This window comes from Nocardia pneumoniae NBRC 100136, assembly GCF_000308755.1.
GTDB classification, from domain to species: Bacteria; Actinomycetota; Actinomycetes; order Mycobacteriales; family Mycobacteriaceae; genus Nocardia; species Nocardia pneumoniae.
Map to the genome: position 1 here is coordinate 57672 of NZ_BAGF01000070.1, position 115343 is coordinate 173014.

The 115343-nt window shown below is 68.6% G+C and carries 107 protein-coding genes, 2 tRNA genes and 1 pseudogene (2 of these 110 cut by a window edge); 47 read left to right on the forward strand and 63 right to left on the reverse strand.

The window, feature by feature from the left end; all coding sequences use genetic code 11:
- Positions 1-26 carry the start of a hypothetical protein gene (locus ON34_RS22285; RefSeq protein ID WP_040782528.1) on the reverse strand. The gene continues 253 nt to the left of window position 1, outside the view, so the window shows 26 of its 279 coding nt (coding positions 1-26); the start codon lies at positions 24-26; its stop codon lies off the left edge, out of view.
- Positions 23-907 carry a mycothiol conjugate amidase Mca gene (gene mca, locus ON34_RS22290; protein WP_245548135.1) on the reverse strand — a complete coding sequence of 295 codons (885 nt, stop codon included), beginning with the start codon at positions 905-907 and terminating at the stop codon, positions 23-25. The genes ON34_RS22285 and mca overlap by 4 nt, the downstream gene beginning before the upstream one ends.
- Positions 908-1171: 264 nt before the next feature.
- On the opposite strand from mca, the gene ON34_RS22295 reads away from it, so the two are divergent.
- Together ON34_RS22295 and greA are read left to right on the forward strand one after the other, a co-directional pair.
- A complete protein-coding gene (locus ON34_RS22295; RefSeq protein WP_040782532.1) occupies positions 1172-1630 on the forward strand; it encodes a DUF4307 domain-containing protein in 459 nt (152 codons plus the stop codon).
- Between the two features lie 297 nt (positions 1631-1927).
- Positions 1928-2422, forward strand: coding sequence for a transcription elongation factor GreA (gene greA / locus ON34_RS22300; protein ID WP_040782534.1), 495 nt, complete (start codon positions 1928-1930; stop codon positions 2420-2422).
- A gap of 97 nt (positions 2423-2519) precedes the next feature.
- On the opposite strand, the gene ON34_RS22305 is transcribed toward greA, so the two are convergent.
- Positions 2520-3662, reverse strand: a complete 1143-nt coding sequence (locus ON34_RS22305; protein WP_040782536.1) for a cystathionine gamma-synthase — start codon at positions 3660-3662, stop codon at positions 2520-2522.
- 217 nt (positions 3663-3879) lie between these two features.
- Here ON34_RS22305 and ON34_RS22310 point away from each other — a divergent pair, with 217 nt between their 5' ends.
- Both ON34_RS22310 and ON34_RS22315 read left to right on the forward strand, forming a co-directional pair.
- Positions 3880-5055 (forward strand): acyl-CoA dehydrogenase family protein, encoded by a 1176-nt coding sequence (locus ON34_RS22310; protein WP_040782822.1) that lies wholly within the window; start codon positions 3880-3882, stop codon positions 5053-5055.
- 107 nt (positions 5056-5162) lie between these two features.
- Positions 5163-5585 carry a DUF6401 family natural product biosynthesis protein gene (locus ON34_RS22315; protein ID WP_040782539.1) on the forward strand — a complete coding sequence of 141 codons (423 nt, stop codon included), beginning with the start codon at positions 5163-5165 and terminating at the stop codon, positions 5583-5585.
- 70 nt (positions 5586-5655) lie between these two features.
- On the opposite strand, the gene ON34_RS22320 is transcribed toward ON34_RS22315, so the two are convergent.
- The gene (locus tag ON34_RS22320; protein WP_083889641.1) at positions 5656-6774 is read right to left on the reverse strand and encodes a mechanosensitive ion channel family protein; all 1119 of its coding nucleotides are present in this window, start codon (positions 6772-6774) and stop codon (positions 5656-5658) included.
- A 560-nt stretch (positions 6775-7334) separates the two neighbouring features.
- Between ON34_RS22320 and ON34_RS22325 the strand changes: the two genes are divergently transcribed.
- Positions 7335-7814 carry a DUF4254 domain-containing protein gene (locus ON34_RS22325; protein WP_051022979.1) on the forward strand — a complete coding sequence of 160 codons (480 nt, stop codon included), beginning with the start codon at positions 7335-7337 and terminating at the stop codon, positions 7812-7814.
- A gap of 110 nt (positions 7815-7924) precedes the next feature.
- Here ON34_RS22325 and ON34_RS22330 read toward each other — a convergent pair whose 3' ends face one another.
- Positions 7925-9313 (reverse strand): cystathionine beta-synthase, encoded by a 1389-nt coding sequence (locus ON34_RS22330; RefSeq protein ID WP_040782541.1) that lies wholly within the window; start codon positions 9311-9313, stop codon positions 7925-7927.
- A gap of 103 nt (positions 9314-9416) precedes the next feature.
- Here ON34_RS22330 and ON34_RS22335 point away from each other — a divergent pair, with 103 nt between their 5' ends.
- The 3 genes from ON34_RS22335 to ON34_RS22345 all read left to right on the forward strand — a co-directional run bounded on the left by ON34_RS22335 (position 9417) and on the right by ON34_RS22345 (position 12244).
- Positions 9417-9908 carry a hypothetical protein gene (locus ON34_RS22335; protein ID WP_040782544.1) on the forward strand — a complete coding sequence of 164 codons (492 nt, stop codon included), beginning with the start codon at positions 9417-9419 and terminating at the stop codon, positions 9906-9908.
- A gap of 221 nt (positions 9909-10129) precedes the next feature.
- Positions 10130-10981: an SGNH/GDSL hydrolase family protein gene (locus ON34_RS22340; RefSeq protein ID WP_083889628.1), complete on the forward strand. Its 852-nt coding sequence runs from the start codon at positions 10130-10132 to the stop codon at positions 10979-10981.
- Between the two features lie 42 nt (positions 10982-11023).
- Positions 11024-12244 carry an acetyl-CoA C-acetyltransferase gene (locus ON34_RS22345; protein ID WP_040782547.1) on the forward strand — a complete coding sequence of 407 codons (1221 nt, stop codon included), beginning with the start codon at positions 11024-11026 and terminating at the stop codon, positions 12242-12244.
- Between the two features lie 54 nt (positions 12245-12298).
- Here the strand turns inward: ON34_RS22345 and ON34_RS22350 are convergent, their stop codons facing one another.
- Entirely contained in the window at positions 12299-13153 is an 855-nt protein-coding gene (locus ON34_RS22350; protein WP_040782829.1) for a Bax inhibitor-1/YccA family protein, read from the reverse strand.
- 132 nt (positions 13154-13285) lie between these two features.
- A complete protein-coding gene (locus ON34_RS22355) occupies positions 13286-14437 on the reverse strand; it encodes a class I SAM-dependent methyltransferase (RefSeq protein ID WP_040782550.1) in 1152 nt (383 codons plus the stop codon).
- A gap of 680 nt (positions 14438-15117) precedes the next feature.
- Here ON34_RS22355 and ON34_RS22360 point away from each other — a divergent pair.
- The 4 genes from ON34_RS22360 (at position 15118) to ON34_RS22375 (ending at position 18184) form a co-directional block, all read left to right on the forward strand.
- Positions 15118-15723 (forward strand): AMIN-like domain-containing (lipo)protein, encoded by a 606-nt coding sequence (locus ON34_RS22360; protein WP_051023001.1) that lies wholly within the window; start codon positions 15118-15120, stop codon positions 15721-15723.
- 67 nt (positions 15724-15790) lie between these two features.
- Positions 15791-16732, forward strand: coding sequence for a hypothetical protein (locus ON34_RS33740; RefSeq protein WP_157172376.1), 942 nt, complete (start codon positions 15791-15793; stop codon positions 16730-16732).
- Positions 16733-16819: 87 nt separating this feature from the next.
- Positions 16820-17512: a DUF305 domain-containing protein gene (locus ON34_RS22370; protein WP_040782553.1), complete on the forward strand. Its 693-nt coding sequence runs from the start codon at positions 16820-16822 to the stop codon at positions 17510-17512.
- Between the two features lie 141 nt (positions 17513-17653).
- Positions 17654-18184: an Rv2240c family protein gene (locus ON34_RS22375; protein WP_040782555.1), complete on the forward strand. Its 531-nt coding sequence runs from the start codon at positions 17654-17656 to the stop codon at positions 18182-18184.
- Between the two features lie 70 nt (positions 18185-18254).
- Here ON34_RS22375 and ON34_RS22380 read toward each other — a convergent pair whose 3' ends face one another.
- Positions 18255-19844 (reverse strand): FAD-dependent monooxygenase, encoded by a 1590-nt coding sequence (locus ON34_RS22380; protein ID WP_040782833.1) that lies wholly within the window; start codon positions 19842-19844, stop codon positions 18255-18257.
- Positions 19845-19924: 80 nt separating this feature from the next.
- On the opposite strand from ON34_RS22380, the gene ON34_RS22385 reads away from it, so the two are divergent.
- Entirely contained in the window at positions 19925-20635 is a 711-nt protein-coding gene (locus tag ON34_RS22385) for a TetR/AcrR family transcriptional regulator (protein WP_040782559.1), read from the forward strand.
- A 156-nt stretch (positions 20636-20791) separates the two neighbouring features.
- On the opposite strand, the gene ON34_RS33745 is transcribed toward ON34_RS22385, so the two are convergent.
- The 3 genes from ON34_RS33745 to ON34_RS22400 all read right to left on the reverse strand — a co-directional run bounded on the left by ON34_RS33745 (position 20792) and on the right by ON34_RS22400 (position 23668).
- Entirely contained in the window at positions 20792-21115 is a 324-nt protein-coding gene (locus ON34_RS33745) for a hypothetical protein (RefSeq protein WP_051022982.1), read from the reverse strand.
- Between the two features lie 97 nt (positions 21116-21212).
- Positions 21213-22619, reverse strand: coding sequence for a three-helix bundle dimerization domain-containing protein (locus ON34_RS22395; RefSeq protein WP_245548136.1), 1407 nt, complete (start codon positions 22617-22619; stop codon positions 21213-21215).
- Between the two features lie 323 nt (positions 22620-22942).
- Positions 22943-23668, reverse strand: a complete 726-nt coding sequence (locus ON34_RS22400; protein WP_245548137.1) for a TerD family protein — start codon at positions 23666-23668, stop codon at positions 22943-22945.
- Between the two features lie 53 nt (positions 23669-23721).
- On the opposite strand from ON34_RS22400, the gene ON34_RS22405 reads away from it, so the two are divergent.
- Both ON34_RS22405 and ON34_RS38145 read left to right on the forward strand, forming a co-directional pair.
- Complete coding sequence (locus tag ON34_RS22405) at positions 23722-24525, forward strand: SDR family oxidoreductase (RefSeq protein WP_040782561.1); 804 nt, start codon at positions 23722-23724, stop codon at positions 24523-24525.
- 484 nt (positions 24526-25009) lie between these two features.
- Positions 25010-25519 (forward strand): annotated as a pseudogene (locus tag ON34_RS38145) (serine hydrolase); the annotation flags it as partial.
- A gap of 71 nt (positions 25520-25590) precedes the next feature.
- Here ON34_RS38145 and ON34_RS22410 read toward each other — a convergent pair.
- The 4 genes from ON34_RS22410 to ON34_RS22425 all read right to left on the reverse strand — a co-directional run bounded on the left by ON34_RS22410 (position 25591) and on the right by ON34_RS22425 (position 29892).
- Positions 25591-25664, reverse strand: a tRNA-Leu gene (locus ON34_RS22410).
- Between the two features lie 244 nt (positions 25665-25908).
- A complete protein-coding gene (locus ON34_RS22415) occupies positions 25909-26826 on the reverse strand; it encodes a ribonuclease Z (RefSeq protein ID WP_040782563.1) in 918 nt (305 codons plus the stop codon).
- Between the two features lie 43 nt (positions 26827-26869).
- Positions 26870-28315 carry an amino acid permease gene (locus ON34_RS22420; RefSeq protein WP_040782564.1) on the reverse strand — a complete coding sequence of 482 codons (1446 nt, stop codon included), beginning with the start codon at positions 28313-28315 and terminating at the stop codon, positions 26870-26872.
- 110 nt (positions 28316-28425) lie between these two features.
- A complete protein-coding gene (locus ON34_RS22425) occupies positions 28426-29892 on the reverse strand; it encodes a peptide MFS transporter (RefSeq protein WP_040782567.1) in 1467 nt (488 codons plus the stop codon).
- Positions 29893-30048: 156 nt separating this feature from the next.
- Here ON34_RS22425 and ON34_RS22430 point away from each other — a divergent pair, with 156 nt between their 5' ends.
- Positions 30049-30534: an SRPBCC family protein gene (locus ON34_RS22430; protein ID WP_040782840.1), complete on the forward strand. Its 486-nt coding sequence runs from the start codon at positions 30049-30051 to the stop codon at positions 30532-30534.
- A gap of 8 nt (positions 30535-30542) precedes the next feature.
- Here ON34_RS22430 and ON34_RS22435 read toward each other — a convergent pair whose 3' ends face one another.
- The 9 genes from ON34_RS22435 to ON34_RS22475 all read right to left on the reverse strand — a co-directional run bounded on the left by ON34_RS22435 (position 30543) and on the right by ON34_RS22475 (position 39880).
- Positions 30543-31490, reverse strand: a complete 948-nt coding sequence (locus ON34_RS22435) for a Ppx/GppA phosphatase family protein (protein WP_040782569.1) — start codon at positions 31488-31490, stop codon at positions 30543-30545.
- Entirely contained in the window at positions 31483-32022 is a 540-nt protein-coding gene (locus ON34_RS22440) for a DUF501 domain-containing protein (RefSeq protein ID WP_040782572.1), read from the reverse strand. The genes ON34_RS22435 and ON34_RS22440 overlap by 8 nt, the downstream gene beginning before the upstream one ends.
- The gene (locus ON34_RS22445; RefSeq protein ID WP_040782575.1) at positions 32019-32609 is read right to left on the reverse strand and encodes an FtsB family cell division protein; all 591 of its coding nucleotides are present in this window, start codon (positions 32607-32609) and stop codon (positions 32019-32021) included. Before ON34_RS22445 ends, ON34_RS22440 begins: the two co-directional genes overlap by 4 nt.
- Positions 32610-32625: 16 nt before the next feature.
- A complete protein-coding gene (gene eno, locus ON34_RS22450; RefSeq protein WP_040782578.1) occupies positions 32626-33912 on the reverse strand; it encodes a phosphopyruvate hydratase in 1287 nt (428 codons plus the stop codon).
- A gap of 157 nt (positions 33913-34069) precedes the next feature.
- On the reverse strand, positions 34070-34795 hold the full coding sequence (locus ON34_RS22455) for a lytic transglycosylase domain-containing protein (RefSeq protein ID WP_040782581.1): 726 nt from the start codon (positions 34793-34795) through the stop codon (positions 34070-34072).
- 111 nt (positions 34796-34906) lie between these two features.
- Positions 34907-36583 carry an ABC transporter ATP-binding protein gene (locus ON34_RS37730; protein WP_245548138.1) on the reverse strand — a complete coding sequence of 559 codons (1677 nt, stop codon included), beginning with the start codon at positions 36581-36583 and terminating at the stop codon, positions 34907-34909.
- 56 nt (positions 36584-36639) lie between these two features.
- Positions 36640-37461: an ABC transporter permease gene (locus ON34_RS22465; protein ID WP_245548139.1), complete on the reverse strand. Its 822-nt coding sequence runs from the start codon at positions 37459-37461 to the stop codon at positions 36640-36642.
- On the reverse strand, positions 37437-38366 hold the full coding sequence (locus ON34_RS22470; RefSeq protein WP_245548140.1) for an ABC transporter permease: 930 nt from the start codon (positions 38364-38366) through the stop codon (positions 37437-37439). The genes ON34_RS22465 and ON34_RS22470 overlap by 25 nt, the downstream gene beginning before the upstream one ends.
- Positions 38363-39880 carry an ABC transporter substrate-binding protein gene (locus ON34_RS22475; RefSeq protein ID WP_040782583.1) on the reverse strand — a complete coding sequence of 506 codons (1518 nt, stop codon included), beginning with the start codon at positions 39878-39880 and terminating at the stop codon, positions 38363-38365. Before ON34_RS22475 ends, ON34_RS22470 begins: the two co-directional genes overlap by 4 nt.
- A gap of 322 nt (positions 39881-40202) precedes the next feature.
- Between ON34_RS22475 and ON34_RS22480 the strand changes: the two genes are divergently transcribed.
- From ON34_RS22480 to ON34_RS22510, 7 genes are all read left to right on the forward strand, one after another.
- Positions 40203-41357 carry a TauD/TfdA family dioxygenase gene (locus ON34_RS22480; RefSeq protein ID WP_051022984.1) on the forward strand — a complete coding sequence of 385 codons (1155 nt, stop codon included), beginning with the start codon at positions 40203-40205 and terminating at the stop codon, positions 41355-41357.
- Positions 41329-42339, forward strand: coding sequence for an ornithine cyclodeaminase family protein (locus ON34_RS22485; RefSeq protein WP_174372063.1), 1011 nt, complete (start codon positions 41329-41331; stop codon positions 42337-42339). Before ON34_RS22480 ends, ON34_RS22485 begins: the two co-directional genes overlap by 29 nt.
- The gene (locus ON34_RS22490) at positions 42330-44072 is read left to right on the forward strand and encodes an alanine racemase (protein ID WP_083889629.1); all 1743 of its coding nucleotides are present in this window, start codon (positions 42330-42332) and stop codon (positions 44070-44072) included. Before ON34_RS22485 ends, ON34_RS22490 begins: the two co-directional genes overlap by 10 nt.
- Positions 44073-44107: 35 nt before the next feature.
- Positions 44108-45139, forward strand: a complete 1032-nt coding sequence (locus ON34_RS22495) for a PLP-dependent cysteine synthase family protein (RefSeq protein WP_040782586.1) — start codon at positions 44108-44110, stop codon at positions 45137-45139.
- Complete coding sequence (locus ON34_RS22500; RefSeq protein ID WP_040782588.1) at positions 45136-46527, forward strand: MATE family efflux transporter; 1392 nt, start codon at positions 45136-45138, stop codon at positions 46525-46527. The genes ON34_RS22495 and ON34_RS22500 overlap by 4 nt, the downstream gene beginning before the upstream one ends.
- 313 nt (positions 46528-46840) lie before the next feature.
- Positions 46841-47932, forward strand: coding sequence for a glycerol dehydrogenase (locus ON34_RS22505; RefSeq protein ID WP_040782590.1), 1092 nt, complete (start codon positions 46841-46843; stop codon positions 47930-47932).
- Between the two features lie 129 nt (positions 47933-48061).
- The gene (locus ON34_RS22510; RefSeq protein ID WP_051022985.1) at positions 48062-49051 is read left to right on the forward strand and encodes a phosphodiesterase; all 990 of its coding nucleotides are present in this window, start codon (positions 48062-48064) and stop codon (positions 49049-49051) included.
- Here the strand turns inward: ON34_RS22510 and ON34_RS22515 are convergent.
- Positions 48999-50423: a stealth family protein gene (locus ON34_RS22515; RefSeq protein ID WP_245548156.1), complete on the reverse strand. Its 1425-nt coding sequence runs from the start codon at positions 50421-50423 to the stop codon at positions 48999-49001. The genes ON34_RS22510 and ON34_RS22515 overlap by 53 nt on opposite strands.
- 691 nt (positions 50424-51114) lie before the next feature.
- Here ON34_RS22515 and ON34_RS22520 point away from each other — a divergent pair.
- The 4 genes from ON34_RS22520 to ON34_RS22535 all read left to right on the forward strand — a co-directional run bounded on the left by ON34_RS22520 (position 51115) and on the right by ON34_RS22535 (position 53923).
- The gene (locus ON34_RS22520) at positions 51115-51570 is read left to right on the forward strand and encodes a flavodoxin domain-containing protein (protein WP_040782594.1); all 456 of its coding nucleotides are present in this window, start codon (positions 51115-51117) and stop codon (positions 51568-51570) included.
- 113 nt (positions 51571-51683) lie between these two features.
- Entirely contained in the window at positions 51684-52652 is a 969-nt protein-coding gene (locus ON34_RS22525; protein ID WP_245548141.1) for a DUF389 domain-containing protein, read from the forward strand.
- A 142-nt stretch (positions 52653-52794) separates the two neighbouring features.
- Complete coding sequence (locus ON34_RS22530) at positions 52795-53280, forward strand: hypothetical protein (protein ID WP_040782854.1); 486 nt, start codon at positions 52795-52797, stop codon at positions 53278-53280.
- Positions 53281-53347: 67 nt separating this feature from the next.
- Positions 53348-53923, forward strand: a complete 576-nt coding sequence (locus ON34_RS22535) for a TerD family protein (protein WP_040782596.1) — start codon at positions 53348-53350, stop codon at positions 53921-53923.
- A gap of 125 nt (positions 53924-54048) precedes the next feature.
- Here the strand turns inward: ON34_RS22535 and ON34_RS22540 are convergent, their stop codons facing one another.
- From ON34_RS22540 to ON34_RS22585, 12 genes are all read right to left on the reverse strand, one after another.
- Complete coding sequence (locus tag ON34_RS22540) at positions 54049-54255, reverse strand: DUF397 domain-containing protein (RefSeq protein ID WP_040782599.1); 207 nt, start codon at positions 54253-54255, stop codon at positions 54049-54051.
- Complete coding sequence (locus tag ON34_RS37735) at positions 54252-54437, reverse strand: Scr1 family TA system antitoxin-like transcriptional regulator (protein ID WP_306303649.1); 186 nt, start codon at positions 54435-54437, stop codon at positions 54252-54254. Before ON34_RS37735 ends, ON34_RS22540 begins: the two co-directional genes overlap by 4 nt.
- Positions 54370-55128 (reverse strand): helix-turn-helix domain-containing protein, encoded by a 759-nt coding sequence (locus tag ON34_RS22545; protein WP_306303651.1) that lies wholly within the window; start codon positions 55126-55128, stop codon positions 54370-54372. Before ON34_RS22545 ends, ON34_RS37735 begins: the two co-directional genes overlap by 68 nt.
- Before the next feature lie 81 nt (positions 55129-55209).
- Positions 55210-56520: a class-II fumarase/aspartase family protein gene (locus tag ON34_RS22550; protein WP_245548142.1), complete on the reverse strand. Its 1311-nt coding sequence runs from the start codon at positions 56518-56520 to the stop codon at positions 55210-55212.
- 56 nt (positions 56521-56576) lie between these two features.
- A complete protein-coding gene (locus ON34_RS22555) occupies positions 56577-58322 on the reverse strand; it encodes an ABC transporter permease (RefSeq protein ID WP_051022986.1) in 1746 nt (581 codons plus the stop codon).
- Positions 58319-59314 carry an ABC transporter ATP-binding protein gene (locus ON34_RS22560; RefSeq protein WP_245548143.1) on the reverse strand — a complete coding sequence of 332 codons (996 nt, stop codon included), beginning with the start codon at positions 59312-59314 and terminating at the stop codon, positions 58319-58321. Before ON34_RS22560 ends, ON34_RS22555 begins: the two co-directional genes overlap by 4 nt.
- A 93-nt stretch (positions 59315-59407) precedes the next feature.
- Entirely contained in the window at positions 59408-60334 is a 927-nt protein-coding gene (locus ON34_RS22565) for an extracellular solute-binding protein (protein WP_245548144.1), read from the reverse strand.
- Positions 60335-60697: 363 nt separating this feature from the next.
- Positions 60698-61441: a nucleoside triphosphate pyrophosphohydrolase gene (locus ON34_RS22570; protein WP_085997127.1), complete on the reverse strand. Its 744-nt coding sequence runs from the start codon at positions 61439-61441 to the stop codon at positions 60698-60700.
- Complete coding sequence (gene mfd / locus ON34_RS22575; RefSeq protein WP_040782608.1) at positions 61438-65049, reverse strand: transcription-repair coupling factor; 3612 nt, start codon at positions 65047-65049, stop codon at positions 61438-61440. The genes ON34_RS22570 and mfd overlap by 4 nt, the downstream gene beginning before the upstream one ends.
- A gap of 105 nt (positions 65050-65154) precedes the next feature.
- On the reverse strand, positions 65155-65499 hold the full coding sequence (locus ON34_RS38330; protein WP_306303650.1) for a DUF1330 domain-containing protein: 345 nt from the start codon (positions 65497-65499) through the stop codon (positions 65155-65157).
- 41 nt (positions 65500-65540) lie between these two features.
- A complete protein-coding gene (locus ON34_RS22580; RefSeq protein WP_040782610.1) occupies positions 65541-66188 on the reverse strand; it encodes a TetR family transcriptional regulator in 648 nt (215 codons plus the stop codon).
- Positions 66189-66369: 181 nt separating this feature from the next.
- On the reverse strand, positions 66370-66984 hold the full coding sequence (locus tag ON34_RS22585; RefSeq protein WP_040782612.1) for a TetR/AcrR family transcriptional regulator: 615 nt from the start codon (positions 66982-66984) through the stop codon (positions 66370-66372).
- 381 nt (positions 66985-67365) lie between these two features.
- Between ON34_RS22585 and ON34_RS22590 the strand changes: the two genes are divergently transcribed.
- From ON34_RS22590 to ON34_RS22615, 6 genes are all read left to right on the forward strand, one after another.
- A tRNA-Gln gene (locus ON34_RS22590) sits at positions 67366-67436 on the forward strand.
- Between the two features lie 92 nt (positions 67437-67528).
- Positions 67529-69013: a bifunctional UDP-N-acetylglucosamine diphosphorylase/glucosamine-1-phosphate N-acetyltransferase GlmU gene (gene glmU, locus ON34_RS22595; RefSeq protein WP_040782614.1), complete on the forward strand. Its 1485-nt coding sequence runs from the start codon at positions 67529-67531 to the stop codon at positions 69011-69013.
- Between the two features lie 2 nt (positions 69014-69015).
- Entirely contained in the window at positions 69016-69996 is a 981-nt protein-coding gene (locus ON34_RS22600; protein ID WP_040782615.1) for a ribose-phosphate diphosphokinase, read from the forward strand.
- Positions 69997-70214: 218 nt separating this feature from the next.
- Positions 70215-70475, forward strand: a complete 261-nt coding sequence (locus ON34_RS22605; RefSeq protein WP_040782617.1) for a hypothetical protein — start codon at positions 70215-70217, stop codon at positions 70473-70475.
- 103 nt (positions 70476-70578) lie between these two features.
- Positions 70579-71517 (forward strand): hypothetical protein, encoded by a 939-nt coding sequence (locus ON34_RS35600; RefSeq protein ID WP_040782619.1) that lies wholly within the window; start codon positions 70579-70581, stop codon positions 71515-71517.
- Positions 71518-71570: 53 nt separating this feature from the next.
- Positions 71571-72215 carry a DUF2461 domain-containing protein gene (locus ON34_RS22615; RefSeq protein ID WP_040782626.1) on the forward strand — a complete coding sequence of 215 codons (645 nt, stop codon included), beginning with the start codon at positions 71571-71573 and terminating at the stop codon, positions 72213-72215.
- A 244-nt stretch (positions 72216-72459) separates the two neighbouring features.
- Here the strand turns inward: ON34_RS22615 and egtD are convergent, their stop codons facing one another.
- The 4 genes from egtD to egtA are packed head-to-tail and all read right to left on the reverse strand — an operon-like array spanning position 72460 to position 76992.
- Positions 72460-73431, reverse strand: coding sequence for an L-histidine N(alpha)-methyltransferase (egtD, locus tag ON34_RS22620; protein WP_040782628.1), 972 nt, complete (start codon positions 73429-73431; stop codon positions 72460-72462).
- 16 nt (positions 73432-73447) lie between these two features.
- Positions 73448-74254: an ergothioneine biosynthesis protein EgtC gene (egtC, locus tag ON34_RS22625; protein ID WP_040782859.1), complete on the reverse strand. Its 807-nt coding sequence runs from the start codon at positions 74252-74254 to the stop codon at positions 73448-73450.
- 57 nt (positions 74255-74311) lie between these two features.
- Positions 74312-75658: an ergothioneine biosynthesis protein EgtB gene (gene egtB, locus ON34_RS22630; protein ID WP_245548145.1), complete on the reverse strand. Its 1347-nt coding sequence runs from the start codon at positions 75656-75658 to the stop codon at positions 74312-74314.
- Positions 75655-76992 (reverse strand): ergothioneine biosynthesis glutamate--cysteine ligase EgtA, encoded by a 1338-nt coding sequence (gene egtA / locus ON34_RS22635; RefSeq protein ID WP_040782629.1) that lies wholly within the window; start codon positions 76990-76992, stop codon positions 75655-75657. The genes egtB and egtA overlap by 4 nt, the downstream gene beginning before the upstream one ends.
- Before the next feature lie 168 nt (positions 76993-77160).
- Here egtA and ON34_RS22640 point away from each other — a divergent pair, with 168 nt between their 5' ends.
- Entirely contained in the window at positions 77161-78351 is a 1191-nt protein-coding gene (locus tag ON34_RS22640; RefSeq protein WP_040782632.1) for an aminotransferase class V-fold PLP-dependent enzyme, read from the forward strand.
- A 30-nt stretch (positions 78352-78381) separates the two neighbouring features.
- Here ON34_RS22640 and ON34_RS22645 read toward each other — a convergent pair whose 3' ends face one another.
- Positions 78382-78945, reverse strand: coding sequence for a TetR/AcrR family transcriptional regulator (locus ON34_RS22645; protein WP_040782863.1), 564 nt, complete (start codon positions 78943-78945; stop codon positions 78382-78384).
- 106 nt (positions 78946-79051) lie between these two features.
- Here ON34_RS22645 and ON34_RS22650 point away from each other — a divergent pair, with 106 nt between their 5' ends.
- Both ON34_RS22650 and ON34_RS22655 read left to right on the forward strand, forming a co-directional pair.
- Positions 79052-79723: a lysophospholipid acyltransferase family protein gene (locus ON34_RS22650; protein ID WP_040782635.1), complete on the forward strand. Its 672-nt coding sequence runs from the start codon at positions 79052-79054 to the stop codon at positions 79721-79723.
- A gap of 99 nt (positions 79724-79822) precedes the next feature.
- Positions 79823-81475, forward strand: a complete 1653-nt coding sequence (locus ON34_RS22655) for a fatty acyl-AMP ligase (protein WP_040782637.1) — start codon at positions 79823-79825, stop codon at positions 81473-81475.
- Positions 81476-81490: 15 nt separating this feature from the next.
- Here the strand turns inward: ON34_RS22655 and ON34_RS22660 are convergent, their stop codons facing one another.
- The 4 genes from ON34_RS22660 to ON34_RS22675 all read right to left on the reverse strand — a co-directional run bounded on the left by ON34_RS22660 (position 81491) and on the right by ON34_RS22675 (position 84249).
- Positions 81491-81994 (reverse strand): MarR family winged helix-turn-helix transcriptional regulator, encoded by a 504-nt coding sequence (locus ON34_RS22660; protein WP_051022987.1) that lies wholly within the window; start codon positions 81992-81994, stop codon positions 81491-81493.
- 102 nt (positions 81995-82096) lie between these two features.
- Complete coding sequence (locus ON34_RS22665; RefSeq protein WP_040782639.1) at positions 82097-82849, reverse strand: alpha/beta fold hydrolase; 753 nt, start codon at positions 82847-82849, stop codon at positions 82097-82099.
- 199 nt (positions 82850-83048) lie between these two features.
- Positions 83049-83600, reverse strand: a complete 552-nt coding sequence (gene pth, locus ON34_RS22670; RefSeq protein WP_245548146.1) for an aminoacyl-tRNA hydrolase — start codon at positions 83598-83600, stop codon at positions 83049-83051.
- A gap of 52 nt (positions 83601-83652) precedes the next feature.
- Positions 83653-84249: a 50S ribosomal protein L25/general stress protein Ctc gene (locus ON34_RS22675; RefSeq protein WP_040782644.1), complete on the reverse strand. Its 597-nt coding sequence runs from the start codon at positions 84247-84249 to the stop codon at positions 83653-83655.
- A gap of 308 nt (positions 84250-84557) precedes the next feature.
- Here ON34_RS22675 and ON34_RS22680 point away from each other — a divergent pair, with 308 nt between their 5' ends.
- Positions 84558-86201 (forward strand): peptide chain release factor 3, encoded by a 1644-nt coding sequence (locus ON34_RS22680; RefSeq protein ID WP_040782646.1) that lies wholly within the window; start codon positions 84558-84560, stop codon positions 86199-86201.
- A gap of 1 nt (position 86202) precedes the next feature.
- Here ON34_RS22680 and ON34_RS22685 read toward each other — a convergent pair whose 3' ends face one another.
- On the reverse strand, positions 86203-86730 hold the full coding sequence (locus ON34_RS22685; protein WP_174372068.1) for a nuclear transport factor 2 family protein: 528 nt from the start codon (positions 86728-86730) through the stop codon (positions 86203-86205).
- Between the two features lie 448 nt (positions 86731-87178).
- The gene (locus ON34_RS37740) at positions 87179-88051 is read right to left on the reverse strand and encodes an Abi-alpha family protein (RefSeq protein ID WP_083889633.1); all 873 of its coding nucleotides are present in this window, start codon (positions 88049-88051) and stop codon (positions 87179-87181) included.
- Between the two features lie 192 nt (positions 88052-88243).
- Here ON34_RS37740 and ON34_RS22695 point away from each other — a divergent pair, with 192 nt between their 5' ends.
- Both ON34_RS22695 and ON34_RS22700 read left to right on the forward strand, forming a co-directional pair.
- Positions 88244-89566: a DUF445 domain-containing protein gene (locus ON34_RS22695; protein WP_051022988.1), complete on the forward strand. Its 1323-nt coding sequence runs from the start codon at positions 88244-88246 to the stop codon at positions 89564-89566.
- Entirely contained in the window at positions 89557-90450 is an 894-nt protein-coding gene (locus ON34_RS22700; RefSeq protein ID WP_040782649.1) for an Abi-alpha family protein, read from the forward strand. Before ON34_RS22695 ends, ON34_RS22700 begins: the two co-directional genes overlap by 10 nt.
- Here ON34_RS22700 and ON34_RS22705 read toward each other — a convergent pair.
- On the reverse strand, positions 90447-91040 hold the full coding sequence (locus ON34_RS22705) for a TetR/AcrR family transcriptional regulator (protein ID WP_040782651.1): 594 nt from the start codon (positions 91038-91040) through the stop codon (positions 90447-90449). The two genes, ON34_RS22700 and ON34_RS22705, sit on opposite strands and share 4 nt — an antisense overlap.
- Before the next feature lie 77 nt (positions 91041-91117).
- Between ON34_RS22705 and ON34_RS22710 the strand changes: the two genes are divergently transcribed.
- Together ON34_RS22710 and ON34_RS22715 are read left to right on the forward strand one after the other, a co-directional pair.
- Positions 91118-91870, forward strand: coding sequence for an SDR family oxidoreductase (locus tag ON34_RS22710; RefSeq protein ID WP_040782653.1), 753 nt, complete (start codon positions 91118-91120; stop codon positions 91868-91870).
- Between the two features lie 90 nt (positions 91871-91960).
- Positions 91961-92896, forward strand: a complete 936-nt coding sequence (locus ON34_RS22715; protein WP_040782873.1) for a 4-(cytidine 5'-diphospho)-2-C-methyl-D-erythritol kinase — start codon at positions 91961-91963, stop codon at positions 92894-92896.
- 268 nt (positions 92897-93164) lie between these two features.
- On the opposite strand, the gene ON34_RS22720 is transcribed toward ON34_RS22715, so the two are convergent.
- Complete coding sequence (locus ON34_RS22720; RefSeq protein WP_040782656.1) at positions 93165-94013, reverse strand: LLM class flavin-dependent oxidoreductase; 849 nt, start codon at positions 94011-94013, stop codon at positions 93165-93167.
- 267 nt (positions 94014-94280) lie between these two features.
- On the opposite strand from ON34_RS22720, the gene ON34_RS22725 reads away from it, so the two are divergent.
- Both ON34_RS22725 and ON34_RS22730 read left to right on the forward strand, forming a co-directional pair.
- Positions 94281-96092 (forward strand): ABC-F family ATP-binding cassette domain-containing protein, encoded by a 1812-nt coding sequence (locus ON34_RS22725; protein WP_040782659.1) that lies wholly within the window; start codon positions 94281-94283, stop codon positions 96090-96092.
- A gap of 295 nt (positions 96093-96387) precedes the next feature.
- Entirely contained in the window at positions 96388-96594 is a 207-nt protein-coding gene (locus ON34_RS22730; RefSeq protein ID WP_040782662.1) for a heavy-metal-associated domain-containing protein, read from the forward strand.
- 60 nt (positions 96595-96654) lie between these two features.
- Here ON34_RS22730 and rsmA read toward each other — a convergent pair whose 3' ends face one another.
- The 3 genes from rsmA to ON34_RS22745 form a co-directional block, all read right to left on the reverse strand.
- Positions 96655-97536 carry a 16S rRNA (adenine(1518)-N(6)/adenine(1519)-N(6))-dimethyltransferase RsmA gene (rsmA, locus tag ON34_RS22735; RefSeq protein ID WP_040782664.1) on the reverse strand — a complete coding sequence of 294 codons (882 nt, stop codon included), beginning with the start codon at positions 97534-97536 and terminating at the stop codon, positions 96655-96657.
- A 70-nt stretch (positions 97537-97606) separates the two neighbouring features.
- The gene (locus tag ON34_RS22740; protein ID WP_040782666.1) at positions 97607-98734 is read right to left on the reverse strand and encodes a resuscitation-promoting factor; all 1128 of its coding nucleotides are present in this window, start codon (positions 98732-98734) and stop codon (positions 97607-97609) included.
- Positions 98735-98910: 176 nt separating this feature from the next.
- Positions 98911-99738, reverse strand: a complete 828-nt coding sequence (locus ON34_RS22745) for a TatD family hydrolase (protein ID WP_040782668.1) — start codon at positions 99736-99738, stop codon at positions 98911-98913.
- 110 nt (positions 99739-99848) lie between these two features.
- Between ON34_RS22745 and metG the strand changes: the two genes are divergently transcribed.
- Together metG and ON34_RS22755 are read left to right on the forward strand one after the other, a co-directional pair.
- The gene (gene metG, locus ON34_RS22750) at positions 99849-101435 is read left to right on the forward strand and encodes a methionine--tRNA ligase (RefSeq protein WP_083889647.1); all 1587 of its coding nucleotides are present in this window, start codon (positions 99849-99851) and stop codon (positions 101433-101435) included.
- A gap of 214 nt (positions 101436-101649) precedes the next feature.
- Entirely contained in the window at positions 101650-102318 is a 669-nt protein-coding gene (locus ON34_RS22755) for a TetR/AcrR family transcriptional regulator (protein ID WP_040782670.1), read from the forward strand.
- 9 nt (positions 102319-102327) lie between these two features.
- On the opposite strand, the gene ON34_RS22760 is transcribed toward ON34_RS22755, so the two are convergent.
- Positions 102328-103080, reverse strand: coding sequence for an isocitrate lyase/PEP mutase family protein (locus ON34_RS22760; protein WP_040782880.1), 753 nt, complete (start codon positions 103078-103080; stop codon positions 102328-102330).
- 63 nt (positions 103081-103143) lie between these two features.
- Entirely contained in the window at positions 103144-104010 is an 867-nt protein-coding gene (gene rsmI / locus ON34_RS22765) for a 16S rRNA (cytidine(1402)-2'-O)-methyltransferase (RefSeq protein ID WP_281032461.1), read from the reverse strand.
- Positions 104011-104224: 214 nt separating this feature from the next.
- Here rsmI and ON34_RS22770 point away from each other — a divergent pair, with 214 nt between their 5' ends.
- Positions 104225-105850, forward strand: a complete 1626-nt coding sequence (locus tag ON34_RS22770; RefSeq protein ID WP_040782672.1) for a dolichyl-phosphate-mannose--protein mannosyltransferase — start codon at positions 104225-104227, stop codon at positions 105848-105850.
- 164 nt (positions 105851-106014) lie between these two features.
- Here ON34_RS22770 and ON34_RS22775 read toward each other — a convergent pair whose 3' ends face one another.
- Together ON34_RS22775 and arcA are read right to left on the reverse strand one after the other, a co-directional pair.
- A complete protein-coding gene (locus tag ON34_RS22775; RefSeq protein WP_040782673.1) occupies positions 106015-106374 on the reverse strand; it encodes a GntR family transcriptional regulator in 360 nt (119 codons plus the stop codon).
- Positions 106375-106380: 6 nt separating this feature from the next.
- Entirely contained in the window at positions 106381-107670 is a 1290-nt protein-coding gene (gene arcA, locus ON34_RS22780; protein WP_245548147.1) for an arginine deiminase, read from the reverse strand.
- A 122-nt stretch (positions 107671-107792) separates the two neighbouring features.
- Here arcA and soxR point away from each other — a divergent pair, with 122 nt between their 5' ends.
- Positions 107793-108278: a redox-sensitive transcriptional activator SoxR gene (gene soxR, locus ON34_RS22785; protein ID WP_040782675.1), complete on the forward strand. Its 486-nt coding sequence runs from the start codon at positions 107793-107795 to the stop codon at positions 108276-108278.
- 16 nt (positions 108279-108294) lie between these two features.
- Here soxR and ON34_RS22790 read toward each other — a convergent pair whose 3' ends face one another.
- The 6 genes from ON34_RS22790 to ON34_RS22815 form a co-directional block, all read right to left on the reverse strand.
- Entirely contained in the window at positions 108295-109422 is a 1128-nt protein-coding gene (locus tag ON34_RS22790; protein ID WP_040782887.1) for a glycosyltransferase, read from the reverse strand.
- Positions 109423-109548: 126 nt separating this feature from the next.
- Complete coding sequence (locus tag ON34_RS22795) at positions 109549-111390, reverse strand: putative bifunctional diguanylate cyclase/phosphodiesterase (protein WP_281032463.1); 1842 nt, start codon at positions 111388-111390, stop codon at positions 109549-109551.
- A 43-nt stretch (positions 111391-111433) separates the two neighbouring features.
- A complete protein-coding gene (locus ON34_RS22800) occupies positions 111434-113569 on the reverse strand; it encodes an Rv1355c family protein (protein ID WP_040782889.1) in 2136 nt (711 codons plus the stop codon).
- Positions 113559-114332, reverse strand: a complete 774-nt coding sequence (locus ON34_RS22805) for a hypothetical protein (protein ID WP_174372064.1) — start codon at positions 114330-114332, stop codon at positions 113559-113561. The genes ON34_RS22800 and ON34_RS22805 overlap by 11 nt, the downstream gene beginning before the upstream one ends.
- A 248-nt stretch (positions 114333-114580) precedes the next feature.
- The gene (locus tag ON34_RS22810; protein WP_040782678.1) at positions 114581-115015 is read right to left on the reverse strand and encodes an effector binding domain-containing protein; all 435 of its coding nucleotides are present in this window, start codon (positions 115013-115015) and stop codon (positions 114581-114583) included.
- Positions 115012-115343 carry the 3' portion of a GyrI-like domain-containing protein gene (locus ON34_RS22815; RefSeq protein ID WP_040782680.1) on the reverse strand. It continues 112 nt past the right edge of the window, so the window shows 332 of its 444 coding nt (coding positions 113-444); the start codon falls outside the window, past its right edge; its stop codon occupies positions 115012-115014. The genes ON34_RS22810 and ON34_RS22815 overlap by 4 nt, the downstream gene beginning before the upstream one ends.

Sequence of the window (115343 nt, forward strand, 5' to 3'; positions counted from 1 at the left end):
GTCTGGGCGAGCAGGACCAGCGTCACGACCGCTCGTCCTCGATGCCAGCGAACAGGTCGGTCTCCGGCAATGCGGTGCTCACCCGGGTCTTGGCCAGCTCGAACTCCTCGGTCGGCCACAGCCGCTGCTGCATTTCCAGCGGAATGGCGAAGAACGCGCCGTTCGGGTCGATCTGCGTGGCGTGCGCGCGCAAGGCGTCGTCGCGCTGCGGGAAGTACTTGGCGCACTCGATCTGCGTGGTGATCCGGGAGGTCACGTCACCGCGCTCAGCCATGTACTTGCGCATCCGGTCCAGCCACTCTTGCAGCGGGAACGGTTCGCCGATGCGCTCGTACTCCGCGGCGAACACCTCCATCCGCCGCATGTTGAACCCGTGGTCGTAGTACAGCTTCAGCGGCGTCCACGGCTCGCCCGCGTCGGGGAAGCGCTCCGGGTCGCCTGCGGCCTCGAACGCGGCCATCGACACCTCGTGGCAGCGGATGTGGTCGGGGTGCGGGTAGCCGCCGGTCTCGTCGTAGGTGGTCATCACGTGCGGCTTGAACTCGCGCACCACGCGGACCAGCGCCTCGGTGGCCTCCTCCAGCGGAACCAGCGCGAAGCAGCCCTCGGGCAGCGGTGGCAGCGGATCGCCCTCCGGCAGACCCGAGTCCACGAAACCGAGCCAGTGCTGGCGCACGCCGAGCGCGCGGGCGGCGGCGTCCATCTCCTCGCGGCGGATCTCGTGGATCCGCTCCAGGACGCCGGGGGTGTCCATGGCCGGGTTCAGGATGCTTCCGCGTTCTCCGCCGGTCAGCGTGACGACGAGGACCTCATGTCCTTCGTCGGCGTAACGGGCGGTCGTCGCGGCGCCCTTGCTTGATTCGTCGTCCGGGTGGGCATGCACCGCCATGAGGCGAAGGCCACTCACGTCTCGTTCACCATCGCTCTCGCTCGCGGGTGTCGGGGCTTCGTTACCTATAGTTCCATTCGACGCATATTTGTTCCGACGTACCCCCCGGGAGCGAGTGCCACATGAGCGAGCGCAGCGAGCGAACAATCGACGCAGCCGAGCCCTCGCTCGTGCCGGAGCCGAGCGCCAGCGAGGCGCAGGCATGAGCGAGCGCAGCGAGCGAACAATCGACGCAGCCGAGCCCTCGCTCGTGCCGGAGCCGAGCGCCAGCGAGGCGCGGCCATGACCGAGCCTGCGGCGCAGAGCGGCGGCGGGAAGGCCACGCCGAGCGGACCGCCCGCCGACCGGTACGGAACCCGGCCGCCGGTGCGGCGGCGCTGGATCGCGCCGGTTCTCGGCGCGCTCGTGGTGCTCGCCGGGCTCGGCGTCGCCTACCTCGGCTATCAGAAGTACGGCCCGGACGACATCGAGGCCGAGCAGCTCGGCTACACCGTGGTGGACGACTCGACCATGACCATCCGGCTCAAGGTCACCCGCGCCGATCCCGCGCGTCCGGTGGTGTGCTTCGTGCGCGCGATGGCGCGCGACGGGTCCGAACTGGGCCGCCGGGAGGTGCTCGTCGAGCCGTCGAGCAGCGGAACGGTGGAGGTGACCACCACCGTGCGCGCGTCCGCGCGACCGGTATCGGGCAGCATCTACGCGTGTAGTGATCAGGTGCCCAGTTATCTCCGGGTTGGCTGATTTCCGCGCGTCTGCCGCCGACGTGCCCAGGAAATCAACTCCGACCTGCACATTTGTGAATCATGCTAAAATGGCGTGATACACGGTTCCGAAGCTCGGAGCCGTGTTTGCTGCATTGGCGGCCAGCGCTGACGGTTCGGGCTTACGAGCTTGCCCGCGACCAGGGCCTGTCGGGGTTCGATGAACTTCCCAGGATCGCTCTAGCCGTCGACTGGTGCGTGCCCGCTTCCCAGTGGGTATACGCCAGTGCTCAGGGAATCCCGGCCTGCCGGGAACAACTACTAGGGAGTGATCGAGATGACTGAGACGCAAGTGACCTGGCTGACCCCGGAGTCGCACGACAGGCTCAAGAGCGAACTCGACGCGCTCATCGCCAATCGTCCGGTCATCGCCGCCGAGATCAACGAACGCCGCGAAGAAGGCGACCTCAAGGAGAACGGCGGGTACCACGCCGCGCGCGAGGAGCAGGGTCAGCAGGAGGCGCGGATTCGCCAACTGCAGGAGCTGCTGAACAACGCCAAGGTCGGCGTCGCACCCACCAAATCCGGCGTCGCGCTTCCCGGGTCGGTCGTCAAGGTCTACTACGACGGCGACGAGACGGACACCGAAACCTTCCTGATCGCCACCCGGGAAGAGGGTCTGCGCGATTCCAAGCTGGAGACCTACTCGCCGAATTCCCCGCTCGGCGGCGCGCTCATCGACGCGAAGGTGGGCGAGACCAGGGAATACACCTTGCCCAACGGCAACACCATGAAGGTCACCCTGATCAGCGCCGAGCCGTACCACAGCTGATGCTCGCGGCCGCGGCGCGCTGCCCGGCCGATACCCCCGCGGACACCAGCGGCCGCGCCCGATCGTCGGGTGCGGCCGCTTCGTCATGTCCGTGAACCTAGCTCAATGCCTGTTCGACGTCCGCGAGCAGGTCGCTGACATCCTCGATGCCGACCGACAGCCGCACCAGATCCGCGGGCACCTCCAGCTCGGAGCCCTCGGTGGACGCGTGCGTCATGGCGGCCGGATGCTCGATCAGCGACTCCACGCCGCCCAGCGATTCGGCGAGGGTGAAAACCTCGGTGCGCGAGCAGAACTTGCGCGCGGCCTCGACGTCGCCGTGCAGGCGCACCGAGATCATCCCGCCGAATCGCCGCATCTGCTTGTCGGCGACGGCATGGCCCGGGTGTTCCGGCAGGCCGGGGTAGATCACCTGGGAGATCGCGGGGTGCCGGGACAGGAATTCGGCGAGGGTTTCGGCGTTGTCGCAGTGCCGGTCCATCCGCAGCGCGAGAGTCTTGGTGCCGCGCAGGGTGAGGAAGGCGTCGAACGGGCCGGGGACCGCGCCCGCGCCGTTCTGCAGGAACGCGAAGGCCGCGTCGAGTTCGGGATCGTCGGTGATCAGCGCGCCGCCGATCACGTCGGAGTGGCCCCCGAGGTACTTCGTGGTGGAGTGCACCACGATGTCGGCGCCGAGCAGCAACGGCTGTTGCAGGTACGGGGTCGCGAAGGTGTTGTCGACCACCAGTTTGGCGCCTGCGGCGTGCGCCACGTCGGCCAGCGCGGGGATGTCGCCGATGCTCAGCAGCGGGTTGGTCGGCGTCTCGATCCACACCAGCTTGGTGTTGGGCCGGATGGCGGCGCGCATCTCGTCGACGTTGAACACGTGTGCGGGCGAGTGCTCGATGCCCCACTGGCTGAACACCTTGTCGATCAGCCGGAAGGTGCCGCCGTAGGCGTCGTCGGGGATCACGATGTGATCACCGGGACGCAGCGTGGCGCGCAGCGCACAGTCGGTGGCGGCCATGCCGGAGGCGAAGGCCCGGCCGTAGCGGCCGGATTCCAGCGCGGCGAGGTTCGCCTCCAGCACCGAGCGCGTCGGGTTACCGGTGCGGGCGTACTCGAAACCGCCGCGCAACCCGCCGACGCCGTCCTGGGCGAAGGTCGAACTCGCGTAGATGGGCACATTCACCGCGCCGGTCTGCGGATCGGGTTCGAAGCCGGCGTGCACGGCACGGGTGGAGAATCCCAGCTGGCTCATGCGCTCAGCCTAATCGGGCGATTCCCGGGCAATTGTCCCGGTGGGTTCATCGGGGGGAATGTCGCGCCGCGAACCGGGCGGGGCGCCGCGCATCACGGCATCTCGTCGGGCCCACCGATCGAATTACGTGCAGGTCACGGGCAGGTCGGAAATCTTGCGCAGCGCGGGCCCACGTGAGCTCGGTCTCAACGGCGCAACGCCCGTTTACGCTGAGTCCATGGTCACCGTCGAAGAACTGTTCGCCACCGATGCACTGCTGTCCGAGGACGAGCGCGAGATCCGGGACACCGTCGCGGCCTTCGCGGCCCAGCGCCTGCGCCCGCACATCGCGGACTGGTTCGAGGCGGGCACCTTCCCGGCACGCGAGCTCGCCCCGGAGTTGGGCAGGCTCGGACTGCTCGGTATGCATCTGGACGGCTACGGCTGTGCGGGCATGTCGGCGACCACCTACGGCCTTGCCTGCCAGGAACTGGAGGCGGTCGATTCCGGGGTGCGCAGCATGGTCTCGGTGCAGGGTTCGCTGGCCATGACCGCGATCCACAAGTACGGCTCCGAGGAGCAGAAGCAGCAGTGGCTGCCGGAACTGGCCGCCGGTCGCGCGCTGGGCTGCTTCGGACTCACCGAGCCCGACTTCGGCTCCAACCCCGGCGGCATGCGGACCAGGGCCAAACGCGACGGGGCCGACTGGGTGCTGAACGGCTCGAAGATGTGGATCACCAACGGATCGGTGGCCGATGTGGCGGTGGTCTGGGCGCAGACCGAGGACGAGGGCAAGCAGGTGATCCGCGGGTTCCTCGTTCCGGCTGGCACGCCCGGGTTGACGGCGCGGGAGATGCACCGCAAGCTGTCGCTGCGCGCCTCGATCACCGCCGAACTGGACTTCGACGACGTTCGCCTGCCGGCCGAGGCGGTACTGCCCGGATCACGCGGACTCGCCTCGCCGCTCGCCTGCCTGAGCGAGGCGCGCTTCGGCATCATCTTCGGCGCGCTCGGCGCCGCCCGCGACTGTCTCGCGGCGACCATCGAGTACGCCAGGACCCGCGAGGTGTTCGACAAGCCGCTGGCCGCCTACCAGCTCACCCAGGCCAAACTGGCCGACATGGCGCTGGAGTTCGGTAAAGGCCAGCTGCTGGCGCTGCACATCGGGCGGCTGAAGGACCGCGGCGCGGTCACGCCCGAGCAGGTCAGCGCGGGCAAGCTGAACAGCACGCGCGAGGCCATCGCGATCGCCCGTGAATGCCGCACGATTCTCGGCGCCAATGGCATCACGCTCGACTATCCGGTGCTGCGCCACGCGAACAATCTGGAATCGGTGCTCACCTACGAGGGCACCGCGGAGGTGCATCAGCTCGTGCTCGGCCGCGCCTTGACGGACGCGAATGCTTTTCGCTGACGGCACCTTTCGCTTGGGCGAGTTTGCTGAGCGGAACTTCGATCGAGCATTGGTCCGCGACCGACGTCACAATTTGATAAATACTGGATGATTGCTACCATATTGTGATGTTTTTGCTCGGCCCCAGCTTTCTGGAAGCGTCGGCACGTAGGACTTTGAATCGCCTACACCAGACGCACGGAGCCCCCGCGACTGCGGCGGCCGCGCGGCTGCCCGCGCTTTCTGCGGTTCTGGACCAGCATGCCGCCGCAGTTCGCGACATCCTCCAGCACGGCGTCGCGGATTCGTCGGACGTCCCGCCCGCCGTGCTGCTCGCGGGTTACGCGCGCGGATTGCTCGACCAAGTGCGCGCCGATCGTGCCGCCGAACGCGGTGGCTCCAGCTGGCCGGACACTCCCGGAACGCGCGGCAAGGCGCCGCAAGATGTCCGCGAGTGGGCCGAGGCGGACTGGATCCATCTGCGCTTGGCCGGGGTGTGCCTGCACGGTATGCGCAACCCCACCGAGCTCGCGCTCCCGCAACTGCACTGAGCGAAGTCGCCCGGCCGAGCGCGTCCGCCGCGCCTACGACGGACGCGCTGCCCACCCGGCGGATCGAGACCTACCGCTCGTCGCCTTCGTCGCGGTAGCCCCGGTACTCGCCGGGCTGCGGTCGGCCCGCGCCAGGGGTCGTCCCCTGGCCAGGCTGCGGGTACTCTCCACCGGGCGCCGCACCCTGACCAGGCTGCCCATAACCTCCACCGGGCGCCGCACCCTGACCAGGCTGCCCATAACCTCCGCCAGGCGCCGCGCCCTGACCAGGCTGCGGGTATGCCTCACCAGGCGTCGCGCCCCGGCCTGGCTGCCGCTGGCCGCGGGCGCCGGGTTCTTGCCATTGCTGTCCCTGCGTGGCCTCCCGCGACGGCGCACCCACGGGCTGCTGTTCGAATTCCCCTTCGCCGGGGACGGGCTGCTGGCCGCGAGCTGCCTGCTGATCCATCAGCATCTGTTCCCGGGCGGCGTCCTCACGGCCCCGTCGGTAGGCCTCGGCATGTCCCCTGGCCGTGGGGATCTCGTGCTCCAGGTCGCTGATCCAGCGCTCCCATCGCTCCTGCATCGGCCGGATCATGCCGCCACCGACGCCGACGACCAGGATGCCGCCGATGGTCGCGAGCACCGCGACGAGAATCGGCACGGTGACCGCTGTGGCGACCCCGATCTGGTTCAGCGCGGCCACGATGCCGATGGCCCAGATGCCCACCGCCGCCATCCGGGCGAGCATCGGGCCGTAGGACAGGCCGCCGAGCGTGCTGCCGACCATTTCCCGCACCGCGTGCGCGATCGCACCCGCGACCACCACGATGACGATCGCGACCGCCAGCCTCGGCAGCCACGCGACGATGCCTGCGATCACGTTGCTGACCGGGTTCGGACCGAAGACACCGAAGCCGATCTGCAGGGCGATCAGCAGAATCGCGTAGTACGCCAGCCTCGCGAGAATGTCGGAGGCGTCGTATTTGCTCCGCTCGAGCATTCGCCGCACCCCGCCGCGTTCGACGGCCCGGTCGAACCCGACCCGCTCCAGCACTTTGTCGACGATCTTCTCTACCGCCTTCGCGACGAGCCAGCCGATGAGCAGGATGACGAGGAAGCCGACCAGCTTGGGCACGAACGTGGCGATGGAAGCCCACGCATCGGAGAACCCCTGCTGAAAATCGATGGCCAGACTAGAGGTGTGCATCTCCATCCCTTCGCTGTGCGATGGCGCCGCGGCTATTTGCCACGGCTACGTCCAGCTGGGCTATACCCCTGGAAAAACCGCCGAATCTGATATTTGCGGAATGATTGCCATTTTTTTATTTCGATCTTGCTCCACATCCAGAAAGCACCGTAGCGCGCATCCCCGCGAAAATGCCGACTTCCGCTCGCCGCACTCGATTCCGGTCGCCGAGCACCGAATTGACGGCATCCGGCCCCGTCCTGCGCACACCCTGCCCACCTCATTCGCAAGAGCCGAGCACACCTCGCGGGCGTGCGAAGAAGTGCTTTGCTGTGCGAAGCTGAGCTCACAAAGGGGAAGCGCTCACGGTGTGGGGGTCACCATGGGTAGGGGATTGTTACGTCTTGTCATTTTGGTGCCATGTGGGTGTCATCGGCACGCCAAGGACGGCGCTCAAGCTGAAGGGGACCCCGGCATTTGGGCGATGCCTCCACCGCCACTCCATCGGAGGTGCACGATGCACACGTTGACAATCGACCGTAGCGCACGGTGGTCGGTTCCGAATGCACTGGGAGCCAGCCATGTTCGTGCGTAGCCACCTGCCGAGGCACCCGCGCGGCGTCGTCCGGCCATTGCCGGATCAACGCGAACTCGTCGCCGCCTTCGGCGGGCATGCGAGCGACGCGGACGACGACCATCCCCTGCTCGCCTGGGCCGCGACACTGGCCACGCTGCACCGGCAGCGGCACACCGATCCCCTGGCCGCCGCCGGAATCGACTGCCGCCGTAGCGAATTGGTGGCCGCCATCGATGCGTGGGTGGTCGACCAGCTTCCCCGCAAGCGCTCGACCGACCACCTGCGCGCGGAATCCCTCGGCGCCACAGTCGATCGCATGGCGGCGGCGCACGTTCACGCCAGCCACCTGCTGCACACCGCCGAAAAGGTCTCCGACGCCCGGGTGCACGCCGCCTGGTACCGGCTGGCTCTGCTGGCCGACGAGTGGACCGACCTGATCACCGGCGGGGTGCGGGAAACGGTGCGCGGCAGAAGACCGGCATAGGCCTTCTCGAGGGCTCGCCACCGGGTCGGCCGTCGAATCGTGCGAGCCCCGCGCCACAGTCGGTGCGGCGCGGGGCGTGCTCGGTCGATCCGGGCGGCCCGGTCCCTCGGTTACTTGCCGATGTGGCCGGTGCTGAGGAAGCCGAGCAGGTCGTGGCGGGTGATGACACCGACGGGTTTGCCGTCCTCGACGACCATGAGGGCGTCGGTGTCCGAGAGCGCCTTGGTCGCCGCGGAAATGGGCTCGCCCGAGCCGATCAGCGGGAACGAGGGGCTCATGTGCTGGGCCACCGAATCGGTCAGGTGCGCCCGGCCTTCGAAGACGGCCGACAGCAGGTCGCGCTCGGACACGCTGCCCGCCACCTCGCCCGCCATCACGGGCGGCTCGGCGCCGACCACGGGCATCTGCGACACGCCGTACTCGCGCAGGATCTCGATGGCGTCGCGCAGCGTCTCCGACGGATGGGTGTGCACCAGGTCGGGCAGCTCGCCGGACTTGCCCCGCAGCACGTCACCGACCAGCGGTTCGGCCGTGCCGTCCAGCCGTTCGCGGAGGAAGCCGTAGGAGCTCATCCACTCGTCGTTGAAGATCTTCGACAGATAGCCGCGCCCTCCGTCGGGCAGCAGCACCACGACCAGCGCGTCCGGATCACGCCGCGCCACCTCGACAGCCGCGACCACCGCCATGCCGCACGAGCCTCCGACCAGCAGGCCCTCCTCGCGGGCCAGTCTGCGGGTCATCTCGAAGGAGTCCGCGTCGGACACCGCGATGATCTCGTCCGGCACCGCCGGGTCGTAGGCGGACGGCCAGAAGTCCTCGCCGACGCCCTCGACCAGGTACGGCCGCCCGGTGCCGCCCGAGTACACCGAGCCCTCCGGATCGGCGCCGATGATCCGCACCTTCCCGCCGGAGACCTCCTTGAGGTAGCGGCCGGTGCCGGTGATGGTGCCGCCGGTGCCGACGCCCGCCACGAAGTGGGTCACCTTGCCGTCGGTGTCCCGCCAGATCTCCGGGCCGGTGGTCTCGTAGTGGCTGTCCGGGCCGCCCGGGTTGGAGTACTGGTCGGGCTTCCAGGCGCCGTCGATCTCGCGGACCAGGCGGTCGGAGACGCTGTAGTAGCTGTTCGGGTGGTCCGGCGGCACGGCGGTCGGGCACACGACGACCTCGGCGCCGTAGGCGCGCAGCACGTTGCGCTTGTCCTCGCTGACCTTGTCCGGGCAGACGAACACGCACTTGTAGCCGCGCTGCTGCGCCACCAGCGCCAAGCCGACACCGGTGTTGCCGGAGGTGGGCTCGACGATGGTGCCGCCGGGGCGCAGCTTTCCGGACTTCTCGGCGGCGTCGATCATCTTCACCGCGATCCGGTCCTTGGCGCTGCCGCCGGGGTTGAGGTATTCGATCTTGGCCGCCACCAGACCCGCGTTCGGTCCGACGACCGAGTTCAACCGGACCAGCGGCGTGTTGCCGATGAGATCCACGACATGATCCGCGATGCGCATGGACCCCATCGTTGCAGACGCACTACCTGTGAGTTCGCGCACGCCGGACGCAACGGGTCGCGGCTACCGGCGAACCGGCCCTCGCACCCTTAGGATCGCTGCCATGAGGCAGCCGAACATCGCCCGTGCCGCAGCGATTCTGGCCGGATCGGCGATGGCTCTAGTGATCGGATCCGGCGCGCACGCGGACGCGGCGACCATCGAGTTCCCCGACGTGCCCACGCTGGCGCATGGCGGTCTGTGCTGGACCACCATCCGCACCTGGGCCGACACCAGCCCGGAATGGCCGGGCCGCGCGATTCTCAACATCCGCGCGCTGCCCGTATCGGGCATCGGGCCGGGGCAGCACCCGTTCGCGCCGCTGTGCGAGGTCCGCACGACCGTCGCCTGGCGCAACGTCACCACCGGCGCCACCGGCCGCTACGACAACACGGTGGTCACCGGTATCTACGGCAGCATCCAGTACGCGCTGTTCCAGGACACCGGGCCGGGTTTGATCGAGGTCACCATCTCCACCGACGCGGCGAGCGTCCCCGCGCGCGGCTCCTTCGTGGTGCCCGGCGATCCGAACCAACCGGTCAACAGGCCCGAGTGACGAGGACGCACGGCAACTCCTGATGCCGGGCTGAGCCGGATCATCGGGCGGCGGTGGAACCTGCCCCGGTAGTTCGCGCTGCGCCGACCTGAACGGACCAAGGAGCACCCCGCGGTCGAACTCACCTCTGCGCGGGGTCGTTCGGGACCTGAGCGGACCGGCGGTGATTTCGTAAAATTCCTGGCGTGAGCGCACCTCGATTCCGCTGGCGGACGGCGGCGATGACCGGTGCCGCGGCCATGCTCGCCGGTTCGGGCGCGGGCACCGCATGGTGGGTGACCTATCGCCTGCTCATGGCCCAAGCGGGCGCTGCGCGCGGCGTGATCGGCCGGGACACCTCGAAACCGCCGGAGGCGGACGGCATCTACACCGCTGGCTGCGCGGAACCCGAGCCGTGGCGTACCGGCAAGCACGCCGACCTGCACCTGATGATCTTCGGCGACTCCACCGCGGCGGGCGTCGGCTGCCTGGTGCCCGACGAGGTGCCGGGCGTACGCCTGGCGCGCGGACTCGCCGAGGCGACCGGGCAACGGATCCGCCTGAGCACCAAGGCGATCTCCGGCGCCACCTCCAAGGGCCTGGCCGGTCAGGTGGACGCGATGTTCGTCGCCGGTCCGCCGCCGGACGCCGCGGTCATCCTCATCGGCGCCAACGACGTCACCAAGAAGCACTCCATCCGCGCCTCCGCGCGCAGGCTGGCCGCCGCGGTGGCCCGGCTGCGCCGCGCCGACGCGGTGGTGGTGGTCGGTACCTGCCCGAACCTGGGCACGGTGACCGCCATCCCGCAACCGCTGCGGACCGTGGTGCACAACTGGAGCGTCCGCTTGGCCAGAGCGCAGCACGTGGCGACGATCGTCGCGGGCGGGCATCCGGTGCCGATGGGTTATCTGCTCGCCCCGGAATTCCGCGCCGCGCCCGAACTCCTCTTTGCCGCCGACGGGTTCCACCCCTCGGCCACGGGTTACGAACTCGCCGCCGCGCAGCTGCTTCCGGCGCTGATCGACGCACTGGACGGGACACCCGCTTCCGGTACTCCGCGACGGGACGTAAATTCGATACGAACCGCAGAGTAAGTACAAAAAGGTTCACCACGACCGTCCCACAAAGGAGTCCTCATGCCTGAGGCCGTCATCGTTTCGACCGCACGCTCCCCGATCGGCCGTGCCCGCAAGGGTTCGCTGGTCGACCTGCGGCCCGACGATCTGACCACGCAGATTGTGCGGGCAGCGCTCGACAAGGTGCCCGCCCTGGACCCGGCCCAGATCGACGACCTGATCCTCGGCTGCGGTTCGCCCGGAGGCGAGCAGGGCTTCAACATCGCCCGCATCGTCGCCGTGCAGCTCGGCTACGACTTTCTGCCCGGCACCACCGTGCACCGCTACTGCGCGTCGTCGCTGCAGTCCACCCGGATGGCGTTCCACGCGATCAAGGCGGGCGAGGGCGACGTGTTCATCTCCGCGGGCGTGGAGACCGTCTCCCGCTACGTGAACGGTTCCGCGGACAGCTGGCCGAACACCCAGAACCCCCTGTTCGCCGCGGCGCAGGAGCGCACCGCCAAGACCGCCGAGGGCGGCGCGGGCATCTGGCACGACCCGCGTGAGGACGGCCTGCTCCCCGACGCCTACATCGCGATGGGCCAGACCGCCGAGAACGTCGCCACGTTCACCGGCATCACCCGCGAGGAGCAGGACCGCTGGGGGGTGCGCTCGCAGAACCGGGCCGAAGAGGCGATCAAGAACGGCTTCTTCGAGCGGGAGATCACCCCGGTGACGCTGCCGGACGGCACGGTGGTCAGCACGGACGACGGCCCGCGCGCCGGCGTCACCTACGAGGCGGTCGCGGGGCTGAAGCCGGTGTTCCGTCCGGACGGCACCGTCACCGCGGGCAACTGCTGCCCGTTGAACGACGGCGCGGCCGCGCTGGTCATCATGAGCGACACCAAGGCCAAGGAGCTGGGGCTGACCCCGCTGGCGCGCATCGTGTCCACGGGCGTGTCCGGACTGTCGCCGGAGATCATGGGCCTCGGCCCGATCGAGGCGTGCAAGCGTGCGCTGGCGCTGGCGGGCAAGACCATCGATGACATCGACCTGGTCGAGATCAACGAGGCGTTCGCGGTCCAGGTGCTCGGCTCGGCTCGGGAGCTGAAGATCGACGAGGACAAGCTGAACGTCTCCGGCGGCGCGATCGCGCTGGGCCACCCGTTCGGCATGACCGGCGCCCGGATCACCACCACGCTGATCAACAACCTGCAGACCTACGACAAGCAGTTCGGTCTGGAGACCATGTGCGTCGGCGGCGGCCAGGGCATGGCGATGGTCATCGAACGCCTGAGCTGAGACACGAAAGGGCGGTCGCCGGATGATCCGGCGACCGCCCTTTTCGCTGTGCGGCTAGTCGTTCTGGAAGTAGCTCAGCAGTCGCAGGATCTCGACGTAGAGCCAGACCAGGGTGACGGTGAGGCCGAGGGCGACGCCCCAGGCCGCCCGCTCCGGCGCCTGCGCGCGGATCAGCTGATCGGCGGCGTCGAAGTCGAGCAGGAAGCTGAACGCGGCGATCGCGATGACCACCAGGCTGAAGACGATCGCCAGCGGGCCGCCGTCGCGCAGACCGAGGCCGCCGGAGATGAAGAAGCTGGCGATCAGGTTGCCCAGCATGAGCACCAGGACGCCGATCATGGCGCCGACGATGATCCTGGTGAACCGCGGCGTCACCCGGATGGCGCCGGTCTTGTAGACCACGAGCATGCCCGCGAAGACGCCGAACGTGCCGAGCACCGCCTGACCGATCAGCGCGCTACCGCCGACCCCGCCGAACTCGACATTGGTGAACATGAACGACAGCGCACCGAGGAACAGGCCTTCGGCCACCGCGTAGGACAGCACGAGCACCGGGTTGTCCATCTTGTTCGCGAACGTCGCGATCAGCACCAGCACCAGGCCGACCAGGCCGCCGACGATCACGAACAGCGGCGCGAGCGACGTGTTCGCGTTGGTGAGGCCGTAGGAGACGATCGCGGACAGGGCGAGCACCGCGAGGGTGATGCCCGTCTTGGTCACCACGTCGTCGATCGTCATCGCCCTGGTGGTGGGCGGGGCCTGCGGCGGATAGGGCTGCTGGTACTGGGGGTACTGGCCGTACTGGTTGCCGAACTGTCCCGCGGCGGTCGCGCCGGAACCGAAGCTGGCGTAGCCACCGCCCTCCTGCCTGGGCAGGTTCCTGAAAACCGGATTGCTCGTGGTACGCAAAGCACGTCCCTTTCTGGAGTCGTTGCCGCTGATCATCGAGGTGGTTGCCTCGATATCCAACTGCCTTGTCCAACGTTTGTGATCGGCCGCGAGTTCCCGGGGGGAAACTCGCTGAGCCAGACAATTCGGACTCTACCGCTGCCGCGGGTCGTGCAGACCACGCACGGACCGAGTCACCGTGAATTTCCGGTTGCGCCCGATCACCTCGGTCCGGCCCACCATGCGTTCGACCACGGCGCGGTAGTTGAGGTGCGAGTTGTACACGGTCCACAGCTCGCCGCCCGGGCGAAGCACGCGTCCGGTCTCGGCGAACATCTTGATCGCCGATCCGGTGTGCACCGCCGCCCCGACGTGGAACGGCGGATTGCACAGTACGAGATCGGCGCTGTTGTCCGCGGCCGAGGACATCGCGTCGTCGCGCGCGACATGTACGCGGTCCGCGACGCCGTTCACATCGGCGGTGGCTCGCGCCGACGCGACCGCGGCGGCCGATTGATCGGTGGCGACCACTTTGATTCCGGGCCGCGCGGTGGCCAGCGCGACGGCCAGTATGCCGGTGCCGCAGCCGAGGTCGATCGCGTCACGGGCATCCGGCTTCATCAACTTCAGATGTTCCAGCAGGAATCTGGTTCCGATATCGAGGCGGGCGCCGGAGAAGGCGGCGCCGTGCGCGACCACCTCGAGACCCAATTCGTCGAGCCGTTCGTGCACCGGGAAGGGCGGGTCACCCACCGGCTTCGCCCCGGCGACCAGGAGGGTGCGTGACTTCTGCCTGCCCCGGCTGGCGCGCACCTCGCGGAACGACTGGGCCAGAACGTCGTTCATCGACTTCGTCAGATACTTGTCCCGGCCGCCCGCGAACACCTCGACGTCCGGGTCCGCGTAACGGGCGATGGCGTCGGCTGTTTCGGCCAGCCCGGCCAGCACTCGGGGCAGGCGAAGCAGCACCACTCGAGCACCATCCAGCAATCCGGCGCCGAGTGGGTGCGCGGTGTAGCGATCCGACAGACCGAGCGCGCGAGCGTTATTGGCGAGCGCGAGTTCGCCGGTGAGCAGATCCTGGTGCACCCGGACGTCGCGCAGATCGTGCCCGGCGATGGCGCCGAGGGTCAGCGCGCCGTAACTGTCGCCGATAACGGCTACCTTTCCGCTATCGACGGTCGCCAAGGCGTCCGCGGCGACGTCGAGGATCAGCCGGTCGGCGGCATCAACGGCATAGAGGTTCAGCGCCTCCACGTCCGGATACCGCCGCAATCGGCTCAGTACGTCCTCGACATATCCCACACCTCAAGTGTGCTAGATCGTTGCCGCATGGTCGCGCCCACCCCATCCAATCGATCGTCCCGTGTTTCGCGAAAACGCCAGCAGGCTGGATGACGCACTGACGTACGGAGATTCGACGCGCAGTGGAGAAGCGCGTCCGACCGCGGCGTGTCGACGACTCCGCGGCGAGGGTGGCCGAGCAGCTCACGGGCTGCGTGGTCAACGGATCGCACGGTGTCGACGGCACGGTTGGCAATGCGGGTCGAGGCCCTCATCCACCGTCGACTCGTTCGCGAGGTCGGCTGTGTCCCAGATCCGCCTGCCGACTCCGTCCGTCACTTCTCGCCGTCGCCCGAACCGGCGCTTCGGCTGATCCAGTCCGAGACCGGATCAGCGAAAGCCGCTGCTCGCCAACCGAACTACGCAACCCACGCGCAGCGGGCATGCGCGGTCCGGCGGAACCGACCGAGCCGTTACCCCGCTTGACGGCGGCGGTTGGCGCACGCCACGCGAGCAGACCAAGCGTTCCACCCGCGAACGAGAAATAGCAATTGACCGGCAATTTCCCGCGCGACACCGCTGTCCTGCCGCGCCGCCATTCACCCGCGGCGGCGTTCGTTTCACTTCCGCGCGACGGCGAATCATCCGCAACGAGCCGCGATTACGCCATCCGGAGCGCGCCGCTGAGTAGCATCGGCCTCATGCGCAACTGGATGGTGTTGACGGTCGCGGTAGCGACGGTACTGCTCTCGGGGTGCGGCGATGGCGAGTCGGCGCAGGAGCTACCGGTCGCCTCGATCACCGCCACACCGGGCGCTACCGGCACGCAGGCCGCGCCCGCCCCCGCGGTGCCGCAGGACGCCGTGCCGCAGGACGCCGCACCCAAGCGGGGCGCCGCTTCCGCGGACGCGGCGCTGACGGTCACCGGTATCCGCCTCGGCCGCCAGCCCGGCTTCGACCGCGTCGTCTACGACCTCGGCGGGGTCGGCACGCCCGGCTGGCTCGTGCGATACACCGACCGCGCCGTACAGGACGGCAGCGGCAATCGCGTCGACGTGGCGGGCCGGTCGATTCTCGAGGTGCGCATTCTGGGCTCGGCCTACCCCTTCGACAGTGGGGTGACGCCGTACGCGGGCCCTGACCCCGCCGTCGACCCGGCGGTGCCCGGCGTCGCGGGCGTGTACCGGACCACGGTGTTCGAAGGCACCACCCAGTCGTTCATCGGCGTGCAGGCCGACCGGCCCGCCTTCACCGTCACGACCCTGTCCAATCCGACCCGGCTGGTCGTGGACATCGCCAGCCCGTAGACAAATACGGGTACACCGAAGGGGTATCGCGAGCGCAACGGATCGGCGGCCACTAGACTCGGCACTCGTGGTCCGATGTCGCATCCTCCGCGCGACCGGGTTGGCCCGGCTGCTCGGCGTGCTGGCGTTGCTCGCCGGGATCGTCGCCATGCATTCGGCCGTCTTCGCGGTCGTCGGCCACGCCGCCGGGGTGCACCACACGAACACGGTGCACCCCGAGTACGCCAGCCCCCCGCCCGATGCGCTCGCGCGGGCTACGGTCGCGAGATTCGGTCCCGCCATTACCGCCGATGCCCCGCGCGTCCAGTCCAGCCACGACAAGATTCGACCACCGCACCGAATCGAGCCGGACGACCAGCAGATTCGCCCTCAACTCGCCTGGACGCGGCAAAGCCATGACGGCACTGCCACCGGCCACGACAAGTCTCATCGGGACCCCCGCATCCCGCCGAGCCACGGCGTGATCGGCACTGAACACGTTTGGGCACAACGAAGCCATACCGGCGCTCTGCCCGGCGGAGCCGATACTCGACCGCAGCAGCGAACCGAGCCGGGCGACGAGCGGAATCGCGCCGAGCTCGTCTGGATCCGACCAGGCCACGACGGCACCGGCGGGTACGACCGGCGCAGCACGGACGACGCGCAACGACCCGGCAGTGGTGGATTCTCCCGATCGGCGAGTGGGACCAGCGTTGTCACCACGGTTGCCGACAGCTCAGGCCCGTGGACTCCTCCGATGCGGGCGATGACGGCGGCGCTCGCGGCGACCGGAATACCAGGCCCGGATTGCGCCGGGGACGGGTGCGATCGCATGCACAGCGGGATCCACGGCTGCGTGTTCATCCTGGTCGTTCTCGCGGCACTGGTCGGTTTGGTGCTGCTCTACCGCTTGGCGGCCGATCGCCCCGGCCGCGGTGTGGCGCTGCCTCGGCATTGGCATCCGCGACGGGAACGGCCGCCGCCGTGGACCGTGCTCACCTTGGCCGAACTGGCGATTCTGCGGATCTGACAGCTCCACCGCGCCCGTGTGTACGAACCACGGGAGCGGCGTTGTCCACTCCGCCATCAGACTTCCCATTTCGCAAGGAGCACACCCATGTTCATCACCCGACCCCGCATGACCGTCGCGCTTGCCGCGGTCGCCGCGCTGAGCCTCACCGGATGCGGCGACGCCGATACCGGGCCCACCACCGAGCACGGAACCTCGGCGAGCGCGACGGCGACCGCGAGCGCACCGGCGCAGGCCCAGCACAACGACGCCGACGTGACGTTTCTGCGGATGATGTACCCGCATCACGCGCAGGCCGTCGAAATGGCCAGGTTGGTGCCCAGTCACACCGACAATCCGCAAGTTCGCGCACTGGCCGCATCGATCGAGCAGGCGCAGGCGCCGGAGATGCAGCAGATCACCACTCTGCTGCAGAGCTTCGGTCAGCCCGCCCCGAGCACGGGCGAAGGTCACCAGGGCCACGGCATGACCAGCACGCCCACGGGCATGCCCGGAATGCCCATGTCCGGCACGCCGATGCCCGGAATGCCCATGTCCGGCACGCCGATGCCCGGGATGATGTCCGCCGAACAGATGGCGGCTCTGCAAGCGGCCTCCGGCCCGGAGTTCGACCGCCAGTGGCTGACCATGATGATCGAGCACCACACCGGCGCCATCGCCATGGCCGAGACCGAACTCGCCGACGGCAAGAACCCGGACGCGCAAGCGCTCGCCCGCGCGATCATCAAGGCCCAGCAGGCGGAGATCGATCAGATGCGCACCATGCTCGGCCAGAGCTGACCCAGCGCGCCGCGCCGATATCGGTTGACCATCGATATCGGCGCGGTCCCGCGACGCTCGGACGCGGCAAGTACCGTCGGACTGTCCGGCACTGTTGATTCCTGTCCCGGCCGGGCGTGCCGAGGGGAAGTGGGACCGACCATGCGACGACTGGAACGCACGGGCCTGGTGGCGGCCACGATGGCAACGGCGGCGGGCGTGCTGCTCATCGGCGCCTGCACCCAGCAGGTCTCGGGCACCGCGGAGGTCGACGAGACCGACTTGGCCGCGTACGCCTCGGAAGTCACCTCGTCGCGGGCCGCGGCCGTCACACGCGCGACCGACGCCGCCTGCGACGCCTTCCTCACCGCGAACGGCAGTTCGGCGCGGGCGTTCAACGACTACATCGACGCCAGCAACACCAAAGGCCGCAATGACCCCGACACGAACGGCAAGGCCGACCACGCCGTCGCGACACTGCGCGACAACGCGCGCTCGGTGGGTCAGAAGGTCACCAGAGAGGTGCCATCCGCCGTCGCCGACCCGCTGCGCGCGTACCGCGACGACACCACCGCCCTGGCCGACACGCTGGGCCGCCGCGCGGACACCGACACACTGAACGCCGCGATCGACCGCTTCAACGCCACCAAGAACGCGGCGCTGACCGCATGCCAGGGCCATGGCACCCGGTAGCGGTTGGCGGACCCGGCCCGTGCGGCGGCTTACACGTCTACGGCCCGCGCGGATCCGCACCCAGAACGCGCTAGGCGCGGTGCAGTAGCCTGCGCAACACGCTGAACAGCGCGTCGGCCGGATCGCCGCCCTGTGCGTCGGCGCGCCACGCGACGATGTGGTCCGGCCGCACGAGCAGTGCGCCGTCGGACGCGATCCCCGTCCGCCGGGGCCACTCCGGCACCTCGATAACCTCGGCGCCCACCGCGATGCCCAGCCGATCGCCCACCGCACGCGCCGCACCGACCCACCGCGCGCCGCCTGGACCTGCCAGTACGCAGAACCGGGAGCGGACCAGATCCAATGTCGACTCCCCCTCGCCGATCCACAGGTGCGGAAGCCGAGAGCCCGCAGCCGCGTCGAGGACCGAGTCGAGGTGCTCGGTATCCGGCAGTTCGGTTCGCGCATCGATCACCGCGGTGGAGTCGTACCGATACCCCATGGCCACGACGGGCCCGTTGACCATGCCCACCGCGGCACGGGCAGCGCCCGCCTCGGGGCTCGTATCCCAATGCAGGCGTGGATGAGCCACCCGCAGCAGCGCTTGGTCGAGGGTGAACGAGGCGACCGCGCGCCGCTCGGTCTCGTAGGTGTCCAGCAGACCGGTTCCCGCCTGCCCGCCGAGCACCGCGGCCAGCTTCCAAGCCAGGTTGTGCGCGTCCGCGGCGCCGGTATTCAGGCCGAAGGCGCCTTGCGGCGGCACGGCGTGCGCCGCGTCACCGACAAGGAAGACCCGTCCGTCCCGGAACTTGTCGGCCAGCAGCCCTCGTGAGCGCCAGGACAATCGACTCAGAATCACCGGCTCGAGCGCCGGATCGCCGACCGCCGTGCGGATCAGCGCGCGACAACGCTCGTCGGTGAAGTCGTCGGCCGACTGCCCAGCCTCCAGGTGGTATTCGGTGTGGAAGATCCACTCCTGCGCACCGTCCACGGTGACCAGCAGACCGGGCGCGTCCGATCCGGTGATCTCCCCTGTGGCGAAGTGCTTGCCTTTGGTGTAAGGCAGCAGATCCGCGCGGAAGAGGATGCTCATCTTCGGGTTACCGAGCGCTCCCGGTCCCGAGGTGCCGATGCCGAGCGCGGCGCGCACGCCGCTGCGCACGCCGTCCGCGGCGATCACGTAATCGGCGCGCACGGTGGTGCCGTCGTCGAGCCGGGCGGTGACGCCGTCGGCGTCCTGTTCCAGCCCGGCCAGCGCGGTCGAATAGCGAATGACCACACCGCGTTTCGCCGCCGCGGGTGCGAGCACCGCGTCCAGCCGGTCCTGCGCGCAGACGCCGCGGATGGGTGCGGGGCCGATCCGGTCGGATACCGGCCCTGGCAGGGTGGGCGCCGCCGCGATGGAGGAGAAGTCGATCGAGGCCAGTGTCGCGCCCGTAACTCGCCCCTGGCTGCCCGCCGACATGTCGACGGCCGCCGCGTTCACCTCGTCGGCAAGCCCGACCTCGCGCAGGAATTCCATGGTGCGCGAGCTGATCCCGGTCGCTCGCGGATGGATCGATGGCCCAGGCGCACGCTCCACGATGTGGGCCGCCACACCGTGATGCGCGAGGAAGACGGCTGCGAAAAGCCCGACCGACCCGGCGCCGACGATCAGCACGGGAATTTTGGACGCGGACATGACCACTCCTTATGGATACAGTGTTATCACAATGGGTACGCCGTAACCATAATGCTAGGATGTGCGCAAAGGAGGACGTGATGACGAGTTCACCCAAACAGCCCACGCTGGTGTGGAGCAGGCAGCCGCGCACCCCGCGCCGTCAGGCGCCCAGCGTCGAGCGGATCGTGCGCACCGCCATCGACCTCGCCGACGGCGAGGGTCTGGACGCGGTGTCGATGCGGCGCGTCGCCACCGAACTCGCGTCCGGCACCGCATCGCTCTACCGCTACATCGCCAGCCGCGACGACCTGCTCGACCTGATGATCGACGCGGTCCTCGGCGAAACCGACCCGCCCGCGCTCACCGGGGACTGGCGCGCCGACCTCGGCGCGGTCGCCCGGCACCTGCGCGCCACCCTGGTCCGGCATCCGTGGCTCGGCGCCGAACTCACCGGACGCCCTGCCCTTGGCGCGAACTCGCTACGTCGGCAAGACCTCGCACTGACTGCGGCCGGAGCTCTCACCGCCGACATCACCCTCGCCGCGGCGGTCGTCGAGACGGTGCAGGCGTACGTCTTCGGCGCGGTCGGCCAGCAGCTGGCCGACGAGAGAGCCCAGCGGCGAACCGGTCTCACCGAGGACAAATGGCGAGAAGCGGTCGCGCCCTACATCCGGGAGGTCATCGCGAGCGGGCAGTACCCGGAGTTTGCCCGCCGCGTTCGCGACGCCGTAGACCAGGACGCGGATCAGCGCTTCGACTTCGGGCTCGCTTGCGTGCTGGACGGCATCGCGGCGCACGCGGCCGGTTAGGGCGCACGCCGTTCCGGACGCCGAGCAGCTACAACAGTTGCTACGCGCGGCGCTGCTTCACCGATCCCGCCCGCGGCGGCCGACGGGCACAGAAGTAAGCGTTGGCATCGGCGTGCACCGCCGCCAGTGGACTACTACACGTTCCTGATCAGGTCGTCAGCTTCCCGGTGGAACCGTGGTGTGTTCAGCGTTCTGTTGCGCCCGTGCGCGTCCGCGCAGTCGTTCGAGCACTACCAGGGTCGCGCCGACCAGCAGGAAGACTACGGCGATCAACGCGGTCGTGGTCGCGGCACGGTCGACGCCCCATCCGGCCAGCAGCGCGGCGACGATCGCGATCAACGCCGCGACCAGCAGCAGCCCGTATCCCGGCCAATTCTTGGTGTCGGCCAACGCCGCCCCCGGTTGCGGTGCAGGGTCGCGCGCGATGTCCGGAGCGTCATCGAGCGGGGGAATCTCCCACGGCTCGTCATCCGCTGTCATTGCTGCTTCCTCACGCCTACGTCGATCCGATACCTGTTACCAGGAGGATGCCCGGCCCGTCCTCGCCGAAACGCGGACGTGGACGTGGACGTGGAACTCAGTTGTAGGACTTGGTGACTCCGTCGAGCAGGTGCTCCAAGGTGTCGTAGGTCGGTGTGGCGACCACGTCGATTAGGTCCGCGGGCACCGGAACGTTGCGTTCGGCCGCGACTTTCGCGAACTGGGCGGCGTCGTTGGTGCGGAAGCCGTGCTCGGCGGCCAGCCGTTGCAGTTCGGAATCGGTGGACAGCAGGCGACCCAGCCGGTCGCCGGTCGCCCCGAACGGCACCAGCGTGTGCCGGGACAGCACCGTCGGGGACGGATACAGCAGCGTCATGTCGGGCTTGACCTGTCCGCGCACGGTGGCCTCGACGTACTGCGCCTCGTAGATCCACGCCATCGGCGTGGGGCCCATGCCGGTGGCGAGATAATTGTTGAACGGCCCCTCGGTGGTGTTCTCGGTGTAGCCCTGGCCGACGAAAAGCCGCGCGAGCGCGGGCAGGACGGCCTGCTCGGCGGCCGGGCCCTGCACGATCGTGTTGCCGTTGGCGACATAGCTCGCCGCGGCCACGTACATCGCCGCGGAGTTCGAGCTGCGGGGGTCGGTGGTCGAGATCAGGATGTTCTTGCGCACCGGATAGGCGGTGTTGCCGGGCAGCTCGTCCCAGCGTGTGCCGTTGCGGGTGAGATCAAGGTAGCGACGCAGGTCGAGGGTCGGCACCGGCCCCTGGCGCACCACACCCGCCGCGGCCAGCAGATCCGCGATCGGCTTGAACGTCGCGACGGCCATCGGTGCGGAGAACGGCGTGTACTTGGCGGTCACGTTGCGCTGCCGCTGAATACGCTCCGCGGCCTGCTCGCTGGACGGGAACGCGAAATCGAACTTCGCGAGGTCGATGGACGTGGCGATCTGGCGCGATCCGGCCGCCTCGACCTCGACGCGGATACCGTGGCGAGCCAGCGCGTCGATCACCTTCGGGTCCTGGAAGAACGCCATCTTCTCGGAACCGACGACGCCACGCACCACGGTGGGCGCGGCGGCAGGGGCGGGTGCGGCGGCAGGCGGCTGCGAGACCGGCTGACGCACCGCGAGGACAACCGCGAGCACGACCACGACGAGAGCCGCCGCGACGGCGAGCGGCGCGAAACGCTTGTTCGCCGACCACAATTGGCGGAGGTCGGGCAGCGTGAACGTCGTCTTCGGTTCGGACGGCTCCACCGCCTTCTCCGCCGCCACGGCCGCGGCTTCGGCTTCCGCCTCGGCGGCCCTCTCCAACTCGCGTCGCACCAGCCGCTCGACCAAGATCGGAATGAACTGCCGCACCGGGCGACCTTCGAACTTGCGTCTCGCCGCACCGACGGTGCTCTCGATATGCTCCGCGGAGTATGTCTCGGTGTAGTTTTCGACCAGCCGCTCCGTCATCTGACGGATCGCCTGTTCCTCCCGGACGGTATGGATAACCACCACAATCTCCTCGGCGTCCCGACGCTAGCGCGGCGGCGTCTCGGGCCGCACCGCGCCGGCCAACCCTAGCCGCATCCGCGCGGCGCCGACATCCGTCCGAACTTCCCGCCGGTGAATGATTTACCCTGCGCCAGTTCGTATCTCACGCACCCGCCGATGTGCTTCCGCCCAGCTCAGAGGCCCCCGGAGCACTGATGGGCAGCGGATCCCGCACCGCTCGAACCGGGTGTCCGGTCCCTGGAATCCGCCATGGAGAATTCAATACCGCATCGCCGATCCGCCACCCCGCGTTGTACTCGTGTTTCCCACCCGCACCGGCGGGGCTACTGCATGGCGAAGCGGAGCAGCGCCTGCTTGTCGCCCTGCTTGATCTTGCCCTTGCGGTTCAGCACCTCCAGCTGCCACACATCGCCGGAACGGAACGCCCGGGCGACCGCGTTGGCGTTGTCGTTGCCGAGCAGCGACGGCCAGATGTCGGCGACCTGCTGGCTGCTGCCACCGGTGGAGTCGTAGACCTTGAACGAGATATTGTTCGCCTTCTCGAACGAACTGCCCTTCTTGAAGGCCGCGGCGACGAAGATGATGGCGTCGATCGCGCCCGGCACATCCGCGAAGGTGACGTGCACCGTCTCGTCGTCACCGGAAGCGGCGCCGGTCTGCTCATCGCCGGTGTGCACCACCGAGCCGTTGCCCAACGGGTCCAGCGAGTCCAGTCCGGCGAAACGCACCGGCTCGCTGCCCTGCATGAGAATCGCGATCAGATCCAGATCCACCCCGCGCTTGCGACGCGCCCAGCCGAGCGCCCCGCCGCTGGTGCCGCTCGACGGATCCCAGCTCACCCCCACACTGAGCTTGGTGATACCCGCCAGATCCGCGGCGCCGTCTTCTTTTTTGAGCGTAATCATGGCTGCCAGGTTACCGGCGATTTTGCAGCGCCGAGTGGTGTAGCGGCACAGCGGATCACGCTCGCGAATGGCACGAATACCGTGGCTTTCAGTGTTTCCGTAGCGGCCCTTGCTGGGCACGTCATTCCGCCCGCGGTAGCGCACCTGGGGAAATTGACGATATCGTCAGCTCGTTGGTGTCGAAAGGAGCTGTCCTCATGTCCCGTGTCGCCGTGGTTACCGGTGCTTCGTCCGGAATCGGAAAGGCCACCGCCGCCGCGCTTGCCGCGCGGGGCTATCAGGTGATCGGAACCAGCCGCAATCCCGGCACCATCGGCGCGGACGCTGCGGTGCCCGGCGTCGAGTACCGGGCGCTGGACCTGACCGACAAGTCATCAATCGAAGCATTCGCCGCGGGGCTCGGCCAGGTCGACGTCCTGGTCAACAACGCGGGCGAAAGCCAGGCCGGACCACTCGCCGAGCTACCCGGTGACGCGGTCGAGCGACTGTTCCAGCTGAACGTGCTCGGCCCGGTCGCCCTCACCAAGGCACTCCTGCCCGGCATGCGAGAGCGCAAGTACGGCCGCGTGGTGATGGTCGGCTCGATGCTCGCGAGTTTCCCGATGCCCTACCGCTCCTCCTACGTCGCCACCAAAGCGGCGCTGCGCGGCTTCGCGGTCGCCGCCCGCTTCGAGGAATCCCCCTTCGGCGTCTGGATCACCGCCATCGAACCCGGCCAGATCGACACGGGCCTGCGCGAACGCCGCACGAAATACCTCACCGAAGGCTCCGCCCACACCGCCGACTTCACCACTTTCATGGCGAAACTCGACGAAAAACAAGCGAAAGGCATTACGCCCGAAAAGGTCGCCACCACCATCGTCAAAGCGATCGAAGCCGACCGCCCCCGCCCCCTCTACGCGGTGGGCAGCAACGCTCCCGCCCTGTTCACCATCCGCCGCCTACTCCCCCGCACGGTCATGGAACGGATCATCGCCCGAGCCCACGGCCTTTCCCGCTGAGCGGAGCCGTCACAGCGCGAAACCGAACGACACATATCGCGCCGGAAATACACATCGGCAGAGTCACCAGGCGTCATGGTTGCCGAAGCCAGCCAGGTATGAGTTCGCTGGCGACGCTGAATGCCTGGGATCGAACGTTGGCGTCGGCGAACCTGGCCCGCACCAGGGACTGAGGAGCCGCACCGCAGTGCCCCGGGGCATCTCCAGTCGGAACCGGATCACTCCGACCGTCGGAAGTCCTTCAACTGCAGCAGTATCTCGCATTGGACACGATTGCTCAGTGTGTCGAATTGTACCGGCGTACCGAAATAATGGGGACCGAGTCGAGGTTTGCGCAGGTCCGCCCCAGTAATTAGGGGCGTTCAGGGCGGTAACCGGGGATGGGTTGGGGGCGATGAGCCGGTTGAGTTCATCGAGAGCGGAGGCCGGCGTGGTCCGTGGATTGAGAAGTGTTGTGGTGGCCGCCATTACGTCGGGCGCACTGATGCTGGGGTTCGGTGCGCCGGTGGTCGCGCAAGCGGAGCCGGACGCGCTGAAGCACTGTTCGGTCAGCACCGGACGGGTATTCGAGACGGCGACGCCGGAGGAGGTCGGAATCGATTCGGCGGCGCTGCGGCAGGCGGTGGCGTTCGCGGCGGATCCGACGCGCACGACGCTCCAGGTGTTCCGGAACAACTGCCTGATCGCGACCGGACCGAACAATGCGCGAGCGCGCGGTGTGCCCTGGAATCTGTGGAGCAGCACCAAGAGCGTGGTGGCGATGGTTGCCGGGATCGCGGTGGACGAGCAGCGCCTGCGGCTCGACGACCCGATCGGCGCCTATCTGCCGCCCGAGTTCGGTGATGCCGGACATCGCGCGATCACGGTTCGGAATCTGCTCCTCGAATCCTCCGGCATGCAGGTGGCCGTGGCATCCGAGGGCATAACCGGATTGGCGCAGCTCGACCCGAATGTGGTGGCGCAGGCGTTGGCGATTCCGATCGATCAGCAGCAGGGCACCGAGTGGCGGCGAAACGCGAGAAGACCTCTCCGCGATGTGCCACTCGCGGGAGGTCAGGCGAGGAGTGCCCCCAGTCGGACTCGAACCGACACTGGGCGGATTTTAAGTCCGCTGCCTCTGCCAATTGGGCTATAGGGGCGTCCGGGACAGCGTACCGAGTCGTACGGCTGTACCGGAATTCCGGCAATTCGCCGGGTCCGGTGCGTCTGCCGTGGCCGGACGGGGGGTGGTGCGGTGGTGCGACCGGTGGTGGTGGCGGGTGTTCCGGGCCGGGGGTGGCAGGCGTCCCAGAGAACTAGATCGGCGGCGGCGGGCTGGTGTTAGCGTCCGCGGCGGACTGGGCGCGGAGAATTTCGGCCGTCGGCGTGTCGGCCCTCGGCGTGTCAGCGACGGGGCGGCAGCGGGATTCGGGCGAGGTCGGTGGCGATGTGGATCTCGCCGGTGAAGTACTTCGCCGCTTCGGCCAAGTGCTCGTCCAGGTTGCGGTAGCGCTGGGAGAAATGGGTGAGAACCAGGGTGCGCACACCGGCGTCGGCCGCGGCTCGGGCGGCCTGGCCCGCGGTGAGGTGGCCGTATTCCGTGGCCAGATGTTCGTCGGCGTCCAGGAAGGTGGCCTCGATGACGAGCATGTCGACGTCGGCGGCGAGTTCCTGGACGCCTGAGCACAACCGGGTGTCCATGACGAAAGCGAAGCTCTGGCCGGGCCGCGGCTCGCTGATCTCGTCCAGAGTGATGGTGCGACCGGACAGCTCGACGCTGCCGCGCCGTTGCAGTTCGGAGATGACCGGGCCGCGCAGCCCGAGGGCGTGCAGCCGGTCGGGCAGAATGCGCCGACCGGGCGGCTCGCTGAGCCGGTAGCCGAAGGTGTCGACCGGATGCGACAACCGGGCAGCGGTCACCGTGAACGGCGCATCGGGCAGGTCCACGGCGCCGGGGCCGACGATGAGGCGCGGCCGCAGCTCGGCGCGGTGATAGTAGGACGTCGCGTTGACCAGCCGGTCGTAGTACGCGGCGCCCGACGCCGGAAACCACACGTCGACCGGATGCGGCACCCGATCGAGATTGATCCGCTGCACCACCCCGGCCAGCCCGAGACTGTGGTCGCCGTGGAAATGGGTGATGGCGATCCGCGTCAACCCCGTGACCGAGACACCGGCATAGGTCATCTGCCGCTGTGTCCCCTCGCCCGGGTCGAAGAGGATCGCCTCGTCATCCCACCGCAGGAGATACCCGTTGTGGTTTCGCTGTTTCGTCGGCACCTGACTAGCGGTCCCGAGAACAACCAACTCTCGCTGCGACACCGCGCCAGGCTATCCGCCGATACCCGATGAGCCGAACGCGGCGCTACGCCACCGCGGTCTTGCCGAGCAGGGAGTTGCGCCGGGAGTAGCTGAAGTAGATGACGAAGCCGATCAGCATCCACACCACGAACCGCAACCAGGTCTCCACCGACAGGTTGAGCATCAGCCACAGGCAGGACAGCACCGCGAGGACCGGAATCACCGGAACGAGCGGGACGCGGAAGCCGCGCGGCAGATCGGGGCGGGTGCGGCGCAGGATGAGCACACCCACCGAGACCAGCACGAACGCGAACAGCGTCCCGATGTTGACCATCTCCTCCAGGGTGCCGAAGTCGACGAACCCGGCCAGCAGCGCGCACGCCACGCCGACGAGCACGGTGACCCGCACCGGCGTGCCGTGCTTGCCGGTGTGCGCGAGCTTGCGCGGCACCAGGCCGTCTCGCGCCATCGCGAACAGCACCCGGGTCTGCCCCAGGTACATCACCATGACCACCGTGGTGAGCCCGGCGAGCGCGCCGATCGAGATGATGTTCTTCGCCCAGGTCGCGCCATGGATCGCGAAGGCCGTCGCCAAGGTGGCGTCGGTACCGGCGAGCTCGGTGTAGGACACCATGCCGGTGAGCACCAGCGACACCGCCACGTACAGGACGGTGACGATGAGCAGCGACCCGAGGATGCCGCGCGGCACCGCGCGCTGCGGATTCTTGGTCTCCTCGGCCGTCGTGGCGACGACGTCGAAGCCGATGAACGCGAAGAACACCAGGCTGGCCGCCGCGAGCAGGCCGTACCAGCCGAAGTTGCTGTGCCCGGCGCCGGTCAGATAGGAGAACAGCGACTGCCGCAGACCCTCGCCTCGTTCGCCGGGCTGGGACGGCGGGATGTACGGCGAGAGGTTCGACGACTTGAAGTAGGTGATGCCGACGATGAGCACGAGCGCGATCACGCCCAGCTTGATGGCCACCGCCACCGCCGACACCCGCGAGGACACCTTGGTGCCCGTCGCGAGCAGCACCCCCAGCACCGTGATCAGCAGCACAGCGCCCCAGTCGAAACTCACCGAGCCGAAGTGCGCGATCGGCGAGGTGGTGCCGAGCACCTCACCGAGGTACTGCGACCAGCCTTTGGCCACCACCGCCACGGCGAGGGCGAACTCCAGGATCAGGTCCCAGCCGATGATCCAGGCGACGAGCTCGCCGAAGGTGGCGTAGGAGTAGGTGTACGCGCTGCCCGCCACGGGAACGGTCGAGGCGAACTCGGCGTAGCACAGCGCGGTCAAACCGCAGGCGATCGCGGCGAAGACGAAGGCGAGCGAGACGGACGGACCCGCGACATTGCCCGCGGTGCGGGCGGTGAGCGTGAAGATGCCCGCGCCGACCACCACGGCCACACCGAAGATGGTGAGGTCCCAGGCGGTGAGTTCCTTGCGGAGTTTCGAGTCGGGCTCGTCGGTGTCGCGGATCGACTGCTCGATGGACTTGGTGCGGAACATGCCGCCCCATCGGGACGAGACGCCACCCGTCTCGGCTTGTGGCCTGGGGTTCGTCACTGGCTCTCCTTCATCAGCGCTGATGTGCATCTGTTCTGTACCCCGGCGGCGCGTCAATGCACGCCCGCCATGAATTTGCTGATCCGCGGTGCGACAGCGGCGACGATCAGTCCCGCGCACACCACGACCGTCCCGGTGATACCGAAGTAGGCGAATTCGTGGCCGGGGTCATAGAACCGAGCCAAGGTACCCGACATCGAGGTTCCGATGCCAATGGAGAAAAAGTACAGCGCCATCATCTGCGCCCGGAAAGCTTCCGGCGCGAGCTGGGTGGTGACCGCAAGTCCCACCGGCGACAACAGCAGTTCGGAGATCGCGAACACGGACATGATCGCCAGCACGAGCAGTGCGGGCACGGCGCGCCCGGTGGTGCCGGACATGGGCACGAACAACCAGAACGCGACGCCCATGCCGATCACGCCGAGCGCGAACTTCCGCGGCGTGCTCGGGGCGCGCTGCCCCAGCTTGGTCCACAGCAACGCGAACGCCGGCGAGAGCAGGATGACCCAGACCGGCTGGACCGAGCCGATCCAGCTGGACGGCGCGGTCCAGCCGAAGACGCGCCAGTTCATCCGTTCGTCGGAGTAGACCGCAAGCACCGTGAAGATCTGCTTGAACAGCGAGAAGAACACGGCGTTGGCGATGAACAATGGAAGGAACGCGCGCACCCGGCTGCGCTCGAACGGGGTCACCTTGGGGCTGGTGAGCAGCACGGCGAAGTACGCGACCGAGGCGGCGACGATGACGCCGGTCGTCACCGCGGGCAGGTTGTCCAGGGTGACCAGGCCGGTCACCCACACCACCACGACGAGTAGCACGCCCGCGGCCAGCGCGGCGACCAGCGGCCGGACGGCGGTACGCGGGAGTGGGTTCGGTACCTCGCGGCCGTGCGTGCCGAGATTGCGGCGGAAGACCACGTACTGGGCGAGACCGAATGCCATGCCGATCGCCGCCGCTCCGAAGCCGTAGTGGAAACCGGCGTGCGTCTGCAGCAGACCGGTGAGCAGCGGGCCGCTGAACGCCCCGAGATTGATGCCCAGATAGAACAGCGTGAAGCCGCCCGCCGCGCGCGCGTCACCCTTGGGATAGAGGGTGCCCAGCAGGGAGGAGGCGTTGGCCTTCAGCCCACCGCTGCCCAGCGCGACCAGCATCAGGCCGACTCCCACGCCGGACAGTCCCGGCAGCACGGCCAGCGCGATGTGCCCGGCCATGACCACGAGGCCGCCGTAGAACAGGGTGCGCTCCATGCCGAGCAGCCGGTCGGCGATCCACCCGCCGAGCACGGTGGACAGATAGACCAGGCCACCGTAGGCGCCGACGATGCCGACGGCGGTGTCCTTGGCCAGTCCGAGGCCGCCGTCGGTGGCCGAGTAGTACAGGTAGTACCCCAGGATGGTGACCATTCCGTAGAACGAGAAACGCTCCCAGAGCTCGACGCCGAACAGGTTGGCCAGCCCGATCGGGTGGCCGAACAGGGTTCGTGTCGCTCCTGATTCATGCGATGTTGCCGCTTCAACCATCTACCGACGATCACATGGCGGTCGGCTCTGGGAAGATATTCGTTTGTTCTGTTCACACCTTGTCCCGGTGTTTGCTCGCGGCACGACCGGGCACTCGCGAAAAGAGAGACCAACCAGCGCGATCACCGCGACCGAACCCGAGAAAGCGTTGTGCTGATGGTTCACGTGGAAACCACCGTCCCGGTGTCACCGGAGGAGATCTTCAGCATCCTGGCCGACGGGTGGCTGTTCTCGGCCTGGGTCGTCGGCGCGACGCACATTCGCGACGTCGACGACGACTGGCCCGCCGTCGGCTCCCGGCTGCACTACAGCGCCGGGGTGTGGCCGCTCACCGTGGACGACACCACCGTGGTGGTCGCCTCGGCCCCGCCGCGGATGCTCGAACTGGAGGCCAAGCTCCGGCCGCTCGGCTCGGCGTGGATTCGCCTGGAACTCGTCGCGACGCCGACCGGCGAAACCGAGGTCCGCATGTACGAGCACTCGAAACATGGGCTGGGCGGGCTGATACCCACGGTCGTCCAGGAACTGCTTCTGGTGCCGCGCAACAAGGAATCGCTGTCCAGGCTCACCGATATCGCCGTGGGCAAGGCGCGCCGCGCGGCAGCGCACGCCCGAGCGGGTGTCGGCGTGCCGCGCACCTGACCGCGTCGTCAGGCGATGGACAGGGCGATGCCGTCCAGGATGTCGTGTTCGCTGACGACCAGCTCGGAGATGCCCGCGCGGCGGGACAACTCCTCCGCCAGCACCTCGGTGATGACCGCTCCGCCGCCGATCACGTCGACGCGGCCTGGGTGCATCGGCCCGAGCGCGGCGCGCTGGTCGTGATCCATGGCGATCAGCCTGCCGCAGACGTCGTGTACCTGGTCCAGGCCCAGCCGGGTGAGGTGAACCTTCTCCGAGTCGTATTCCGGCAGGTCGAGCGCTATCGCGGCAATGGTGGTCATGGTTCCGGCCACGCCGACCCAGGTGTGCGCCCCTTCCACGGGGACGTGGGTGAACGCCTCCGCGAGGCGTTCGGCGGCGAAGGCGCGGGCGGCTGCGATCTGTTCGGCGGTCGGCGGATTGCCCGCGAGGCAGCGCTCGGTGATCCGGACGCAACCGATGTCGGCGGAGAACGCGGCCCGCACCCCCGAGTTGTCCCCGAACACCAGCTCGGTCGATCCTCCACCGAGGTCAACGACCACGAAAGGTCCTACCGCACTGGACAATTCGCCGATCGCACCGGCGAACGACAGACGCGCCTCCTCGGCGCCGGTGATCACCTCGGCTTCGGCGCCCGCCACCACGGTGCCGAGTTCGGCACGCGCCATGGTGAAGAAATCTTCCCGGTTGGCGGCGTCCCTGGTGGCTGAGGTGGCCACCATGCGCACACGACTGACCCCCGCCTCCCGCATCAGCGCCACATAGTCGGCCAACGCGGCGCGGGTGCGTTCGATTGCCTCCGGAGCGAGCGAACCGGTCGCGTCGACACCCTGGCCGAGCCGGACGATCCGCATTTCCCGGTGCACGTCGGCCAGGTGCCCGTCGCCGAGCACGTCGGCGATGAGCAGGCGGATGGAGTTCGTGCCGCAGTCGACGGCGGCTACCCGGTCACTCATTGCTGCCTCCAGTCTTTTCCGGGCCGGGCGGCTGATACCTCGGCCAGTCGGCCGGAATCGCGGTGCCGCGCAGGCCGTGCTCGGCGGCCAGCGCCACCGCCTCGTCGCCGAGCGGGTTCACCCCCGGCCCCTTGGCCAGCGCGTGCGCGATCAGCACGTGCAGGCACTTGACCCGCTCGGGCATTCCGCCGCCGGTGAAATCGGTGCCCAGCGACTCGATCTCGTCGCGCTCGGCCAAGTAGCTCTCATGGGCCGCGCGGTAGGCGGCGGCCAGTTCCGGGTCGGCGCCGAGCCGCTCGGTCATCTCGCGCATCACGCCCGCGGACTCCTGCCTGCTCGCCTCGGCCGTCAGCCGCGGATCGGTCAGGTAGTAGAGCGTCGGGAACGGGGTGCCGTCCGGCAGCCGCGGCGCGGTCTTCACAACGGCCGGGATCCCGTCCGGGGTGCGGTAGGCGATGGCGAGCACGCCGCGCGGCTCGCGGCCCAGCTGCTCGGCGATGATCGCGAGATCCTGGTCGGTGGGTGCGGTCACCTAGGTCCTTCCGGTGCTTGCGCTGACGTCGGCTGCGGCTCGGAGATGCTGCGCCACAGTTCGGTGTACCAGGGGTCCGGTTCCCTGGCTCTGGTGGGCGCGGGCGGCGGTGCGGGCGCCTCGATGCCGGGGATCTGCACGATATAGGGTGTCTCCCCCGGCATCACCAGACGCAGCCGATCCCGCGCCTCGGTGCGGATGTAAGCCGGATCCTGTTGCTGCGCACGACGATCGCGCAACCGGGCCAGATCCGTCTCCAGCTCCTCGCGCTGGCGGGCCAGCTCCGCCGCCTCGGCGCGCTGGGTGAAATACGTGCGCATCGGCACCGCGAGGGTGAGCGCGAGCGCGCACACCACCATCGCGAGGATCACCGCTTTGCCGGTGGACAGCCCGAGAATGGTGTGGTCGTGCTGGTCGCCGCGGGAATTCGGTTCGGGCTTGCGCGGCCCCGGCTTCTTCTCCGCGGCATCCGACCGTCGGCGGCCGCGCTTGGCGGCGGCATCGGCAGGGCGCGATCCGGCGGCACGCGACGTGCGGCGGTCCCCTCGTCCGGCCGGACTGGTCCCACGCGCACGTCGCTCCGTCATGTCATGCCTTGGGGATTCAGCTTTCGAACGCGAAACGCGGGAACGCGACGTCGCCGGCGTAGCGCGCCGAATCACCGAGCGCGTCCTCGATGCGCAGCAGCTGGTTGTACTTGGCGACGCGCTCGCTGCGCGCAGGGGCGCCGGTCTTGATCTGGCCGCTGCCGACCGCGACGGCCAGGTCGGCGATGGTGGTGTCCTCGGTCTCGCCGGACCGGTGCGACATCATCGTCTTGTACCCGTTGCGGTGCGCCAGCTCGACCGCGTCCAGCGTCTCGGTGAGGGTGCCGATCTGGTTCACCTTCACCAGCAGCGCGTTCGCCGCGCCCTTTGCGATGCCCTCTTCCAGGCGTTCCGGGTTGGTGACGAACAGGTCGTCGCCGACGAGCTGGATCTTGTCGCCGATCTGGTCGGTCAGGGCCACCCAGCCGTCCCAGTCGTCCTCCGACAGCGGGTCCTCGATGGACACCAGCGGGTATCCGGCCAGCAGCTCGGCGTAGAACTGCGCCATCTCCTCCGCCGACCGGTCGACGCCCTCGAACTTGTAGCCGCTGCCCGAGGTGTAGAACTCGGTCGCCGCGACGTCCAGCGCGAGCGCCACGTCGCTGCCCAGCTTCAGACCGGTCTTGGCGATGGCTTCGCTGATCAGGTCCAGCGCCGCCTTGGTGCCCGCGACGTCGGGCGCGAAACCGCCCTCGTCGCCGAGGCCGGTGGCCAGGCCCTTGGACTTCAGCACCGACTTGAGCGCGTGGTAGACCTCCGCGCCCCAGCGCAGCGATTCCTTGAAGGTCGGCGCGCCGATCGGGGCGACCATGAACTCCTGGACGTCCACGCCGGTGTCGGCGTGCGCGCCGCCGTTGAGGATGTTCATCATCGGGACGGGCAGCACGTGCGCGTTCGGGCCACCGAGGTAGCGGAACAGCTCGAGCCCGGAGGACTCCGCGGCCGCGCGCGCCACCGCCAGCGACACGCCGAGCAGGGCGTTCGCGCCGAGGCGGGACTTGTCCGGGGTGCCGTCCAGGTCCAGCAGCACCTGGTCGACGCTGCGCTGCTCGACGGCGTCCAAGCCGATGACGGCGGGCGCGATCTCGTCCAGCACACCCTCGACGGCCTTGCGCACGCCCTTGCCGCCGTAGCGCTCGCCGCCGTCACGCAGTTCGACGGCCTCGTGCTCGCCGGTGGACGCGCCGGAAGGCACGGCGGCGCGGGTCAGGGTGCCGTCGTCGAGAGCGATCTCGACCTCGACGGTGGGGTTACCGCGCGAATCCAGGATCTCGCGAGCTCCGACCTGTTCGATGATGGCCACGAAAACGACACTCCTTCGGCTGCTGACACGGTGGGTCTTACGGGTGGGCCGTGCGCTGCGAGCCTATCGCCCCCGCCGCGCAGCGGGTAACCGGCACTCCGGGGAACCTGCGGTGCGAGCAACCGCCCCGGGCGCATCCCCGATCGGACACAGCCGATCACACGCGGCGCCCGACGCTGTAGCTGGCGGCCCGGTCGCGGACCGTGAGCAGGTAGCCGCGCGACTGGTTGTAGGTGAGCAAGGCCCGTTGCCAGCCGTGCTCGGAGGTGAGGTCGCCGCCGCTGGCGCACAGGTAGCGCGCGGCGGTGAGCGCGGCGTCGTCGATGCTCTGTGGGTCGACGACGTTGTCTCCGTTGGCGTCGACGCCCCAGCGCTTCCAGGTCTCGGGAATGAATTGCAGCGGGCCGACGGCACGGTCATGGACGGGGTCACCGTCGAGTGCGCCGCCGTCGGTGTCCTTGATCAGGGCGACGCCGGGCGAGCCGTCCAGCGCGATGCCGATGATGGGCGGGCGGACCGCGCCGTCGTCGCCGACCGCCGACCCGCGGTGGGTGCCGTGTTTGCTCTCCACGCTGGCGATGCCCGCGAGCGTCGTCCACGCGATGCCGCAGTCGGGACGGGCCCTGGTCATCACGGCCGCCGCGTAGCCGTAGGCCTCCAGCGCGATCGCCGGGATGCCGAGTCGGTCCGCCTGCTCGTCGGCCCAGCCGCGCAATTGGTGGGCGGTGCGGCCGGGAGCGTCCAGATCGATGACGGGGATCGGGGTGCCAGGGCCGGGCGGAATGCCCTCCGGGATCGGTGTGCGGTCGATCCCGCAACCGGCGAGTCCGAGGAGCACCACGGCGGCGGCCAAGGCGCCGGTCTTCTTCACCACGCTTCCCATGATCCAGATGACGACGAGTGCTCGTCACTCCGATGCCGCCGGTACACGAGGAAGCCCAGAGCGCGGTCGCACCGCGCGGCTGTGGTGGGCGAGCGCGGCCCTCGGCCGAACTCAGACGAGCAACTCGCTGGTCGCTGTATGCGTCGGCGCGGCGAGAACCGCTCTGGTGTCGCCGGATTCGACGATGCGCCCGTGATCGAGGACGACCAGTCGCGGGCAATACTCGGCGACCAGAGACATGTCGTGGGTGATGATCAACAGGGCGGTGTCGCGCTCGGCGCGGATGCGATCCAGCAGGGCCATGATCGCGGCCGCGGTGGCGTGGTCGAGCGCGGAGGTGATCTCGTCGCACAGCAGTACGGCGGGTTCGGCGGCGAGGGCTCTGGCCAGCGCGACGCGTTGACGTTGACCACCGGACAGCTCGTGCGGATACCGGTCGGCCGAGTCGGCGGGCAACTCGACCGACGCGAGGAGGTCGGCGACGCGCCGCGGGATGTCCCGTCGCGGGACCCGCCCGATACGCCGCAGCGGACGACCGAGCGTTTGCGCGACGGTGCGCCGCGGGTTGAGCGCCGATCTGGGATTCTGGGTGACCAGCTGAATACCGCCTGCCCCGTAGCGGATTCGCCTACCCGTGATCGGCGTGCCGCGCAGTTCCAGCGAACCGGTCGCGCACGGATGCAACCCTGCGATGACACGCGCCAGGGTGGTCTTGCCCGCGCCGGAAGCGCCGACCACCGCCAGTGCCGCACCCGCACCGAGCGAGAGATCTATCCCCGCGAGTATCTGGTGACCGTCGACAGAAGCGCCGATCCCCCGCGCGCGGAGCACAGCACCGTCCTCCGCTCGGTCCTCCGACCTGGAACCGGACGGGGGCTTGTGACCGTTTTGTGTGCGAGCCTGCTCGTGTCCACCCTCCGGCACCACTCGCACTGGGCACGAGTCACCAGGCTGGCGGGGCAGTCCGGAACCCGACGCAAGTCCGTTCCGATCTTCGTCAGGCGACAGCGCGGGCTCTGTCCGGGTGTGACTGCTGGTCCGGTCCGCAGCTGTCGTGTCAGAGGAAGTCTTTGTCGGCGTGCCCATTCCGTTCCGGGCCGCGACTGGACGCACGGGCGCGGATGCCGGGTGGACGGCGCCGAGTTCGACCACATCGTCGGCGATCGAGTGCACGAGGGCGGTGTCGTGGCCGGAGAGCAGGATCGCCACTGACCGTTCGCGGGCCAGTTCGGCGAGCCGAGCGGCGATATCGGAGCGCAACGCGCCGTGTAATCCGGCGAGCGGTTCGTCGAGCACCAGCACGCCGGTGCGGCGGATCAGCGCTCTGGCGAGGGCGACCCGGCGCTGCTGGCCGCCGGAGAGTTCGCCAGGGCGGCGGTGCAGGTAGTCCGGCGACAGGCCGACCAGCGCGAGGGTGTCGGTCAGCGTCGCTTTGGACGCGTCCGGCGCCACCTCGCGCAGCAGGCCGCGCACGCGCAGCAACGGATTCAGCGCCGAACCCGGGTCTTGCCCGACATAGGCGATGTGCTGTCGCCGAAAACGCCGCAGCGCATCCCGATTCAGCGTGAGCACGTCGTGTCCGGCGACCGAGGCCGAACCGGTGGTCCGTGCCGCCGCGGACGGCAGATGCCCGAGCAGCGCCCGCATCACCGTGGTCTTGCCCGACCCGGACGGGCCGGTCAGCGCCGTTACCGTGCCCGCGGGCACCCGGAAGGTCGTGGGCCCGGCCAACTCCTGCCCGTTCGAACCGAGGACGGTCAGGTCGTCGACCAGCACGAGCCGACTCATCGCCGCATCGCATACGCGCGATCCTCCGGCGCTTGTGGTGTCCGTCGTGACGGCGTTCATCTCCGCTCCCCTCGTCCGAATGCCGAGACCGCGAGGTTCACGCTCACCGCGACGATCGCGATCGCCAGGCTCGGCGCCAGCACGGCCCAGGGATTGAGCAGCATGCCGGAGGCGTTGTCGCGCACCATGACCGCCCAGTTGCTCGCGCCGAGCGTGGTGGGCAGGTGCAGGAACGACGCGGTGCTGACCAGATAGATCCCCACCACGAAGCGCAGACCGAGCTGAGTCGTCAGTACTTCGCGCAGATTCGGGATCACTTCCCGGAAAACCAGGTACGGCAGCGACTCGCCCGCGGCCTGCGCGCTTTCCACATATCCGGACGCGGCGACACCGGCGGCGGCCGCCGTGAAGATCCGTGCGCAATAGGGAGCCCCGAACAGCAGCGCCAACACGAGCAGTCCGGCGCTGCCCGCCTCCGGCCACGAGGTCAGCACGAGCAGGATGCCGAGCACCGCGGGCAGCAGGATGAAGAAGTCGGTGCCGAGCTCGATCACCGCGCCGATCCGCGGGCGCAGCGCCGCCACCACGCCGAGCACGCACGCCGACCCGGTCACCACCACCGCGATGACCGCCGACAGCAGCAGCAATCCCCAACCGCCGTACAGCAACTGGCTGAACACGTCGCGACCGAGCCGGTCGGTGCCGAGCACCGCGCCGTCGCCGGGATCGCCGAACGGTATCCCGATCGCCTTCTCGGCCGGATGCGGCGCGAGCGGCGGCCCCAGCACCGCGAGCACGATGACAACCAGCGCGGGCGCGACAGCGAGCAAGCCGAGCCGTCGCCGTGCCGCCTTCATCGCCGCCCCCGCAGTGACCACGCCCGGATGCCGTCGGCGGCGGCCAGCATGACCATGATGACCACCCCGGACAGTGCGACGACCGCGGCGACCACCGACGTGTCGCGGTCGGCGACCGAACCGGCGAGCACCGCGCCGAGACCGGGATAGTTGAAGATGGTCTCGACCACCAGCGAGCCGCCGAGCAGCATCCCGACTGTGGTGGCGAAGCTGGCGACGATCGTCGGCAGCGCGAACGGCAGCACGTGCCGCACCAGCACGACGCGGGTGGAAAGCCCTTCCAGCACCGCGCTTTCCACGTGTGGAGCTTCGGCGGCGTCGGCCAGCGCGGCGCGCACCACCCTGGTGTTCCAGCCGATCTGCGGCAGCGCCAGTGCCAGCACCGGCAACACCAGCATGTCGGGTCCGGCCGGGAACCCGGAGCGGTCGGTGATGGTGACCGCGGGCAGCCAGCCGAGGGCCAGCGCGAACACCAGGATCAGCACCGTCGAGATCACGAACTCCGGAACCGCCACCGCCGTGGTCGTCGCGGGCTGCAATACGCGCGTCGCCGCGCTGCCGGGCCGCGTCGCCCACCACGCGCCCAGCGCGAGCGAAGCGACCACGGTCAACCCCAAGGCGAGCCCGCCCAGCAACAGTGTCGGCGGGAACTTGTCGACCAGCAACTCGTTCACCGAACGCCCCCGCGCGGTCCGGCCGAAATCGCCCGTGGCCACACCCGATATCCAGTTCCAGAACCGCACGGGCAGGGGACGGTCCAGACCGAGCTGGCGCTCCTTGGCCGCGATCTGCTCCGGCGTGGCCTCGCGGCCGAGGACGGCGCGGGCGGTGTTTCCCGGCAGCAGGTCCACGGCGACGAACACGGTGGCCAGTAGCGCCACCAGCAGGGCGACGCGCCGGAGCAGGAGTCGTGCGAAGGAGATCACCCGGCCAGCCAAGCCCTTTCCAGCTGGACCCGGGCGAACCCGCCGAGCGTGGGTAGGTCGCGCACCCGGGAAGACGCGATGTCGATGCCGTCGGCCATGCCCCAGACCAGGTACCCGCCGCGGTCGTACTGGATACGCTGGAGCTCTTGCGCGGCCTGCCTGTATTCCGAGTCAGACTGCGCGGCAAGGGCTTTTGCGGTCGCCGCGTCGAACGCCGCGTCCTTGAACGCGGTCTCGTTGCGGTTGGAGCCGCTCGACAGCAGCTTGCTCGCAAAGAACAGCGTGGAATCGTTGGTGCCCCACGAGATCGTGTAGATCGGCGCCTTCAGCCAGGTCTGGTCGTAGAAGGCGTTCGGCTCCTGGGTGATCACCTCGAGCCGGACGCCGAGCTCGGCCAGCTGGGTGGCGATGACCTTCGCCGATTCCACTTCGCCTGGCGCCTCCGCCTTGGTGACGAACGGATAGGTCCGTCCCGTGTCGAAGTTGGCCTCACGCAGCAGCGCCTTCGCCCGGTCCAGGTCACGGGTGCGCTGCGCGATGGACGTGTCGTAGACCGGATCGCCGGTGCCGAGAATGTCGTTGGCGACCTTCCCGTAACCCGAATGCACCTGGGTGACCAGAGCATTGCGGTCGACGCCGAGCCGGAGGGCGGTGCGCACCCGCGCGTCGGCGAACGGACCGTCGGAGGTGCGCATGGCGACGCCGACCACCGTGTCGTTCGGACGACGCACCACCGTCAGGTCACCGCGGCCTTCGGCGGTGCGACCCGCAATGGCGCCGACATTGGAGGCGAGGTCGATCTGCCCGCCGAGTGCCGCGTTGCCCAGCGCGGTCACGCTCTCGAACATGGTGACCTCGATGGCGTCCAGCAGCGACGGCGTGCCGTGCCACTGGTCGTTGCGCACCAGCCGGGCGTTGCCGCCCTGGTAGGACTCCAGGCGGAACGGTCCGCTGCCGATGGCCTTGGTGAAATCCATGGTGTCCTTCTTGACCGTGAAGGTCATCAGCCGGACCAGCAGCGGCAGCTGGGTATTCGGCTCGGGCACCGCGAGCACCACCCGGTTCGGCCCATCGGCCGTGATGTCCTCGACGGTCACCGGCATTTTCGACGCGCCGCCGACCGTGCGCAGTCGGCGCAGCGACCACACGACGTCCTCGGACGTCACCGGCGATCCGTCGTGGAAGGTCGCGTTCTCGGCGAGGGTGAAGCTCCAGCGCCGCCGGTCGGCGTCCGGCTCCCACCGGGTGGCCAGGCGCGGCGCGACGTTCGGGTCGGCGCCCGGCACGGTCAGGGCGTCGTAGACCAGCGAGGTGATCAGGAAGTCGCTGTCGTTGCTGAGGTTGGCGTGCGGATCGCGTTCCAGCCGCGCGGAGGTGCCGAGCGCGCCGACCCGCAGTGTACCGCCGCGCCGGGCCGGTCCCGACGAATCCGCGCCATCGGAACAGGCGGCCACCAGCAGCACCGCTCCCACTCCGAGACTCGACCCCAGTAACTGCCGCCGGTTCAAAACCATTGCCCTGCCCTCATTCCTGGACGAACCCACCGCTATACCGCATAATCACCACGGGTGATGCAGGACAGGCTAGCCTAATCCATCGGACGACTCGCCGATACCGGCGACAGAACGGCAGCACAAGGGCGCACCACTGGCAAACCGGCAAAACGCCACCGAGCCACCCCGCCACGACCTAGCCTCGCTGGACCGAAGTTATGCACATCGGCTATATTTTCCCAGACACGCTTAGGTAAGGCTTGCTTTACCGCAGTCGTAAGAGCTACCTTCGCAGTTCGATCGTCACCCTGCTTTTCGAACCGATGCGAAGAAGGGAATCCCGGTGAAAAGCGTTCTCTCCGAACGTAAGACGCTTCACCCACAAGATCTCGAACGACGCGAGCTGTCCGCAGGCGCCGGCTCGGCGGTGCGCGAGCTCGCCAGAGAGATTTCCGCCACACTCGATGCCGGACTCGCCGATCCGGCCGCCGCCGCACGCACACTCACGGATCCAGCGCTGATCGAGCAGATCGATGCCCGCGTCGCGGAACTCCCCGCCGAGGTACGCCATGCCATGCGCCCGCCCGCCACCGCCGCGGGTGCCACGATCGTCAGCCGTCTTCCGATGTCCGACAACGAATTCGGGCCGACTCCGCCGAGCTGGCGAGAAGCCGCGCGATGGAGTGGCGACCCCGCGACGCGGGCACACTCGTTCGAATTCGACCTCGTCATGCTGCTGCTCGCCCGCAGCGCGGGTGAGCCGTTCGGCTGGCAAGGCCAACAGGACGGGCGGCTGGTCAACAACATCGTTCCGGCGGCCGGTCACGAGCACGAGCAGTCCGGCGCCAGCAGCAAGACACTGCTGAGCCCGCACACCGAGGACGCGTTCCACCCGCGCAGGGCCAACCTGCTGATGCTGGCCTGCCTGCGCAACCCGGATCTGGTCGGCACCACGGTTTCCTCGGTGCGCCGCGTTGAACTATCCAGCGAGCAGCACGAACTGCTCAGCACACCCACACTGCCGATCCTGCCGGACGTCTCCTACGGCACCGGGCACGAAAACTACTCGGCCACACCGATTCCCACGCTGTGGAGCGCCGCGGGCCCAGCCGAGCAGACCGTGCGCTACGATCCGGCATACACGCCGCTCGAGGACGCCGATCCCGAATTCCGCGCCGCCTACGAACAACTCACCGCGGAACTCGAACGCGTCTGCGTGACCGCCGCGCTCGCCCCCGGCGAGCTGTTGCTGGTGGACAACGACGTCGCCGTGCACGGCCGGGTGCCGTTCACCGCGCGGTACGACGGCACCGACCGATGGCTCAAACGAGTGAACATCCGGCTTCCGGAACGACGGCGACGGGCTGAGGAAGCCGACGAGAATGGCTACGGGCAACAAATTGTTGCCCCGTTCCGAGCGGCGGGCGCCCCGCCGGTCGCGAGCGGCACTCGAGAGCGAGCGGTACCGAATGATCGAGGACCCGTTGAACACCCGTGACCGAAGCACACCCTTGCGGGTGCTGAGCCGCAGCGACCTTGCCGACGTGCCGATCACGCCCGCGGCGGTCGTGCGCGCGGTGGAAGAGGCGTATCTGGCTTTCGCGGCAGGTGATTCGGACAATCCGCGCAAGCTCAGCGTCGCGAACCCGGACGGCTGGTCGGTCGCCTACGCCATGCTCGGCCGCGACGGCCGCAGACGCGTGGTCGCGATGAAGACCTCCTACAAGTTCGATCCCGGCCACGACCGCAGCACCAAGCGGTACTACACGACCATCACGCTCTACGACGACACCACCGGCGCGCCGATCGCGATGATGGACTGCGCGCGGGTCGGCGCGCTGCGCACCCCGGCGGTGTCGGCGCTGCTGGTGCGCGAGACCGTCCGTCGCGGCGCGGAGAGCGTGCTACTGATCGGCACCGGAACCCAAGGCCGCAACGCCCTCCCGCATCTGCTCGCCGCGAACCCGCAACTGCGCAAGCTGATGGTCTACGGGACGCACCCCGAAGGGCTGGCGGCCGTGCACCGCGGGCTCGCCGAGCACTATCCGCACGCACTGCTCGAGACGGTGCCGGATCCGCGCGCCGCGGCGGCGACCGCCGACGTCGTGCTGGCCACCGCGGGACCCGGTACCGAGGTCGCGCTCGAATCCACCGATCTGGCACCAGGATCCACAGCGGTGCTGGTCGGTTACGGGCTCGCGCCCTCCACGCTGGCCGACGCCGATCGGGTGATCGCGACCAGCGCCGAGCAGATGGCGCTCACCGGCACCGACATGGCGGGCCCCGATGGGACGCTGCGCCCGGTGGACGCCGAGCTGCCGCGGATCCTGAGTCGGCGTGCGGTGGCGCGACGCTCGGATGACGAGCGCATCTTCGTCTACAACAGCGGACTGGTGCTCACCGACATCGCGGTCGCCCACGCCCTGGCCGAGCGGGCGATCGCCGAGGGCCGCGGGACGGAGGTGCCGCTATGGGACTAGAGGCGGACGTCGGCGGCGTCACCACCGCACCTGACGAAGTCTTCGCCGGGACAGGCGATGACGCAGTGCACGCGGGCACGCACGACGCGGTCGATACCGGTTGCGGCACAGACGACGCCGATACGGTGCAGGGCGCACACCACCCCATCGGTACTGTGCAGCGCGCTGGAGACTCGATCAGCCCAGCGCGCGGCGTGCAAGTTTCGATCAGCGCAGTACGCGACGTGCAGGTTTCGATCGGCGCAGTGCGCGACACGCACGAGCCGATCAGCGCAGCCCACGACGTGCATCCCTCAATCAGCGCAGCGCGCGACACGCACGAGCCGATCAGCACCCACGACGCGCACCCCTCGATCAACGCAGCGCGCCACACGCGTGACTCGGTCGGTATCGTGCACGACTCGCACGAGTCGATCAGTGCGACGCCGATGCCCGCGCATCTCGATCCATGGGAGCGTCGCCTGCTCGATGACCCGAGCCTGCTGGGCGACATCGCCTTTGCGATGGGCGGTCCGTTCCACGTCATGTATCCCGCGCGCGTGGCGCACAACATCCGACAGTTCCAGGCCGCCTTCGAGCGAGCCGGGGTGCAGGGCACCATCTATTACGGCAAGAAGGCGAACAAGGCCGCGTGTGTCGCGCGTGCCTGCGCCGAACACGGCGCGGGTGTGGACGTGGCCAGTGTCGGTGAGTTGACCGCCGCGCTGGCGCAGGGCATTCGCGGTGACGAGCTCATGGTGACCGGCCCCGCCAAGTCGGACGAATTGCTCTGGTTGGCGGCCCGGCACGGCGCGCTGCTCGCGGTGGACGACCTCGGGGAACTCGACCGGCTCGCGGGTCTCGCGTCGCCCGCGACGCCCGCACGCGTGCTGCTGCGCGTTCTGCCCGCCGCTTCGGCGAGCCGGTTCGGTATGACCGGCGATGAAATCGACGCCGCCCTCGCAATATTCGGGGCTTACGGGTCGCTGCTCTTGGAGGGCTTCAGCTTTCACCTGTCCGGCTACGACGCGGTGGCACGCGCCGAACTCGCGGGTGAGCTGATCGCACGCTGTCTGCACGCGCGCACCCTCGGGCATCCGGCCGCCACGGTGTCGATCGGCGGTGGGTTCGGCGTCGACTACGTCCCGGCGGAGGCGGCGGAGGCGTTCGGCGAGCGCGTCGGCAGGCACTGGTTTCATTCGGGGAAGTCCTTCGACTCGTACTACCCCTACCACTTCCCGGTGCCGGGTGCGGCTATGCTCACGCAGATCCTCGACCACGACGATCTCGCTCGGCGGTTGCGGGACAACGTTATCCGCCTCGCGATCGAACCCGGACGTGCGCTGCTCGCGCACGCCGGATGCACCGTCTTCCGCGTGCAGGGCCACAAGACCAGGCACGCGCACGGCCAGCCCTACGAGCTGCTCACCGTCGACGGCACCAGCCTGAGTCTCTCCGAGCAGTGGTTCGACAGCGAGTATCTGCCGGATCCGCTGCTGTGGCCCGCGCGCCCTGGCACACCGACGCCCACCAGCGTCGGCGCGGCCACCTGCCTGGATTCCGACATGCTCAGCTGGCGGCGGGTGCCGCTGCCCCGGGCCGCCGAGGTCGGCGATCTGCTGGTCTATCCGAATACCGCTGGCTACCAGATGGATTCGAACGAATCCGCCTTCCATGAACTGCCCATCCCGCCGAAAGTCGTGTTGCACGACGCACCTGACGGCCGCTTCCGCTGGACCCGCGACGGTAGCTGACCCCCACTGCCCCCGATACGAACGAGGAGAAATCAATGCCGCTCGTCACGCGTGTGACGGATCTGATCGGCCGCACGCCGCTGTTCGAGCTCGCGGCCACCGCGACGGGCACCCGCTTACTACTGAAACTCGAGCAGTTCAACCCGACGGGCGCGGCCAAGATCAGGATGGCGCGCGAAATGGTGCTCGACGCCGAACGACGGGGTTTGCTGAGCAGTGGCGGGCATATCATCGAATCCACGTCCGGGAACACCGGGCTCGGCCTGGCGGTAGTTGCTGCCGAACGTGGGTATCGCTTCACCGCGGTGGTCGACCATCACGCATGTAAGGACAAACTGCGGGCGATGCGAGCGATGGGCGCGGAACTGGTGTACGTCGCCGACGACGGCGACGACACCCTGGCCACCTCGGCGCGGGAGGACCTCGCCGAGGCGATGGCGGCCGAACGCGACGACGCGTACTTCACCGAGCAGCACAACAACGACGCCAACGCGGTCGGCTACTACGCGGTGGCCGAGGAACTGCTCGAGGACGTCGAGCGGGTCGACATCCTGCTGTCGGCGGTGGGCACCGGCGGTTCGCTGTTCGGCACCGCGACCCGCCTGCGCCAGCTCGGCTGCGTCCCGTACGTGATCGGCGTCGAGCCGGTCGGTTCCATCGCCTTCGGCGGGCCGGGCGGCCCGTACTGGCAGTCGGGCACCGGCACCCCGCCGGGCGCCACCATCGGCACCGCCGTGGACTATTCGCTGCTCGACGAGGGTGTGAAGGTCTCGGATGTGGCCGCGTTCGCGACCGCCCGCGCGGTGGCGGCCGAACTGGGCTTGATGATCGGGGGCTCGGCGGGCGGCTCGGTGCACGCCGCGCTCACCCGGCTGGAGGAGTTCCCGCCCGGCTCCACCGTGGTCACCATCGTGTGCGACGGCGGGGAGAAGTACCTGGACACCGTCTTCGACGACGAATGGATGAACGACCGGGAGCTGCTGAGCGCCGACACCGAACGCGACGTGCGGGACATGCTGCGCCGCTACACGCCCGCCGCCCGGCGCACCCTCGTGGAGGCGAGGTGAGGTACGGCGACGGACGGCGTTTGACCGCGCTCGCGACGCCCATCGCGCTGACCCAGCTGGCGCAGATCGCGGTGTCGACCACCAATATCGCGCTGATGGGCACGCTCGGCGTGCGGCAGGTGGCCGCGGGCGGCTTGGCGCTCGTGCTGTTCAACCAGATCCGCACCATGTGCGTCGGCCTGATCACCGCCAGCGGCAACCAGATCGCGACGGCGGTGAGCGCCGCGGGCAAGCGCGGCGACTCGCCGGACCCGGAGATCCGGGACGTGCTGCGGTCGAGCTTCCTGATCGCCACGGTCGCCGGACTCGTCGGCGGCGCGGTGCTGATCGGGCTGGGCTGGGTGCTGCCCTGGCTCGGGCAGGACCCGGGGGTGCTCGCCGACGCCCGTCCGCTGATGGTCGCGCTCGCGCCGGGTTTGCTGCCCTGTCTGTGGTTCCAGGTGCTGCGCCAGTACACCGTCGGCATGCAGCGCCCGCAGGCGCTGCTGCTGGTGACGCTCGGATCGGTGGTGCTGAACCTGCTGCTGGCCCTCGGTTTCATCCACGGCAAGGCCGGGCTGCCCGCGCTGGGACTCACCGGCATCGGCGTCGCGACATCGCTGGTCTTCCTGATCACCTTCGCGGTGTTCTGGGCGATGGTGTGGCGCGACGACCGGCTCGGCCGCACCCTGCCGATGAACCCGCTGCCGGTGCGACCGGCGACGGTCAAGGCGGAGCTGAGGCTGGGCACGCCGATCGCGCTCACCTACGGCTCCGAAGCGGGCATGTTCTCGGTGCTGGCCCTGGTCATGGGCAGCATCGGGCCCGCGGCGCTGGCCGCGCACAACGTCGTCTACCAGATCATCTACATCGTGTTCCAGGTCGCGATCGGCCTCTCGCACGGCGCGTCGATCCTGGTCAGCGACACCGTCGCCCGCGACGAGCACGCCCACGCCCGCGCGCTGGCCTGGCTCGCGCTGCGGCATGCGGCGGTGGTCGCGGCCGTGACGGGCGCGGTGTACGTCCTGGCCCCGGATCTGGTGCTGCTGCCCTTCCTGGACTCCTCCGACGCCGACACCATCCGGATCGCGCACACGCTGCTACTGATCGGCATCGTGCTGCAGTTCTTCGATGCCGCCCAGAACATCGGCATCGGCCTGCTGCGCGGCCTCGAGGCGACCAACGCGGGCTTCCGCCTCTCCCTGATCGGCTACTGGGGCGTCGGCCTGCCGGTCGCCCTGCTGCTCGCGTTCCCGCTCGGACTCGGCGCCGCGGGGGTCTGGTGGGGCCTCACCGCGGGCCTGGCGAGCACCGCGATCCTCATGCTCCACCGCTACTTCGCCCTGCTCGACGAACAGGAACGCGACCGGCCGCGCTTGGTCCCGGAAACCCTCACCACACCGAGTTGATCGACTCCGCAAGCGGGTTCGCCGTTCGATCCTGTACACAGAGCGCTCCTGCTTGCTGTGGCACTCGGTGTGACGAGATCCCGGCCGGGCATCTGGTGTCCGGGACCGGATGCCGGTCGTGGCGTCGGAGGATGCATGCGTGCTTGTAGCCGCGTTTCCGGCACGACGGTGAAGCGCTTCCTTCGCAGACGACGGGGTTCGCCAACTACGGCCGGTGGCAGGTGAGCGTCGCGTAGCGTTAGAGAGTCGTCGGTCGGGCTGCAGGGGTGTGCGCGTTCGGCATGGTTCGCGGTCCGGGATCGGGAGGTGTCGGATGCTGAGCGTGTTCTCCTCGCCGGGGCACTACGTGCAGGGGCGGGACGCCACGGCCGCGCTCGGTGCGGAGATGACCCGGCTCGGGATCGGCGGTCCGGTGCTGATCGTGTCGGGCGGCAGCGCGTTTCGGCTGCTCGCCACGACGTGGGAACGGTCGCTCACCGATGCGAAGATCTCCTATTCGATCCATCTGTCCGGCGGTGAGTGCAGCAGGGCGGAGATCGCCAAGATCGTCCACGCTGTCGAAGAGTCCGGCAGCACAGTCGTTCTGGGCGCGGGTGGCGGCAAGGTGCTGGACGCGGCGCGCGCGGTCGCCGACGACCTCGACCTGCCGATGATCAGCTGCCCCACGGCCGCTTCCAGTGACGCGCCGTGCAGCGCGCTGTCGGTGATCTACACCGAGGCGGGCGAATTCGAGGCCTATCAGCTGGTCCGGCGCAATCCGGCGCTGGTGCTGGTGGACACCTCGGTCATCGCGCAGGCCCCCGCCCGGCTGCTGGCCGCGGGCATGGGTGACGCCTTGGCCACCTGGTTCGAGGCGCGCACGTGCAGTGCGGCGCAGGTGCGCAACATGCGCGGCGGCGCCTCCACGCGCAGCGCCACGGCCCTCGCGGAGCTCTGTTACCGCACGCTCCTCGCCGACGGGCCGCAGGCGCTCACCGCGGTCCGCAACCACAGCGTCACCCCGGCGCTGGAGCGCGTCGTCGAGGCGAACACGCTGCTGTCCGGGCTCGGCTTCGAATCGTCCGGGCTGGCCGCCGCGCACGCGGTGCACAACGGCCTCACCGCCGCCGCGGGGACGCATCCGTTCCTGCACGGCGAGAAGGTCGCCTTCGGCACGCTCACCCAGCTGGTGCTCGAAGGCGCGCCGGCGTCCGAGATCGACACGGTCCTCGATTTCTGCGCCGAGGTCGGGCTGCCGACGACCCTGGCCGCGCTGGGGCTGCCTGACGCCGATCACGAGACGCTGTCGTCCATCGCGGCTCGGGCGACCGCACCGGGCGAAACCATCCACAACGAGCCGTTCACCGTCGACGCCGCGATGGTGGTCGACGCGCTGCGCACCGCGGATGCCCTCGGCAAAAAGTGACCAACGCCACTCCACTCACCATTTCCCCTGCGTTCGACACCGAACCCTCACCTTCCCGCAAGCATGTCTTCACCAGCTATCGGGAAACCTGTTCGTAACCGACGCTATTCTGGCGACGGAGCCAAGCCAATGGCGGGCAAACCGCCAGGAGGGATTTTCGGTCCGGTGCCCATCTCGAGAGTCGCGGAGCACCCGCGTCCGGATCACGTGTTGTTCCACTTCAGCGACACCCACCTCATCGCGGGCGACGACCCCCTGTACGGCGATGTCGACGCCGACCTGCGGTTACGGCAACTGCTCGAACAGGCGGCAGCCAGCCGGATCCGTCCGACCGCGATCGTGTTCACCGGCGACCTCACCGATCGGGGTGAACCCGCCGCATACAGCAAGCTCAAGTCGATTGTCGAGCCATTTGCCAGAAGTTTGCAGGCTCCTCTCGTTTGGGTCACGGGCAACCACGACGACCGCGCCGCGCTGCGCGCCCGGCTACTCGGCGAGCGCGCCACCGCCTCTCCGTTGGACCGCGTCCACCTGATCGACGGCTTGCGCATCATCGCCCTGGACACCTCGGTGCCCGGCCATCACTACGGCGAGATCTCCGACGACCAGCTGGCGTGGCTGCGCGACGTGCTGGCCGAACCCGCCCCGTTCGGCACCATCCTGGCCATGCACCACCCGCCGGTGCCGTGCGTCATCGATCTGGCCGTCACCGTGGAGCTGCGCGATCAGCGCAGGCTGGCCGACGTGCTCGACGGCACCGACGTGCGCGCCATCCTCGCGGGCCATCTGCACTTCTCCACCAGCGCGACCTTCGCGGGCATCCCGGTGTCGGTGGCGTCGGCGACCTGCTACAGCCAGGATCTCGGCGTCGCGCAGGGCGGCCTGCGCGGACGGGACGGCGCGCAGGCCTTCAACTACGTGCACATCTACCCGGACACCGTGGTGCACTCGGTGGTCCCGATCGAGCGCGGAACCACCGTCGGCGCCGGCGCGACGCCCGAGGAGGCGCAGCGGCGGCTGGCGGAGGAGGGCATCGTGATCCCGCCCGCCGCGCGCATCCCGCACGTCATGCGGCGCCCGGCGTCGACTCCGGAAGCGGATGACGAGGCGGTGCGCTGAGCCGCTCCCACGGAGCGGGCTCGGGGAAGTACGCGGCGAGGAACTCCGACACGATCCGCACCCGCTCGGTCTCGGCGACCTCGGGGAAGCTGCCGTCGTTCAGACAGAAGAAGTCGACGTCGCGGTGGCGCGTCAACCCGTCCAGCAGCGCGAGCCCGGTGTGGCTCGTCGTGTCGACGTAGCGCACCTTCGCCGATTCCTGCGGCACCGCCCGGCCGGTCAGCAGCGCGTAGTAGTGATACAGCGAATTGGTGACCGAGATGTCGGTAGCCGCCCGGAAGCGGCTGGCGCTCGTGCGCGCGAAATCGGCGGCGAATTCCTCTTCCATCTCCAGCAGCACACTGCGCCGCAGCGGCACCGGCGTGTGCTCCAGATGCCGCGTGATCACGTAGCCGAAGCGGTCGGCGAGCAACGCCCGGTTCACCCGCGCGGCATTCTCGAAACCGCTGCGCCGCTCGTTGTTCCGCCCCGGACCGATCCTGGTGTCCGCCTCGATGAACCGGCTCACCCCGGCGGGGGTGAAGAACATCGACGGGCGCACCGGCCGTGCGAAGAACATGTCGTCGTTGGAGTACAGGAAGTGCTCGCTGAGCCCCTCGATGTGCTGCAACTGGCATTCCACCGCGTGGGAATTGAAGACCGGCAAGCCGGTGGTGTCGCGGAAATGGTCCACCGCCCGCACCACCGTCACCTTCGGGTGCTCGGACAGCCAGCCCGGCGTCGCGGAGTCGGTGGCGATGAAGATCCTGCGGATCCATGGCGCGTTCTTGTACACCGACCGCAGCGCGTACTTGAGCTCGTCGATCTGCCGGATGCGCGCGTCCGCGTCGTCGCCCTCGCCGACCACGACCTGGGCGAGCATCCCGGCGCGACGCGCGCGGAATTCCGGATCGGAGCCGTCCACCCAGGAGAACACCAAGTCGATGTCGAAATCGACGTCGGTGGACTGCGGCGCGAACATGTCGACCAGGGTCGGCCAGGTCCGGTCGAACAGCCGCACCTGCGTGCGCTCGACGTCGGCGAGGTCGAAGACCGTCCGGGTGAGCGCGTTCGGGCGCGGGCAGGTCACCGTGTCGCCGTGGTACTCCCAGAGCTCCAGGTCGACGTGATGGGCCGGGTCATGGTCGCGCCCGAGCCGGAACACGTTCTGCCGCAATTCCACACAGGAGAATCCGGCCGCCACCGCCGCGGCCGTCACCCGGCGCACCATCATGCGGTGCGCCGCGTCGGCCGCGAGCACCAGCCGGTGCCCGCTGTCGCGCACGAGCAGAAACGGCACCTCCGCCGCCGCCAATTCCTCGCGCAGGTAGCCCAGATCCTCGATCATCGCGGCCGACACGGCGAGATTGCCCGCCACCGGCCGCGTCACCATTTCCACCGCCCCCGTATTCACTCCCCTGTCCACCATTACTCTCTCCACATCTGTGCTATCCACCGGTTTTCCGATTGCCTCCGGGGGTGCCGCGCCGAGCGTTGGATGAGCCGATGCCGTGGCATCGACGCGCGAGGACCGCGCTCGGCGCGGTGAATTCAGACGTGGGGAAGGGTGCCGAGGCGCGGGTACGAATTGATCACCTGGTATGCAGACGACTGGTAGACCATTTCGTTTCACCTCACTCACGGCCGGACGCCGAAGCGTCATGGTTGGAAGCGCTGCGCTCGTGCGCGGCGAGGCCGAAGGGCACACGTGGCAGTCGCCGAGCCGGACGGTCATTGGCCGGCAGGAAAGTGGTCTGCCCAGAAAACAATGGGCACCGCTACGAATGATGCATCGCGGACGACATTCCGTCAATCGGAACGGTTGGTCTCGTTCGGCCCATTCGACACCGTTTCGCCGGGACGTTCGGCCCTTTCCGCGCTCCTCCGCGTCCGGACACCATGAAGGAGTGTGATGCCCCTGAAAGGATTAGTCATGGACTGGCCGACCGCCGCCGTCATCATCGCCATCGCCTTCGCCATCATGGTGATCGTCTCCACCTACCTGACCGTGCGGAAGCCGTAGCGCACCACGAGCCGCATGATTAGGATAGCCTCACCAAATCATATGGAAAGGAGAGGCGCAGGTGCGCGTCGTCATTCTGTTCGGAACCGAGATGGGGACCGCGGAGTCAGCCGCGGACAGCATCGCCGCGGAGCTCTCCGGAACGCACGACGTCTCGGTGCACGACATGACGGATTTCGACATTGAGGACCTGAACGCGCGTGAGTTCCACGTCATCGTGTGCTCGACCTACGGCGACGGCGATCTGCCGACCGGCGCCGAACCCTTCGCCGACGCGCTCGACCGCCACACGCCGGAACTGACCGGCCTGCGCTTCGCCGTCTTCGGGCTCGGCGACACCGTGTACGGCGACACGTTCAACCGTGGCGGCGAGATCATCGCCGAGAAGCTCATCGCATGCGGAGCCACCCAGGTCGGCGAGCACGCCAGGCACGACGCGTCGACGGAGATCAAGGTCAAGGACATGGCGCAGGAGTGGGCCGCCACGCTGGACATCCCCGCGTTGGTCTCCGCCTGACCGTCGCCAGGGCCTGATCACACGCGGGAGCGGTCCGAGAAAAGGGCGCGGCGGCCGTGCTCGCCTGTGTCGTGCCGGGCCGCGGCGAGATATGCGGCCGCGCGCGGCACACTATGGGGGTGCTGCACCTACGGATGCTGGCTCCGGCCGAGATGACCGATGACGTGATCCGGATCCTGGAACAGGAGGACGCCGTCAGCGGCCTCGCGGTCATGCGCGACGCCGCGCTGCGGCCCAAGGGTGACGTGGTGCTCGCCGACGTGGCACGAGAAGCGGCGAACGACGTGATCCAGCGACTGCGTGCGATCGGGCTGCACCATGCGGGCAGCATCGAGATCGAGCCGGTGCGTACCTGGCTGTCGCGCAGCGGATTCGATTGCGAGGTACGCACACCCGGCAGCAGCGCGGACTCCGTGGTCTGGGCTGATGTCGCGCAGCGCTCGTATGAGGAAACCGAGCTGAACTGGACCTACCTCAGCTTCATGACCTTGGCCACGGTGATCGCCGCGATCGCGATCGTGCTGGATTCCCAGATTCTGGTCATCGGGGCGATGGTCCTCGGTCCGGAATTCGGGGCCATCGCCGCGCTGGGCGTCGCCTTGGTGCGCCGCCGATTCGTGTTGCTCGGCCTCGCCGCGCGCACGCTGCTGCTCGGTTTCGCCGCCGCCATCGCCGTCACCTTCCTCTTCGCCTTGATCGGACGCGCACTGGGCTGGATCACCGTCGACGCCGTCACCGGTCCGCGCCCGGGCACGGCCTTCATCTACACCCCCGACAAGTGGTCGTTCATCGTCGCCGTCATCGCGGCCGCCGCCGGAGTGCTCGCCCTGACCTCCGCCAAGGCCGGCGGCATGGCCGGTGTTTTCATCTCGGTGACCACCGTGCCCGCCGCGGGCAATATCGCGCTCGGCGCCGCCTTCGGTGTGGGGTCGGCGATCTGGGGCAGCACGCTGCAACTCATGGTGAATCTGTCCGGGATGGCGCTGGCGGGCTGGGCCACCTTGGCGGTGCAGCAGGCGGTGTGGTCCCGGGTGTCGGTGCGCCGCGCCAAGGCGATGCACAGGCCACGGCGGATGCTGTAGTCACCCTGGATCTCGCCCTGATAGTCACCTGAGAGCGGTCCGGACAAAGGGCGCAGCGCCAGCGGACAAGGCGCCCAGCACCTTAGACTGCTAGCAAGCGCGGCACAGCCCGCCGCGCTCGACGATGCATGAGGTGACGAAGATGGCAGCCGGAGCGAGCCCCGCCCAACGTCAACACAACTCGGCAGACCATCCCGAGCTCGACGTGCTTCCGGAATGGCCCCTGGAGACGATCGGCGTGCTGGTGACGACCGATCCGGCGCCGCACGCGATTCCGGTGTCCTGGCCGGTGCGGGCAGGTGATCGGCGGATACTCATCAGCCTCAAATTCGATCGCGGCTCGTTGGCCCGGCTGCGCGAACGCCCCGAAGTGGCGCTGCTGATCCTCGGCGGCGGCAACGTGGCGATGTGCGCGCGCGGCACCGCGCACGTGGTCGCGGAGAGTATGCCCGATGCCGAAGACTATGTGGCCGTGCGCATCGACGTCGACGTGATCGACGATCACCGTCAGTCGGCCTTCGCGATCGTGCAGGGCATCCAGCGCATGGTGCTCGACGACGAGAGCGAGCTGCGCGCGCTGAAAGGCCGGGTGAGCACGTTGCAATCCTGGGTGGACGGCCAGAACTGAACCGGCCCAACGTTTCCGGATAGCAAGGAAGGAAAGCGGCACCGGCCGTGCCGCACGGAAGGGGATCATGAGCGTCACTTTGGCCAAAGGCGGTAATGTTTCGCTGTCCAAGCAGGCCGCGAATCTCACGAAGGTGTCGGTGGGCCTCGGCTGGGACGTCCGTACCACCACCGGCGCCGACTACGACCTCGACGCCAGCGCCCTCGCGTGCGGGCCGAATCTGAAAGTGCTGTCCGACCAGCACTTCATCTTCTACAACAACCTGCGTTCCCCCGAGGGGTCGATCGAGCACACCGGCGACAACCTGACCGGCGCGGGCGAGGGCGACGACGAAGTGATCAACGTCGACCTCACCGCCACCCCGCCCACCATCACGAACATCTTCTTCCCGGTCTCCATCCACGACGCCGACGCCCGCGGCCAGTCCTTCGGCCAGATCCGCAACGCCTTCATCCGCGTCGTCGACGCCACCACCGGCATCGAACTGGCCCGCTACGACCTCACCGAAGACGCCTCCACCGAAACCGCCATGATCTTCGGCGAGCTGTACCGCCACAACAACGAATGGAAATTCCGGGCCATCGGGCAGGGATACGCGTCGGGCCTCGCGGGGATCGCGCGCGATTACGGCGTCAACGTCTGATCGAGTTCCCGAGCGCCGCGCGGGTCTTCCGGTCGATTTGAGCATCGGATTCCGGAAGACCGGCGCGGTGTCTGTTCGCTACCGACCGAGCCGAGCACAACCGACACCGCGTATGCCGACAGCGATTACGACCGATCGAACTTGCCCTCGACTATCCCCGCGGTGAAGGCATCCCACTCGGCGGGAGCGAAGTCCAGAGCCGGGCCATGCGGATTCTTCGAGTCGCGAACGCCGACAACACCGCTATCGAGGAATGCAACCTCGACGCACTCCGAACCTCCTGCGCTGTGGGTGCTCTCGAACCACTTGGCGGTAGATAGATCTATGCTCACGCCGCAAACTCCTTCGCTACCTGCCGCAACAGGTTCCTGCTTGCCACAGCATCCAGCGATGCACGCTGGATAGCTATAGCCGCCTTCTCGTACATCTGTGTGTCTTGCTCACGTTCAAGGTGCATGTCGCCGGTGTAGCCCTCCAGGAACACGATCCGGGGTAACCTCCTTGCCCTTGGCATCTCGGCCGAAGTCCAGGATTACGTATGGCCCCACGTACAAACCGAGCGGAAACCCAGCACTGAAGGGGAGCACTCGAATAGTGACGTTCGGGCGTGTACTCACGTCCGCTGAGTGTCGCATCTGCACAGCCATCGTCTTCCTCCCACCGACGACCGACCGCAAGGCCGATTCGTGCAAAACGATATCGGCGGATATCGGATGGGTACGTCGCATGATGATGTTTTGGCGCTTGATCCGAAGCTGCACCCGTCGCTCCAACTCTTCGTCCGAATCTCCAGGAAAGTAGATGCGATCGAGCGACCGAGCGTAGTTGGCGGTCTGGAGTATTCCTGGGATCAGATTCGGCCGAAACATGGCGAGCGAAGTAGCAGAAGCCTCCAGACCGACGTACATATTGAAACTCTTGCGGATCACATCATCGAATGTGTGCCACCAGCATTTCGCGTCCGACTGCCGAGACAACTCGACCATAGCGGTCGTCATATCGTCATCGAATCCGAGACCCCGGCACAACTCCCGGATGTCCAGTTCCCGGAGACGACCACCGCCCTCCGCTGTTTCGATGCGAGCGAGCTTGCTCTTGCTCCACTGCATCATCGCCGCGACCTGCTCCAGAGTCAGGCCGAGTTCATTCCGGCCGTTGCGGAGATGCCAGCCCAGCTGACGCCTGGGCAGGGCGGGAATCGACAGTCCCCACCGCGTGACTACAGCAACTCAACGCCACCGAGAGCAGTAAGCATGCCCCGAGTCGTCAAAGGGAGTGTCTGAAACTCACATATCGGGTTCGTCGATGGCTTCACGTGCGCGGGCGGCCTGTTCGCGGGCGATGGCCGATGCGCGGCCGAGATGGGTGCCGGGTTCGAGCAGCTGACTGAGGGCTCGGGCGTCGAGATGACTGGTGACGCGGGCGTCGGCGGCGAGGATGTCGGTGAACGAGGCGGACGTGGTGGCCGCGGCTTGGGCGGCGTCGTAGACGATCTCATGGGCGGTTTGCCGGCCGAGGATCCGGCCGAGCCGCAACATGATCGCCTCGGAGGCGATCATGCCCGTGGAGTCATCCAGGTTGCGGCGCATACGATCCGGGTTCAAGCGCAGGCCTGCGACGACGATCTGGACCCGAGCCAAGGCTTCCGCGGTGAGTTCGCACGCCCGCTGCTGGGTGTCGAACAGCGCCGAGGGGGCGTTGTCGGCTTCGTGCTCGCTCAGTGTCGACTCGAGCGCCAGCGGTACCAGTGCGCGGATCTCGTTGGTGATGCCTATGATGTCCTGGCACAGTTGCGGATTGCGTTTGTGCGGCATGGTCGAGCTGCCGACCGTCCCGACCGGAACGGGTTCCTCGGCCTCTTGGTACTCGGTTTTCATCAGCTGGTAGATCTCGCGGCCGATTTTGCCGCTCGTGGTGGCGATCAAACCGAGAGTCGTGACGAGTTCGGCGTTATGGTCGCAGATGGCACGGGACGGGACGGCCATCGGCGTGAGGCCGAGATAGCTCGCGACGACGTGCTGCAGCCGGCCGGGATCGTCTCCGAAGGACGCCGAGGTGCCCGCCGCACCGCCAAGCAGCGCCACGAACAGCCGGGGCGCGAGCTGGTCGAGTCGCTGGATATGGCGCAGGTACTCGTCGATCCATGCGGCGCTCTTGTAGCCGAAGGTGATCGGGACCGCGTGCTGGCCGTGGGTCCGGCCGGCCATAATCATGTCGGCACCGCGGTCGGTGCGGTCGGCGAGCGCGCCGAGCACGGCTGTCAGCTGATTGCGGATCAGCGTGCAGGCGTGGCGCAGCAGCAGGGTGTCACCGGTCTGGGTGATGTTCTGGGTGGTGGCGCCCCAATGCACCCAGCCACCGTATGCCGCTCCGACAGCGCGGCCGAGTTCGACGACCAACGGCATGAGTGGGTGGCTGGTGCGGTCGATCTCGGCATGGACGCGGTCGAGCTCGAGCCGGCTCAGCTGGCAGGCGCGGGCGATCGCCGGACCTGCGGGTGCGGGGATCAGCCCGAGATCGGCTTGGGCGCGCGCCAGGGCGGCTTCGACGTCGAGCCAGCATTGCCAGCGAGCCCGCGTATCGAAAAGGGTTTCCATCCCGGTCACCCCTACCCTGCCGGCAGTGAATCGCTTCTTCATCGTGATCTTTCGCGTCAGGCGACCGTTCCGGTAGCCGTGGATTCGACTCGGCGGTGGCCGCGCCGCAAGGCGTTGTCGATGACCAGCACGGTAAGAATCATTGCGACCTGCAGCGTCCCGTACGCGGCGGCGGTGCCGAACTCGGAGGAGTAGATGCGGTTGTAGATCTCGACCGACAGCGGCGGATAGCTGGCCGGATAGATCACGACCGAAGCGACGTACTCACCGACGCCGTCGACGAAGGCCAACAGGGCGCCGCCGATGACTCCCTTCGAGATCAACGGGATGGTGACGGTGCGCAGCGCCCTCCACGAGCCGGCGCCCAGGTTGCGCGCGGCCTCTTCCAGCGACGGGTCGACGGTCTCGAGCGCGGCACCGGTCGAACGGAAGACCAGCGGCACGAACCGGACGAGATAGGCGATCGGCAGGATCCACAGCGTGCCGACCAGGGATACTCCGAGGTTGGACGGCTGCGGCTGGTTGAACGCGGTCACCAGGTTGATGCCGACGATGGTGCCGGGCAGCGCCCACGGCAGCATGATCATGAAGTCGACCGCATTGCGTCCCGGCCCACGCCAGCGAGCGACGACGTAGGCGCCGGCGACACCGAGCACGATCGCGCCCAGCGTCGCGAGGACACTCATCTGGACACTGACCGAAATCGGCAGGAGGCTGCCCGGATCGGTGATCAAGGCCGCATAGTTGCCCAACGTGTAGTCCGGCGGCAGGATCTGCGTAGTCCACGAACCGTCGACGGAGAACGACACCAGCACGACGGTGATCACCGGGGCCATGAGCAGGATCGCGAGCCCCGCCGAACCGGCCCCGGCGAGCCAGCGGATCGGACCGTGGCCGACGACGCGATCGCGCTGCACGCCCTTGGAGAGGCTGCGGTGCACCCGGCGACTCTGGTACCACTTCATCGAGACCAGGAAGAGGATCGAGACCATCGCGAGTACGGTCGCTTGGGTCGCGGCCAGTTCCTGGTTGCCAACGGTCTTCGTGGCGATGATCTGCATGGTGAGGGTCTGCACGTTGTAGAGCTGCGGCGCGGTGAACGACGCCATCGAGATCATGAACGTCAACAGCGTGCCGGAGACCAGCGCGGGGGTGAGCATCGGCAGAATAACCGTGCGCCACACCAGGGTTCGATTTGCGCCCAAGTTGTAGGCGGCCGATTCGAGCGAGGAGTCCATTCCGGCCAGACCCGCCGCGACGGGTAGATAGAAGAACGGGTACATGGTGAAGACGTGCACCAGAAGCACGCCGGCGACGCCGTTCACCGATACGGCGGCGGGATCGGCGCCGAACCAGTGTGACAGGGTGCGAGCAACGATGCCGGTTTCGCTGTAGAGCAGTACGAACGACACCGCGCCGATCAGCGGAGGCAGCGCCATCGGCAGCAGGGCGATGGTCTCCAGGATCCGGCGGCCGGGGAAGTCGAAGCGCGTGAGCAAGATCGCCAGCGCGGTGCCGACGACGCCGCAGCCGAGCACCGATCCCAGCGAGATGCCCACCGATAGCAGCAGAGCGGTGCCCGATGCTCCGGTGCGAAAGCTACCGTAATTCACGGCGGCGCCGTCGCCGCCGATACTGGCGACCGCGGTGTGGGCCATCGGGATCACGACGAGGAACACAAGGATCGCGAGCACGGGTGCGGCGAGTACGTAGACGAACCGGTCGCTGGAACCGGCGGGCAGCCGTCGTCGCCGAGATGGTATCGGCCGGGAGCGCTCGACGGGCGCGGATGTCGTGGTCACGGCCGGATCAGCCAGGGACGTCCGGAGGTGATGCCGACGGACACATTGTCCCCGTTTCGCGGCCCCGCGGCGCTGTCCGGCACGGTGACCTGCAAGGTGAGGTTCTCCGAAACCACGGTGTATGTGCTTGTCGCGCCGGTGAACTCGATCGCGGAAACACGCCCTTTGCACAACCCGTCCTCGGGTGTGGTGAACCCCAATGCCTCCGGCCGCAGCGACAGTGCCAGCTCATCCCCGACCACGGGCTCGAAATCCGGGGTCGGAGCGGTCAAGGATGCTCCGTCGCCGAGCGCCACCCGCACCGCCTGATCCGCGACATCCACCACGGTGACCGGCACGACGTTGCTGCGCCCGATGAACCTCGCGACGAACGCCGTTGCCGGGCAGTGGTAGACCGCGTGTGGCGTGCCGATCTGATGGACCCGGCCCGCATCGAGCACGACTATGCGATCGCTCATCGCCATCGCCTCGGCCTGATCGTGCGTGACGTATACCGCGGTGATACCGGCCTCGGTCTGGACCCGCCGGATCTGCGTTCGGGTCTCCTCCCGAAGCTTCGCGTCCAGATTCGACAGCGGCTCGTCCAGTAGCAGCACCGCAGGGCCGATGACCACCGCTCGGGCCAGTGCGACGCGCTGCTGTTGTCCCCCGGAGAGCCGGTCGATGCGGCGGTCACCGTAACCGGCCAGACCGACCTGGCCGAGAGCCTGCCGAACCCGCTCGCTCCGGGTCTTGCGGTCCACCTTGCGAGCCCGCAGGCCGTAGGCGACGTTCTCGGCGACGGTCATGTGCGGGAACAGGGCATAGTTCTGGAATACCATCCCGGTGTCGCGGCGGTTCGGCGGCGTTGCGGTGACGTCCTTGTCGCCGAACAGGATTCGTCCGCTGGTCGGGGCGACGAAGCCCGCGATCATCCGCAATAGCGTCGACTTTCCGCACCCTGACGGGCCGAGCAGGGTGAACATCTCGCCGGCATGGATAGTTGTGTCCATCCTGATATCAGTTGTGGCGCTGTATCTCTTGCGCACACGGTCGAGCGTTATCGACGTCATGGATACTCCGTCAGATCCAATCGAGCGGTCTGGTCAGCCACGGTTCTTGATGTTCTGCACCCAATAGTCGACCCATCCGGCCTCCTCGCGGCTCACCCTCGTCCAGTCGACCGGCATCTCACGCAGCCGCATTTCGGTCAGCCACGCCGGCTCCCTCGGCAATGCGACTGTGGAAAGCTGAAAGAAACTGTCCGACAACATCTGTTGTGTGTCAGGACGGAGCAGGAAATCCATGAACACATCCGCGGCCGCACCGTGCGGACCATCCTTGATCTTGCCGACACCGTCGGGCAGCATCGGAGCACCCGACGCCGGCATCACGACCGTCAGCGGTGCTCCCATACCGCGCTGGATCAGCACGTCCTGCAGATTCCAGATGCTGACCGGCGCTTCCTGGCGCTGGATCCGCAGATACAGATCGCTGGGATTGGCGACATAGTCCTTGGTGTTGCGGTCCAGAGCGCGCAGGTATGCGTACCCGTCCTCGGGGTCGCCGGACCGCGCGATCAGCGCGGCGATGACACTACGCATCGTCCCCGACGCCGCGACGTCGCGAATCAGTAGTCTTCCTTGCATATCCGGCGTGATCAGGTCATTCCAGTCCTTCGGCGCCTGGTCCGCGGTGAGCATCATGCTGTTGTAGAAAATGATCTCGGCCGTTCGCATCTCAGCCAGCCACAAATCGTCCGGTCCCCGGTACTGTTGCGGAACCCGCGCGGCGACGTCCTGGCGAGCCGCCGTCAGCACACCGGCCCGCACCCCTTGCGCGAACTGTTGCGACGTGCCTCCCCACCACACATCCGCCTGCGGGCGATGCGTCTCCGCACGAACGCGATGCACCACCTCGCTCGCCCCGAGGGTGAGAATCCGAACCCGGCCCCGGTATTCGGGATTCACCGCCTCGAAGGCATCCACGACACTCCGCGCGATCGCCTTCGGGCGCGCGGTGTAGATCGTCAACGCCGTGGAGTTCGGCCCCGATGTCAACCCGCATGCCGTCACCGCCACCAGCAATACGAGCAACAAGGTGAGTACAGCCGGTCTGGTCCTCATCAGTCCGTGAAGTCCTCTCACCGAGCCGCAAAATAGCGAGTCGCGTCGAATCGCCGCCGCGTCGCGAACCCGCTGAAGACCATGCGATCTTCAATGTTCCAAGGAATTATTGGGCCCGCGTGCCCACCCCGGCAACGAACGTTGCAGGTTTTTACGACCGCCTGATGTTCCGCGTATGCGGGTGCGTGGCCGCGCATCCACAACACGTCCTTGGCCGACATCGGCTGGGGCGCGGCGGTTGTACGCTCCGGTGCGAGTCCGGCCGCACGATCAGCACGGCCAGTATCTGCGCCAATCCTGGTCGGTTAGCAAAAGACGTTGACCCCGGGCCTTTTCCGCAGCCTCCTCGGCCGCCCGGATGGCGGCAGCGAAGGCGAGGGTTGCTTTGCGAAGGCGTTCCTCGGCGCTTTCCGGGCCGCCGAGGTGGACCACGCGGAGGGATTCGGGGATCAGATCGGCGGGGAGGCCCGCTTTGGTGGCGCGGGAGATGATCTTTTCGGCGAGTGCGAGGGCGGGTTGGGCCATGGCTATGCCGTCCAGGCAGGAGCGGCGGGATTTTTCGGCGGATTTGCGTTCTTCCCAGGCGCGTTCCTGGGCGGCGATCTTCTCCTCCACCGAGGCGGCGGGGTCGATCGCGGAGTCGGCGAGGTGCGGGCTGCGGTTGACCAGTTTGGCGACCAGGGCGGCGGCGACGTCGTCGACGGTGAATTCGCCTGCGGCTTGAGCGATCCTGGAATGGAAGAGGACCTGGAGCAGGAGGTCGCCGAGTTCTTCCTTGATCGTCTCGGCGTCGTCGTTCTGGATGGCGTCGAGCAGTTCGTAGGTTTCTTCGAGCAGGTACGGGCGCAGGGAGTCGTGGGTTTGGGTGACCTCCCAGCCGCCGAAATGCCAGAGGCGGTCCATGACCTCCACGGCTTCGGCCAGCCCCGCCGCCACCAGCGCCGTGTCGGTGCGCGGGCCATCCGCTCGCTCCCCCGCGCGCAGGGCGGGTTCGTCGCGATCGGCCGAGTTCATCGGGGCGCCATTTCGGCGGCGACGGTGAGGTCGACCGCGCCCTGCGCCTTTCCGTCCAAGGCCAGCAGCAGGTCCGCGACGAACTGGAGCAGGACGATGTCGCGCACCCGCTCGGCGCCGACGCTGTCCTCGACGCGCGGCAGCGGTAGCTGCACCACCCCGGACGCGGCGCGGTATCCGGCGCTCGGGTAGAGCCGCTTGAGACGCAACTGCTTGGAATCGGGCAGGTGCAGCGGCGAGATCTTCAACGTCGTTCCGGTGACCGCGATTTCGGTGACCTCGTACTCGCGGGCGAGCAGTCGAAGCTTGGCCACCGAGACCAGGCGGCCGACCTCCACCGGCAGCGGGCCGTAACGGTCGACGAGTTCCTCGACGACCAGCGCCAGGGCCGGATCGTCCTGTGCCGCGGCCAGTTTGCGGTACGCCTCCAGACGAAGCCGATCGCTGCCGATGTAGTCGGGCGGGATGTGCGCGTCGACGGGCAGGTCGATGCGCACCTCCTTGACTTCCTGACTGGTGATCGGCTTGCCGTCGGCCGCGGCACGATACGCCTCGACCGCCTCGCCCACCAGGCGGACGTAGAGATCGAAGCCCACGCCCGCGACATGGCCGGACTGTTCGGCGCCCAGCACATTGCCCGCGCCGCGGATCTCCAGGTCCTTCATCGCGACCGCCATGCCAGCGCCCAGATCGGAGTTCTGCGAGATGGTGGCCAAGCGGTCGTAGGCGGTCTCGGTGAGCGGCTTCTCCGGCGGGTACAGGAAGTAGGCGTACCCGCGCTCCCGGCTGCGTCCCACCCGGCCGCGCAGCTGGTGCAGCTGCGAAAGCCCCAGCGCGTCGGCGCGTTCCACGATCAGCGTGTTGGCGTTGGAGATGTCCAGGCCGGTCTCGATGATCGTGGTGCACACCAGCACGTCGTACTCGCGCTGCCAGAAGCCCTGCACGGTGGACTCCAGCGCGTCCTCGTTCATCTGGCCGTGCGCGACGACCACGCGCGCCTCCGGCACCAGATCCCGAATCCGCTTGGCCGCCTTGTCGATCGACGACACCCGGTTGTGCACGTAGAACACCTGGCCGTCGCGCAGCAGCTCGCGGCGGATGGCCGCGGTGACCTGCTTCTCGTTGTAGGCGCCGACATAGGTGAGCACCGGGTGACGCTCCTCCGGCGGCGTGAGGATGGTCGACATCTCGCGGATACCGGCCAGGCTCATCTCCAGGGTGCGCGGAATCGGGGTCGCCGACATGGTGAGCACGTCGACGTGCGTGCGCAGCGCCTTGATGTGCTCCTTGTGCTCGACGCCGAACCGCTGCTCCTCGTCGACCACGACGAGGCCGAGGTCCTTCCAGCGCACGCCGGTCTGCAACAGCCGGTGCGTGCCGACCACGATGTCGACGCTGCCGTCGGCCATGCCCTCCAGCACGGCGCGGGCCTCGGCGGGATCGGTGAATCGAGACAGTCCCTTCACGGTGATCGGGAAGCCCGCCACCCGCTCGGTGAAGGTCTGCAAATGCTGCTGCGCGAGCAGCGTGGTGGGCACCAGCACGACGACCTGCTTGCCGTCCTGCACCGCCTTGAACGCCGCGCGCACGGCGATCTCGGTCTTGCCGTAGCCGACGTCGCCGCAGACCACCCGGTCCATCGGGACCGGCTTCTCCATATCCGCCTTCACCTCGGCGATGGCGGTCATCTGGTCGACGGTCTCGGTGAACGCGAACGCGTCCTCCATCTCCTGCTGCCATGGCGTGTCCGGCCCGAAGGCGTGACCCGGCGCGGCCTGCCTGGCGGCATACAGCTGCACCAGCTCACCCGCGATCTCGCGAACGGCCTTGCGCGCCTTGCGTTTCGTATTCGCCCAGTCCGAACCGCCGAGCTTGGACAAGCTCGGCATCTCGCCGCCGACGTAGCGGGAGAGCTGGTCGAGCGATTCCATCGGGACGAACAACCGGTCGCCGGGCTGGCCGCGTTTGCTCGGCGCGTACTCGATCACCAAGTACTCGCGGCGGGCGCCGCCGACGGTGCGCTCGATCATCTCGACGAACTTGCCGATGCCGTGCTGGTCGTGCACCACCATGTCGCCCGCGCTGAGCGCGAGCGGGTCGACCTGGTTGCGGCGCTTGGCGGGCATCCGCTTGCCCTCGGTCGGCGCGGTGACCCGGTTGCCAGTGAGGTCGGACTCCGCGACGACCACCAACCCGGCGTTCTCGAACACCAAGCCGTCGTGCAGCGAACCGCACAGCACGCCCACCACGCCTTCGTTCGGCTCGGCGCCCGTCTCCAGCGCGGCGGCGGGGACATCGGCATCGGCGAGCCGTTCCAGGATGCGCTGCGCGGTACCGTGCCCCGCGACGACCACGACGGCCTTGCCGCCGGTGGACACGTGCGCGCGCAGCGAGGCGAAGAGGGTAGCCACCAGCTCGTCGGATCCACGCGCGGCCGGGCCGGGCAGCACCGGCAGCACGACCTCGGACGAGTCGCCGGACGCGAGCGGGCTCAGCGTCCACCAGGGCAGCCCCTCCCGGTCGGCGCTGGCGTGGATCTCCGGCAGCGGGCGGTAGGCCGAGGCGGCCAGGTCCAGACCGTGCCCGCCGAGCGGGGCGGCGCCGCCGAACGAGGCCGCCGTCCAGGAGGCCTCCAGGAATTCCTCGCCGGTGCGCACCAGGTCGGCCGCGCGGGTGCGGATCTTCTCCGGATCGCACAGCAGCACGTGCGTGCCCTCGGGCAGCACTTCGGTGAGCAGGCGCAGCTGCCCCGGTTGCAGCACCGGCAACAGCGCCTCCATGCCGTCCACCGGGACGCCCTGGGCCAGTTTCTCCAGCATCTCGACCAGCGCCGCGTCGGCCGCGTTGGCGACGGCCACCTCGGCGGCGCGCTCGCGCACGGCGTCGGTGAGCAGCAGTTCCCGGCACGGCGGCGCGACGACCACGTCCACCGCGACGTCCGGCAGCGAGCGCTGGTCGGCCACGGCGAACGGCCGCAATTCGGTGATCTCGTCGCCCCAGAACTCGACGCGCACCGGGTGGTCCGCGGTGGGCGGGAAGACGTCCAGGATGCCGCCGCGCACCGCGAACTCGCCGCGCTTGCCCACCATGTCGACCCGCGTGTAAGCGAATTCCACCAGGCGCGTGAGCAATTCGTCGAAGTCCAGCTCCACGCCGACGCGCAGCACGATCGGCTCGATATCGCCGAGTCCGCCCGCCATCGGCTGCATCAACGACCGCACGGTGGTCACCACCACCCGCAGCGGGGCGGGGAAATGCGGATCGTCCGGGTGCGCGATCCGGCGCAGCACCTCCAGCCTGCGCCCCACGGTGTCCGCGCCGGGCGAGAGCCGCTCGTGCGGCAGCGTCTCCCAGGACGGGAACTGCGCGACCGCCGGACCGAGCATCTCCTCCAGCTCGACGGTCAGATCGTCGGCCTCTCGACCCGTCGCGGTGACCACCACCAGCGGTTTGCTCGCCGCGATGGTGGCCGCGACGAACGGCCGCACCGCCGACGGCGCCACCAACTCGACCGACGAGGTGCCGATCAGCTCCGCGACGGTCCGTAGCGAGGTATCGGCACCGGCCGCGGCGGCCAGTCCCGCCAACGGCGGGCGGTGGGTGGACATCGACGACTCCTGAGCGCAGACGGGCGGTTCGAGCAGCCAACCGAGTCTAGTAAGTGGCTGTGCTCGTTCCCGCTGCGGACCTACCCCGCGCGCAGTCGGCGAAGATCATCCGGACCTCGACCCCGGACCTGCGCACCTCCCGCGCCGCCAGGTACTCGGGGGAGAGTGGTAGCACTCCCGGATCCGATCCAGGTCCGGGAACTCCAGGACCACCGCGCGCCCGGGCCACGCGCCTTCGACCGCCTCCGGCACGGTAGCGACGAGGTAGCAGCCGTCATCCAGCGTCACATACGGGTACGGCGGTTGCCGCCGAACGAAACCACACCGGCCCGACCACCGCTTTCGAGCGCGGCGAGACCTGACATTCCCCGTTCGCGGCCCGGCTCGCGTCCGAGTGGCCGTCGCGTCCGCGACGAAGTCGCCAGCGGCGGTCGCTCGGACGCGAGCCACAAGAGGGCCGCGAACACGCAGCGGCGAAGCCGCTGCCAAAGTTACGGCACGTAGCGCCGCAATCGTCTGGCCGCGAATTCCCTGAAGTACGAGAGCTTTTCGGGTGGAACGAGGGCGGGGAGCAGGAAGTACCAAGCGCGCTCCATCCGCACCGCCATCTGGTCGATCGACTCGGTGCCGACCGCGATGATGTGCACACCGGCGGCCATCTCCTGCAAGAGCAGGCCGATGACCTCGGCGTCCAGATCGGGGAGCAGGTCGCCCTGGGCGATCGCCCGTTCGGCGAGCAGCCGGTAGGTGTCGCCCCAGGTCTTGGCGATGTTGTCGCCCTGAGCGCCCCGGTAGTCGCCGATCTGGTGGGTCAGCTTGAGCATGGCGCCGACCATCGGGTCGTTCATCGATAGATCGGCGACGACATAGGTGATCCCGATGCACGCTTCCAGCGCGGGCACCCGGGGATCGAAGAAGCCCTGACACGAGCTGATGAGTCTCTCGTTGCCCTGGTCGACCACGGCGCGGGCCAGCTCTTCCTTCGAGCCGAAGTGAAAGTACAAGGCGCCCTTGGTCACATTGGACTGCGCGATGATCTCGCTCAGGCTCGCGTTCGCATATCCCAAGCGCAGAAAGACATCGGCAGCGCCTGCCAGGACGGAATCGCGGGTGATCTCCGCGCGCGCTTGCCTAGCCATCAGATCCGCCTGTCATCCCAAAACCAGCCATCCTGAAGTAGACCGACATCCCGAAGTTGACCGACTTACCGCCCGAACAGCACCCAGAGGATGGGTGAACCGTACCACCAGGAGCGCGCCCAGCAGCCAATTCGCGCATACGGCCAGACCTACCGCGCAATTCGCTGGTTAACAATCCGGGTCACTCCCCGGCCCCCGCAGGCCATTCCGAGCTCAGTCGCGGATCGGCTTCGAGATGGCTCAGGCCGTTCCAGCACAGGTTCACCAGATGCGCCGCCACCACCTCTTTCGACGGTTTGCGCTCGTCCAGCCACCAGGTCGCGGCGGTGGCGACCTGGCCGACGAGCGCCTGCGCGTACAGGGTGGACAGGCTCGGATCGAACCCGCGACGCTCGAAATCGGTCGCCAGAATGTGCGCCACCTGATTGACCGCCTCGTTGAGCAAACTGGAGTACCTGCCTTCAGCGGCGGCGGCGGGCTGATCGCGCACCAGAATTCGAAACCCGTCGGTCCGTTCTTCGATGTAGGTCAGCAGCGCCAGCGCGACCTTCTCCAGCCGGATCCGGGAGCGGTTCTGGGTGAGCGAGGACGTGATCATGTCCAGCAGCATCGACATCTCGCGATCGACCACGACCGCGTACAACCCCTCTTTGCCGCCGAAGTGTTCGTACACCACGGGTTTGGAGACCTGGGCGCGTTGCGCGATCTCCTCGATCGAGGTCGCGTCGTACCCGCGTTCGGCGAACAGCGCGCGACCGATCTCGATCAACTGCTGGCGCCGCTGGGTGCCGGTCATCCGCGGCCGGGGCACCCGATGCGGCTCACCCGAAGACACTGACACGGTTCCGCCTCTCCGGGCCTTCAGGCCGTACAAGTTGGGTGGCGCAGGAGCTGCGTACAGGTCCTGCGTCGGGTGCTCGTCGAGTTCTGGGCGTACCCGGTGAGTTACCCATGTTCGTACGAAATCAGCCGTCACGTCGGGAAGGCTCCGACGCACGGCACCGATGTTCGGGTACAACTTTTCCAGACCGCTCGGCAACGCCCCCGATCGACCCTCGATCAGCGACCCACCAGCCGATCCCTCGCGAAGAATTCGCGGGGAGGCGGGAGAGTATGCGAGGATTCATCCCGTGCCGTGGCACAGCGGCGGGGGTTTACCGAACCGCCGGTGTGGCAATCCGCCGTGGTGTAATGGCAGCACATCTGATTTTGGTTCAGAGAGTTCAGGTTCGAGTCCTGGCGGCGGAGCTCGACAGCACGAACGACTATCGTTGGCCCGCACATCGCTGACCAAGTACGACGCACAGCCCAGCACGAGGACAGGCAGCCGAGGGAGATCCATGCCACAGCAGACCGCCGTCGTCGTTCTCGCAGCCGGTGCCGGAACGCGAATGCGGTCGAAGACCCCCAAGGTACTGCATTCGCTGGCCGGTCGGAGCATGCTCGCGCACGCGCTGCATGCGGCGAACGAGATCGACCCCGCATACCTCATCACCGTGGTGGGCCACGACCGGGAACAAGTCGGCGCGGCGGTGGCCGCGGTGGCCGACGATCTGGGCCGCGAGATCACCCCGGCCGTGCAGGAGCAGCAGCTCGGCACCGGACACGCGGTGCAGTGCGCACTGGCCGCCCTGCCGGTCGGCTTCACCGGCGACGTCCTGGTCACCTCCGCCGACGTGCCGTTGCTGGACGGGCACACGCTCGCCGCGCTGCTCGACGAGCACCGCAGCTACGCCGAACGTCCCGCGGTCACGGTGCTGACCTTCGTGCCGGAGGACCCCAACGGCTACGGCCGGATCGTGCGCGACGCGGACGGCCAGCTGGCCGAGATCGTCGAGCACGCCGACGCCACCCCGGAGCAGACCGCGATCACCGAGGTCAACTCCGGCGTGTACGCGTTCGACGCCGCGGTGCTGCGCACCATGATCAGCAGGCTGTCCACCGCCAACGCACAGCACGAGCTGTACCTGACCGACGTGCTGCGCCTGGCCCGCGAGGCCGGTCACCCGGTGCACGGCGCCCGCCTGGTCGACGCGGCCAAGGTCACCGGGGTGAACGACCGGGTGCAGCTGGCCGCTGCGGCGCGCACGCTCAACCGGTACATCCTGGAGCGGCACATGCGCGCGGGTGTCACGATCATGGACCCGGCCTCCACCTGGGTGGACGCCGGTGTGCGGATCGGCAGGGACGCGGTGCTGCGGCCGGGCGTGCAGCTGCTCGGCAACACGGTGATCGGCGAGGACGCCGAGGTCGGCCCGGACAGCACGCTCACCGACGTCGTGGTCGGCGACGGCGCCAAGGTGGTCCGCACGCACGGTGACGGCGCGACCATCGGGCCCAACGCGACGATCGGCCCGTTCAGCTACTTGCGCCCAGGGACGGTGGTCGGCGACACGGGCAAGCTGGGCGCGTTCGTGGAGACCAAGAACGCCTCCATCGGCGCGCATTCCAAGGTGCCGCATCTGACCTACGTCGGCGACGCCACCATCGGCGAGCACAGCAACATCGGCGCGTCGAGCGTTTTCGTCAACTACGACGGGGTGAGCAAGCACCACACCGTGGTCGGCTCGCACGTGCGCACCGGCAGCGACACGATGTTCGTCGCGCCCGTGACGGTGGGTGACGGCGCCTATACGGCGGCGGGTACTGTACTGCGCAGAAACGTTCCGCCCGGGGCTCTAGCGGTGTCCGGTGGACCGCAGAAGAACATCGAGGGCTGGGTGCAGCGACACCGTCCAGGGACGGACGCGGCGCGCGCGGCGGCGGAAGCCATCGCGGCCAAAGAGATGTCGGGTCAGGCAATCGAGCAAAAGGATGGCAAGTAGCAGTGACCGCGTCATGGATCGACAACCAGAAGAACCTGATGCTCTTCTCGGGACGCGCTCATCCTGAGCTGGCCGAGCAGGTCGCCAAGGAACTCGACGTCCACGTCACGCCGCAGGTCGCCCGCGACTTCGCCAATGGCGAGATCTTCGTCCGATTCGAGGAGTCGGTCCGCGGATCGGACGCCTTCGTCCTGCAGAGCTTCCCCGCGCCGCTGAACCAGTGGCTGATGGAGCAGCTCATCATGATCGACGCGCTCAAGCGCGGCTCGGCCAAGCGGATCACCGCGGTGCTGCCGTTCTACCCGTACGCCCGCCAGGACAAGAAGCACCGCGGCCGGGAGCCGATCTCGGCCCGGCTGGTCGCCGACCTGCTGAAGACCGCGGGCGCGGACCGGATCATCACCGTCGACCTGCACACCGACCAGATCCAGGGCTTCTTCGACGGCCCGGTCGACCACATGCACGCCCAGCTGCAGCTGGCGGAGTACATCCGCAACAACTACAGCCTCGAGCACATCACCGTGGTCTCCCCCGATTCCGGCCGCGTGCGCGTCGCCGAGAAGTGGGCCGACTCGCTGGGCGGCTCGCCGCTGGCGTTCATCCACAAGACCCGCGACCCACTGGTGCCCAACCAGGTGAAGTCCAACCGCGTGGTCGGCGAGGTCGAGGGCCGCACCTGCATCCTGATCGACGACATGATCGACACCGGTGGCACCATCGCGGGCGCGGTCAAGGTGCTCCAGCAGGCCGGTGCCGGTGACGTGGTCATCGCCGCGACCCATGGCGTGCTGAGCCCGCCCGCCGCCGAGCGCCTCGCCAGCTGCGGCGCCAAGGAGGTCGTGGTGACGAACACGCTGCCGATCAGCGAGGAGAAGAAATTCCCGCAGCTGACCGTGCTGTCCATCGCGCCACTGCTGGCCCGCACCATCCGCGAGGTCTTCGAAAACGGCTCCGTCACCGGCTTGTTCAACGGCAACGCATAGGAATACTCCGCGAAACGGCGGCTCGGACTCCGGTCCGGGCCGCCGTTTTCGACATCTGACTACGTCCAACGCAACAACTGATCTCGTACGGACATGGGTAACTCGTCGGGTACACCCAGAACCTGAGCGGCACCCGACGCAGGACCTGAACGCAAATCCAGCGCCCCCAACTGGTACGGCCTGAAGACGCGGAGAGGCGGAGGAGCAATACTGGTGGTATGGACCGTGACCCGTTGGGAACCGAGATGGGGGACGACGACCAGGAGTACGAGATCCGCGAGTACCAGCGCAACATCGAGGATCCGCCCGACGACCTGACCATCCGCTACCACGAGAGCGAGGACGACGGCAGGCTCGGCATCGGTGACGAGCTCGACCAGGAGTGGACGCAGAGCAACGGCCGCGCCGAAGAGGAGGAGGCCGACGACCGGTCCGCCGAGGTGGCCGCGATCGAGATCGTCAGCGACGAGGACCTCTGAGACGTGCCCGGCACGGCACGCCGCACCGGCGCAATCGGGTATGACGACAAGTTCGCCGTGGTAGGCATAGGTGGCGTGACCGGGACGATACGAGGAGGGTGCGATGAGCACGCCGAAGGATCCGGAACCCACGGACGACGCCGAGGGCCCGTCGGCGTCGTCTGAGCACACCGGGGACGCGACCGGCGGCGAATCCGCGCCGACCGGCGAGACTCCCTCGTCGGCGCGAGGCGACGAATCCGCCGGAAAGCAACCGGAGGCCGCCGAGCGGCAACCTGAAGGCGAGCCGGGACCGGCCCAAGCCCACCCGGGAGACTGGTGGCAGCCCACCGGAACGCCGCCCGCAGGCCCCTTGGGTGGGCAGTGGGGCGCGGAACCCAGCGGTCAACCGGCCGAACCCCAGCCATGGGGCGCCAACGGCGAGACCGGTCAGCAATCGTGGGGCGCCGAACCCGCCTCGCCGGAGCAGCCGCCGGAAACCCCGCTGTCCGGCTCCGCGCCGCAACCCCCGGCCGACGAGTCGACGAAGCGGTTCACGCAGGATGATCAAGCGCGGTTCGGGTCGGGCGGTCACCCGCAGTACCCGCACGGCGAGCAGCCGCCATACCCCTCGGGCGAGCAGCCGCCATACCCCTCAGGCGAGTACCCTCCGGCCGGACAGTCGCCGTACGACGTTCAGCAGCCGTACCCGCCGAGCGGTCCATCCCAGTACCCGCCGGGGGGCGCGTACAACTATCCCCCCGCAGGACCGCAGCCGCCGCAGTACGGCTACCCGTCCTACCCGCAGCAGGGATATGAACCCTATGCCACTCCGCCCCGCCAGACCGGTAGCCAGGTGTACTCGATCATCGGGTTCGTCTGCGCGGTGACGGCGGTGCTGTTCTGCCCGATTCTGTTCGGCCCTGCCGGGATCGTGCTGGGCGTGATCGGGCACAACAAGGGCGAATCGCTCGGGAAGTGGGCCGCGATCGCGTCGGGCGCCGGGATGGTGATCGGCTTCATCGTCGGGTTCGTCGTGTTCGGCGGAGACCTGACGACGTAGATTTCCGGTATGCGTCGATTCGGTGTGGCCCGGTTGGCAGTAGAGGCACGCTCATGACCGGATTCGCGGGCTTCCCGCTGGCCGGACTGGATTTCTACGAAGACCTGGAGGCCGACAACTCCAAGGCCTTCTGGACGGCGAACAAGGAGATCTACGACCGGGCGGTGAAACAGCCGATGACCGCACTGGTCACCGAGCTGGAGCCGGACTTCGGCCCCGCCAAGATCTTCCGCCCGTATCGGGACGTGCGATTCGCCAAGGACAAGTCGCCGTACAAGACCGCTCAGGGCGCCGTGGTGCGCGCCGCCCCCGGCGTCGGTTGGTACGTCCAGATCAACGCCGGGGGCTTGTTCGTCGGCGGCGGCTTCTACCAGGGGTCTCCCGCTCAGCTCGCGCAGTTGCGCGCCACCATCCATGACGATGTGCGCGGACCCGAGCTGGTGAAGATTCTCGCGAAACTGACCGCGGCGGGCTTCACCATTGGCGGCGAGCAGCTGAAGACCAAGCCCAAGGGCTACGACGCCGACCACCCGCGCATCGATCTGCTCCGGCACAAATCCCTCACGTGCGGGAAGGAATTCGGGGCGCCCGCCTGGCTGGAGACGCCCCGTGCGGCGAAGGAGGTCCGTGCCGCCTGGGAGACGATGCGACCGCTGATCGAGTGGCTGGCCGCGGTGGTCGGCGGCGCACCGTCGTAGTGCCGCCGACCGCGCATCCACACGTCCGTGCCCGACGGCCAAGACCCCTCGCGGCGTAGCCCCCGATACGTCCGGTACCGCACTGCGGCGCTGACGTGTGCCTGGAGGACGAGCGGAGCGCGACCGCGTTCCTGCGTTCGCGGCCGCTCATCTCGAACACGCTGGGGTGGCTGCCGTCGTCGTGGACGAGGAGGCAGCCGCCCAGGTCAGCGACGCCCGCATCGGCGGGCGCATCGGCAGACGATCAGCGGCGTTCGGCGAGCACAAGGGCGAATCGCTCATCCGGATCGGTCCACACGTTCCGCGTGGCGAAACCCGCGGCGGCGAGTTCGGCGTCGAGGCGCTCGACCCGGAACTTCGCCGAGATCTCGGTCCGCAGCTGCTCGCCGCGGGCGAAGCGGACGGTGAGGTCGAGGTCGGCGACCGTGACGGTCATGTCCTCGCTCGCCTCCAGCCGCATCTCGATCCACTCCCGCACCGGATCCCAGACCGCCACGTGCCGGAACTTCTCCGGTGCGAAGTCGGCGCGCAAGCGCGAGTTCAGCACCTGCAACACGTTTCGGTTGAACTCGGCGGTGACTCCCGCCGCGTCGTCATAGGCGGGCACCAGCACCGCCGGGTCGATGACCAGCCCTGCGCCGAGCAGCACGTGCTCGCCGGGCTCGAGCACGTCGTGAATCCTGCCCAGGAACTCGGCACGCTCCTCGGGGACCAGATTGCCGATGGTGCCGCCCAGGAAGGCGATCATCCGGCGGCCACCGCGCGGCAGGTTCTGCAACGTGTCGGTGAAATCGCTGACCACACCGTGCACGGCCAGCTCGGGGAACTCGGTGGCGACCTCGTCCGCCGTGGTGCGCAGTGCCGCCGAGGAAACATCTTGCGGCACATAGGTCTTCAGCGGCCCCTCCGCGCTCAGCGCGGTGAGCAGCAGCCGGGTCTTTGCCGCCGAACCCGCGCCGAGTTCGACGAGCACCTCGGCCTGCGCCGCGCGGGCGATCTCGCCGACCACTCGCTCCAGTAACGCCCGCTCGGTGCGCGTCGGGTAGTACTCGGGCAGCTCGGTGATCCGCTCGAACAGCTCGCTGCCCCTGGCGTCGTAGAACCATTTGGGTGGCAGCCACTTGGGGTCCGCGGTCAGTCCCGACCGGGCATCCGCGCGCAGAGCAGCGGTGAGGTCGTCGTCGGTGAGGTGGATGTCCAGGATCGCTGCGGTCATGGCAGGGGCCTTTCGGTCAGAGGAGGGCGTCGACGGACAGCGCACCGGGTCGTGCGGTCACCAGGCTGCGGTCCGGAATCGACTGCCAGCGGGGGTCGTCGTCGAACGGTTCGGAGGACAGGATCGCGAAGCTGTCGGTGACCAGCGCCGACAACGAGTGGTGGCAGGTGGTCGCCCACAGTTGCGCCCCGTCGGAGAGCAGGAAATTCAGGCGTGCCTCCGGCGCGCGGTCGAGAATCGCGGAAACGAGCAGCCGCAACGCCGCCGGGGCCGCGGACCACTCGCCGTCCGGCGAGGTGGTGGCCAGCAGATCGCACAGCAGCACCCACAGCGTCGCGGTGTCGGTGGCGGACTCCGCCTCCAGCAGGCGCGCCGCGGTGAACAGTTCCTCGGCGCCGAGTTCGGCCGCGATGAGGGCGAACTCGGCGGCCACCGCGGTCAGGGTGCGGCGCCAGTCCGGCACCACGCCGTTGTGGCTGAAGGCCCAGCGATCCCGGGTGAACGGCGCGCACGCCGAGCGCTCGACCGGCATGCCGACCGTCGCCGACCGCACCGCGCCGAGCATCGCGGACGATTCCAGCTGCGGCAGCACTTCCTCCACCGCCGGATCGGTCCAGATCGGCGCGGCGTTGCGGTACCGGCTGACGGTGACCACGTCCTGCACGGTGTGCCACCAGGCGACGCCGAAGCCGTCGGCGTTGATGGTGCCGCCGCGGCGCATGTCTTTCGGAGCCCAGGACTGGGTGCGCAGCGAATGCGATCCGAGCGTCAGCATCTCGCCGACGCGCACCGGAGGGCCGATATAGCCCAGATGTCTACACATCGCCGAGCCTGCCACCTCGAGCGGTGCGCTGCGCACCGGCACCATGACGAGATCGGTTCACTCGCCTTCTCCCGGTCGCAGATCGCGTGCCAAGCGGAAACCGGCGAAGATCTGGCGACGGATGGGATGGTCCCAGTTGCGGAAGGTGCCGCGGCAGGCGACCGGATCGGTGCCGAAGGAACCGCCGCGCAGCACGCGGTAGTCGCCGCCGAAGAACACTTCGGAGTACTCCCGGTACGGGAAGGCGCGGAAGCCCGGGTATGCCTCGAAGCCGGACGCGGTCCATTCCCAGACGTCGCCGATCAGCTGGTGCACGCCCGCGGGAGACGCACCGGCCGGGTAGGCGCCTACCTCGGCGGGTTCCAGGTGACGCTGCCCAAGGTTCGCGGTGCTGACATCGGGATCGGCGTCGCCCCAAGGGAAGCGGCGCGACGCGCCGGTCGCCGGGTCGAACCTGGCGGCCTTCTCCCATTCGGCTTCGGTGGGCAGCCGCTTGCCCGCCCAGTTCGCATAGGCCTCGGCCTCGAACCAGCACACGTGCACGACGGGCTGACGCGGCCACAGCGGGGTCATCACCCCGAACACCCGCCGCCACCAGCGCCCGGACGGATCGCGCTCCCAGAACTGCGGCGCGACCAGCCCCGCCTCGGTGCGGTGCGCCCAGCCGCGCTCGGACCAGAGTTCGGGGCGCTCGTAGCCGCCGTCGTCGACGAAGGCGAGGTACTGCTCGTTGGTCACCGGCGCGGCATCGATCGCGAAGCCGGGCACCCACACCTGATGGGCGGGGCGCTCGTTGTCCAGCGCCCAAGCGTCGGTCGAGGTGCCCATGGTGAAATCGCCTGCGGGGATGACGATTTCGCCGCTGACGGTCGACGAAGCGGTCGGCGCGGCCGCCGCGGAGAGCACGGCGGCTCCGGCGCGCAACTGATGGGTGGCGAGCATGGTTTCGTCGTGCTGCTGCTCGTGCTGGGCGATCATGCCGAACGCGAAACCGCCGTCGACCAGTGGCCTGCCGCGCAAGTCGCTGCGCTCCAGGACATCCCACATCTTGTCGCGCACCGTGCCGACGTAGCCGCGGGCCTGCGTGGGGTCGAGCAGCGGCAGCCCGGGCCGGTTGGCACGGGCGTGCTTGAAGGCGTCGTAGAGCTCGTCGATGTCGGCGCGTACCGGCTCGCGGCCGCCGACGTCGCGAACGAGCCAGAGTTCCTCCTGATTGCCGATGTGCGCGAGATCCCACACCAGGGGGCTCATCAAGCGCGAATGCTGGGCTACCAGCTCGGCTTCGTCGACACAGTCGGTGAGTGCGAGGGTGCGCTGCCGCGCGCGGGTGAGGACGTCGGCGATCCGGTCGCGGAGCTGTTCGATGCCGGAATGGTCGGTCGGGGCTGGGTGCGAAGTAGTCACGGGAAACGTCTCCGGGATTCGTGCTGATCGGCGTCGTCTTCGGTCGGAGTGCGACCACTGCGACATCGCTCGGCGGCGGACTCGACGGCACGGGCCGCCTGTTGCGTCGGGGCGTGCGCGGCGGCGAGTCGCAGCAGCGCGACCGCGGCCGTCCGGATGTCCTGGTCGGCCAATCCGGAGCGGGCGGCGTCGACCCAGCGATCGGCGAGCGGCGCGGCGATCGACGTCGCCTCCGCGACCACCGCCGGGCTGGACAGCAGCGCGTCGATGACGTGCACCGGGATGGTCCACCCGTCGCCCGGCTGGGCGTCGATGTAGCGGACCTCCAGGTGGCCCGAGGCGCGCACCGGTGGGAACAGCGTGGTCAGGTGATAGTCCAGATCTCCGGTATCGGGGCGGCGGCCGACTTCGTCGTCCAGCGCGCCGGACAGCCAGTCGGCGAAGGTCGCGCCAGGCGGCGCGGACCATCCATGCTGGTGGCCGTCACCGGGCGCGTCGGCGTCGGCGGGTCGGCGCACGCACAGCAGTGGAACGTCCAGCGCCCATTTCCCGTACGCGGCGACCGGGTCGGTCCAGTCCAGCACCGGTGGGCGGGTCCGGGCGTTGTCCAAGCGGAGCCAGGCCCGCATGCGCTGCGACGCCCATGCTCCCGGCGGAGCGCCGCGCAGGACGGGTGAACAGGCGAAGGCGGCGAGCAGGGCGGGACCGATCGCGTACAGCGCGGTCCAGCGCGCGGTAGCCTCCGCACGATCGGCGCCAGCGTCGACGCTGACCTGGGTGGCGGCGGTATTGCACATCATGAGCTTGCCGAACGGTCCGATACCGCCGAAGGATCGCTCCATCGCGCGGTAGCGCGGCAGCTGGAGCAGGCGTTTGGGGCGGCGGTCCGCGTCCGCGGCGACCGAAACGGGGCGGATGGACCTGGATTCGAGAAGTTCCCGCAACAGGCGGGCGTCCTCGCGCAGCCGGTCGCACAGCTGCGCGGCGGTGCCGTAGGGGGCACTGGAGAGTTCGATCTGACCACCGGGCTCGAGCGTGACCCGGCTGCCTCCCGGCAGAGCGAGCGCCGGTGAATCAGGGGCGATGGACCGTGGTGCGTAGGATCCGAGGGCGTCCGCGAGGGCAGTCAGCTGCGGACGCGGAGCGGCCGAAGGGCCGGACGCCGAATACTCACCCTGCACCGTGAGCCATTCGAGTTCGGCGCCGATGAGGGCGGGTGGTCCCAGCTTGAAGCAGACACCGCCGATATACGCTTCCGCCGCCGCGCGGGAGGACAATTCCCCCTGCTCGGTGGCACAACTGGCCGTCTGGGGACTGTCGAGCGTGACCGCCATGCCAACCTCCACTGGGCGTCCCTGATGCTCTTCGGTTAGCGCCGCGCACCTGAAGTCGTATTCCACTCCTGGGCCGACTTTCGCACGCGGCGATCCATCCAGCGTAGCCACGAAGGCCGACAAGAAACCGACATGAAGCCGAACAATCGACCCGTTAAGGTCGGCTGCATGCTGGATGACGATCGCGTACGAGCCGACACTCCCGGATGCGCGTCCGGGCCGGGACCCGGTCCCGTTTTCCTCGACAGCGCCGGGTCGTCGCTACCGCCGCGGGTGGTCACCGACACCGTCATCGCGCATCTGCGGCGGGAAGCCGAGATCGGTGGCTACCGCGCCGCGAACGAGCGGCTCGACGACCTCGCCGACGTCAAGACGGCGATCGGCGAGATGCTCAACGCCGATCCGTCGAGCATCGCGCTCAGCGACAGCGCCACCCGCTCATGGGCGGATTTCTTCTACTCGGTGCCGCTGTCTCCCGGCGATCGCATCCTGGTCTCCGAGGCCGACTACGCCAGCAACGCCATCGCCGCGCTACAGCGCGCCCGCGCCACCGGGGCGACCGTCGAGAAGATCCCCAGCGACAGCAGCGGGCAGATCGACCTCGACGCGCTGGCCGCGCTGGTCGACGAACGGGTCAAGCTGGTCTCGGTGTTGCACGTGCCGACCAACGGCGGCCTCGTGAACCCGGCCGCCGAAGCGACCCGGATCGCGCACTCGGTCGGCGCGCTGGTGCTGCTGGACGCCTGCCAGTCCGCGGGACAGCTGCCCCTGGATGTCGCCGAGCTCGGCGTCGACGCGCTGTCGGCCACCGGCCGCAAGTGGCTGCGCGGCCCGCGCGGCACCGGATTCCTCTATGTGCGACCGGAATTGGCGCGGTCGATGGAACCCGACCGGCTCGACCTGCACAGCGCCGAATGGACCGGCCCGAGCGACTACCGGCTCGCGCCCGACGCCAGCCGCTTCGAGTTCTGGGAATGCGACGTCGCGGGTCGGCTCGGCCTGGGCGCGGCCGTGCGGTACCTGCTCGACCTCGGCCCGGAGGACGTCTACGCCGCGATCGCGGCCCGCGCCGAACACCTGCGCAAGGCACTGCCCGAGATTCCCGGCGTGACGGTGCGCGACCTGGGCATCCGGCACAGCGGCATCGTGTCGTTCACCGTCGACGGTGTCGACTCCGTCCGGGTGCGCGACCAACTGCTGGCGCAGGACATCACCGTCACGGTCAGCCACGCGAGTTCCACCCTGCTGGACATGACCGGCCGTGGCCTCCCGTCGGTCGTGCGCGCCTCGCCGCACTGCTTCGTCGGCTTCGACGAACTCGACCGGTTCGTCGCCGCGGTCGCCGAACTCCGAAGCTGAACCAAGGACCCCGGAAGCGCCAGGCGATCTTCACGCCAGGTGCACTTCGAGCGCCCTGGCCAGCACTGCCCCGACGTCGCCGCCCGGTTCGACGAGGCGCAAGCTGCGATTGGCCTGCGTGGTGGCGATGCCGTGCAGATTGGTCCACAGGGCGATCGCCCGGCCGCGTGGATCGATGGTGTCCGACGCCGCCGCGGCACCGACCAGCTCGGTGAACCGCGTGAAAAGCGGCAAGGTCACCGACCGCAGATTCTCGCCGGACCCCTCGAGCAGATCGTGCCGGAACATCAGGGTGAACATCTCCGGCCGCCGCGCGGCGAACTCGATGTACTCGGCGCTCATTCGTGCGAGACGGTCGCGCGCCGACGCGGTGACGTCCACGTTCGTGAACCGGTCCAGGAGATCGGCGAATCCACGCGCCGCGATGGCGGCGAGCAGTGCGCGGTGGGTCGGAAAGTACCGGCGCGGCGCACCGTGGGAGACGCCCGCGGCCCGGGTGATCGCGCGCAATCCCAACTGCGCCGCGCCGACCTCTTCGAGCAGGTCGACGCCGACATCGATCAGGCGATCTCGCAGCGACTCGCTCTCGGCCATGCAGACATTGTCTACGTCCACCGCAGGAAGACCGCACCACAGTCGGTAGACACTGTCTACGACATCGGGTAGACAGTGTCTACGCATTCGTCTCCGGGAGGTCCTCATGTGGTATCCGCTGTTCAAATACGTCCTGCTCGGTCCGGTGCTGCGCCTGCTGGGCAGGCCAGAAGTCACAGGGCTGCAGAACATTCCCCGCACCGGGCCGGTGATCATCGCGGCCAATCACCTCGCCGTGATCGACTCGCTGTACCTCGCGCTGGTAGTACCCCGGCGGGTGACTTTCCTCGCCAAGCAGGAGTACTTCACCGGGCGGGGCATCCGGGGCCGATTCAACCGGTGGTTCTACTCGGTGTCCGGACAGGTACCGGTCGACCGGACGGGCGGCAGCGCGGCCGCGGACGCACTGGCCGCCGCAACCCGCATCCTGGAGGCGGGCGGCGTCTGGGCCATCCATCCGGAGGGCACCCGTTCACCGGACGGGCGGATCTACCGCGGCCGCACCGGCACCCTGCGGGTCGCCATGGCCACCGGAGCGCCGGTCGTTCCGGTGACCCTTTCGGGCACCGACCGGGTGAACCCGCGCGGCAGCCGCCTGCTGCGCTTCGGCCGTGTGCGTATCGACTTCGGGACGCCACGGCACTACCCTCCCGCCGACCAACGCCACATGGTGCGCGCCGCCACCGACGAGCTGATGCGCGAACTGGCCGCACGCTCGGGCCGACGGTATGTCGATCGCTACGCGGCAACCTTCCAGACAGCTTCCTCGCGTCCCTGACCTGCGCCCCTGGAAATGGGGTTAACGCTGCGCCACTATGGCGTGATAGTTGGGGGAGGCCGGTTCCCGGCCGATTGTTTGGCGCGGAGGAGTTGGACTTTGAGCAGGTTCACCGACGAGATGTATGCCACGGCGCAAACCTCCGAGCGGGGTCTGGTGACCGGCGAGCCCGCTGCTCCGCTGCGGCGTACGTGGGCGGAAATCCATCGCATCGCCCGGCGGATGGCGGGCGGGTTGGCCGAAGCGGGCATCGGGCACGGTGACGCCGTCGGCGTGCTCGCGGGCATGCCGGTCGACATCGCCCCGGCGTGCCAGGCCATCTGGATGCGCGGCGCGTCCATCACCATGCTGCATCAACCCACCCCGCGCACCGATCTGGTGGTCTGGGCCCGCGACACCGAGACCGTGCTGACCATGATCGAGGCGCGCGCGGTCGTGCTCGGCGCGCCGTTCGAGGCGGCCGAGCCGTTGTTGCGCGAACGCGGCATCACCGTGGTGCGCATCGACCAGTTGCCCGACGGTCCCGATATCGACCCGGTGCCCACCGGCGAGGACGATATCGCCTTGCAGCAGTTGACCTCCGGCTCCACCGGGTCACCCAAGGCGGTGCGGATCACGCACGCGAACTTCTTCGTCAACGCCTACGCGATGTTCGACCGGGTGAAGTTCCAGCTCGACAGCGACGTGATGGTCAGCTGGCTGCCGTTGTTCCACGACATGGGCATGGTCGGATTCCTCAGTGTCCCCATGCAATTCGGCGCCGAAGTGGTGTGCGTGACGCCGCTGGACTTCCTGACCAGGCCGCTGCTGTGGGCGGAGCTGATCAGCAAGTACCGCGGAACCGTCACCGCCGCGCCCAATTTCGCGTACTCGCTGCTGGCCCGCCGACTGCGGCAGGCCGACGACGGCGCGTTCGACCTCAGCAGCGTGCGCTACATGTGGAACGGCGCGGAACCGGTGGACCCCGACACCATGGACGCGTTGGCCGAGGCCGGAAAACGCTTCGGGCTCAACCCGATGGCGCTGACCCCGGTCTACGGCATGGCCGAGACCACCCTCGCCGTCGCCATCCCGGACCCTGGCCACGGACAGGTGGTCGACGTGATCGACGCCGACCTGCTCGAGGCGCTGGGCAAGGCGGTGCCGGTACCGGAAGAGCACGGGCATCCGGCCAACATCCGCAGGTTGCCCACGCTGGGCTACCTGGTCGATCATTTGGAGGGCCGGGTCGTGGACAGCGAACGCCAGCCGCTGCCGCCCCGGTCGGTGGGCGTGATCGAATTGCGCGGCCCCGCCGTCACGTCCGGCTACGTGACGACGGACGGGTTCCTCCCCGCCCAGGACGCCGACGGCTGGCTGGACACCGGCGATGTCGGCTACTTCACCGAGCAAGGCCTGATCGTGGTGTGCGGCCGGATCAAGGACGTGATCATCATGGGCGGCCGCAACATCTATCCCACCGACATCGAGCGCGCGGCGATGCGAGTGCCCGGCGTCCGGGCCGGCAACGCGGTCGCGGTGCGCTTGGACGCAGGCCACAAACGCGAGACCTTCGCCGTCGTGGTGGAGAGCAACAGCCACCAGAACCCCGAGGAGGTCAAGCGCATCGAGCACGAGATCGTGCACGCCGTCTTCGCCGAGGTGGGCGTGCGGCCACGCACCGTCGCGGTGCTCGGCCCCGGCGCACTGCCGAAGACCTCCTCCGGCAAACTGCGCAGGTCCGCGACCGCGATACACCTGCCGCGCGGGTGACGCGGAATTCCCTGCTCAGCGCGGTTCGGATGGCTGTCGCACGTCGGTGCCGACTCGGTCGCCGCGATGGCGTGCCCGACGTTCGACGGCTTGGACCGCGGGGAATCGGTCGGCGAAACCACGGAGTAGCGCGAGTGTGTCGGTCATGGGTTTGCCGTCGGTGAGGTCATCGATTGTGCGGTACAACCGCTCTTCGACCTCGGCGACGCGGGAGGAGAGCTGCTCTCCGGCCGACGTGAGCGAGAGGGTGATCCGTCGGCGGTCGTCCGCGGCGGATTCTCGCTGGACGAGATCCATCGCGACGAGGCGATCGACCAGTCGGCTGGGACTTCCACCGGTCTCGCAGACCAGCAGCTCGCCGAGACCGGCCAGGGTCAGCGGTTGGTGGTCGGCCAGCACCCGCAGAACCTCGGCCTGGGAGGGAGTCAGCCCCAATGGCCGCAGGTCGGCAGCGAGGATTCGATTGCCTTCGCGCTGGACGGCCAACACGAGGTAGCGCAACTCTTCGGCCGGCCGCATCGCAAGCCTCCTTCACCCTCCGATATTGATGCCGTGTAATCGAATCACACGGCATTCAGTGGTGGGATCAGACCCCGCTTCGGCGGTCGGCGCACTGCTGGCTCATGCCGGTGTCGGCGTAGAGATCGGCCGGGTGAGGCCGACATCCTGGAGGAAATCCTCGATGGTCGCCGCGTAGGTTCGCGGATGCGAGAAACGGAACATGTGTCCGGTGCGGTCCAAGACGACCTCACGGGCATCCGGGATGCCTTCACGCAGAACTGTCGCCGCCTCCTCGCCGATCAGCACGTCGTGCGAAGGGGTCAGGATCAACGTCGGCACCGAGACCTGACCGAGGCGAGAGGTGTAGTCGGCGTTCAATGCCGCGACCGCGCGAGCGCCGAACGAGGAGGCGGGCGTGTGCTCCAGGAAGAGCTGGCGACTGCGGCTTTCGCTCCACGGAATCTGCCCTTCGCCGTCATGCGGCGAGGCGAGATTGTGGGCGTGCGCACGAAGCGCCACCTGCCGATAGAGCGGCCCGCGCATCTTTCCCATCACGCGCATGGCCGCCTTCAGAGCGGGCGACGAAATGGGATTGGCCGCGAATCCACCCGACAACACCAAAGCCCGCAGGCCGCGGGGTCGGCGAACCGCAAGCGCCAGGGCGACATTGGCGCCGAAGGAATCGCCGACCAGCACGAACTCGTCCAGATCCGCGACGTCGGCGGCGACCGCGTCGGCATAGGTTTCCATGTCGTTCACGGCTTCGGGCAACCGCATCGTGCGCATAGGACGGCCGGCCAGCGGGGTGAGCTGCTCGAGCTCCCACGGGGCGCCGGAGAAACAAGGGACGAAAACAAGGGTTGAGGTGGTCATGCCATTAGATTACACGACATGTATGTCGTGTAATCTATTCGGTGAGACGGATCACACATGGATAGGGTGGGACGAAAGTTATATGTAGTCGACTGATCGCCTCCCGAGCGTCTCAGCGGTGCGGGAGTCAGGTGATCGAAAACGCTGACGACCAGCGGAGGAGGCTGGGTCGGGGCTGCACATCGAGAGCCCTTGCGGCTCAGTGCAATTGGTTCTGAGCGGTCTCCAGGCCGACGCGCAGCAGGAGTTCCACCGCGTCGGCGGCCTGCTCGACGATTACGGGTACTTCTTTGCGCTCCGGCGCCGAGAACGGCTTCAGCACGTAGTCGGCCGGGTCCTGCCGACCCGGCGGGCGGCCGATGCCGATCCGGGTGCGCAAGTAGTCCTTGGTGGTGAGGGCGCTGGAGACCGAGCGAAGCCCGTTGTGCCCGCCCTCGCCGCCGCCGCGCTTCAGGCGGATCGCGCCGAACGGCAGGTCGAGTTCGTCGTGCACGACGATCACCTCGGTCGTCGGCACGGAGAAGAACTTGGCCAGCGCGGCCACCGGCCGCCCGGACAGGTTCATGAACGATCGCGGCTTGGCGATCAGCACCTGGCGGCCGTCCAGCCGCGCTTGCAGCAGGTCGGCGCCGGATTTCTTGTGCACACCGAAACGGCCGCCGACGCGCTGCGCGAGCACGTCGGCGACGAGGAAACCGACATTGTGCCTGGTGCGCTCGTATTCCGGACCGGGATTACCCAGTCCGACCACGAGCGCGGGCCCGGCGGACGAATCGGTGTTGTTCAGCGCTCTGGCTTCCGGCTTATTCGGCGGTCTCGCCCTCGGCCTCGCCCTCGCCCGGGGCCGGCTCGGCGGCCGGCGCGGCGATGACGTTGACGATCAGGGTCTCCGGGTCGACGGCCAGGGCGACACCGGAGGGCAGCTGCAGCGCGCCCGCGGTGATCTGGGTACCCGGCTCGACGCCCTCGACGGAGACCTCGATGGTCTCCGGCAGGTTCAGCGCGTCGGCCTCGATGGAGACGGTGGTGGCCTCCTGGGTGACCAGGGTGCCGGGGGCGGCGTCGCCGACCACGGTGACGGTCACGTCGGCGGTGACCTTCTCGCCGCGCTGGACGATGAGCAGGTCGGCGTGCTCGATGTAGCGGCGGATCGGGTGCACCACAACGGATTTGGTCAGCGCGAGCTGCTTCTTGCCGTCGATGACGAGGTTCAGCACCGCGTTGGTGCCGTGCTCACGCAGGATGGCGGCGAAGGCCTGGGCGTTGACCGACAGGTGCTGCGGGTCGGTCTGGTGGCCGTACAGCACGGCCGGAACGTTGCCCGCGCGGCGGGTGCGGCGGGCGGCGCCCTTGCCGAACTCGGTGCGTACGGAGGCTTCGAGAAGGTTGACGTCGGACATGACTGGATCTACTCCTACGGCTCTTCCTGGCGGTCAGCGTTTACCCGTCAGGGGTTGCTCACGCCTGACCGGGGGTGGTCTACTCGTCGGGGCGAAGACCGAACGAGGACGGCCGGAAGCCGCGCCGCGTCGATCACGGTGTCGCAAATCTGGTCTGCGGTCACCCTCGCCGAGACAACCCGAACACCATACCCCAGCGCGTGGGCGCTCTTTGAATCGGGTGGTCACCGACGTATCGACGCCGGTTCGCACCGGTCGCGTACGCTGGCGTGGTTGCCGATCGGTCGTCTGCGAAAGGTTGTTTTGCGTTGAGCGCCTCCCCTGAGGGTGTCGTCGCGCCCGCACCCCGCGGGTTGCCCGCCGAGGTCGCCCGTCGGCGGACGTTCGCGGTGATCTCCCATCCCGACGCGGGCAAGTCCACGCTCACCGAGGCGCTCGCCCTGCACGCCAGGATGATCTCCGAGGCGGGCGCGATCCACGGCAAGGCCGGACGCAAGTCGACGGTCTCGGACTGGATGGAGATGGAGAAGGCGCGCGGCATCTCGGTCAGCTCGACCGCGTTGCAGTTCAACTACCGCGCCGCGGGCTCCGACGTCGACAGCGTCATCAACTTGGTCGACACGCCCGGCCACTCCGATTTCTCCGAGGACACCTACCGCGTGCTCACCGCCGTCGACGCCGCGGTGATGCTGATCGATGCGGCCAAGGGCTTGGAGCCGCAGACGTTGAAGCTGTTTCAGGTGTGCCGCCACCGCGGCATCCCGGTGATCACAGTGATCAACAAGTGGGACCGGCCGGGCCGGGCCCCGCTGGAACTGCTCGACGAGATCGACGAGCGGATCGGCCTCACCCCCACCCCGCTGTTCCTTCCGGTAGGCATCGCGGGCGATTTCCGCGGCCTGCTGCGCCGCGGTCCGGACGGCGTTCCGCTCGAATACATCCATTTCACCCGCACCGCGGGTGGCGCGACCATCGCGCCGGAGGAGTCGCTGCGCCCCGAGGCCGCGCAGGAGCGTGAAGGCGAGCCGTGGAACACCGCCGCCGAGGAGAGCGAACTGCTCTCGGCCACCGGCCAGGACCACGACCAGGAGCTGTTCCTCGCCGGGCAGACCTCACCGGTCATCTACGCCTCCGCGATGCTGAACTTCGGCGTGCGGCAGCTGCTGGAGACGCTGGTCGCGCTCGCGCCGCCGCCCGGCGCGCGCCGGGACGTCGACGGGAAACCGCGCGAGACCAGCGACCCGTTCAGCGCGGTGGTGTTCAAGGTGCAGGCGGGTATGGACGCCGCGCACCGCGACCGGCTCGCGTTCATGCGGATCGTGTCCGGCGAGTTCGAGCGCGGCATGGTGGTCACTCACGCGCAGACCGGACGACCGTTCGCCACCAAGTACGCGCTGACCGTGTTCGGCCGCGAGCGCGCCACCGTCGACACCGCCTACCCGGGCGACGTGGTCGGCCTGGTCAACGCGACCGCGCTGGCCCCGGGCCACACGTTGTACGTGGACAAGAAGGTGGAGTTCCCGCCGATCCCGTCCTTCGCGCCGGAGCATTTCGCGGTGCTGCGCGCGCAGAGCGCGGGCAAATACAAGCAGTTCCGCAAGGCCATCGACCAGCTGGACTCCGAGGGCGTGGTGCAGGTGCTGCGCAACGACCTGCGCGGCGACGCCTCCCCCGTGCTGGCCGCCGTCGGCCCGATGCAGTTCGAGGTGGTCACCGCGCGCATGCTCACGGAGTTCAACGTGGAGACCACGATGGAGCACCTCGGCTACACGCTGGCCCGGCGCACCGACGCCGCCTCGGCGGAGGAACTCGGGCGACAGCGCGGGGTGGAGGTCTTCACCCGCTCAGACGGTGCGCTGCTGGCGCTGTTCAGTGACAAGTGGCGGCTGCAATACATCGAGAAGGAACACCCGGCGCTCACCCTGGAGCCCCTGGTCGCCACAGCCGACTGAGTCAGCCGGCCTCGGGCTCCGTCCGCAGCGTGGGGCCGGTGGGTTCGCGTTCGACCGAGGCGATGCCTTCTTCCCGGGCGATCAGGCCCCAGCGGCTGGAGGTCAGCCGCAGGCTGGGCAGATCGCTGAGCGAGAGCACCACCTCGTAGGTGCGCTCGTAGCCGGTGTGGGAGATCCGCCAGCGTCCGTCGTCGCAGCGGACATAGCGGTCGTTGTAGAAGGCCGCGCCGCGCAGCAGCATGTTATGGCCCGGGATGAGGACCGTGTCGGCGAGATACCAGGTGCCGCTGGCGGTGTCGCCGTCGACATCGATCTCCGGGTGGTCGCATCGGTGCTCGGTGATCACGTGCGGACCGAGCGTGTTGCGCATGAACGCGATGAATGCCTCGCGCGATTCGAACTGGAGATATTCGCTGTAGGTCGCGGTCGCCTCGGGAATCATGGTGTCCGCGAACTCGTCCCATGATTTGGTGTCGAGTGTGCGAAGGTACCGGTACTTCAGCCGACTGATCGCCGATACGTCGTCCACGTCCCGGTCTTCTTCGCGGCGACGCGTCACTCTCGGATCGCTGCGCACCTGCCCGAAGTCGATCGGTCCCGAGTCGAAGCGCAACCGCGCGTCCGCTCGATCGCCGCGGGCCTCCTCAGCGGTGCTCGTCCCACGGCCGCCGCGGTCCGGTCTGCCTTGGTCGACGTCCTGAGCTGCCCGCTCCGGTCTACCGGGATCGATTCCCACGCTGCCGCGCTGTTGCCGACCCGGGTGGAATCCCGGGTCGTCGCGCCCCTGCCCACCGGAGCCCGTGCCCCGGCCAGTACGCACTTGCGCAGCGATGCCCACTGCTGGGTCGCCGCGGCCCTGCCCGCCGGTTGCCTGATCCATACCCTCAACAATCCCACCCCGAGTCTGGAATTGGGAGGGTTGTATCAGATTGCTATCACCGTTAGGGCAACATTCTGGCGAATGTCGACGGACGAGGTCAGCTTCCGATCGTGAAGCAGGTGCGGCAGAAATCCTCGCCGAACTCGGTGAGCCGAAGACTCTTGCGGACGATCTTCGGCGCGCGGCCCGCTTTCTTCAGCGCCGCCTCCACCACGGGCTGCACCTCGAGCACCATGTACCGGCTCAGCACCACCGGATCCTCCGAGGTGAGAGTCAGTCCGAGACGGTTGAGGTTGATCAGGTACATCCGCGCGCGGTCCGGATAGCGCACACCCGCCTGCTCGGGCACCGAGGTGAGATCGCCCTGCACGAGCTCGGAACCGATCCCCAGCGGACGGTTGGTGCGCACGTCGACCGACGGCTGCGGGCCGTTGAGCGCCATGAAGCGCAGGATGCGCGCCTCGTCGGGCGCTAGCTCGTCGAGGATGCGGTCGTAGGCGGGGTGCACGTCCTCGGTGAAGTAGACATCCGCGGACCTGGCCAGCAGCGCGTCACCGCGACGGCGCAGTTCCTCGGTGGTGGCCGAATGGAGGTGCGAGCCCACCGCGAGCGCCTGCTGCGCGCCGTTGGAGGTCGGGACGTAGCTGACGATCTCCCGAACCGAGCCCTCGGTGACGCCGAGGGCGCTGCGGGCGATGGAACGCAACGCGTTTCCGGTCCGCTCGGCGATCTCCGCCGAGGACTCGCCGTCCAGCGCCGCCTGGGTGATCTCCTTGGTGACCTCGAATGTGGTGCCGACGGCCCACTGGCTGCCGCGCACGACGGTACCCGCGGCCAGTCCAGCCGCGCGGAACACGCCGCGGATCAGCCGCGCTTCGTTGCTGATCTGCCGCTGTTCGACATCCGAACTGCGCTCGACGGCGCGGTAACCGGGCCGGGCCACGTCCCGTCCGGTCCTGTCGTCTGCCACGTTTTCTCCGATATCGACGGGTGAACGAATCGCTCCACAGATTACTTCGCCTTGTGTCGCGGGTCATTCGCAACGCCCTGACTCGGACAGTGCGACCGGCGCGCGGCCCACAATAAGGTTTCTTTGCCGAGCGGGTGCTAGTTTTGGGTGCCGGTGAGGCGGCGATCACCGGGGTGTCGGCAGGAGGGTGTCGTGTTGGAGAGCGTATTCGGAATCCACCCCACGATCCTGCTCGAACTCGTCACGATACCCCTATTCACCGGTGTGATCGGTTACATCACCAACTGGACCGGCGTGTTGATGCTGTTCAAGCCGGTCGCCTTCCATGGCTTCCGAGTTCCCGGGCTGCGCGCGCTGTACCCATTCCTGCCCAAGCGAATTCAAGTTCTGCCGCTGCTGAGCTACGACGGCCGATTCGGCTGGCAGGGCATCGTCCCCTCGCGCGCGGACAAGATGGCCAGCATCGCGGTCGACAAGGGCCTGGCCAAACTCGGCAGCGTCGCCGACTTCTACCGCGAGCTCGAGCCGGACAAGCTGGCCGAGCATCTCGCGAGCATCGCGGACACGCAGATCAAGGACATCGTCGAAGAGATCCTGCGCCGCGAGCATCCGCAGCTCTGGTACAACCTGCCCGCGCAGGTGCGCGAAGTGGTGCACGATCGGGTGCGCCAGCAGTTGCCGGAGATCCTGCGCGAACTCACCGAGGAACTCGGCGCGAATATCGATCAGCTGCTCGACGTGAAGCAGATGGTGATCCGCTACTTCCAGGCCCGGCCGCATCTGCTCAACACGCTGTTCCAGGTGCTCGGCGCCAAGGAACTGCGTTTCATGCAGAACTTCGGTTTCTACTTCGGCGCGCCCATGGGCGCGGTGCTGGTCGCCGTCCTGCATCTGACCGGATGGTCGAGCCTGGTCGTGCTCCCGGTCGGCGGCGTGATCATCGGCTGGGTGGTCAACTGGATCGGCATCAATATGATCTTCGCGCCCGCGTATCCGAAGTGGTGGTGCCCGTGGCGGCAGGGCCTACTGATCAAACGCAAGTCCGAAATCACCGACGGCTATGCGGAATTGGTTTCCAGCCAGGTGATCACGGTGGCGAATATCGGCGACGAGTTGCTCAACGGACCGCGCTCGGATCGCACCATGCAGATGCTGGAGGACACGCTGCGTCCGGCCGCCGACCGCGCGCTCGGACCCGCGCGGCCCGCGGTCAAGTTCATGCTCGGCAGTCGCGAATACGACTCGCTGCAGGCGACGTTGACCACCGAGGCCATGGCCATCGCGCCGATCGCGTTCGCCGACCCGGAGTTCAACGTCCGCCAGGGCAGGCAGATCAACGAGTACATCGCCAGGCAGATGTCGGCGTTGTCGCCACCGGACTTCGTCGACATGCTGCGCGCCGCGATCAAACAGGATGAATGGCTGCTTTTCGTCCATGGCGGTGTGCTGGGGCTGTTCGCCGGATACGCTCATATCCTGATCTTCGGAACGGGAGTGGCGACATCATGGCTGTAGCGGGTCCGGACGGCGGCGATCTCCAGGCCGTCGAGCACCGCGATGCGACGGAGGCGAATGCCGAACCATCGCGGGAAATCGCCCGGCGGCCTGCTTCGGACATCACTCGCCCCGACGAATCAGCAAGACCGGTAACCATTCCGGTGGCCACGGCGCGCGCCGCCACCGGCGTCGCACGGGTCGCGTGGAGCGCCGTCACGGGCGTGACCGCCTGGGGTGTCGGCACCGCGGTCGGTGTCACCTCGACCGTCGTGCGGCGCAGCATCGAGGGCGCACCGCCCAGAGAAGTGCTCGCCGAGGCCGAATCGGAGGTCCGTGCGGCGATGCGCAGCGCGCTCGGCATCCCGGCCGCCACGCAATCGCCGACCGGGGAGAGCGTGCCGACGCTGCGCGAGCAGGGCGCCGCGCTGCTGAGGTTGTCGGCCAGCCCGCACGGCGAGGACGAGAACCATCCCGCGTTCGCGGGCATGCTGGCCGAGCTGACCCCGGACGAGGCGCGCATTCTGCGCTTCCTGCACTTGGACGGACCACAGCCCTCGATCGACATCCGCACCGGACGCCCGCGCGCGCTCGGCGCGGAACGCGTCGGCTCGATGCTCACGCTGATCGGCGAGCATGCCGGTCTGCGCTTCCCGAACCGGATCCAGCAGTACCTGACCAACCTGCGCAGACTCGGTCTGGTCGAGCACGCGCGCGAGCCGGTCGGCAACCCGAACCGCTACCAGGTGCTGGAGGCGCAGGCAGTGGTGCGGGAGAAGCTGAAGCGTTCCGGATTCGGCACCAAGGTGATCTACCGCAGCGTGGTGCTCACCGACTTCGGCGCCGATTTCGTGCGCAGCTGCCTGCCGGTGGTCGTCCAGGACGGACGCGCCTCCGGGCACTAGGTCCCCCACGCCCGCATCGCCAGCTCGGCCACCCGCTCGAGTTCCGACCGGCTCGCGCCGTCCCTGGCTGCCTGGGACATGCCCTGCATGACCGTGCCGACATAGCGGGCCAGCGTGCGCGCGTCCGGATCTCGCGGCAAGAGACCCGCGTCGATGTCGGCCTGGATTCGGGCGGCGAAGGTGTCGATGTTCCGGTTGCGCATCTCGCGGAGCAGGTCGGCGATCTCGGCGTTGGTGGTGTTGACGCCCGCGCTGATCACCAGGCAACCGTGGGGGCAATCCGGCCGGGTGTACTCCGAGGCCGCCTCACGCAGGATGCGCCGAACGGCGGCCTCCGCAGTGTTCTCTTCGGCCAGCGCCCGCGCGGCGAATCCGCCGTAGCGTGCGCCGAAACTCGCCACCGCCTCGCGGAACAGCGTCTTCTTGTCACCGAACGCCGCGTACAGGCTCGGCGCCCCGATGCCGATGGCCTCGGTCAGGTCGCCGATCGAGGTGGCCTCGTACCCGCGCGCCCAGAACAACCGCATGGCCTGATCCAGCGCCGCGTCCCGATCGAAGGACCGGGGTCGTCCCCGGGTCGTCGTACCCATGCCAAGAATTTTATAGCGGTCACTAGAGAATGTGCTACCCTCCTTTCTGTAGCGACCGCTAGAGAAAGGGGCCCGGTATGGGCACGCTGACGGGGAAGACGGCATTGGTCACCGGAGCAAGCCGGGGCATCGGACGGGCCATAGCCGAACGACTCGGGCGCGACGGCGCACGCGTCGCCGTCCACTACAACGGCAACGAGCAGGCGGCCAAGGCGACCGTGGCGGCGATCGAGGCCGCGGGCGGCGAAGCGTTCGCGATCCGCGCCGAACTGGGTGTGCCCGGCGACGCGGCCACCCTGTGGGCCGCCTTCGACGCACACGCCGACGGGCTGGACATCCTGGTGAACAACGCGGGCATCGACGGCATCCGCGAGCCGATCGCCGGAACCGACGAGGCGGCGTTCGACCGGGTCTTCGCGGTCAACGCCAAGGCGCCGTTCTTCATCACCCGCCTCGGGCTGGACCGGTTGCGCCCGGGCGGCCGGATCATCAACATCTCCACCGGCCTCACCCACGGCGCGCACATGCCGCAGCTGATCGCCTACACCATGACCAAAGCCGCGATCGACAGCTTCACCAGCGTGCTGGCCAAGGAGGTCGGCGCGCGCGGCATCACGGTGAACGCGGTGGCGCCCGGGGTGATCGACACCGATATGAACGCGAGCTGGCTGCACAATCCCGAAGTCGCGGCGACGGTGGCGGCGATGTCACCGTTGCATCGGGTGGGTCAGTCCGCCGACGTGGCCGACGTCGTCGGTTTCCTCGCCTCCGACGACGCCCGGTGGGTCACCGGACAGTGGATCGATGCGACCGGCGGTGCGCTGCTGTAGACGAGCCGAAGGCGGCTGCGCACGCCTCAGCTCGGCCCCAGCGAGCTTCGGGACGCCTTCGTCCGGCCGTGCCCATTAGGCTTGAGCACCGTGTTGTCCGTAGTGCCGAGTCCCGTCACCGTGCGCGCGCCGTCGAAGGTGAACCTCCATCTCGGAGTCGGCGACCTGCGCGCCGATGGCTATCACGACCTGACCACGGTATTCCAGGCGCTGTCGCTGAGCGACGATCTGCAGATCGCTCCGGCGGCGTCGCTCGCGGTTCGAGTCACCGGCGAGGGCGCCGCGGAGGTGCCGACCGACCGGACGAATCTGGTGTGGAAGGCGGCCGTCCGGCTCGCGCACCTCGGCGGCCGCGCACCCCTGGTGGAAATCGCGATCAGCAAAGGCATTCCGGTGGCCGGTGGTATGGCGGGCGGCAGCGCGGACGCCGCCGCGGCGCTGGTCGGCTTGAACGAGCTGTGGGATCTGGGCCTGTCCCGGGACGAGCTCGCCGCGGTGGCCGCCGAACTCGGCAGCGACGTTCCGTTCGCGCTGCACGGCGGCACCGCGCTGGGCACCGGCCGCGGGGAACGCCTGCTGCCGGTGCTGTCACGCAATACGTTTCACTGGGTGCTCGCCTTCGCGAAGGGCGGCCTGCCCACTCCGGCCGTTTTCGCCGAGCTCGATCGGCTCCGCGAGCACGGCGAACCGCCGCGCCTCGGCGAGCCGCAACGGCTGATGCAGGCACTGGCCTCCGGTGATCCACACCAGCTCGCCCCTCTGCTCGGCAACGATTTGCAGGCGGCGGCGCTGTCGCTGAAGCCGGAGCTGCGCCGCACACTGCGCGCTGGCGTGACCGCGGGCGCGCTGGCCGGGCTGGTGTCCGGCTCCGGACCCACCTGCGCGTTCCTGTGCGAGAGCGCGGAATCCGCGATATCGGTGGCCGCCGAGCTCGCGGGCGCGGGCGTGTGCCGCAGCGTGCGGACGGCCAGCGGCCCGGTGCCGGGGGCGCGCATCCTTACCGCCGATGCGTCCGGGAAGCACTGACATCGCCCGCCGCGTCTGCTGACCGGCGGCTCCTGTCGCCTCTCGGACTCGGCCCGGTCTCGAGCAGGCTCCACCCTCTCCGAATGGGCGCATCCATCCGGAGCCGGTGCGCCCTGGGCGATGACGTCAGCGCTGGATCGCGCGTCGGCAATCGTGTTCGCCCCTCTGGACCGCGACGATGGTGGAGCGCGGTCCCGCAGATGCCGCCCGGCGGTCGCCGAGTGGGCCGGGCGAGCGGAAGCCGAGCGGCCGTCGAGCGCGACGTCCGTCAGGAGACGATGTCGGCCAGCCGATCGACTTGGTCGACATCGCGTCCGTAGCAGTAGAGCATCACCTCGTCGGCGCCGAGATCCTCGAATTGGGCCATGGCCGTGCGGATCTCGTCCGGGGTGGTGAGCATTCCGGAGACCATGGACTCGGCGCGTCCGGTGAACCGGTAGTAGGCGCCCATCGCGGCGCGAGCGTCATCGATGACCTCCTGCGGGCCGAGCGCCGCGTTCACCTGGGCGACGATGCGGGGCGCTCCGGACCTGCCGTGGTCCTTCCAGGAACGGCGCACGGTGTCGAACAGGCCACCCGCCCACGACGGCGGCGCGGCGGCGAGAAATCCTCCGCCCCAACGGCCCACGCGCTCGAGCGCCGCGGGTTGGAAACCGCCGAACAGGATTTCGGGACCTTCCGGCCGCAGCGGCGCGGGCCCGACTGGACCGCACTCGTCGCTGTAGGGCGCGCCGGACCATAGGCGGCGCATAATGGCGAGTTGCTCGTCGAGGCGGCGGCCGCGGGTGCGCAGGTCGGTGCCGGAGGCATCGTGATCGTCGGCGCGTCCGCCGACGCCGAGGCCGAGCACGAATCGGCCGCCGGACATCCGGTCCAGGGTGGCGGCCTGTTTGGCGAGCAGCACCGGGTCGCGCAGCGGCGCGAGCAGCACTTCGGTCTGGACCTTGATCCTGGTGGTCGCTCCGGCGATCGTCGCGAGCGCGATCAGCGGTTCGGGGTTGTCGTACACCAGTCGGTCGAGCAGGCCGAGCGTGCGGAAGGGGCCCGCGTCGGCGCGCCGGGCCCAGTCGAGCAGGGCGGCGGAATCGGAGATGGGCAGGCCCAGGCCGACATGCATGGGAGTTCCTCCAGAGGAGCGAAGCGGAATGGGAACGGTGCCGCCCGCCGAACACCTCGACGAGGTGGGGCTCCCATTCTGCGGCTGTACTTCTGGGGAGCGCCGGATCGGTTCCTTGGAACGAACGTTGTTCGTCGAGATGACTGTAGGCGAACACTGTTCGTTCCGCAAGCGCTCCCACTCTCCGGGACGGCGGCCCCGCCACGCCGGTCGGTACGCTGGCCCGGGGCCATCATCGGCCCGTCGCCGCAAGACACGGAAGGATCCATGTCCAACCTGATCAATCTCGAACAGGTCCACAAGAGCTTCGGGATCAAGCCGTTGCTGGACAACGTCTCGCTCGGCGTGCACGCGGGCGAACGGATCGGGGTCGTCGGCCTCAACGGAGGCGGCAAGACCACCCTGCTCGAGGTGCTCACCGGCATCGAGGAACCGGACAGCGGCCGGGTCAGCAGGGTCGGTGGCTTGCGCATGGCGGTGGTGACGCAGCGCGGCACGCTGCCCGAGGGCGCGACCGTGGGCTCGGTGGTCCTGGCCGGTCTCGCCGACGACGCGATGACCGACCAGGTCGCCGAACACGAATGGGCCGCCAACCCGCGCATCCGCTCGGTGATGGAGGGCATCGGCATCGCCGATCTCGGCATGGACACCCTCGTCGACAACCTCTCCGGGGGCGAGCGCCGCCGGGTCGCGCTCGCCGCCGCGCTGGTGCGCGAGCTCGACCTGCTGGTACTGGACGAGCCGACCAACCACCTCGACGTGGAGGGCGTGCAGTGGCTGGCCGAACACCTGCTGAGCCGCCGCAGCGCGCTGGTCGTGGTGACCCACGACCGCTGGTTCCTCGACACCGTCGCCACCAACACCTGGGAAGTGGTCGGCGGCAAGGTGGAAAGCTACGAGGGCGGTTACGGCGACTGGATCTTCGCCCGCGCCGAGCGCGCCCGCCAGGCGGACGCCTCCGAGGCGCGGCGGCGCAACCTGGCCCGCAAGGAACTGGCCTGGCTGCGGCGCGGCCCGCAGGCCCGCACCTCCAAGCCGCGCTACCGGGTCGAGGCCGCCGAAGCCTTGATCGCGGACGTGCCGCCGCCGCGCGACAGCGTCTCGCTGGCCGCCTTCGCCCGCAAGCGCCTCGGGCGCGTCGTCGTCGAACTCGAGGACGCCACGCTCGCCACCCCGGACGGCAGGGAGCTGGTGCGCGATCTCACCTGGCGGCTGGCGCCGGGCGAACGCGTCGGTCTGGTGGGCGTCAACGGGTCGGGCAAGACGACGCTGCTGCGCGCGCTGGCCGGAGACACCGGGCCGAATGGCTCGGCGCTGGCCGCGGGCAAGCGCATCCAGGGCCAGACCGTGCAGATCGGCTGGCTGCGTCAGGAACTCGACGACCTGCCGACCGATCTGCGCGTTCTGGAGGCGGTGCAGCAGGTCGCGCAGCGAATCATGCTCGGCGACAAGGAGATCTCCGCGGGCCAGCTGGCCGAGCGGCTCGGCTTCAGCCCCGCCCGCCAGCGCACACCGGTCGGCGACCTGTCCGGCGGCGAGCGCCGCCGCCTGCAGCTGACGCGCATCCTGATGTCCGAGCCGAACGTCCTGCTGCTCGACGAGCCGACCAACGACCTGGACATCGACACGCTGCAACAGCTGGAGGACCTGCTGGACAACTGGGCGGGCACGCTGGTGGTGATCAGTCACGACCGCTACCTCATCGAGCGCATCTGCGACTCCACCTGGGCGCTGTTCGGCGACGGCAAGCTGACCAACCTGCCCGGCGGCATCGAGGAATACCTGGCCAAACGCGCCGCACTCACCGCTGGGCGAACCCGCGCCACGGCGCCGGAGGCCAAGCCCGCCGACGCGCCCGCCACCGATTCCGCGGCCTACCGCGCAGCCCGCAAAGAGCTGACCCGCCTGGAACGCGCCATCGACAAACTGTCCGATCGCGAGCAGCGTCTGCACGCCGCGCTGGCCGACGCCGCCACCGATCCGGACAAGCTGGTCACGTTGGGTGCGGAACTCAAGCAGGTCATCGCAGAGAAGGAGACCGCGGAGGAACGCTGGCTGGAGCTGGCCGAAGGCGTGTAGTTCGCCGCGCTTGCCGCCGTCGGCCCACTCGAAGTCGGCAGCGATCCTCTGCCGAGCGCTCACGTGCTCGTTCATCCGCCGATACGCGGCGGCCCGACGTGCCCTCGATCAGTCGGCGCGCGCCCAGAGCGGCAATGGGCTGCACAGCGCGGAAACGCGGACGCGAGAATCGATATGGCCATGGGCGATGCTCGGCACGACGATCCCCTTGCGCCACATACCTAAGGGGGGTATCTTTCAGATGTCGGGGATACCCCCCGGATGTATGACAATGATGGAGCGAAGGAGTCGGAAAATGCCCACCACCACCTACACCGTCACCGGGATGACCTGCGGGCACTGCGTCAGCTCCGTCAAGACCGAGATCGGCAAGATCGACGGTGTGACCAGCGTCGACGTCGATCTCGCCAGCGGCGCGGTCCGGGTCGACAGCACCGGGCCGATCGCCGATGCCGATATCGTCGCCGCCGTCGACGAGGCGGGCTACGAAGTCGCCGTCTGAATCCCGTTTTCCGCCTGGCTCCTCGCACACTTGCGAGGAGCCACTGCCGTATGCGGAGCGCTACGCCTGGGCGGCCAGACGGACGAAGGCCGCGGTGTCGAGTGTCTCGCCGCGCGCGGTGGGCGAAATGCCCGCGGCGAGCAGGCGGCGTTCGGCTTCGGCGGGCGAGCCCGCCCAGGCGGCGAGCGCGGCGCGGAGGGTCTTGCGGCGCTGGGCGAAGGCGGCGTCGATGACCTCGAAGACCTTGCGGCGGTGCGCGTCGTCCATCGGCCACGGCGGCTGGGCGAAACGTTCGATCCGGACCAAGCCCGACTCGACGCGCGGAACCGGCCAGAACACCTGGGTGCCGACCGCGCCAGCGCGCCGGACCGTGCCGAAGAAACCCGCCTTCACACTCGGCACGCCATAGACGCGGCTACCGGGCTCGGCGGCGAGCCGATCGGCCACCTCGGCCTGCACCATCACCAGAGCCACCGCGATGCTCGGCAATTCGGCCAGGAGATGCAGCAGTACCGGCACCGCCACGTTGTACGGCAGATTGGCCACCAGCGCGGTCGGCACGGCGGGAAGATCCGCGGCGGTGACGCGCAGCGCGTCCGCCTCCACCACCGACAACCGCGCCGCCAGTTCCGGCGCCCGATCCGCGACCGTGACCGGAAGATGCCGCGCGAGCACTGGATCGATCTCGACGGCGACCACCGAATCCACCACATCCAGCAGCGCGAGGGTCAGCGAACCCAGACCGGGCCCGACCTCGAGCACCACGTCGGCGCGCCCGACGCCCGCGGCCGCGACGATCCGGCGCACCGTGTTCGCGTCGTGCACGAAGTTCTGCCCGAGCTGCTTGGTCGGGCGAATCCCGAACCGTTCGGCCAGCACGCGCACCTCGGCGGGACCGAGCAGCGCGGCACTTCCGCGAGCGGCAATCTCAGGTTCGGGCACCTCGAGAATCTATCAACCGAGTGTCGACGCCACCCTTCCGCTCGCCGCGGCCGGGCCTCCGCAGGACGCGTCAGCTGATGCCGAGCCTGCCGGTGCAGGCGGGCCAGGCGCCCCAGCCCTGCCGTTGCCGGGTGATCTCGGCGATGGCGATCTGCTCCTCCCTGGTCGCCAGATCGGCGCGCGGCGCGTACCGCAGACCGCCCTGCCGCTCCCAGGTGCCCTGGTCGAACTGCACGCCGCCGTAGTAACCGTTGCCGGTGTTGATCGACCAGTTGCCGGTCGACTCGCAGCGGGCCAGCGCGTCCCAGATCGCGCCGTCGCGCACCGGAGGCACCTCGGTGCCCGGCTTGGCGCCCTTGCGGACGGTCTTCGGCTGCGCGGCGACGGTCACCGTCGAGCCGATCGGCGTGCGGTCGACTTCCTGGCCGTTGACCATGGTGACCGCGAACGTGACGTCCTGGACGCCCGGCTTGCCGGGTGATTCCACGACGGTGCGGCTCATGTTCAAGGTCGGGTCTTCGATGACGTTCTCCGGCGGATCCAGCGGCATCGTCTCGGTGTGCCGCTCCACCCGCTTGCGCGTCACCGTGATGCGCAGGCCATTCGTCAGCGGGGTCGACGCGGCGGGTTCGACGGAGTCCTGCTCGATCAGCGGGATGCCCGCGACCTTCAGGAACTCACCGACCGTGGGGGCGGCCAGGCGAACGTCCACCGGGTTGCCGATGCCGTCGAGCAGCGAGACCGTGCGCGGGGTCGCGATGAGCAGCGACGCGCCCTGCAGCGGCAGCTTCTCCTCGCGCGCGGGCGAGACGTACACCTCTTTCGGGATCTTCAGCTGCTCGAGCGCCTCCCCGGCGGTCACACCGGTGGTCCACACCTTCTGCGTCAAGCCGTCGACCGAGATGTCGACTTCCCGTGCCCGATTGAGCGTGATGGTCGCGCCGTTGCCGATGTGCGCGGCCAACGCGGGAGCCACCTTGTCCCGGTCGGTCACGGCGAAGCCCGCGGCCTTCAGGACGCCGCGCACGTCGCGCGACATGGTGGTCTGCAACAGCTTCTCGCCGTCCACGACGACGGTCACCGTCTTGCGGTTCACGATCGCCAGGCCCGCGCCGACGATCAGCGTCAGCAACAGCGCCCCGACCGCGAGGTACAGCAGCGGGGACCGCGACTGGTTGATCCGCGTAAAGGGTGACATGGTCACAGCACGATAACGAGGGTGCCGGGACCCGACAACCGCAAGCTCCGGAACAGGGGCTTTTCAATATCACGATCAAATATCGACGGCGCAGGTAAATCACGGAACGAGATACCAAACGTGACATAGAACACATTTGGGATGGCGGGCTCTCGTCAGCGAAGCGGCCGGGAGCCTTAGATGCGGTAGACGCGACGCGCGTTGGCGGTGGTGATCTTCGCCAATTCCGCGGGGTCCTGCTCGCGCAGTGCGGCCAGCGCTCGCACCGTGTAGGGCAGGCAGTACGGCTCGTTGGGCGCGCCACGGAACGGATGCGGGGTCAGATACGGCGCGTCCGTCTCGACCAGGATCTGATCGTCGGGCACGACTCGAGCCGCCTCGCGCAGCTCGTGCGCGTTCTTGAAGCTCACCGTCCCGGAGAAACTCAGGATGTACCCCTCGGCCACGCAGGACAGCGCCATGTTCGTGTCCGAGGAGAAGCAGTGGAAGATCACGGTGTCCGGCGGGCCCTCGTCCAGCAGCACCGTCAGCAGGTCGTGGTCGGCCTCGCGATTGTGGATCATCAGCGGCTTGCGGACCCGTTTGGCCAGGTCGATATGCCAGCGGAAACCCTCGATCTGCGTCTCGATGTCCGCGCAGCCGTCCAGCTTGCCCGGCCAGTAGTAGTCCAGGCCGGTCTCGCCGACGGCGACCACGCGCGGGTCGGCGGCCAGGCGCTCCAGCTCGGCCTTCGCCGCGTCGTCCAGCGCGTTCGCCCTGGTCGGATGCAGTGCGACGGCCGCGAACACGCGATCGTCCCAGTGCGCGGCCCGCACCGCCCACCGCGCCGCGGCCAGGTCGTCGGCCACGGTGACCACCTGGCCGACGCCGACCGAAGCGGCCCGGTCCACGATCGCCGCGGTGGAGGCCGCGTCGGTCGCGCCGCAGGCGTCCAGGTGGGTGTGCGCATCCACGATCGGCGCGAGCGGCTCCGGCAGCTCCGGCGCGGGACGGGCGGCGCTCATCGACGGCCACCCCCGGCGAGCGCACCGTGGTCGGCGAGCGCGCGGTGGTCACGCAGCGCGGAGGCATCGACCCGCGGATCGACGCCGGGGATATTCACGCGAGCGAAGGAATGCACGAGCATTACAGTAGACACACCATGAGCGAAGCTGACCGCCCCGCCTTCTACATCACCACGGCCATCGCCTATCCGAACGGTGCGCCGCACATCGGGCATGCGTACGAGTACATCTCGGCCGACGCCATCGCCCGCTTCAAGCGGCTCGACGGGTACGACGTGTTCTTCATGACCGGCACCGACGAGCACGGCCAGAAGATGCAGCAGGCCGCGGGCGCCGAGGGCATGCCGGTGCGGGAACTCGCCGCGCGCAACTCCGATGTGTTCGAGGCGCTGGACAAGACGCTCGACATCTCCTTCGACCGGTTCATCCGCACCACCGACGCCGACCACCAGGTGGCCAGCGCCGCGATCTGGGAGCGGATGCTCGCCAACGGCGACATCTACCTGGGCAACTACTCGGGCTGGTACTCGGTGCGCGACGAGGCGTTCTACACCGACGAGGAGACCACGGTGCTGGAGGACGGCACCCGCGTCTCCACCGAGTCCAAGACCCCGGTGACCTGGACCGAAGAGTCGAACTACTTCTTCCGGCTCTCGGCCTACCAGGACAAGCTGCTCGCGCTGTACGACGAGCATCCCGAATTCATCGCACCGGCGACGCGGCGCAACGAGATCGTCAGCTACGTCAAGGCGGGGCTGAAGGATCTGTCCATCTCGCGCACCACCTTCGACTGGGGTGTGCCGGTGCCGGGCCACCCGGACCACGTCATGTACGTGTGGGTGGACGCGCTGACCAACTACATCACCGGCGTCGGCTTCCCGGACACCGAATCCGCCGCGTTCCAGAAGTTCTGGCCTGCCGACGTCCACATCATCGGCAAGGACATCACCCGTTTCCACACCGTGTACTGGCCCGCGTTCCTGATGTCGGCTGGTGTGGAACTGCCGAAACGCGTGTTCGTGCACGGGTTCCTGTACAACAAGGGCGAGAAGATGTCCAAGTCGGTCGGCAACGTGGTCGACCCGCTGGAGCTGGTCGAGAACTACGGCTTGGACGCGGTGCGCTTCTTCCTGCTGCGCGAGATCTCCTACGGTCAGGACGGCAGCTACAGCCACGAGGCGATCGTCGGCCGGATCAACAGCGACCTGGCCAACGAGTTCGGCAACCTGGTGCAGCGCAGCACCAAGCTGGTCGCGCGCGACTGCGGCGGCGTGGTGCCGACACCGGGCGAGTTCACCACCGACGATCGCGCCCTGCTCGACCTCGCGGGCGGCCTGCTGGAGCGCTGCCGCACCGAATTCGACGCCCAGCAGATGCATCTCGCGCTGGAGGCGATCTGGCTGACGCTCGGCGAGACGAACCGGTACTTCTCCGCTCAGGCGCCGTGGGCGCTGGCGAAATCCGGCACCCCGGAGGACCTCGCCCGCGAGGCCACGGTGCTGTACGTGACGCTGGAGGTGCTGCGGATCGTCGCCATCCTGGTGCAGCCCGTGATGCCGGGTTCGGCGGGGCGCATCCTCGATCAACTGGGTCAGCAGAACCGGGCCTTCGCCGACATCGCGACCCCGATCGAGCCCGGGGTCGCTCTGCCCGCGCCGGAACCTGTTTTCCCCAAGTACGTCGAACCAAAGGATTGACTCGAAGGTGTTGCGTGCCGGAATATCAAGGCGCGCAATACTTTCGCACTGTTCTCCCCGGGGCCGAGCCGGGCACCGATCCACCTGCCTTCCCGCGGTGGAATCCGTTGTCGGATAATGAAACACCGGTTCGCGGCCGTGCAGCGCCCCGGACCGTGTGCGATCGGTACGTCGACGTTCCGTTCGGATCGGTTCCGGCACAGAGAGGGCACCCATGCGTCAGCAGCATGCGACGACATCCGTTCAGCGGTCCGGTTTCGCCGAGCGCCATCGCGCCGCGCGCGAAGCCGTGCTCACGTCGCAGCGCGGCAGACTGGTCGAAGCCATGGTCGAGTGTGTGGACAGCAAGGGCTATCCCGCCACCACACTCACCGATCTCGTTGCGCGAGCCCGGGTTTCGCGCACCACCTTCTACGAGCACTTCACCAACAAGGAGGAGTGCTTCGTCGAGGCGGTGCACACGGGGGTCGACATCGTGGCGACCCGGATCGCGGAGGAACTCGCGCAACTGCCGCCGGACGCCGACGCGTACGCGAAGATCGAATCCATCGTCGTCACGTTCTGCCAGACCGTCGCCACCGAGCCGGATTTCGCGCGGCTGGTGCTGGTGGAGTCCTTCAAAGTGAACCAGGCCGCTGTCGGCTACCGCGACCTGGCCGTCGACCGGTTCGCCCAGCTGTATCGACTGTTCTACGACGAGGCACGCGCGGCCGATCCGACGCTGCCGGAGATCTCGGACGAGCTGATCGCCCTGATCCCGGACGCCATCGGCGAGCGCACGCGCCGCGTCATCATCGCCGACGGCCCCGGGCGCGTACCGGAACTGGCGCCGCTGTTCGTCCAGTTCGTCATGACCACGCTGGGGCTGCCGGTTCCGGCCTGACCGGCAGGCTCACTTCCAGCGATCGAGCAGGCGGTTGGTCTCGGTGGTCAAAGCGGCCTGGAGGAACGGGCCGAAGGTGATGCGGGCGACGCCCTGATCGGCGAGGGCCGCCTTGTCGGCCTGATCCGGGAGCACGGTGGCGCTGATCGGCAGCGGCAGTTCGCCAGTCAGGCGGCGCATGTCGGCGTCGGCGTGGCGGCCCACCGGGAACAGCACGTCGGCGCCCGCCTCGGCGGCCAGCTTCAGCCGTTCGACAGCACGGTCGACACGGTCGGCGTCGTCACCGTCTTTGCGCAGGAACAGGTCGGTGCGGGCATTGATCACCACGTGCACGCCCGCGGCGTCGGCGGACTCGCGCAAACGGTGCACGAGATCGGCGTGCTCCTGCGCGCCGCGCAGCCGCTTGCCCTCGCTGTGCACGGTGTCCTCGATATTGAGTCCGATCGCGCCCGCCTCGAGCAGCCCCTCGATCAGCCGCGCGGGCTCCAGCCCGTACCCGGACTCGATGTCGACCGACACCGGCACGTCCACCGCCGCCGTGATCTGCCGTACCCGGGTCATCGACTCGTCGAAGGTCATCCCTTCCCCGTCGGCGCGACCGATCGAGTCGGCCAGCGGATGACTGCCGACCGTCAAGGCCGAAAAACCGGCCTCCACCGCGACTTTCGCGGACCAGGCATCCCATACCGTGGGGAAAACTCCCGGATCCCCCGGCACATGCAGTCCGAGAAACGTCGTGGCTTTGCTCTCCAGAGAAGTCATACCGACGATCATGCCCGCCGCACGAACCCGGGCACACACAGGGCGCGCCTTCCCGCCGCCCTGCTACGAGCCGCGGCGGGCGGTGAGGACCGCGTCGTAGAGCTCGCGGCGGGAAACGGCATGCGCGGCGGCGATGTCGGCGCAGGCGTCCTTGAGGCGGATGCCGGTGGCGGTAAGGGATTCGACCGCGTCGACCAGGTCGGCGGGGTCGGCGGAAGTCGGCGCGGCGCCCGCGAGGACCACGGTGATCTCACCGCGCGCGCCGTCGACCGCCCAGGCCGCGAGTTCGGCGAGGGTGCCGCGGACCACTTCCTCGTAGGTCTTGGTCAGCTCGCGGCAGACGGCCACGCGACGATCCGGTCCGAGGATCTCGACCGCGTCGGCCAGGCAGTCGGCGAGGCGGTGCGGCGCCTCGAAGAAGACACAGGCGCGCGGCTCCGCGGCCAAGGTGCGCAGCCATTCCCGGCGCTGGCCGGATTTGCGTGGCGCGAATCCGTCGAAGCAGAACCGTTCCACCGGCAGGGCCGACAAGGCAAGCGCCGTGGTCACCGCGGAGGGGCCGGGCAGGCAGGTCACCGGCAGGCCGCGCTCGACGCAGGCCGCGACCATCCGATAGCCGGGGTCACTGACCGACGGCATGCCCGCGTCGGTGACCAGCAGCACCGTGCGGCCTGCGGCGATCTCGTCGAGCAGCATCGGGATCCGCGCCGTCTCCACGTGGTCGTAGAAACTGACCACCCGCCCGGTGATCTCCACCCCCAATGCCTTTGCCAGCGCCCTGGTCCGCCGAGTGTCCTCGGCGGCGACGACATCGGCCGTGGACAGCGCTGCACGCAGGCGCTGCGAGGCATCCCCGACATCACCCATCGGCGTCGCCGCGAGCACCAGCCCGCCTCCCGTCGCCTCGTCCGCCACCGCACTCCCGTCCACGTCACGTATCCGGCGATCGCCGCCACCCGCAGCCTATCCGCCGATGCCACCGGCCCCAGCAGACCCCGGCGCGGCCATGCGGTTCGGGCCGCACCGACCGAAGCGAAACGCGGCCGCGATCCCCACCGCGCAACACCTGATCACGCAACTCGCGAGCCACCCAACTAGTACGGCCTGAAGACCCGGATAGGCGGGGCAGCTTACGATCGGGGGCGTGACTCAGGTGACCGACCAGCGTGCGAAGGCACGGTTCGGGACCGTGCCCTCCTGGTCGAGTCCGGCGCCGCTGCGGCCGACGCCCGACTTCGGGCCGACCGACCGGTTGCGTGGGTGGCTGGTGACGGCGTTCCTCACCGCGATCGCGGCGGTGACGCGGTTCACGATGCTCAACTATCCGACCGACGCGGGCACCCCCGTGTTCGACGAGAAGCACTACGCCCCGCAGGCCTGGCAGATGCTCACCGGCGGCTGGGTGGAGGACAATCCCGGTTACGGGCTGGTGGTGCACCCGCCGGTCGGCAAGCAGCTCATCGCGATCGGCGAGGCGATGTTCGGCTACAACGGCTGGGGCTGGCGCTTCACCGCCGCGATTGCCGGAACCGTGCTGGTGCTGCTGGTGATCCGGATCGTGCGCCGGATGGCGCGCTCCACGCTGATCGGCGCGATCGCGGGCATCCTGCTCATCGCCGACGGGCTCACCTTCGTCTCGTCGCGCATCGGCATGCTCGACATCTTCATGGCGCTGTTCGTGACCGCCGCCTTCGGCTGTCTCATCGTCGACCGCGACGAGACCCGCGCCCGGGTCGCCAGGGCGGACGCCGAGGGCCGGATCGGCGTCACCGACTGGGGGCCGCGCCTCGGTGTGCGCTGGTGGCGCTTCGGTGCGGGCGTGCTGCTCGGGCTGGCCTGCGGGACCAAGTGGTCCGGCATCTATTTCATCGCCGCCTTCGGCCTGCTGAGCGTCTACTTCGATCTCTCGGCGCGGCGGGCCTATCGGGTCCGCCGCCCCTGGCTCGGCGTCGCCGTACGCGATATCGGCCCCGCGCTGTACGCGCTGGTGCTCGTGCCGCTCGGGGTCTATCTGGCCAGTTACTGGGGCTGGTTCGCCAGCGAGACCGGCGTGTACCGGTACATGCCGGGCAATCCGTCGGCTCCGACGGACCCGATCGGCACCGGCGGATTCTGGTCGCATGTGGTGCCGGGCGCCCTGCGTTCGCTGTGGTACTTCAACGCCAGATCGCTGGAGTTCCACACCGAGCTGACCAACTCGGCGGGCAACCATCACCCCTGGGAGTCCAAGCCCTGGACCTGGCCGATGGGCCTGCGCCCGATGCTGTACTACTACGCCGACAGCGGCGTCACCGGCTGCGGCCAGACCCAGTGCGTGAAGGCCGTGATGCTGATCGGGACGCCCGCCCTGTGGTGGATCGCGATTCCGGTGCTGGCCTGGATGCTGTGGCGCGCCGTGGTCCGCCGCGACTGGCGCTACGGCGCGGTGCTGGTCGCCTACGGCGCGGCACTGCTGCCCTGGTTCGCCACACTCGACCGGCAGATGTACTACTTCTACGCCGTCCCGATGGCGCCGTTCCTGGTGATGGGCGTGGCGCTGGTGCTCGGCGACATCCTGGGCCCGGCACGCCCGAGCCCGATACCGCGCAGCCCCGCCGGAACCTACCTGTCCGCGCCGCCGAGCGAACGGCGCAGCCTCGGCCTGCTCGCGGTCTGCCTGTATCTCGGGCTGGTGATCGCCAACTTCATCTGGCTGTGGCCCATCCTCACCGCCCTGCCGATCACACCGAGCAACTGGCACGACCACCTCTGGCTGCCCAGCTGGCGGTAGCTGTGTCTGATTTGCAGCGCCTGCGGCGCTGCGTGTTCGCGGAGAATACTCAATCTCGCTTCGCTCGAAACCGGGAGTTGGGCTGAGTAGTTGCGTAAGACGGCAACTGCAGCCCAGTTCGCAAGGACGCAGATCGAGCGGCAATGGAACGCAGCCGCCACTGTTCAGGCTTCCAGCGCTGCCCGCACGTAGCGCAGTGCCGTGTCGTCGTCCAAGCCCAATCTGCGCACCGTCGCGACGTACGCGGTGGCGGCCCGGCCAGCCACGTCCCGCGTCGGGTCCCCCGACGACGCGATGAACGACCCCTGTCTGCCTCGGGTCTCGACCACTCCGTCGGCCTCCAGCTCGCGGTAGGCCCTGGCCACCGTGTTCGGGGCGAGACCGAGCTGGGCGGCCAGCGCACGGACGGTGGGGATCTTGGTTCCGGCTGTCAGCTCACCGGAGCGCACCTGGGCGATGATGCCGAGGCGCAGCTGCTCGTAGGGCGGCACGGCCGACTCGTGCGACACCGTGATGGTGAACATGGCGACTCACACGTCGTCTCGGGACAGCGGACAGGACAGGCACCGGGGTCCACCGCGGCCGGAACCCAATTCCGAACCGGGGATGCGCAGCACCTCGATGCCCGCGTCCTCCAGTCTGGCGTTCGTCATCTCGTTGCGCTCGTAGGCCACCACCACGCCAGGGGCGAGGGCGAGGGTGTTGTTGCCGTCGTCCCATTGCTCGCGTTCGGCGGTGACGCCGTCCAGCCCGGTGTCGATCACCCGCAGCTTGCCGATGCCCATCGCGTCGGCGGCGGCGGGCAGGAACGGGTCGGGACCGCGCATCGCGACCCGGCCGCCGCCCTGCCGCCCGCCGTAGTCGTCCTCCTTGTGAATGGTGAACGCGCACAGCGAGTCCCGCACCGCCGGGTACATCACGACGGCGTCGGCGTCGACCATGGTGCACACCGTGTCCAGGTGCATGGTCGCGCGGGTCTGCGCGATCGGCACCACCAGCACGGTGTGCGCGAGGTCGTCGTCGAACAGGCTGCGGGCCAATGCTTCCGCCCCCGCGGGGGAGGTACGCTCCCCGACGCCAACCGCGACGACGCCTTGGGACAGCAGCAGCACGTCACCGCCCTCGATCGGAGCGGTGTGCGATTCATAGGCGCGCCGCACCCCGAGGAAACGGGGGTGGAAGGCGTAGATGAGATCGGTCAGCGAAGTCTCGCGGCTCCGGGCGGGCAGTGCCAGCGAGGTGATCGCGACGCGCGGACCGACCCAGAACGAGGAATCCCTGGTGAACAGCAGATTGGGCAGCGGATCGATGACGAAGTCCGCGCCGTGGTGCATGCGGCGGACCAGGGAGGTGTGGTCGGGCCCGAACGGCAATTCGTCGAACGTCATGCCCGCCATCAGGATCTCGGCCAATTCCCTCGCCGGGACCCCGCGCAGGAAGGCGGCCAGCTCGTCGGCCAGCGTGTGCCCGAGCCTGCGCGCGTCGACCGCGGCCGAGATGCCCTGGATGCGGGCGGCGCCGCTGACCGCGAGCGTCTCGGCGAGCAGGTCCGACAGCAGCAGCACCTCGGTGCCGCGGGCGCGCAGGACGCCGGCGAAGGTGTCGTGCTCCTGCTGCGCGCGTTCCACCCAGGGGATGCCGTCGAACAGCAGTTGATCGTTGTTACGCGGCGTCAGCCTGCGCAGCTCGTTGCCGGGCCGGTGCAGCAGCACCGTACGCAACGCACCGACTTCGGAGGTCACCGCGAGGCGCGCATCGTCCCGCTCGGGCCCCTGCGGGTCCGGATCTTCGCGCCGCGCGGACACAGCATCTGCTCCCATGATCAGACCGTAGTTCGCCGCGGCCTCGAGAGCACGGAATTCTTGCTGATCACCCGTGCTGCTGAATCCGCCCCCCGGCTCACCTAACCTGAAGTATTGTTGAGGTGATTGGAGGAGTGTGCATGTCGACAGCCGATTGGCGGGCGAAAGAGCTGACCCCCGGCCAGCTCTCCGAGCGTAGTGGAGTCGCGGTCTCCGCGTTGCACTTCTACGAACGCGAAGGGCTCATCACCAGCAGACGCACCAGCGGGAACCAACGGAGATACGCTCGCGAGACGCTGCGCCGGGTTGCCTTCATCCGCATCTCCCAGCGTGTCGGCATACCGCTGAGCGAGATCCGGGCCGCCCTCGACCAGCTGCCCGAAGGCCGCACCCCCACCCGCCGCGACTGGGAGACCCTGTCGACGGCCTGGCGTGCCGATCTCGACGACCGGATCACCCAACTGGTTCGCTTGCGCGACAACCTCACCGGCTGTATCGGCTGCGGCTGCCTGTCACTGGGCAGCTGCCGCCTGGTCAACGAGCACGACCGGCTCGGCTCCGAGGGCCCGGGCGCGCGCGTGCTCGACGTGCAGCTGAACTGCCCGTCGAAACCGGCGGCCTGCTGACCGGCGGTCGGCCCGGCTAGCGGCCGAGCACCTCCAGCATGCCCGCCACCGCCCGCGGCCAGGTGAACTGCTCGGCGCGGCTGCGCGCGGCCTTGCGCCGCCCGGCCTGCGGCATGGCCAGCACGTCGGTGACCGCCCGCGCGAACGCGGACGGATCGTCGGCGGCGACCGCGCCGCAGTCGGCGGTCACGATGTCGGCCAGCGCCGAGGATCGGCTCGCCACCACGGGGGTGCCCGCCGCGAGCGCCTCCAGCGCGGCCAGCCCGAACGTCTCGTGCGGACCAGGGGCCAGCGAGACATCTGCGGTGGCAAGCAATTTCGCGACCATCGCCCGCTCGGAGATGAAGCCGGTGAAGTGCACGGCCGGCACCCCACCGGGCAGCGCGGGCAGTGCCCGTGCCCGCCGCTGCAAGGCATCCCGCCGCGGACCGTCTCCCGCGACCACCAACCGGGCCTCGATGCCCGCTTCGCGCAGCGCGCCGACCGCCTCGATGCTGCGATCCACCCGCTTCTCCACCGACAACCGGCCGCAGTGCACCAGCAGCGGATGTCCCGGCACCCCGAGATCGGCACGCAGCCTGCGGTCGCGCCGCCGCGGGCTGAACAACTCCAGATCCACCCCCAGCGGGACCAGCTCCACGTTCGACGCACCGATGCGCTGGAATTCCTCGCGGGCGAATTCCGTCGTGCACACGACCCTGTCGTACTCGCCGGCGGTATGCCGGTTGGCCACGTCCGCGCAGCGCCGCGCCACCGGTCCGGGCAGCACCTGGCCGAGCAGCCGGTCGAGGCGCTCGTGCGAGATCATCACGCCGGTCACCTCGCGCCGCCGCGCCCAGCGACCGAATCCGCGCAACGTCAGCCGATCGGAGACCTCGAGCACGTCGGGCCGCAGCCCGGCCAGCACGTCGGCCACCCGGCGCGGGTGCGCCGCCCGATAGCCACCGGTCCACGGAATGGCCAACGCGGGCAGCGTGATCCGCACGACCCCGCTGGGCAGGATCTCCTCCGATCGTCGCGGACCCGGCACGATCAGCACCACCTCGTGCCCGGCGGCGGCATACCCCTCGCCCAGGTGGTGCAGCGCGGTGCGCAGCCCACCCGAACGGGGGCCGTAGAAGTTCGCCAGCTGAACTATGCGCACGTCGCCGATCGTGCAGCGGATCGGGTTACCCGCGCCGAACGACATGTGAACAGACGTGAAAGAACGGGCGAACCAGCTGATTCGGCCCGGGAGGACGACCACGGCATGCGGTCCGGCCGCCGGGATTCAGTGCGCGGGCAGCCCACGACCGGCTCGGGGCAGATCGAGGTCGAGCGGAATCCGGCCCGCCGCCAGATGTGCTTCGACCTGTTCCGCTGGCATGGGCCGTGCGATGAGAAACCCCTGCGCGCGATAGCACCCGAGGCCGACCAGGGTGCGTGCGGCGACCGCCGTCTCGACGCCCTCGCCGACGACGCCCAAACCGAAGGAACCGGCCAGGCCGATGATGGATTTCACGATGGCCAGATCGTCGGTGCTGGCGCCGAGCCGCTGGACGAAGCCGCGATCGATCTTCACCGCGTCCACCGGCAGCGCTTTGAGATGCGACAGCGAGCTGTATCCGGTGCCGAAGTCGTCGATGGCGATCTGCACGCCCATGCGCTTCAGTCCGCGCAAGGTGACCTGGGTGCGGGCCAGATCCTGCACCACGACGTGCTCGGTGATCTCCAGACACACCGAACTTCCGTCGATGCCGAAAAGGCGCAGGATGTCTTCGATGCGCTCGACGAAATCGAGGCTGACCAATTGCACCGGCGACACGTTGATCCGCATCACGACGTTCCCCGCCATGCCGCGGCGGCGCCACTCCGCGAACTGCGCGCAGGCCGACCGAATCACCCAGCGCCCCAGCTCGCCCGCCAGGTTGGTGGCCTCGGCCACGGTGACGAACGCGGCGGGCGGCAACAACCCCCTGGTCGGATGCAACCAGCGCACCAGCGCCTCCAGCGCGACGATGCGGCCGGTGCGCAGGTCGACCTCGGGCTGATAGTGCAGCAGCAGCGAACCGTCCGACACCGCGCCGCGCAAGTTGAGCTCCACATCGTCCTGGAGCTCGAATTGGGCGCGCATGGCGTCGGTGAACACCGCGACTCCGTTGCCACCGCCGGACTTCGCCGACAGCAGCGCGTGATCGGCGCGGCGCAGCACGTCCGCGACGGTGGTTTCCCCGGGAATGCCGAGCGCGACCCCGACGCTGGCGCCCCGGCTGACGGACTCGCCGCCGACGGTGACCCGCCGGGCGATCAACTGCTGGATGCGGTTGGCCTCGTACTCGGCGGCCACCGCGTCCATGGGTTTGGCGGGAACGATGACGAATTCGTCGCCGCCGAGCCGGGCGATCATGTCGTTCGGGTCCAGGTTCTCCCGCAACCGCGTCGACAACGTGCGAATGAAGTTGTCCCCGGCGGTGTGACCGAGGAAATCGTTGAGTGCTTTCAAGCGATCCAGGTCGAGGAAAAACGCGGCCACCGGACCGGGACTGCCCGCGCGTAGTCGTTCCTCCATATGCTCGAGCAGCGCGCGTCGATTCGCCAGACCGGTCAAATCGTCGTGCAGCGCGATATATCGGAGCCGTTCTTCCGCGACGACCCGCGCCTGCAATTGCGCAAAGAGCGCCGCGATGGCCTTCAACACATTGAGCTCCCGATTGCTCCACTCTCGATCACCCGCTTTGACGAACCCGAGCGCACCGGTCGGCTCGCCCCGGGACAGCAGCGGCACGGCGGCCGAAGTGACTCCCGCGATGCCGGAGGCCCGGCGAACGGTCTCCTGATACTCGGCGAACTGCGGGGTCGGACGCGCGACCAAGGGCTCGGTCGCGTTTTCCAGCGCACGGAACACGGGGTCGGCGCTCTCGAAATAGATCACCCCGAGCGGGTCGGGGTCCGGCACGTTCTGCCGGTGCGGCCACTCCGCGATGAGCACGGTTGCTCGACGTTCGCGGTCGGTGTGTCGCACATAGCTGAAGTCCACGTCGAAGTACTCGACCAATTTCGCGAGCACGCGCTCGGTGGCGGCGACCATAGTGGTGGCGTCCACACCCATGAGCTCGGAGGCGACCTGGGTCACCAATGAGTCGAGGGTACGCCGTGGCACATTGTCTCCGATCGCGCTAACTACTGGCGTCCACGCCGAGCACCGGACGCCGCCGACTGCGTACGGTGGCGGCGGAGGCGTAGCTCAGGCGAAGCACCAACGCCATGGTCTCATGCTCGGGCACTTCCAGCAGGTTCAGGAAACGACCTTGAAGTGACGCTAGTGTATCCGCGAAGTCGGGGGAAATCGCGGTAAGTTCGCCCGGGCGTCGGGCGTACAGGTATACCGGCGAAATCGGTTGCACACACAATCCGAGGCGCTCGGCCTGCACCCAAACCTGCGCGACCGCCGCCCCTGCCTCGGCATAGTCGCTCAACCGAGGCTCGGCGCCGTCGAATGTCACGGCCAAAATGGCGGAGCTGGATCGCACGCGGTCGGCGGTGTATTTCCCCAGAGCCGCACCGCCGGACCAGGATCGCAACTGCGCCATCACATCGGCGCGCGTGATGATCTCGAACGCCGCCCACTCGTCATCGGTGAGTTCCAGGCTGCGCGCATCGATCCCGGTGTCCGGATCGTCGTCCGGCCACCGAACTTCGGCGAGCATTTCCTCGTATAACCGGGGCGTGAGATAGCGGATTCGGTCGGAATCACCCAGCAAACGTGCAGCTTCTTCGATTCTCAGCCGATCCACCACCGCGCGCAGATGCGCACCGGCCGATTCGGCGACCGCCGCAAGGGAATCCAGCACCCCGTCGGCCAGCGGGGCGCCGGTGCCGACCCGGCGATTGGTCGCGCGGCGCAGCACGGCCGGATAGTCGGCGGCGAGTTCCGGATTCCGTTCACCGCCCAGGCGCAGCCGCGCGACGAGCTCACCGGACCCGGCGGCGCCCTCGCTGAACTCGTACGGGCCGAGGATGCCGTGTGCCGCCGCGGCGGCGCGCGCGTTGTACAAGGCGGCCCCGAGCGCGACGGCGCTGCCGCGATAGCCGACGTCCATCGCCGAGCTGTACTCCGGAGCCAGCTCGATGCGGATGTCGCTCGGCCCGGCGCGCAGCGTCCACGGCTGCATGTTTCCCCCGGAGGGCGCCCGCTGCGCGCAGGCCAGCACGCTGTCGATGGGTCCTGCGGCCGATTCGGGCGCGACCTCCGCCCAGATCGGTTCGTCGGTCGGCGGCGGGTCGGCCAGCTCGTCGAGATGCCGTTCCATGTCCACCCGGACGCGGCCGGAATCCAGCTTCGTGCCGAGACCGATGCGCCGCACGGCGGCGACCACACTCGCGGCGCCGAGGGCGACGTCGCCGCCCAGTTGCGGCCAGCTGGTCACCGTCTCCCCGACTTCGACCATGCTCGCGCCCAGCCGCGGCGACAGCCCGGCGGCGCCGAGCAGCTTCACCACGAACGGCGCCTTCTTCCTGGGCGTCAGCCCGCGCAGATCCGCGGCGCGAATGTCCCCGAGCAACCCGTGAAACGCCGGGCGCTGGGGTTCGAGATCGAAGCGCTCGACATCCAGCAAACCACGGTCGCTGGTCTCCATGAGCAACGGAATGCCGTGCCGAGCCGCCGCCTCGCGGACCAGTAGTTTCATATCGAGCGAATCACATTCCTCGACGACGACGTCCAAGCCGTCCAGGAAAGCGTCCACCGAATTCTCGTCGACTCCGGCGGCGAAGATCTCCACCGGCAGATAGGGATCCAGTTCGGCAATACGCCGCGCAGTCACGACCGCTTTGTTGACGCCGATGTCGAACAGCGTTCCGGGAACCCGGTTGAGATTCGACAACTCGATTTCGTCCAGATCGGCCAAACGCAGCCCGCCGCAAATGCCTTCGAGTGCGAGCAGATGCGCGATCGCGTGTCCGGCGCTTTGCCCGATGATCCCGATCGTGCTTTCGGCCAGACGATCCTGTTCCGCTGTGGTGAGTTTGTTCCGATTGCGATCCAGCCGAATCATCCGGAATGTCCGCCGTCCCGGCAACCCGATCACGGCGGCGCGCCACGGGTAGTAGATCCACCGATCCGCCTCGGGGCCCTCCGAGATATCCGGGGCGGCAACCATTTTGCCGAGCTCGGCGCGCAGCGACGCGCGCAGGTCGGTGAATTCGACGCGCGGATCGTCGCGCAGCGTGGCGAGCGTCCGAGCGTCGCCCGGATCGGTGCCGTCCAGGACCAGGGGCCGGTGCGGCGCCACTCGGCTGCGGTCACCGCCCATGTCGGCGCCGATCCCCCGCTCCCCGGACGCCCCCGCACGGGCCATCGGGTGTTCGGGCAGCCGGTACGCCGAGCGCCTTCTGCTCGGCCTGAGCCAGGGACCGTTGCGATTGCTCGGCGAATGCCGCGTAGGACCGGGTATCCCACCACAGCGGCACGGTCTGGTAGCGCTCGTCGGGATACGGAACCGCGGGGATCCCCTCGGCGGGCACCGCGCCGCACGACTGATGGCGGCCTACGGTGAACGACGCCACCGTGGCGAAACCGTAGCGCGCGCCGAGCAGGCGCGCCGCGTGCAGCACGGAGCGCGAGATGGCCGCGCTCAGCTCGGCGCGGTTGGGCGCGTCCCGGGCGACCCACGCGCCTTTGGCTTCGATCACACCCTCCGGTATCCGATCGGCAATCATCCGGTGCAGCTCGTCCGCTCCGGGGTGACCCGCCCATTCGACCAGCGCGTGCGCCTGCCGTGCCGCGGTATACGGGCCTTGCATCCGCACTCCGGCGACCATCTCGCCGCCCGCGTCGAGTGCCGCGAAGAACAGCGACGTCGACCGGCCATCGGCGACCGACTCGTATTCGAGCGCGTGTTCGACCCCGAAGCGCTGGTAGACCTCCAGCGCACCGTCCAGGTACCGGTGCCAGAGCTCCGGCTGAACGCTCGGTTCGGCGACTGAGAACGCACACTCGGATTGCGCGTCGTAATACCGAAACACTCCCCGCCCAAGGGAGTTCGTCGGCACGACTGCAATCAGATCCACAGTCATGTTGTTCCTACTCCATCGCCGCGCTGTTATGCGCGTTGGTCCAGCCTCATGCAGCACCCCACGGCCATGAGCCGAGACGAAGTTGCCCAGGGCAGTATCCGTCATCCGATAGGAATTGACCAGCCGTCCGGCTAATCTTCCGGAAACTCTGCGGTACGCATACTGTTTCCGCAGGTCAGAAGCGGTGTGGTCAATATCGGAAATAACGGGGAGACCAGTCGGTTCTGCTGTAGCTACCTTTCAGCAATCTATACGAGGATGGAGATGAACAGTTCCACGGACTCCGGTCCGTGCCAGATCTCGATCTCTTCACGGTAGGCACGGGTGATCTCCGCCGACGCCGTCGCGTCGTCGACCTGCGCCCACACGTCCTCCACCGGATCGTGATAGTCGCCGTTCGGCGCGAAACGCGCGTAGACACCTTTCGGCACCCGCACCAGGACGTCGCCCACCGGCACGGCGTCCGCGGCGGGGTACTCGAAGCACACCACCGCGTTGTAGTTCCCGGCCGGATCCGGCACGTACACCGTGTACATCGGCCGATCCTCGCCCGCTCGGTCGCGCAGCCGATCCTTGAGGAACTCGATCAGGTCACTGTTGCTGACCTTGAAACTGGGGCGCACTCGCGGGACCACCAGCCCGCCGTAGATCGCCTCGGCGCGGACCACGATCGCATAGCTCATCGGGCCTCGACCGCCAAGTAGAGATCGATCTTGTAGGCGTGTGGATAGCACTCGAAATCGCCGGTATAAGTCCGCTTGATCTGGTTGTGCTCCTCGGCATAGGCGATTTGCGTCCACAGGTCGGTCATCACCTGCGGGAAGTTACCGACCGAAGAGAACCGCGCATAGGCGCCGCGCGGCAGGCGTGCCACCAGGTGCCCGCGGGTGACGTCGTCGAAGGACGCGCACTGGTAGCCGACGATCTGTGTGTTGTAGGTGCCGAGCTCACCGCTGTAATCGGTGTAGGCGCTGGCCAGCGGTCCGCCGAGCTCCTGGTGCAGCACGGCCG

Bases quoted from the DNA above. Each gene is read 5' to 3' on its own strand.
- metG (WP_083889647.1), top strand. From the start codon at position 99,849: ATGCACGAGCATTACAGTAGACACACCATGAGCGAAGCTGACCGCCCC.
- ON34_RS22325 (WP_051022979.1), top strand. From the start codon at position 7,335: ATGTTCGTGCGTAGCCACCTGCCGAGGCACCCGCGCGGCGTCGTCCGG.
- ON34_RS22305 (WP_040782536.1), bottom strand. From the start codon at position 3,662: ATGAGCCAGCTGGGATTCTCCACCCGTGCCGTGCACGCCGGCTTCGAA.
- ON34_RS22645 (WP_040782863.1), bottom strand. From the start codon at position 78,945: ATGGCCGAGAGCGAGTCGCTGCGAGATCGCCTGATCGATGTCGGCGTC.
- ON34_RS22430 (WP_040782840.1), top strand. From the start codon at position 30,049: ATGGTTCACGTGGAAACCACCGTCCCGGTGTCACCGGAGGAGATCTTC.
- ON34_RS22485 (WP_174372063.1), top strand. From the start codon at position 41,329: ATGATCGAGGACCCGTTGAACACCCGTGACCGAAGCACACCCTTGCGG.
- soxR (WP_040782675.1), top strand. From the start codon at position 107,793: ATGTCGACAGCCGATTGGCGGGCGAAAGAGCTGACCCCCGGCCAGCTC.
- ON34_RS22720 (WP_040782656.1), bottom strand. From the start codon at position 94,013: ATGCATGTCGGCCTGGGCCTGCCCATCTCCGATTCCGCCGCCCTGCTC.
- glmU (WP_040782614.1), top strand. From the start codon at position 67,529: ATGCCACAGCAGACCGCCGTCGTCGTTCTCGCAGCCGGTGCCGGAACG.
- ON34_RS22560 (WP_245548143.1), bottom strand. From the start codon at position 59,314: ATGGACACAACTATCCATGCCGGCGAGATGTTCACCCTGCTCGGCCCG.
- ON34_RS22375 (WP_040782555.1), top strand. From the start codon at position 17,654: ATGCGACGACTGGAACGCACGGGCCTGGTGGCGGCCACGATGGCAACG.
- ON34_RS37730 (WP_245548138.1), bottom strand. From the start codon at position 36,583: ATGAGTCGGCTCGTGCTGGTCGACGACCTGACCGTCCTCGGTTCGAAC.
- ON34_RS22380 (WP_040782833.1), bottom strand. From the start codon at position 19,844: ATGTCCGCGTCCAAAATTCCCGTGCTGATCGTCGGCGCCGGGTCGGTC.
- ON34_RS22420 (WP_040782564.1), bottom strand. From the start codon at position 28,315: ATGTTCCGCACCAAGTCCATCGAGCAGTCGATCCGCGACACCGACGAG.
- ON34_RS22725 (WP_040782659.1), top strand. From the start codon at position 94,281: ATGTCCAACCTGATCAATCTCGAACAGGTCCACAAGAGCTTCGGGATC.
- ON34_RS37735 (WP_306303649.1), bottom strand. From the start codon at position 54,437: ATGCCAAGGGCAAGGAGGTTACCCCGGATCGTGTTCCTGGAGGGCTAC.
- ON34_RS35600 (WP_040782619.1), top strand. From the start codon at position 70,579: ATGAGCACGCCGAAGGATCCGGAACCCACGGACGACGCCGAGGGCCCG.
- greA (WP_040782534.1), top strand. From the start codon at position 1,928: ATGACTGAGACGCAAGTGACCTGGCTGACCCCGGAGTCGCACGACAGG.
- ON34_RS22495 (WP_040782586.1), top strand. From the start codon at position 44,108: ATGCCGCTCGTCACGCGTGTGACGGATCTGATCGGCCGCACGCCGCTG.
- ON34_RS22525 (WP_245548141.1), top strand. From the start codon at position 51,684: ATGGGGGTGCTGCACCTACGGATGCTGGCTCCGGCCGAGATGACCGAT.
- ON34_RS22700 (WP_040782649.1), top strand. From the start codon at position 89,557: ATGGCTGTAGCGGGTCCGGACGGCGGCGATCTCCAGGCCGTCGAGCAC.
- arcA (WP_245548147.1), bottom strand. From the start codon at position 107,670: ATGGGAGCAGATGCTGTGTCCGCGCGGCGCGAAGATCCGGACCCGCAG.
- ON34_RS22550 (WP_245548142.1), bottom strand. From the start codon at position 56,520: ATGGAAACCCTTTTCGATACGCGGGCTCGCTGGCAATGCTGGCTCGAC.
- ON34_RS22315 (WP_040782539.1), top strand. From the start codon at position 5,163: ATGTTTTTGCTCGGCCCCAGCTTTCTGGAAGCGTCGGCACGTAGGACT.
- ON34_RS22650 (WP_040782635.1), top strand. From the start codon at position 79,052: ATGTGGTATCCGCTGTTCAAATACGTCCTGCTCGGTCCGGTGCTGCGC.
- ON34_RS22320 (WP_083889641.1), bottom strand. From the start codon at position 6,774: ATGCACACCTCTAGTCTGGCCATCGATTTTCAGCAGGGGTTCTCCGAT.
- ON34_RS22580 (WP_040782610.1), bottom strand. From the start codon at position 66,188: ATGGCTAGGCAAGCGCGCGCGGAGATCACCCGCGATTCCGTCCTGGCA.
- ON34_RS33745 (WP_051022982.1), bottom strand. From the start codon at position 21,115: ATGACAGCGGATGACGAGCCGTGGGAGATTCCCCCGCTCGATGACGCT.
- ON34_RS22425 (WP_040782567.1), bottom strand. From the start codon at position 29,892: ATGGTTGAAGCGGCAACATCGCATGAATCAGGAGCGACACGAACCCTG.
- ON34_RS22615 (WP_040782626.1), top strand. From the start codon at position 71,571: ATGACCGGATTCGCGGGCTTCCCGCTGGCCGGACTGGATTTCTACGAA.
- ON34_RS22515 (WP_245548156.1), bottom strand. From the start codon at position 50,423: ATGGTGACGCGGCCGGTGGCGGGCAATCTCGCCGTGTCGGCCGCGATG.
- ON34_RS22660 (WP_051022987.1), bottom strand. From the start codon at position 81,994: ATGCGGCCGGCCGAAGAGTTGCGCTACCTCGTGTTGGCCGTCCAGCGC.
- ON34_RS22745 (WP_040782668.1), bottom strand. From the start codon at position 99,738: ATGAGCGCCGCCCGTCCCGCGCCGGAGCTGCCGGAGCCGCTCGCGCCG.
- ON34_RS22605 (WP_040782617.1), top strand. From the start codon at position 70,215: ATGGACCGTGACCCGTTGGGAACCGAGATGGGGGACGACGACCAGGAG.
- ON34_RS22335 (WP_040782544.1), top strand. From the start codon at position 9,417: ATGAGGCAGCCGAACATCGCCCGTGCCGCAGCGATTCTGGCCGGATCG.
- ON34_RS22755 (WP_040782670.1), top strand. From the start codon at position 101,650: ATGCGTCAGCAGCATGCGACGACATCCGTTCAGCGGTCCGGTTTCGCC.
- ON34_RS22805 (WP_174372064.1), bottom strand. From the start codon at position 114,332: ATGACTGTGGATCTGATTGCAGTCGTGCCGACGAACTCCCTTGGGCGG.
- ON34_RS22535 (WP_040782596.1), top strand. From the start codon at position 53,348: ATGAGCGTCACTTTGGCCAAAGGCGGTAATGTTTCGCTGTCCAAGCAG.
- ON34_RS22435 (WP_040782569.1), bottom strand. From the start codon at position 31,490: ATGAGTGACCGGGTAGCCGCCGTCGACTGCGGCACGAACTCCATCCGC.
- ON34_RS22640 (WP_040782632.1), top strand. From the start codon at position 77,161: ATGCTGGATGACGATCGCGTACGAGCCGACACTCCCGGATGCGCGTCC.
- ON34_RS22705 (WP_040782651.1), bottom strand. From the start codon at position 91,040: ATGGGTACGACGACCCGGGGACGACCCCGGTCCTTCGATCGGGACGCG.
- ON34_RS22340 (WP_083889628.1), top strand. From the start codon at position 10,130: ATGACCGGTGCCGCGGCCATGCTCGCCGGTTCGGGCGCGGGCACCGCA.
- ON34_RS22405 (WP_040782561.1), top strand. From the start codon at position 23,722: ATGTCCCGTGTCGCCGTGGTTACCGGTGCTTCGTCCGGAATCGGAAAG.
- ON34_RS22775 (WP_040782673.1), bottom strand. From the start codon at position 106,374: ATGTTCACCATCACGGTGTCGCACGAGTCGGCCGTGCCGCCCTACGAG.
- ON34_RS22665 (WP_040782639.1), bottom strand. From the start codon at position 82,849: ATGACCACCTCAACCCTTGTTTTCGTCCCTTGTTTCTCCGGCGCCCCG.
- ON34_RS22810 (WP_040782678.1), bottom strand. From the start codon at position 115,015: ATGAGCTATGCGATCGTGGTCCGCGCCGAGGCGATCTACGGCGGGCTG.
- ON34_RS22330 (WP_040782541.1), bottom strand. From the start codon at position 9,313: ATGCGCATCGCGGATCATGTCGTGGATCTCATCGGCAACACGCCGCTG.
- mfd (WP_040782608.1), bottom strand. From the start codon at position 65,049: ATGTCCACCCACCGCCCGCCGTTGGCGGGACTGGCCGCCGCGGCCGGT.
- ON34_RS22760 (WP_040782880.1), bottom strand. From the start codon at position 103,080: ATGACTTCTCTGGAGAGCAAAGCCACGACGTTTCTCGGACTGCATGTG.
- ON34_RS22445 (WP_040782575.1), bottom strand. From the start codon at position 32,609: ATGACGGAGCGACGTGCGCGTGGGACCAGTCCGGCCGGACGAGGGGAC.
- ON34_RS22730 (WP_040782662.1), top strand. From the start codon at position 96,388: ATGCCCACCACCACCTACACCGTCACCGGGATGACCTGCGGGCACTGC.
- egtD (WP_040782628.1), bottom strand. From the start codon at position 73,431: ATGACCGCAGCGATCCTGGACATCCACCTCACCGACGACGACCTCACC.
- ON34_RS22510 (WP_051022985.1), top strand. From the start codon at position 48,062: ATGGCGGGCAAACCGCCAGGAGGGATTTTCGGTCCGGTGCCCATCTCG.
- ON34_RS22385 (WP_040782559.1), top strand. From the start codon at position 19,925: ATGACGAGTTCACCCAAACAGCCCACGCTGGTGTGGAGCAGGCAGCCG.
- ON34_RS22345 (WP_040782547.1), top strand. From the start codon at position 11,024: ATGCCTGAGGCCGTCATCGTTTCGACCGCACGCTCCCCGATCGGCCGT.
- ON34_RS22710 (WP_040782653.1), top strand. From the start codon at position 91,118: ATGGGCACGCTGACGGGGAAGACGGCATTGGTCACCGGAGCAAGCCGG.
- ON34_RS22675 (WP_040782644.1), bottom strand. From the start codon at position 84,249: ATGTCCGACGTCAACCTTCTCGAAGCCTCCGTACGCACCGAGTTCGGC.
- ON34_RS22370 (WP_040782553.1), top strand. From the start codon at position 16,820: ATGTTCATCACCCGACCCCGCATGACCGTCGCGCTTGCCGCGGTCGCC.
- egtC (WP_040782859.1), bottom strand. From the start codon at position 74,254: ATGTGTAGACATCTGGGCTATATCGGCCCTCCGGTGCGCGTCGGCGAG.
- ON34_RS22490 (WP_083889629.1), top strand. From the start codon at position 42,330: ATGGGACTAGAGGCGGACGTCGGCGGCGTCACCACCGCACCTGACGAA.
- ON34_RS22295 (WP_040782532.1), top strand. From the start codon at position 1,172: ATGACCGAGCCTGCGGCGCAGAGCGGCGGCGGGAAGGCCACGCCGAGC.
- egtA (WP_040782629.1), bottom strand. From the start codon at position 76,992: ATGGCGGTCACGCTCGACAGTCCCCAGACGGCCAGTTGTGCCACCGAG.
- ON34_RS22360 (WP_051023001.1), top strand. From the start codon at position 15,118: ATGCGCAACTGGATGGTGTTGACGGTCGCGGTAGCGACGGTACTGCTC.
- ON34_RS22455 (WP_040782581.1), bottom strand. From the start codon at position 34,795: ATGGGAAGCGTGGTGAAGAAGACCGGCGCCTTGGCCGCCGCCGTGGTG.
- ON34_RS22585 (WP_040782612.1), bottom strand. From the start codon at position 66,984: ATGACCGGCACCCAGCGGCGCCAGCAGTTGATCGAGATCGGTCGCGCG.
- ON34_RS22800 (WP_040782889.1), bottom strand. From the start codon at position 113,569: ATGGGCGGTGACCGCAGCCGAGTGGCGCCGCACCGGCCCCTGGTCCTG.
- ON34_RS22530 (WP_040782854.1), top strand. From the start codon at position 52,795: ATGGCAGCCGGAGCGAGCCCCGCCCAACGTCAACACAACTCGGCAGAC.
- ON34_RS22505 (WP_040782590.1), top strand. From the start codon at position 46,841: ATGCTGAGCGTGTTCTCCTCGCCGGGGCACTACGTGCAGGGGCGGGAC.
- ON34_RS22475 (WP_040782583.1), bottom strand. From the start codon at position 39,880: ATGGTTTTGAACCGGCGGCAGTTACTGGGGTCGAGTCTCGGAGTGGGA.
- ON34_RS22740 (WP_040782666.1), bottom strand. From the start codon at position 98,734: ATGTCACCCTTTACGCGGATCAACCAGTCGCGGTCCCCGCTGCTGTAC.
- ON34_RS22570 (WP_085997127.1), bottom strand. From the start codon at position 61,441: ATGAACTCGGCCGATCGCGACGAACCCGCCCTGCGCGCGGGGGAGCGA.
- ON34_RS22310 (WP_040782822.1), top strand. From the start codon at position 3,880: ATGGTCACCGTCGAAGAACTGTTCGCCACCGATGCACTGCTGTCCGAG.